The sequence below is a fragment of the Ruegeria sp. AWH4_226 genome (assembly GCF_056159225.1).
The window spans coordinates 1,136,451-1,250,113 of sequence record NZ_JBSWUU010000001.1 but is presented as its reverse complement, the minus strand read 5'-3'; the positions used below and the strand labels follow the sequence as shown (position 1 = coordinate 1,250,113).

Here is a 113,663-nt window from a genome sequence, read left to right as displayed (position 1 = left end):
ACTTGAAGACGCAAAGACTCAGGTAGACGAAGCTTTTACCAACCCGGACCTCAAGGGGTTGTCTTTTGAAAATACGTTTGGCGGGGCAACCTCTTTCCTGCGGCGGCTTTACACCAAGACCCTGACCGGTGTGGATATCGCTGTCACTGGCGTGCCGTTCGATCAGGCCGTCACCAACCGGCCCGGGACCCGCCTTGGTCCCCGCGCGATCCGCGAGGCCAGCGCGTTGCAATCCCCTGACGCGCCTTATGGCTGGCCCTTTGATGCGCTGAGTGAGCTGGCGATCATCGACTACGGCGACGTGGCCTATGACTATGCCAATATTCCGGCCTTCCCCGATCTGCTGACCGACCATATCCGAACGATCCTGGCGGCTGACGTGGCCTCGGTTTCGCTGGGCGGGGATCACTATATCAGCTTTCCGATCCTGAAAGCCTATGCCGAGAAATATGGGCCCATGTCGCTGCTGCAATTCGATGCGCATACAGATACATGGGCGGATGACGATATGTCCCGCGTAGACCACGGGACGATGTTCTATAAGGCAGTGAAGTCTGGGATCGTTGACCCTAAGCGCTCGGTTCAGGTGGGGATTCGCACCACCAACGAAGATACGCTGGGCGTCAACATTATCGACGCACGGGAAGTTTATGAAGCCGGACCCGCTGCAGTGGCGGAAAAGATCAAAGCGATTCTTGGCGACAGCCCGGTTTACCTCAGCTTTGATATCGACGGCTTGGACCCCGCCTTTGCCCCCGGCACAGGTACGCCGGTCTGGGGTGGGCTAAGCTCTATCCAGGCGCAGATCATATTGCGCGATATCGCAGGAATAAACATCAAAGGCGGGGACGTGGTCGAGGTCTCTCCGCCCTATGACACATCGGGCGCGACGGCGATTGCAGGGGCGCATGTTGCAACGCAGATCATCTGCCTGTTGGGTTGGAGAAAGTTGGAGCAGGGTTAACCATTGGTTAGCCATCTTTCCGCTATCTGGCTCACCAAAAGGCCAGACGGGAGAAATTCAAGAATGACTGATTTTAACCAACCCATCAGCGGAAATGACCTTGCGCGGTTTTCGGGGCCAAACACGTTCATGCGTCTGCCGCAATCGGATAAACTGGCCGGGCTGGATGTGGCTATTTTGGGCATTCCAATGGATATCGGGACATCGTGGCGGTCCGGGACTCGATTCGGGCCCAAGCAAATTCGCAGCGAAAGCGCGATGATCCGGCCTTACAATATGGCAAGCTCTGCCGCGCCCTTTGACAGTTTGCAGATCGCAGATATTGGCGATCTGGCGATCAACACCTTTTCACTGGCCGACAGTTTGAAGATCATCAAGGAAAGCTACGATGCCGTCGTGGCCAACGGAGTGACGCCTGTTGCCATGGGGGGCGATCATTCGATCACATTGCCGATCCTGCGAGCGATCGCAGCCAAGCGCGGGCCAGTTGCGTTGGTCCATGTGGACGCGCATGCAGATGTCAACGATGAGATGTTTGGCGAGAAAGAGACGCATGGCACCGTCTTCCGCCGCGCTTTCGAAGAGGGGCTTATCATTCCTGACAAGACCTTTCAGATTGGCATTCGCGGCTCGGGCTACGCAGCATCGGATTTTTCCGAGGCCAAGGGCTGGGGTTTCAACCAGTTCCCCGCGTGGGAGTTGTGGCAGCAGAATCTTACGGAAATCGGGTCCCAGATCCGCAAGACGGTCGGGGATCACCCGGTTTACCTGTCGTTTGACATCGATAGCCTGGACCCGTCTTTCGCCCCGGGCACTGGCACGCCCGAGATCGGGGGACTGACGACCCCGCAGGCGCTGCAATTGATCCATGCGCTTGGCGGAATCAATCTGGTGGGCTGCGATCTGGTTGAGGTTTCACCGCCCTACGACCCATCGGGAAATACGGCGCTTACGGCAGCAAACTTGCTGTTTGAGATGCTGTGCATCCTTCCCGGAGTGTCATCACGGTAGAAATTCTTCCACGCACTCTATTTCAATGATCTGAGAACTGCCCTGCAGAATAAAAGGTTCGGGATGAAACGCGTGTTGATTTTGGTGCTTCTGGCCGTTTTGATCGCATTGACCGCATTTCGTTTCGCCCCGTCTGACCCTGATCGCTGGCACGTAGCCCTTGCAGGTGACGCCGATCGGGATATGCCCGACGGCGTATTCCGCATTGTCAAAGACGTACCCAACGGTTTGGAACGGCTGCATGTCATTGCCACGCAAGCGCCCCGCACTGATGTCTTGGCGGGATCGGTGTCAGAGGGGATGGTCACCTACATAACGCGCAGCAGGGTCTTTGGTTTTCCGGACTACACAACAGTGCAGCAGGACGGCGACATCCTGCGCATATATGGGCGTCTACGATTTGGGCAGAGCGATTTCGGAGTAAATCGGGACCGAGTTGATGGATGGCTGGATGCTCTGAAGGTTTGAAGACAAGCATCCTTCTTGCACTTCTCGCCACATCGGCACGTTCAATGACATCTGACACTGTGCCGTGAACATACGGCCATCGACCTGAAGGCAGATCAGCTCGCCCAGTTCGATGCGTGTGCCGGATTTGTCGGTACAATAGCAGTCCTGTACCTTGCCACCAGGGCCAACAACATCGGCCAGGGCAGGGGCCGCGCACAATAGAAAAACAAGCGCCAAACCTTTCATGAGCCGCAGCTTAGCACACGGTCGGCCCTTGACCAAAGCCTCGGATTAAGAGACACCGCGCGGATGATCCCAGAAGAACGCCTTGTGCAGATAACCCAGCGATTCCAGTATCTCGAAGCGGCCATGGCAGATGGCGCCTCGGGCGGAGATATCGCGGCGCTGGCCAAGGAGTATTCCGACCTGAAGCCGGTCGTTGATCAGATCATGTCGTGGCGTCAGTTGATCGCTGATCTGGCCGAGGCCAGGGCGATGATGTCTGATCCGGATATGAAGGAATTGGCCGAAGAGGAGATTCCGGCGCTGCAAGCCCGAATCCCCGAGGCCGAACATGCGCTGCAACTGGCGCTCTTGCCGCGTGACAAGGCAGACGCGCGCCCAGCGATGCTGGAGATTCGACCGGGCACAGGTGGGGATGAGGCCACATTGTTCGCGGGTGACCTCCTGCGGATGTATCAGCGCTATGCAGAAAACCGCGGCTGGCAGTTTGAAATCATCGAGGAGCAGACCTCGGACCTTGGCGGGATCAAAGAGGTGGTCGCCCATATCAAAGGCGACAATGTGTTTGCCCGGATGAAATACGAATCCGGTGTGCACCGGGTTCAGCGTGTACCGGAAACCGAAAGTGGCGGACGCATTCATACGTCGGCGGCAACAGTCGCGGTTCTACCTGAAGCCGAGGATGTCGATATTCAGATTGACGCCAATGATATTCGTATCGACACGATGCGCAGTTCGGGGGCTGGCGGGCAGCACGTGAACACAACCGACTCGGCGGTGCGGATCACACATCTGCCGACCGGTTTGGTGGTGACAAGCTCGGAAAAGTCGCAGCATCGCAACCGTGAGATCGCGATGCAGGTGCTGAAAACACGCCTCTTTGATCTTGAACGGCAGCGGATCGACAGTGAACGTTCGGCAGATCGGGCCAGCCAGGTTGGCTCGGGCGATCGGTCTGAACGCATCCGGACGTATAATTTTCCGCAGGGCCGTATGACGGATCATCGGATTAACCTGACGCTGTACAAGCTGGATCAGGTCATGCAGGGCGACTTGGATGAGGTGATCGACGCGCTGACGGCTGATGATCAGGCGCGGCTGTTGGCGGAGATGGCGCAATGATCGCCGCGCTGACGGCAGCGCAGGCTATGGTCGCGGCCACCGCACGCCTGCGGGCCGCGGGTGTGGATGATCCTGCCCGTGATGCGCGGGTCCTGTTGGCCCATGCCGCGCGGATCGAAGCCAGCCGGGTCACGCTGATCGCGCCTGAAGAACTGTCACCCGAAATCGCGGAACGCTATGACCAGTTGATTTCGTTGCGGGCCATTCGGGTGCCGGTATCACATCTTCTGGGCGAACGTGAATTCTACGGCCGTCGGTTCCGTGTCAGCCGCGATGTTCTTGATCCGCGTCCTGAAACCGAAACGCTGATCGAGGCAGCGCTGAGCGAACCGTTTGACCATGTATTGGATTTGGGCACCGGTTCCGGCTGTATCCTGATCACACTGTTGCTTGAACGGACCAGCGCGACGGGCGTTGGCGCAGATCTGAGCGAGGCTGCCTGCCTACAGGCCAGTGCGAACGCTGTCTCTCACAAGATACAAACACGGGCGGAGCTTGTATGCTCTGACTGGTTTGAGAACATTCAGGGGCAATTCGATCTAATTGTTTCGAATCCGCCTTATATTGCGCTGAGCGAGCTGCAGGACCTTTCGCCCGAAGTGCGAGAGCACGAGCCGCGTATGGCCTTGACGGACGAGGGTGACGGCCTTGGCGCATACCGTCATATCGCCGCCTCGGCTCCGGATTTCCTGATGCCCGGAGGGCGTATCCTGGTGGAAATTGGACCAACTCAGGGAAAATGCGTTGTGTCGTTGTTGGAAGCAGCGGGTCTGACGGGAACGCGGATCATCCCCGATCTGGACGGTCGTGATCGTGTTGTTATGGCCAGAATGCCATAGTTGCAGCCTAAGGTGAGGCCAAAAAGTGCCGATAATTGTAAAAAAGCTGCGAATTATTGGACAAAGCTCTTGTCTGCGCGCGCTGGACATGTTTACTCAGAGTCAGTCGGCGAGGCTGACGCTGTTTCAGCGGGCCCCTGACGCCAAGCCCAAAAAAGTCGACATCGCGTGACGGCTAATGCCACTGAGCAGTGCAGGGCGCGACGTAAACGGCACCGAATGACAAGGCTGACGTAAATTAAGATGAGATCTTCCAAATCCCGCTCGCGGGCCAAGAACAACCGCAATCGTCCTTCTGGTGGCAACGTTGTGAACCGGGTTTTTGACAGCTCGGGTCCTGAAGGCAAGGTGCGCGGTACGCCCCAGCAGATCATTGACAAATACAACCAATTGGCGCGCGATGCCCAGCTTTCGAATGACCGTGTGGCTGCCGAGAACTTTCAGCAGCATGCCGAGCATTACCTGCGTTTGCTGAGCGAAGCGCAGCGCGAAATCGAAGCACGCCGGGAAGAGCAGGAGCGCCAGAATCGCGAACGCCAGGCCGAGCGTGACCGCGAGCGCGCCGAGCGGCAGGAGCGTGAAGCTGCCCGCCAAGCCGATCTGGCCGAATCGCCGCAACCTGATGTGATGGATTTCGCAAGCGAAGGGTCAGCCCCTGAATCCGGTCTGGTCGAGACGCCGGAAAGTCAGACTGCGGCTCCGGCGGTAGACGTGCCCGAGAAGAAAGAAAAACCTGCCCGTCGTCCGCGTACGCGGAAGCCAAAGGCTCAGACAGCGGACGAAGCGCCGAATACAGATGGCGACGCACCCGAAGCTGCGGAATAAGCGCAAACACCAGCATTGCCAAAAGCCTCGGGTCATTCCGGGGCTTTTCGTTTTGCCTAGCCTTTTTGGATTTCACGCGACAAAGCACAGAAGGCTTCAAGTGGAACCTGCTCGGCGCGTTGCGTCGGCTTGATCCCTGCGGCCAGAAGCCGATCTTCGATATCAGGCGTAACGCCTTTCAGCGAGGCCCGCAGCATTTTACGCCGCTGATTGAAGGCGGCTGCAACGACACGTGACAGCGTGGCCGCGTCTGCGGGAAAGCGTGGCTCGGGCAGTGCGGTCAAGTGGACAACGGCACTGGACACTTTGGGTGGCGGGGTGAACGCGTCTGGGGGCAGGGACATGGCAATCCGTGCCTCGGCCCGCCACTGAGCAAGGATGGCAAGGCGGCCATAAGCTTTGCTACCGGGTTGGGCAACGATCCGCTCAGCGACCTCACGCTGGAACATCAGCGTCAGGCTCTGCCAAAAAGGCGGCCATTGCGGTGGGGTCAACCAGCGGACCAGCAACTCGGTCCCTACGTTATAAGGCAGGTTGGCTGCGACTCGGATTGGCTGGGTCAGGTGATCAAGAGGGTCGATTTCAAGAGCGTCACCGTTAATCACTTCAAGCCGACCGGGATAAGCCGCTGCGATGTCGTTCAGGGCCGCGATACAGCGCGTATCCTTCTCCACAGCAACAACCTTCCGCGCGCCCTCAGCGAGCAACCCGCGTGTCAATCCGCCGGGGCCGGGGCCGATTTCCAGCACGTCGCATTCGCTGAGATCTCCGGCCTGGCGGGCAATTTTTGCCGTCAGGTTCAGATCCAGCAGAAAGTTTTGACCCAGCGATTTGCGGGCTGATAGTTGGTGTTTTGCGATGACCTCGCGCAGCGGGGGAAGATTGTCGATCGCGCTCATGACTTGGTTGCCGACACGCTGAGTTTTGAGCTGTGCGCCATCCGCTGTGCAAGCCTAAGAGCCTCGATCAGACTTGTGGGGGCAGCGATGCCCTGTCCGGCGATATCAAGTGCGGTGCCGTGGTCGGGTGAGGTGCGGATAAAAGGCAAACCAAGCGTGACGTTCACGCCTTTGTCGAAATCCAGCGTTTTGATTGGGATCAGTGCCTGATCATGATACATCGCTATCGCTGCGTCATAGCGGGCGCGGGCCGCGGCATGGAACATCGTATCCGCCGGGTGTGGGCCAGTGACGTTAAAACCCTTCGTAGACAGATCAGCGATCAGGTTTGCGATCCAGTCCACTTCCTCGGACCCTATTTTACCACCTTCGCCCGCATGCGGGTTGAGCCCGGCAACAGCAATCCGGGGGTGTGCGATGCCAAAATTGCGTCGTAGTCCCTCAGCGGTAATCAAGATGGTTTCGCTCAGCAACTCGGGGGTCAGCGCCGAGGGTACTTCGGACAGTGGGATGTGGATGGTTGCTGGCACCACACGCAACTGATCGCTGGCCAGCATCATGACAACACGGTCCCGGCCTGCAAGCGCGGCCAGAAACTCGGTATGTCCGGGATAGCCGAAACCAGCGCCGTCAATCAGGGCTTTCTTGTGAATTGGTGCCGTACACAGCGCCGATGCAGCACCCGATTGCACCAGTGACACGCCCCGCTCAATCGCGGCAACCACCGATGGCGCGTTCGCTGGGTCGGGTTCCCCGGGCACATTGGGCGCGGGAAAGTCCAGTTGAAGAACCGGCAGGGCGGTGGCGCAGGTATCTTTCGCCTCGGACGGGTGTGAAATGCGCGCAACTGGTGTTGAAGGCGGCAAATGCGCCGCATCGCCGATGTAGAAGAACGGGCAGCTATCGCGCAGAGCCGACCACGCCTTTGCTGCAGTCTCAGGGCCTATTCCAGCCGGTTCCCCGCAACTGAGCGCAATCGGCGCTGTCATTGTTCGACGATGTTCGCTTCTGCACGCAGCTGGGCCAGCAGACTGTCTGCAAAAGCCGCAAGCCGCTGTTGGGTCAGCGCGTTGGCGACGTCGGTGCGCGACGTATCCTCGCCCAATTCCCGGGTGCGGGTGCAGAGCATCAGGAACAACAGCGTTTGACCATTGTTGCGTGTCAGCGCGGTCGAGACTTCGTTCAAGTCCAGTTTTGCAAGCTCAAGCGCTATGTCACGCGGAATTTCGCCGGGGCTGGCCTGGATGCGTTGCAGAACTTCGGGCGGCTGGCCCTGCGCGACGCCGTAGAGGTCGTCACATGTGTCAATGTCCTCGCGGAGCCTGGCAGCCCTCGCCAGTGATTCGGCGCTGCGGCCACCGGGCATATTGTAAATCGCGTAGTCGATCTCGGAAAAACGGGTCGTTCCGGCGGCAACTTCGCGGATGCCGCGCATCTGGAACAGGGCGATGGCGTTCGGCAGTGACAATGGCTGTGTGATGTCGCCATCCTTCAGCCCCAGCACGACTGGCTGCAGCGCAGGAGGAAGATCAGACAGGTTCAACCAATCCAGACGTCCGCCGTTGTCCCGCGTAGCCGCCGCCGAATACTGCGTTGCGGCCGATGAAAACGCATCAAAACCCTGCAACTGGGAAATTTCCTGCGCCAAAAGCTCGGCCTGAGCGACTGTTTGCGGGTTCACAGGGATGATGATTTCGGACAGCAGCACTTGCAGACCGCCACCGCCAGCTTCGCCAAGGGCGCGGTTGATTTCTTCTTCGCTTGGGCGTGCCTGCGACAGAAAACGTGCGCTGACATAGTCGCGCCAGGAAATCTGATCAGCGACAAAATCCCGAACGGTTTCGCGATCAACGCCTTCATCTGCCAACAATTGCAGGAACTGGTCGGTTGATAACTGCCCCCGCGCTGCGAACTGGTCAATTCCGACCTCTACGTCTTCAGCGGCGGCCTCAATCCCGGCTTCGCGCATAACTTGGCGGCGTAGCCTGTCGTCAATCAGGGCATCGCGTACTTCATCCTCGGTCGCGCCCGGAGCGCCAAGTGCAATCAACATTTGCTGCCGCTGTGTCAGCTCATACCAGGTGATTATGTCCTGATTGACCTTGATCGCCGGTGAGAATGGGCTTTGCGCGTGCGCCAGTGATGATGCCAACGCAATTAATGCAGCGACAAAGGCAGGGGCGACCGGACGAAGCCAACCGGCGCGGAGGAAACTGGTGAAACCTGAAATCAACTGCATCTTCTCTTGTATTGTTGGCCGCCACTTTTGACGGAGTAACCCGTCAGGGCTACGGTAAACCCGAATTCGGTCGAAGGCTCAATACTTGACGACGAAGTAAATCGCCTGCTGACATTCATGTTAACCTGCACGCATTCATTCCGATACGTCACACCAAGCCCATAACGGATCGGTTCGGATTCGCTAAGGTCATACTGCGCCGAGGCCCGTGTGTTCCAGTTCTGATCTACCCTGTAACGCCCGGTCAGCCGGATTTCAGAGATCTCGTCGTCCACATTTTCGTCCGGGTCGGGCTCTTGCCAGACATAGCTGCCTGTGGCGCCCACTGTCTGTTGTTGCCAGCCCGCACGCAGTTCAGCCTTGGCAAAGCTGAAATCCCCGTTCAACAAGCCGCGGCCAGCGAAAGTCCAGCCATTGGACGTGCTAAGCTGTCCCGCCAGCAGCAGGTCCGAGGCCGTACCCTGCAAACCCGATGTCAGGTTGAAATTCGGATCGGCATCTGCGCGAAAAACCTGACCGATCGTGACCAAAGCGCGCCAGTTCCCGGCTGTATAGCGCGACCAATTTACCCCGAATACACCTGTAAGCCCGTCTTCGCGTCGATCCGGGGCAGGAAATCGGGAAAGTGACAACAGATTGCCCTGATCGAATTCCTGAAACGTGCTTTCGTCGTTTGGAACATCTTCGTCGGACACATGGGTCCAGCCAATCTGGGCAATTGGTTCCAGGATTTGTGTCGCGCCCGAGCTCTCTTGCTTGCGAAGCGGATAGCGCAGTGTCAGCGCAGCGCGCGGCGTGGTTCGGGTGACGTTGTTAGGGAACTCGCTGTCATTGCGAATATCGAACCTGTCTATCGATGCGCCCAGGCGCGCTTCGACCCGCAGGCCGGTCGCGAATGTCCAGTTGCGCAGCCATTCTGCATCAACGGTGGCACGGGCGACGTCACGCCCGATAATATCCTCGTCACTGGTCCGCTCATGAGTGTGGGCAATAAAGCCCAGCCGTACCTCACCGCCAACAGAGGTCGGGAACAAGCGCTTTTGGTAGTAGAGATCAAACACTCGCGACGGGATTTCATCCTGATCTTCGCTGTCACGCAGTGTTTTGTAGTGAATAAAGCTGGTGCGAAAGGCCGTGTCGCGCTGAAACCGTTCCAGCGCGATCTCACTGCGCAGGCGGTCAAGGTCGGGCAGGCCATAGTCAGCCAGATAGGCGTCGTCGGATGTCGTCTGGATGTTGAACAAGAAACGGTATCCGTTCAGGACATTGAACCAACCGTTTGCAAACAGATATCCGCGATCCTCGTCCGGTTGCAGATCGTCACGTGTATAGGCGCCTTCAAGCTGAAGACGGCCATTCTTGAAAGCCTGACGATAGCGCAGCCCAAGGGTTTTTGTCTTGGATGAAACATATGGGGTGAGCGTAAGGTCCCTGTGATCACCCAGCTTGATGAAATACGGCACCTGCAGGCCAGTTCCCAATTGCGACGTGGTGCGCACCGAGGGCACCAAAAACCCCGTTGCGCGCTCCAACGTTGGGTCAGGCAGTCGCAGATAGGGAAAATAGAACACCGGCAGGTCCAGCACACGGAATTGCGCGCCTTCAAAATACAGTTGCCGTTCCAGTTGATCATGCGTCACTTTCCGGGCGCGGATCTGCCAGATTGGCGGTCGCCCGTTGGCGCAGACGTGACATGAGGTGGCCGATACCTTGCTAAATTGCGTATACCGGCCGCCAGCACGGGTCGCCTGAACTGACGCGATCTGTACCTGCTGGTCGAACACCATTCGTGCGCCAATCAGCAGGCCGTTCTGAATTCCGTCATCCAGTTCACCCGAATCCGCCAGCAGCGTTGTCTCTCCGGCCTCATCGATGCGGATTGGGCCTTCGAGCGTAAGCGCGCCGCTTCCTCGGTCATAGGTGATGCGGTCAGCGGTGATTTTGATGTCGCCCTGAAAGGCTTCGACGTTGCCTTCAGCCACCAAAACACGGTCAGGCGTGATGAAAACCTTGTCCGCCACAAGCAGCGCGGGCTGGTCTTCCTGTTGTGTATCCTGCGCGGGATTGGCTGATGGTTGCGTCTGTGCCGTGGCCACCGCCGGCAGGGCCAGAGCAACGGCACCGGACAGCAAAAGGCTGGAAATGAGCCGCATCAGCCGTCCTCCGCATGAAGCAGAAGACCAAGAGACAGAAGAATGGCTGCAAAGGGCGGTGCCCAGGCTGCGACTAAGATAGGCAATTGACCGTTTTCCCCGAGTATTTGGGCAAAATTGCGAACGAAGTAGATGGCAAAGCCCAGCAGAACGGCAGACAACACCGCAATCCCCGTGCCCCCAAAGCGAACATGGCGCATGGTAAAGGCTGCGCCGATCATGACCATTGCCATCAGAAACAGAGGCCGCGCAAGTTCTACTTGCAGCCACACCTCGTATTGTTTGGTGGAAAACCCGGCCTCTTTAAGGTCGCGGATAAGCTGGGGCAGATCATATATCGAAATCAGACCTTGTTGGCTCAACGTGTCCAGAATTCGCTGCCGCGTGAGAGTGGTAGGGATTTCGATCTGCTCGTGTACTTCGGCGGAGCCCTCAGGATTTACGTCATCTGCCAAGGACCAGACCTTTGCGTTCGACAGAACCCACGAGTCGCTCGACAAGCGTGCTTTGTCGGCAATGATCTGCCGCGTTGGCCTTCCATCCGGTTCAAAGGTGATGATTGTGACCCGGGTGAGTTCAAGCGCGTCTGAAGCCGTTGTGCCGCGTGCGTGAATGACGGACTGCCCGTTGGCCGAACCCTGACGCAGCCATACGCCTTCCCGCGTGATCGAAAGCGCGGACTCGTCCTGGTTCTTGTACGCACCGGACAGGCGCCAGTATTCCTCGGATGTGGCGGCTGAGATTGGGTTCAGCAGCGCGACAGCCATTGCGCCGATGATCAGCGCCAGCGCCACAGGGGCAAACAACGCACGGATACCTGACCGACCAATGGCGCGTGTCACCACCAGTTCCGAGCTGCGCGCCATACCGATAAAAAGCGCGATTGTGGCCAGAATAACCAGCAGCGGCAACATCTCGTTTATGGCTGCCGGCGTATTCAGAAGCGTCAGGTGCAACAGTTTGCCGAATGACAGATTCTCTGAATTGAATCGCCGGGCTTGCTCGACCAGGTCGATGAGAATCATCAATGTGAGAAAAATACCGCCGATAACCAGAAAGCTCTGCATGAAACGACGGGCGAAATAACGGTCGAGGATCACGGCTGAGCCTCCCACCCGCTAGGGTCGATGTGGCAGCAGAGGCATATGTGGCTATAGCCGCAATTGCCTACGCAGATGCGCTTCGGCATATGCCTGCCCTGTTTCGCCAATTCACTGTCCCTCGATCCGGTCGGTTTTTTTCCGGACTGTAATGCAATTGGCGCGCGGGGAAAACTGCTATCTGGTCAAGATGCTTAGCGCGGGCTAGGTCTTGGGGAACAGAATCTGAGGAGCTTGCGATGAGCAGTCTTGTACCGATCCGGTTTCAACCTTTCGACGCGGACCTAATGACAAAGGCCGAGGGCAGGGTCGCCATTATCATTCCAGCCGATGGAAAGATGAGCCCCGCAGTGCGCCGCGCCAACCGCCTGACTCGCGGCGCGGTGGCGCGACTGGTTGAAAGCGACCGGTTTGAAAAGGTGAAGACTGGCGACGTGATCTCGCTGGCTTGGCCCGGCGGCATGGCGGCCGAAGCGCTGGATATCCTGGTGCTACCGCGCCGCCCGGACACGGACGAGGCGCGAAAGGCCGGTGCGGCGTTGGCAAAGCTGGCAGGCGGCAAGGACATCCTTGTGATGGCAGGCAATCAGGTTCGAACGGAAGAATTGGCAATGGGGATCGCGCTGCGCAGCTATGCGTTTGATGCGCACAAGACCAAGGACACGGACGAAGGCGGCTCTGTCACAATCAGCCACCAGAAGTCTGACGAAGTCGAAGCCGCCTTCGCTCCGCTCTACGCCGTGGCCGATGGTGTACGGATGACGCGTGATCTGACCAACGAACCGGCCAACATTCTGACCACCACTGAATTTGCGGCTCGTTTGGTTGAGATGAAAGAGTTGGGGCTAGAGGTCGAGGTTCTCGAAGAAGACAAGCTGGCTGAGCTTGGTATGCGCACGCTGCTGAGCGTCGGTCAGGGATCGGTCAGCCCATCGAAGGTTGTTGTGATGCATTGGAACGGCGGCGACAAGGATGATGCGCCGCTGGCCTTGGTCGGAAAAGGCGTTGTCTTCGACACAGGTGGTATCTCGCTGAAGCCAGCGGGCGGCATGGAAGACATGACGATGGATATGGGTGGTGCCGGGGTCGTTTCTGGCGCCATGCGGGCGTTGGCCAAGCGCAAGGCCAAGGCCAATGTCGTGGGCCTAGTCGGTCTGGTTGAGAACATGCCGTCCGGCAACGCCACGCGCCCTGGTGATGTGGTCAAGTCGATGAAGGGCGATACGGTCGAGATCATCAACACCGACGCCGAAGGTCGTTTGGTTCTGTGCGACGTCATGTGGTACGCGCAAGAGCGGTTCAAGCCGGTGGGCATGATCGACCTTGCCACCCTGACCGGCGCGATCATCATCGGCCTTGGGCATGAGAATGCGGGCGTGTTCTCGAACAACGATACGTTCTGTGATGCCTTCCTGAAATCGGCCAAGGCCGAGGATGAAGGCGCGTGGCGGATGCCCTTGGGCGACGCCTATGACAAACAGTTGAAATCGCGCATCGCGGACATGAAGAATGTCGGTGGCCGCCCGGCAGGCTCGATCACGGCAGCGCAGTTCCTACAGCGGTTCGTGAAAGAGGATACACCGTGGATTCATCTGGATATCGCGGGTGTGGCCTCGGTATCGTCGGAAACCTCCTACGCGCCCAAAGGGGCAACCGGCTGGGGTGTTCGCGCGCTCAGCCGCCTTGTGCAGGATCACTTCGAGTAACCTGATGGGCGCCGTCTATTTCTACCACCTGACGCGACAGCCTTTGGAAGCAACACTGCCGGTGTTGCTGGACAAGGCACGTCAGGCCGGGTGGAAGATTGCGGTGCGGGGTACCGATCCCGCGCGGATGGATTGGCTGGATGAAAAGCTGTGGCTGGGACCGGAAGAAGGGTTCTTGCCACATGGCCGCGCCGGTGGTCCGCATGACGCTGCGCAGCCCATATTGCTGACGACTAGACCAGAGGCCGCGAATGATCCGGCTTGTGTAATGGCGGTAGACGGCGCGCTTGTTGAGGCGGATGAAGTATCCGCGTTGGAACGGGTGTGCATCCTGTTCGATGGCAATGATGATCACGCCGTTCAGCATGCGCGCGGTCAGTGGAAAGCGCTGATAGCCGCAGGCTGCGCGGCGCAATACTGGTCCGAGGAAACGGGCCGTTGGGAAAAAAAGGCCGAAGCATAACGCTCTGGTCCCGAAAGACTTCTCAGGAGAGAGACAGATGGAAATGAAGCCTTTGGGCCGCACGGGGATCATGGTGACAGACCTGTGCCTGGGTACGATGACATTTGGCACGCAGACATTCGAGGCAGATGGACATACCCAGATCGAACTGGCGCTGGATGCCGGGATCAATTTCGTGGACGCGGCCGAGATGTATCCGGTGAACCCGATCTCAAAAGAAACTGTGGGCCGGACCGAAGAGATTCTGGGCAATTGGAATGCAGCAAATCCGTCGCGCCGGGGGGATTACATTCTGGCAACCAAGCATTCTGGGGCAGGGTTTGCCCACGCCCGCGACGGTGCGCCCATTTCCGGGCAGACGATCCCTGAGGCAATCGAAGGGTCATTGCGGCGGCTACAGACAGACTGCATTGATCTGTACCAGTTTCACTGGCCCAACCGGGGCAGCTATATGTTCCGGCAAAACTGGAACTATGCCCCGTCGGGACAAAATACGAATGAAGTTCTGGACAACATGCAAGAGTGCCTTGAGGCGTTGCAGGCGCAGGTCGACAAGGGCAACATCCGTGCCTTTGGGCTGTCCAACGAAAGCGCGTGGGGCACGGCACAATGGCTGCGGATTGCTGAGCAGATGGGCGCTCCGCGGGTCGCGTCGGTACAGAACGAGTATTCGCTGCTTTGCCGTCATTTCGATACGGATATGGCTGAGCTGAGCGTGCATGAGGATGTCGGTCTGATGGCCTTTTCGCCACTGGGCGCAGGCTTTTTGACCGGCAAGTATCAGGGTGGAGCAGTGCCTGACGGCTCACGCATGTCCCTGGTGGCTGAGATGGGCGGACGCAACAGCCCCCGCGTGTTTCAGGCCGTAGCCGCGTATCTGGAGATCGCTGAACGCCACAAGTTGGACCCGGTCCACATGGCGCTGGCCTGGTGCCGCACGCGGCCTTTCATGATGTCCGCGATTTTTGGCGCGACGTCAGTGGCGCAGTTGGAGCATATTCTGGCAGGCAAGGATCTTCGGCTGTCCGATGAGGTGATGGCCGAGATCGGTCAGGCCCATCGCGCGCATCCAATGCCATTCTAGCGGCGTTGCCCGCCAAGCTCCGCCCGACCGTTTCATTGAATTTGGCTGGTCGGGCAGAGCCCGATCAGTGGTGGGGTGCTTGCGTTCTTTCCTGCCTCAGGTCACGGGCCGACATGCCGTGGGCTGTGCGGAAGGCCCGTGCAAAGCTGGATTGTGAACTAAAGCCCGTTGCCAGCGCCACGTCCATCAAAGGCATGTCCGAGTCGGTGACCAGACGGCGGGCCTCCGCCAGGCGCAGTTGCAAATAGTGGTCCTGCGGCGTGGTATTAAGGCGCAGGCGGAACTGTTGCTGCAAAGTGCGGGGACTGGTGCCAAGCGCCTCGGCGATATCGACCAGCGGGAGAGGTTCATCGAGAGAGGACTCCATGAGTGCGTTAGCCTTGGCCGTCAGCGCCGTATGACGATGCGGCGCACCGGTGCGGCTTTGCGGTTTCGTCGGCTCGGGCGCACCGTCATAGAGGAATAGGCCGGAAACACGTGCGGCAAAACCCGCGCCATGGCGCGCGGCAATAATGTGCAGCATCATCTCAACCGCTGGGATCGCACCGCCCGAGGTCAGGCGATTACCCGAGACCGTGAACCGGTCGGGTCGTACGTCAACCTCAGGGAAGCGGGCGGCAAAATTTGCCAGGTCTTCCCAATGCGTGGTCGCGGCGTGGCCGTCCAAAAGCCCCGCCTCGGCCAACAGCCAGGGGCCACCGTCGATCCCCGCCATCGTTGCCCCGGAGTTCGCGATTCGGCGCAGGCCAGCCAGCAGGCTGGGCGTTGCGTGACGGGCCAGTTGGAACCCGGCCAGAACGATCATCAGGTCGCAACCCTGCAGCCGTGCCAAGGGGATGCCCGGCACGCTCAGCGCGCTGGTCAGCATGGCCGGTTCCGCCTTGGCGGTCACATAATCCCAGTCGAAGGCAGGCCGATCTGCCAGTCGGTTTGCCGCACGCATCGGGTCTACTGCCGACGCAAAACTCAGCGTGTTGCATTCATCCAGCACCAGCACCGCTGTTTTCAGGGCGCGATGTTCGGGCTGCAATATGTTTTTCGCGGATTTCATCAAGTTCGATTCGCATTCTGGCAAGTGTTTTCCCAAGGCTGCGTCAAAGTCGGGGGCGAACGCAAATCGGAATCCGGGGAGAAGCCTGGGGAAAACTCAGGGCAAAACCGGGTATAAACTGGGGAGAACTCAATGCCTCTGGAAATGAACCGCGACGTCTTCATCACTTGCGCAGTAACAGGCTCAGGCGGAACGCAGGATCGCAGCCCGCATGTGCCACGTTCGCCGAAGCAAATCGCCGAAAGCGCGATTGCGGCGGCAAAGGCCGGGGCGGCGGTGGTCCATTGTCACGTGCGCGACCCTGATACCGGCGCACCCAGTCGGCGGTTGGACTTGTACCGCGAAGTCACGGAACGGATTCGTGAGGCTGAGGTCGACGTCATTCTGAACCTGACCGCAGGGATGGGTGGAGACATGGTGTTTGGCCCGACCGAGCAGCCCTTGCCCCTGCGCGAAGACGGGACGGATATGATCGGTGCGGCGGCTCGGGTTGAGCATGTGGCGCAATGCCTGCCCGAGATCTGCACCTTGGACTGCGGTACCATGAACTTTGCCGAAGCAGACTACGTCATGACCAACACGCCGGGCATGTTGCAGGCGATGGGGCGTATGATGACGCATCTGGGCGTAAAGCCCGAGATCGAGGCCTTTGATACCGGTCATCTGTGGTATGCAAAGCAACTGGTAAAAGATGGCGTGCTGGACAGCCCGGCGCTGGTGCAGCTGTGCATGGGGGTGCCGTGGGGCGCGCCGGACGACCTGAACACCTTTATGGCAATGGTGAATAACGTGCCGGATGACTGGACATTCAGCGCCTTTGCACTGGGCCGCAACCAGATGGCCTATGTCGCGGCTGCGGTTCTGGCAGGCGGCAACGTCCGCGTTGGCCTCGAAGATAACCTGTGGCTCGACAAGGGCGTGCTGGCCGAAAACTGGCAGTTGGTCGAACGCGCCGGAACCATCATTGAGAATATGGGCGCGCGTGTGATCGGGCCGCAGGACGTCCGTGAGAAGCTGGGGTTGACCAAGCGGGCGCCGAAGTGAGGTCCGCCTGCTTTCTGGGACTGTTTTTTGCGACTTCTCTGGGTGCCGAAGAAAACGACGCCATAGACCAGTTTTTGGCCGAAGAAAGCAATCTTTGTGCACAGCTTGAATCGGGGGTTCTGACGGGTCCCTTCTGGATACATCGAAACAGTCTGGGGGGATGCCGCGTGGATCGAGTAAAGCATCTCGGCTCAGCTTTTGAACTGGACGTCGGATGCGTAGAGAGCGGTTCGGTTCTTCTGAGGGAGTCCTGGGTTATGGAGCAATCAGGCTCAAAAGAATTCACGATAAGGAACGCAGCCGGAGATGTTTTCGGCACGTTGTATTGTAATAAGGAGCACAAATGAAAACGGCAGCAATCGTCGGTGGTGGTGTAATCGGCGGCGGATGGGTCGCTCGGTTCTTGCTCAATGGTTGGGATGTGCGGGTCTTTGATCCGGACCCCGAGGCCGAGCGTAAAATCGGTGAGGTTCTGGACAATGCGCGGCGGTCTCTGCCGGGTTTAAGCGACGTACCGCTGCCCTCCGAGGGCACACTGACCTTCCATGATGAAATGGCTGAGGCCGTAAAGGGGGCCACTTGGATACAGGAAAGTGTGCCAGAGCGACTTGATCTGAAGCTGAGAGTTTACAAGGGCTTGCAGGAGGAATGTGATCCGGGCGCGATCATCGGGTCCTCGACCAGCGGGTTCAAACCGTCCGAGCTTCAGGAAGGCGCGCTGCGTCCCGAGCAGATTGTAGTCACGCACCCGTTCAACCCGGTCTACCTGTTGCCGCTGATCGAACTGGTACCGACGGAAAAGAACCCGTCCGAGATGGTGGCCCGCGCGCAGGATTTACTGAAATCGGTGGGGTTCTTCCCGCTGCACATCAAGAAAGAGATCGACGCGCATATCGCGGACCGATTCCTTGAGGCGGTCTGGCGCGAAGCGTTGTGGTTGGTCAAAGACGGTATCGCCACGACTGAAGAGGTGGACGAGGCGATCCGCATGGGCTTTGGCATTCGCTGGGCGCAAATGGGCCTGTTCGAAACCTATCGCGTGGCGGGTGGCGAGGCCGGGATGCGGCATTTCATGGCGCAGTTCGGCCCGGCTCTGAAATGGCCCTGGACCAAGCTGATGGATGTGCCCGAATTCACCGATGATTTGGTCGACTTGATTGCCGAACAGTCCGATGCGCAATCAGGCATGCACTCGATCCGTGAGTTGGAACGCATTCGTGACAACAACCTTGTCAGCATGATGCGCGCTCTGAAGGCGCAAAACTACGGTGCGGGGGCGGTTTTGAACCAACACGACGCGCTGCTCAAACCCGGTGCTTTGCCGACGCTTGAACAAGCCGACTTGACCCAGCCGATCCTGACCCTGTCCCGTGCGGTGCCGTTGGATTGGACCGACTACAATGGTCATATGAACGAGGCGAAGTATCTTGAGGCGTTCGCCGCCGCGACGGACCGTTTCATGGAGATAATCGGGTGCGATATGGACTATATCGCGTCGGGCGGCAGTTACTTTACGGCCGAAAACCACATCCGGTACATCGACGAAGTGCACGCAGGGGCTAGGATTCAAATACGCACGCAGATGTTGCTGGGGCAGGGCAAGAAACTGCACGTGTTCCACAGCATGTATGAGGGCGAAAAGCTGCTGGCGACGGGCGAAAGCTTTTTGCTTCATGTGAGCCTTGAAACGCGTCGCCCCAGTGCGCCATCGCCCGAGATCGAAGCCGCAATGGCACAGATTGCGGAGGCGCAGGCCGGGTTGCCGTACCCCGAGGGAGCCGGGGCCGCGATCCGTAAACCGGCATGACTCGGCGCGTGCTGATTACGGCCGGCGCTTCGGGCGTCGGTCGCGCCATGGCCGAGGCGTTCGATGCGGCGGGATACGATGTCTGGATCACCGACATAGACGCAACCGCGCTGCAATCGGTTCCAGAACACTGGACGGCGCGTAAGGCCGATGCGTCGAACGAAGCCGATATGAGTGCCGTGTTTCAGTCCATGGCTACCAAGGGCGGATTGGACGCTTTGTGCGCGAATGCCGGAATTGCCGGTCCAACCGCTGCCGTCGAGGATGTTGAGCTTAGCGATTGGCGGTCCTGCATCTCGGTCAATTTGGACGGTGCATTTCTGGCGGCAAAATACGCCGCGCCTTTAATGAAGGCGGCACAAACGGGCAGCGTTATCCTTACGTCCTCAACTGCTGGTCAGTATGGCTACCCATACCGCTCGCCCTATGCCGCGGCGAAATGGGCTGTGATTGGGTTGATGAAAACCTTGGCAATGGAACTTGGCCCACACGGCATCCGCGCCAATGCGATCTGTCCCGGCGCGGTGGAAGGGCCGCGGATGGAAGGTGTACTGCAACGTGAGGCCACCGCCAAAGGCATGACCCGCGACCAAGTGTATGCGGGTTATGCCTCGGGTACGTCGATGGGCAGGTTTGTCGAGGGCCGCGACATTGCCAATATGGCTGTTTTCCTCGCCTCAGATTCGGCGCGGCTGATATCGGGTCAGGTCATCGCCGTGGATGGCCATACTGTGAACCCCGACCCGAAAATCTAGGTGGTGTTAGCCCTGGTTGGGACCGCGAAATTGGCGAATGGTCTGGCGGACAGCCTGCCAGTCCTTTGCTTCCTGGACATTCCCGGCGGCTTCGCATTCGCGCATTTTCTGCGCGGCTTCCGCCTCGGCCTGGTCACCATGAGCAGTATATAGGGCCCGTGCGTATTGTGCGGTTTGTAGTGCGTCCATTCCTGTCGTCCTCCGTCTGTGATCGGATTACCCGAAGACTCGCGCCGATGGACGATAGCATAGGTTTCGCGTTGACGCATCTTTAAGGGTCAGAAATTGCGGAGCGGAGTCGCCTCAGGTGATCAGGGAAGTCGCGCGCCGTCAGATCAGCTTCGCGCACTAAGCGGTCGAAATGGCGGGTAAAAGTCTCGATCCGGTCGCGATCACGGAAGGCCATATAATGGCTGCCAGCGTAAAACACGCATAGAAGCGGACCAAAAATCGTAACCGGGGCAGAGTAAAGCCGTTTCGCATCAAACAGATAAATCCTCAGGCGCGGGTAAAGCTGTTCACAGATATCAAGCAGGTGGTCAATCTGGTCCCGCCGTATTTTTGGACACAGACCTTCGTAATACCCGGTGGCATGTACAAAGCTGTCGATCTCATAGAGAGGCATCGCGATTTCATAATCTGACTGGGCACTGCGCATCCATGTCAGACGATCCGCTGAAGCTCCGATTGCTTGATTGGCGGTTCGGCCCAAATGTGGTGCATATTCCCACTCTAACACGGCGCGCGTCTTTAACATGTCCGGCAAGGTTGCTGGAACATAACGAATTTTGTAACCCGCCGCCTCTTGGTGCCATTGGAAAATTCGTTCGTCCACCAGCGCCCGAGGGGCCTCGGTCATTGTAAGCGAACTGGCCAAAAGCTCGGCTGCGCTTTCCGGTCGGTCAGACAAACTCAGAAGCCAGTCCGCAGAAACCCCGAGGGCCGAGGCGCAGCTTCCAACCACATGGGCGTTGGGAAGCCTCGCGCCCTCATCCGTCAATAATTGTGAGACGGTCGAACGATCCACGCCGATTTGACGGGCAATGGCGCTTTGGCTCACTTGGCGCTCTTCCATTGCGCGGGCGAGGCGCTGTCGGAACTGTGACGCACGGTATCGTTTGTCTATTTTATCCTGCATGTGTTTGAAAATATCACAATTGATGAATTTTGTTAATCATATTCAGAATTTTCAACGCATGCGTTGCCCCGTTATTTTGAAGATATAACAACAATATGGGTGACGGAATGGAAACACGGCGAAGATCTGTCGTGAAAGCTGTCCTATGGAATGCATTGGGATTGGTCGTAATGACGCTGGTGGGGCTTGTTGCCACCGGCTCGGCGGTGGTCGGGGGAACGCTGGCAGTTGTGAATACGGCAATCGGCCTGACACTCTATTTTATTTATGAGCGTGTCTGGGCCGGGATAACGTGGGGCCGCAATGTCTAGGCCCGCATCGCCTGAATGGGGCACCCTTGGCCTGATCGTTGCGTGCTATGGCGCTTGGCTGGCTGTGATCTTCCTTCTGCCAGTATGGGCTGCGATCCCTGCGATGGCGCTGGTCGCAGCGCTGCACTCTTCACTAACGCATGAGGCACTGCACGGCCACCCGTTTCGCAGCAGGTGGCTGAACGAGGCGTTGATGGCACTGCCGCTAACCCTTTTCATCCCATACCAAAGATTCCGCGATTTACATTTGGCGCATCATCGCGACGAAACCTTGACCGATCCTTATGACGACCCAGAGTCGAATTACCTCGACCCCAAGGTCTGGACGTTATTGCGACCTTGGCAAAAGCGGATTCTAAGCGTGAACAACACGCTGTTGGGCCGAATTGTGTTAGGTCCAGCGATCGGACAGGTCATGTTCATGCGGGATGAGGGGCGAAGAGTACTGCGCGGAGACAATGAAATCCTGCGGGCCTGGGCAATCCACCTGCTTGGGGTCGCGGTGGTTTTTTGGGTTGTCTCGCAGTCATTGATGCCGGTTTGGGCCTATCTGCTCTCGGCCTATTTTGGTCTTGGGCTTGTGAAAATCCGTACCTTTCTGGAACACCGCGCGCATGAGGATACAAGTGCTCGTACGGTGATTATCGAAGATCGCGGACTTCTGGCTTTTTTGTTCTTGAACAATAACCTGCACGTCGTTCATCACATGAACCCGCGCGCGCCATGGTATCGGCTTCCTGCGTTGTACCGAGCAGAAAAAGATAAGTATCTGAGCAGTAACCACGCCTATGTCTATCGGTCGTATTCCGAGATTATCAGGACATACCTTTGGCGGGCGAAGGACCCGGTGGCGCATCCGCTCTGGTCAAAGGAGTGATTTAGCGACACAAGGGGCCCATGAGTTTATGGATTCCCGTCACCATCGCCGCCGCCTCGTTCCAAACGGTGCGGTTCATGCTCCAGAAATCGCTGAGCACCGTGAGGCTGACGGCAGCCGGGGCGACCTTTGCCAGATTTGCGTATTCTTTACCGCTTGCGGCTATGGCGCTGACCATCGCACTGCTTGTAACCGGGTACAGCCTGCCGCCGTTGACCGCTTGGTTCTGGCTGTACGCAATGGTTGGTGGCACCGCGCAAATCCTGGCGACGATCTGCGTCGTTGCCCTGTTTAAGCAGCGTAACTTTGCCGTGGGGATTACGTTCAAGAAAACCGAAGTGATCCAAACTGCCATTGTTGGATTTCTGGTGCTGGGCGATCAAATCTCGAACGGGGCGCTTTTGGCGATCATACTGGGGCTCGCCGCAGTGTTGCTGTTGTCGAAAAGCCCCGAAGGCGGTGGGGCCTGGTGGAAACACTTGTCCAACCGCGCATCCCGCTTGGGGTTGGGGTCAGGGGTGCTGTTTGCGTTTTCTTCCGTCGGCTATCGCGGCGCGTCGCTGGAGTTGGGGGACATCGATGCTTGGTTTCGCGCCTTGATCACCTTAGCGTTCGTCGTCACGTTCCAGTTTATCAGCATGGGGCTTTGGCTTTTGTGGCGCGACCGGGCCGAACTTGTCGCCGTGTGGCAGACACGAAGCACGGGCGTGTTTGTTGGCCTGACCAGCCTGTGCGGATCGTTCTGCTGGTTCTTTGCCTTCACGCTGCAAAACGCCGCCTACGTTAAGGCATTAGGGCAGGTCGAGCTTATCTTCAGCCTGCTCGCCTCGATTCTGTTTTTTCATGAGACGATCACCCGGCGCGAGATCGCCGGGATGACGTTGCTTGGCGTGTCTATTCTGGCGCTGGTGCTTGCAATCTAGCCCGTGCGGCGCTCATCAAAGCTGAGGGCGATGAAACTCGGCAGATGATCGCCCATGCCCACGACGGTCGAGCCATTGTCATCACGTCGGCTACGTCCTCTGGGCTCTTTGTCCTTCTTGCGGTCGGTCTTCTTGCTGTCGCTCTTTTTCCCGTCCGTAGGCTTGCTTTTTCTCTCGGGCTTCTCGACCGGTTTCGGTTTGTCCTTGACCGGATTGTCGAGCCGCGGGATGTCCTTTTGGATCAGCTTTTCAATTGCATCCAAGGCCTTTTCATCGCGGCCCGTGCAGATCGTGATCGCTTTGCCATCGCGTCCGGCACGACCGGTTCGGCCAATACGGTGGACGTAATCCTCGGCATGGCTGGGAACGTCGAAGTTAAACACGTGGCTTACCGAAGGAACGTCCAGCCCCCGCGCGGCGACGTCTGATGCCACCAATAGGCGGAGTGATCCGTCACGGAATCCGTCCAGTGTCTTTGTTCGCTGTGCCTGATCCAGGTCACCATGAATTGCGGCGGCGTCATAGCCATATTTCTTCAGCGATTTCGCGCAGATATCCACATCAGTCTTGCGATTGCAAAAGATGATCGCATTTGTGCATTTGTCGCCTTCGGCATCGATCAGAGCACGCAAAACCTTACGCTTCGCGCTGGCTTCGCGGTCGCGTCGCCCACCCTTGAACATCACCACGCCTTGCTCAATCGTTTCCGAGGCCGTGGCCTGCCGCGCAACCTCGATACGGGCAGGAGCGGACAGGAAAGTGTCAGTGATCCGCTCAATCTCTGAGGCCATGGTGGCCGAGAAGAACAGGGTCTGGCGGGTGAACGGTGTCAGCGAGAAGATGCGTTCGATATCAGGGATGAAGCCCATATCCAGCATCCTGTCGGCCTCGTCCACCACCATGATCTGAACGCCGGTCAGCAACAGCTTTCCGCGTTCAAAATGGTCCAGAAGCCGGCCCGGTGTGGCGATCAGGACGTCAACGCCGCGATCGATCAGGGCGTCTTGCTCCTTAAAACTGACCCCGCCAATCAGCAGCGCCTTGGTCAGCTTTAGGTGTTTTGAATAGGTATCGAAATTCTCGGCCACCTGCGCTGCCAACTCGCGAGTCGGGCACAGCACCAGCGACCGCGGCATCCGCGCGCGCGCGCGACCGCGCGCCAGCAAGGTGATCATTGGCAGAGTGAAACTGGCAGTTTTGCCGGTCCCGGTCTGGGCGATCCCCAGCACATCGCGCCCTTCCAGAGCAGGCGGTATCGCGCCTTCCTGAATCGGGGTTGGTGTTTCGTATCCAGCTTCCTCAATGGCTTTGAGGACCTTGGGGTTCAGGTTCAGTTCGTTAAACTTTGTCATGTATGTCCGGTTTTTGCGGACACTAGACCTGGCCCGCGCGTCAAAGGTGTGCCGGGCCCGGATGGCCATACGCAACATCGCGCATTTCGGCTTGGAGCGGGACATAACAAAATCGTAGGTCGGGGTCAAATGAAGTCCCAATCGGGTATTTCTGCACCCAGTGGATAGGGTTTTAACGCAACAATTCAGGGGCTTCCGGGAAAATGTTTCGCAAGCTTACTTTCTAAATCCAGCGGCCGATGCCTGAGAAGCCCATGGTTCTTGAGCCGCGCGCGCACCATGGGGTCTGCGCCGCTGATCTCATCGAAAAAACTGCGCAGCCCGTCGATACCGTCTTCGGCGTCGATACGGGTTAGCAATTCGTTCATGTTCATCCCGCCTTCGGCACGCGGCACGTTTGGGGACATTCCGGCGCGATAGGAGCCGCGCTCAAGCCGGAATGGAAGCTGAGCCAGCCAGCAGTCCCAGTCGGGTGCGTGGCGGTGGCAAAGGTCAACGCCGGTTAGCTCGGTTTTGCAGGGCAGGGGATCGCCGTTTTGAAGCAGGTTGTGGATTCGAAAACTGATCTTTGACAAACCGGTGCGGGCGAACACCTTGCCCTGCAAATGGCTAAAGAATCCGCCCCGAACAAAAGCGCCGAAGCTTGGGTATATCGTCTGAACGAGTTTTTCGCGATCCGGGCCTTTGGGGATAAATGCCTTGTACAGATCCTCACTGCTGGCCAGCACTTCGATCGGTCGGACCCGGACACCAGGAAGGTCGTCAGGGACCCTAGCAAGACACTGAGAAACGGGGCGGTCCGACCACAAAAACTCATCCACGTCGATGTGGGTCAGCCAATCCAGATCAGTGTTGCGATAGGTGAAGGATGCGTTCGCCGTCTGACGGGTCTGGTGCGCTTCGGGCCGGTCACGTTTCCTGCTCGCCCAGAACCTGTGATCGCACGTTTGGACGTCGATCCTTGGGTGCTGATCCAGCGCGTCAAAAGCCGCCGGGTTGGGTTCGTCGAGAAAGATGTACATCCGGTCGACACCCAAATTGAGGTGATAGGCCACGAATCTTAGAACATCTAAGGTCGGTCCTCGGACGGTGGAAACGACCCCCCATGTTGGTGCGTTACCCGGCATACGCGGCTCTTGGGCCGGTCACGTCATCATCTCTTTCGTGGCCGTCAGGTTCAGCGCCGGATAGTCACGCACAACCCGGTCAATATCCCATTGCAGACGGGTCAGGTACACGATGTCGCCGTCGTGGTCATGGGCGATATGCTGTTTGTTGGCGTTGACGAATTTCTCAACCTCGGCCTTTTCACCGCTGACCCAACGCGCTGAGGTGAACTGGGACGCCTCGAATCGTACCGGCAGGCCGTATTCCATCTCGATCCGGCTGGCGAGCACTTCGAATTGCAGCGCGCCGACGACGCCCACGATAAAGCCGGAACCGATTGATGGTTTGAACACCTTGGCGGCGCCTTCTTCGGCAAATTGCATCAGGGCTTTTTCGAGGTGCTTGGCCTTCATCGGATCGCCCGGACGGACGGTTTGCAGCAGTTCCGGTGCGAAGGACGGAATGCCAGTCACGCGCAGCGCCTCGCCCTCGGTCAGCGTATCACCGATGCGCAACTGGCCGTGGTTCGGGATGCCGATGATGTCACCGGCCCAGGCCTCTTCAGCCAATTCTCGATCAGAGGCGAGAAACAGCACGGGGTTCGAAATCGCCATAGGCTTCTTCGACCGCACATGCGTCAGCTTCATGCCGCGCTTGAAATGGCCAGATGCCATACGCACAAAAGCCACCCGGTCGCGGTGCTTGGGGTCCATATTGGCCTGCACCTTGAAGACAAACCCGGCGACCTTCTTCTCATCAGGTGCAATCTGACGGGGTTCGGCCGATTGAATCTGAGGCTGCGGGCCATAGGCACCGATGCCCTCCATCAGTTCCTTGACGCCGAACGAGTTGATCGCCGAGCCGAACCAGATCGGGGTCATGTGCCCCTCCAAGACCGCTTGGGGATCGAGTGCGGGCAGCAATTCGCGCGCCATTTCAACCTCTTCCAGCAGCTTTTCCAACAGATGCTCGGGCACGTGCTCAGCCAGCTTGGGGTCATCCAGACCGTCGATCTGGATGCTTTCGGCCACTTTGTTGCGGTCGGCGCGGTCCATCAGCTCCAGCCGGTCACGCAGCATGTCATAGCAGCCGATGAAATCGCGCCCCACGCCAATCGGCCAAGCGGCGGGCGTGACGTCGATTGCCAGCATCTCCTGAATTTCGTCGACGATCTCGAACGTATCGCGGCTTTCGCGGTCCATCTTGTTACAGAAGGTTAGGATCGGCAGATCGCGCAGACGGCATACCTCGAACAGTTTCTGCGTCTGGCTTTCCACACCTTTCGCCCCGTCGATGACCATCACGGCGGCGTCTACGGCGGTCAGCGTGCGATAGGTGTCTTCCGAAAAATCGCTGTGGCCGGGGGTGTCCACCAGATTGAACCGAAAATCTCCATAATCAAACGACATCGCCGAGGCCGAAACCGAGATACCCCGATCCTTCTCCATCTGCATGAAGTCGGATCGCGTCCGCCGCGCCTCACCCTTGGCGCGTACCTGGCCGGCCATCTGAATCGCGCCGCCGTACAACAAGAACTTTTCAGTCAGCGTTGTTTTGCCCGCATCCGGGTGCGAGATGATGGCGAATGTCCGGCGACGGGCAATCTCGGGCGGCAGAGTGGGTTGGTTCGAGGTATCAAGCATGCTCGCGCGTATAGGCGGGGAATCCGGCCGAGGCAAGATAAAGGGGGTGTTCAGAATCGAGTTGCTGTGGCAATAAGAACATAAAGAGAACAAACAGAGGAGATGACCAATGAACTTAAAAGAGATTGCAGAAGAACTGGTCGCCGGATGTCGTGAGGATCGCGCCAAGGAAAACCTGCCTAAGCTTTATGCGGCAGATGCAGTTTCGGTTGAAGCACAGGACATGGAGGGTTCTGGCCGGGAAACGCATGGTGTCGACGGAATCCGCGGCAAGCACGAATGGTGGGAAGGGGCGCATGAAGTTTCAAGCGCCACGGTCAGTGATCCGTATCTTCACGGCGATGACCGTTTTGCAGTGATCTTCGAGGTGCAGGGAAAAGTGAAGGAAAGTGGCGAGAGTTTCGATATGCGCGAAGTCGGCGTATATCACGTCACTGATGGCAAGATCGTGCGCGAAGAATTCTTCTATTAAGCCGGTGTTGCCAATCTGGTCTTTCCTGTCTGGCCGGTGCTAGACATGCGGCCAATGAAAGGCAGGGAGGATCAGATGGATCTGGGTATTCGCGGAAAACGGGCGCTGGTTTGCGCCAGCAGCAAGGGGCTGGGCCTCGGCTGTGCCGAGGCGTTGGCTGAGGCCGGTGTCGATCTGGTGATGAATGCGCGCGGGGCTGAGACGCTTGAGCGCGAAGCCGAACGTCTGAGGTCCCAGCACGGCGTTTCGGTGCAGACCGTTGCCTGCGATGTGACCTCGCCCGATGGTCAGGCGCAGGTTATCGAAGCCGCGCAAGGCGTTGACGTTCTTGTGACAAATGCTGGTGGCCCGCCGCCCGGGATGTGGTCGGATTGGGAGCGTGATGATTTTATCAAGGCGCTGGATGCAAATATGTTGACGCCGATTGCGTTCATGAAAGCACTGTTGCCGGGAATGATGGACAAGGGCTGGGGCCGGGTGGTGAATATCACCTCGCAATCCGTGCGGGCACCGATCGCCGTTCTGGGCCTGTCAAACGCTGCACGGACCGGATTGACCGGATATGTCGCCGGCACGTCGCGGCAGGTGGCACCGCACGGCGTTACAATCAACAACCTGCTGCCGGGTATCCATGCCACTGACCGCGCGGATGCGCTGGATAGCGGTGTGGCAGAGCAAAAAGGTATTTCAATGGATGACGCTCGGGCCGAGCGTGCTGCAACGATTCCTGCACGCCGCTATGGCACGCGGCAGGAATTCGGCGCGACCTGCGCGTTTCTGTGTTCGCAACAGGCAGGCTTTATCGTGGGGCAGAACATCCTGCTGGATGGCGGCGCCACAAACATGACGATGTAGGCATGTCGCAAGGATTCTCGCTGAAAGATCAGCTGTATAACCAAGAAAAGACCCGCTATCTGGCGGGTTTGTTCGCCGGGGCTGCGCCGACCTTTGATGCCCAAGCCTTTGAGGGTCAGGTGATGTCCCGCTTGCCGGATCTTGAGTTGAAAGAGCGCATAGCCTGGATTGCCGAGTGCCTGCAAAATGCGTTTCCTGGGGCGCTGCCGGATGTCGCGCCGACCCTTCTGCGGGCGTTGCCGCCACCGCTTGATCCAACCAAAACGGATGACGATTTCGGCGACTTTATCTTTGCCCCTCTGGGCGAATGGATCGCGTCCGTGGGATTGGATCATCCCGACCTAGCGCTTGATGTGCTGGAAGAAGTGACGCAGCGCTTTTCGATGGAATGGGCTATTCGTCCATTCCTGAACACTCATCCACAGCTGGTTCTGAATCGGATGGAACACTGGTGTGATCATGACAGCTACCACGTGCGCCGTTTGGTAAGCGAGGGTACAAGACCCAGACTGCCTTGGGGGCAGGCGGTCGGGCTGGACTTGACCGATCCGATACACTTGCTGGACCGGTTACACAAAGATCCGACGCGCTATGTCACGCGGTCGGTGGCGAACCATCTGAACGACATTACCAAGAAGAATCCTGATCTTGTTTTGGATCGGTTACGCGCGTGGGAAGTAGAAGGACAGCAAGATCGGGATGAACTGCGTTGGATGACATCTCATACCCTGCGCGGGCTGGTCAAAACAGGTCATCCGGGGGCCATGACACTGCTGGGATATGATCCCGAGGTCGATGTCACCGTTGAATTGCAAATAAAGGGTGAGGCGCGGATTGATGGGGTGCTGGAATTCGATGTCTTGCTAAGCGGACAGAATAATCAACCTGTTCTAGTCGATTATATCGTTCACTTTCAGAGGCCTGGAGGGAAAACCTCAGCTAAGGTTCACAAGTTGAAACAGGCAAGTCTGCGGGACGGTGCGCTGAGCCTTAGTAAGTCGCATAAGCTAAAGGGGAACGCGTCCACATACACGTTGGTTCCCGGTGCGCATCGGCTTGAGATTCAGGTCAATGGACGGGTGCGCACGGGTGCGGACTTCGAATTACTCGCATAGACCCTCACGCTTTCGTCAGATTGAACCTCAGCGGATTGCGCCAACGACAGGGCTGAATTACCTGATTTCCAGCCATCAGGAAAAGGAAACCTGTGATGAATCATGAGTCCGTGCAGAATTACTATGGTGACGTGCTGCAAAGCAGTTCGGATTTGCAGACCAACGCGTGCTGTACTCCGGACGCCATGCCGGATCATCTGAAACAGGTTCTGTCCAAAGTTCATGATGAGGTGCTGACCCGTTACTACGGCTGTGGCCTGATCGCGCCGCTGGATTTGAAGGGAATGAGCATCCTTGATCTGGGCTGCGGGGCAGGCCGCGATGTTTATGCTCTGTCCGCGATGGTGGGCGAAACGGGCCGGGTTGTCGGCGTGGATATGACGCCCGAGCAGCTGGAGGTTGCGCGCGCTCATCAAGACTACCACGCCAGTGCGTTTGGCTATGCGGCCAGCAATGTGGAATTCCATCACGGATACATCGAAAGGCTTGATGACCTGGACCTTGAGCCGGGAACTTTCGACATCATAGTCTCGAATTGCGTGATCAACCTGGCCACGGACAAAGAGGCGGTACTACGCGGCGCGCACCGTCTGCTGAAGGAAGGCGGCGAGATGTATTTCTCGGACGTTTATGCCGACCGTAGGGTACCGCCAGCCATGGCTGAGGATGAGGTTCTGTACGGCGAATGCCTTTCCGGTGCGCTGTATTTGAATGATTTCCTGTCAATTGCCCGCAAGGCTGGGTTTGGCGATCCCCGCCGCGTTACGCATCGCCCGCTGACCATCGAAAACCCGGTTCTTGAGGCACGCGTCGCACCGCTGAAGTTCCAGTCGGCCACCTACCGCCTGTTTAAACTGCCTAAACTGGAACCAGCCTGCGAAGACTACGGTCAGGCAGTGATCTACAAGGGAACGATCCCCAACGCGCCGCATCTGTTTGAACTGGATGACCACCACGCGATGGAAACTGGTAAGGTTTTTCCCGTTTGCGGCAATACCTGGATGATGCTGAAAGACACGCGCTTTGCGCAGCATTTCGAGTTCATCGGTGATTTCTCGACGCATTATGGTGTCTTTGAAGACTGCAGCGAAGAAAACGCACTCGAAACCCCGGGCGAGGTCGCGTCGGGCGGATGTTGCTGATGTCTTGCGCCTGACGGGCGGGGTTGCTATCCCCGCTTAAGCCCGATGAATTTGATCGGGAAAAGACAACGGGACCCATCGGTGACAGTAGACGCAACTCCTCCTCGTCTGGAAATTCGTAATCTGATCGCACGGTACGAGGGGCGGATCGTTGTCGACAACGTATCTTTGGCGGTTGAAGCGGGAACAGTCACCTGTCTGCTGGGGCCGTCAGGTTGCGGCAAATCGACAACGTTGCGCATGATTGCTGGGGTCGAGATGCAGGAATCCGGTGAAATCTACGTAGACGGCAAGTTAATTTGCGACACCGTGTTCCGCGTCCCGCCTGAACGTCGAGAGATTGGCCTGATGTTTCAGGACTTCGCGCTGTTCCCACACTTGAGCGTTGCCGACAACGTTGCTTTTGGTCTGAAAGGGCACAAGGACAAAAAGCGCGCCCGGGTTGAGGAGCTTTTGCGCAAGGTCGATCTGATTCACTTCATCGATCAGTTTCCTCATCACTTGTCGGGGGGCGAACAACAACGCGTGGCACTGGCCCGTGCGCTTGCCCCGCGTCCTCGCATCATGCTGATGGATGAGCCGTTCTCGGGGCTTGATAACCGGCTGCGAGATGGAATCCGGGATGAGACGCTGGCCATTCTCAAGGAAGAAGACGCCGCGGTGCTGTTGGTCACGCACGAACCAGAAGAAGCGATGCGCATGGCTGATGAAATTGCCTTGATGCGACGCGGCAAGATCGTTCAGCAAGGTGCGCCATACAACGTCTATACACGCCCGGTTGATAAGGCCGCGATGGCCTTTTTTAGCGATATCAATATTTTAAAGACCAGTGTGAAGGGTGCTTTGGCTGATACTCCGTTCGGGCAGTTCCTCGCTCCGGGCGTTCCGGACGGGAGTGATGTCGAGATCGTGTTTAGGCCACAACATGTTCGGTTGGACTTTGACCGCAATGGCAAAGGGCCGTTGCCTACTGCAACCGACGGTAGGGCTGCGCGTGGCGTTGTGGAACGCGCGCGCTTTTTAGGCAACGAGAGCCTTGTCGAGTTTCGGATGGATTACGACGGATCAATCTTAAAGACGACAGTACCAAACGTGTTTGTGCCAAATCCTGGGCGGGTCATGTGGTTAACGGTTCGCCGCAGTCATTGCTTCGTTTTCCAGGCTTAGGGTTCAGACGCGCAGTTTTGACCTAAGTGGTGCGCGAAAGCCTCAGATTGCGCGCGTGCTTTGCTTGCCGCCACGCGAGGGCGGGTCTATCAAGGTTGAAACACTGCGGCGGATGGGGCTTATGCGTATTCTTCTTACCAATGATGACGGCATTAACGCGCCGGGTCTGATCGCGTTGGAGGCCATCGCTGCAGATCTGGCCGGTCCCCAGGGTGAGGTTTGGGTGGTTGCGCCCGCGTTCGAGCAATCGGGGGTTGGACATTGTATCAGCTACACGCACCCGATGATGGTCGCCAAACTGGGCGAGCGCCGGTTTGCGGCCGAGGGTTCTCCCGCAGATTGCGTTTTGGCCGGATTGCACGACGTGATGAAGGATGCACGCCCCGATCTGGTGCTGTCCGGGGTCAACCGGGGAAATAACTCGGCCGAGAACACGCTTTATTCCGGCACTGTCGGCGGCGCGATGGAGGCCGCTTTGCAGGGCATTCCGGCGATTGCCCTGTCGCAGTATTTTGGGCCACGGAATCTGGGGCTGGACGATCCGTTTGAAACAGCGGCCCGGTTCGGCGCTGGTCTGGTGCGAAAAATCCTGGATGCCGCGCCGGAAAATCAGGGTGATTACCGCTTGTTCTACAACGTAAATTTCCCGCCTGTGCCTGCAGATGAGGTGCTGGGCACGCGGATCGCGCCGCAAGGATTTCGTCGTGACACGCATTTTTCGGTCGAGCCGCACAGCTCGCCTTCGGGGCGGCGGTTCCTGTGGATCAAAGGCGGCTATCAGCACAACCCAACCGCGCCGGGTACGGATGCGGCGGTTAATCTGGCGGGCTACATCTCGGTCACGCCGATGCGCGCGGACCTGACGGCACATGATGCGCTTGAGGCATTGAAGACAATCGAATGACCGGACCGGACCCCGAAACAACCATGCAGTTTCTGTTCGCCCTGCGCTCGCGCGGGGTGACGGATGCGCGTGTGCTGGCGGCGATGGAACAGATCGACCGGGGTCAATTCGTCAAAGGCTTGTTCGCCGATCGCGCTTATGAGGATACTCCCCTGCCGATTGCGTGCGGGCAGACGATTAGCCAGCCTTCGGTGGTAGGGCTGATGACGCAGGCGTTGGATGTGCGTCCGCGTGACACGGTGTTAGAGGTTGGCACTGGATCAGGCTATCAGGCGGCGATCCTGTCGAAGTTGGCGCGCCGGGTCTACACGGTCGAGCGTCACAAGCGGCTGGTGCGGGAAACCGGGCAGCTATTCCGTGACCTCGGCCTGACCAATGTTACCGCTATGTTGACGGACGGATCTTTTGGTTTGCCCGAGCAAGCCCCGTTTGACCGTATCATTGTAACTGCGGCGGCAGAGGATCCGCCCGGGCCGCTCTTGGCGCAGCTTAAAATCGGCGGTATCATGGTGTTGCCGGTGGGACAGTCGGATGCGGTTCAGACACTGATCCGAGTCAGGCGGACCGAGACCGGTCTGGACTATGATGAGTTGTTGCCCGTTCGTTTTGTGCCTTTGTTAGAGGGACTTGGAAAGGACGGGGTTTAGGGATTGTTAGGCAACACGCGGCGGAACCCCGGAAAACACGGGCAGGCGTTGAGGACAGAATGATGAGAGCAGTTTCCAAGTCAGCGATACTCCGCTGCGCTACCGGCGCGACGGCTTTGGTAATCCTTGCGGGGTGCGAAGGTCCGCTGGATTATGATCTTCGTGGAAATGTGGGGGGGTTTTCGACCACGGACGCCGCGCAAACCGCGACTGCTAGTCGTCCGGCCCCGGATGCCCGAGGGGTGATATCTTATCCAACCTACCAGGTGGTCGTCGCGCGCAGGGGTGATACGGTTGCCGACGTTGCCGCGCGGGTTGGATTGCCTGAGGGCGAATTGGCAAGTTTCAACGGTTTGAAACCCACTGATCAATTACGTGACGGTGAAGTGATTGCTTTACCGCGCCCGGTCGGTGGTGCCAGCACCGTCGATATTGCGACCATAGCCGGATCTGCGATTGACGAGGCGCCGACAGATGGGTCGGTCCGGACGTCGACGCTGGAGCCCGCGCAGCCTGCGGCGACGGCGCCAGCTGCGGCCCCTGCGCCATCTGGGCCCGAGCCGATCCGGCACAAGGTCAAACGCGGCGAGACGGCTTATACCATCGCGCGGCTCTACGATGTGCCCGTGGATGCGCTGGCCGAATGGAATGGATTGGGTCCGGACTTTACCGTGCGCGAGGATCAATTCCTGCTGATCCCGATCAAGAACCAACCCGCACCACAGCAGGCTCCTGTAGCCGCCACCAACGTGACACAGCCGGGACAGGGTTCGCCCACGCCGACCCCGCCCAGTGCAACGCAACCGCTGCCGGAAGAGGTGATCGCTCCGGCCGAGCCAGCACCGGATGTGACTGCCGAAGCACCGACCAACCAAAGTAGCGCGGCCCTCGGACTGCCGGTGACAGGCACGATCATTCGGACCTATGAGAAGGGCAAGAACGAGGGGATCGACATCGCCGCCGCTCCGGGCGCGGCTGTAAAAGCAGCCGAAGCGGGCACCGTGGCTGCGATTACCGCAGATGCAGATCAGGTACCTATCATTGTGGTCAAACACAGCAACGATCTTCTGACGGTCTATGCGAATGTCGACAAGATAACGGTGAAAAAGGGCGATCGCGTGCGCCGGGGTGAGCAGATCGCCTCACTGCGGGGCGGAGACAATTCTTACGTGCATTTCGAAGTGCGCAAAGGGTTCGAAGCCGTCGATCCCGAGCCCTATTTACAGTAAATGAACTGGCAGGTTTCGACCCGCCTTTGGTGGGGCGACCTAGTTATAGGGGTCGTAGTCGCTGAGCCGCTTCCCCGGCTCATCGGCAAAAATCTCGGGCAGGGGTGAGACGGCTTCGATCAAGTCGATGCGGAATACACGGAAACCGTCCCGCAACTCGCACCACGCGGTCAGGGTCCAGACACGGCCCCAATACTCCATATGCAACGGGCGGATCGTGCGCTCGGTCAGCACGCCATCAATGCGACGATAGGACAAATGTAGTTTCTGTCGGGATTTGATCGCAGCACGGATCGGGGCCATGTGGGCCAATCCCCGCGCCGCATCCGCAAAGGGATACACCGCGAATTTCCACGTATCCGCCTCGGCCACGACTTGAGTGGGCAAAACTGCGTCGATTTTTTCAGCCAGTGTTTCGGCTGCCGCTTTGAGGTCAGCGTCTGCCGCCTCGGCCACGATAGCCATGCCAAGGTTCAAGGCTTCCAATTCGATCGGGGTCAGGGTTAAGGGGGGCAGGGTGATCTGTTCGCGCACCATGTAGCCGACGCCGCGCTCGCCCTCGACAGGTACGCCCGAGGCGACAAGAGTATCCATGTCGCGGTAGATCGTGCGGACCGAGACCTCAAGCCGGTCCGCGATGTCCTGCGCGCGGTGCAGTTTGCCGTCGCGCAGGATCTGGATGATGTCGAACAGACGGTCAGTGCGGCGCATGACACGCCGTTCTGACCGCCTTTATGCGGTCATTTTCCATAGCACATTCTCATGGCGCATCTGGATGCTTTCGGGATTGATCGCAGCCATCATGCCAGCAGCACATTCCTGCTGAGGAAGCTGAGCGGCTGCGTCTTGCGCAGCTTTCAAGTCGGTCCAGATGACGTAATCGGTCCAACGTCCATCCTCACCTTGGCTCAGCTGACGATGGACGAATCCGGGGGCTGAGCGGACAAACGCCTCAGACGCTTGGCTGAGCTTCACGTATTCTTCCGGCGAAGTGCCGTCAGTGAGGGTGAAGGTGACGATTTCTGCAACATGGGTCATTTGTATCTCCGTTGACCAAGTTTCGATGACCGTGTCCTACGCCTGTGCAACTGACATAAACCTGTCAGTTGGAAATAACCAGTCTACAAAAAATGTGTGATGCGGCCAGATTTGAGCGTCGAACACCGTTCCGCTACTTTTCCGGCGCGCCTCGCAGGCGTAGACACAAGCTCAGATCATATTCCCGGCGCCTGGCGTCGACGTACAAGGAGAAGACACATGCTCAATAATATCGGCCTTCCCGGCCTGCTGCTGATCGCCGTTGTGGTACTGGTACTGTTTGGCCGCGGCAAGATCAGTTCGTTGATGGGCGAAGTGGGCAAGGGCATCACATCGTTCAAGAAGGGCGTAAAAGAAGGCACCGACGAGATAGAGCAAGACGCTGCCGAAGTGGCAAAGGACGTTACGCCTGAGACAGAAAAAGATAAGGCCTAAACGAAGATGTTTGATCTGGGCTGGACCGAGCTTTTGGTCATCGGCATTGTTGCCCTGATCGTTGTGGGGCCAAAGGACCTGCCGGTGCTGTTCCGCAATGTCGGTCGTTGGGTCGGCAAGGCCCGTGGAATGGCGCGCGAATTCAGCAGCGCCATGAACGAAGCGGCGGACCAAGCGGGTGTCAACGAAATCAAGAAGGGTTTGAATGCGGCGGCCAACCCGGTCAGCAGCGCCATGGACGGTGTGAAAGAAGCCGCACAGGACATGGCACGCAGCATCGACCCGACCAAATTCGACCCCGATAGCGAGACGGGCAAACTGGCCGCTGAACGGGCCGAGCAGGCCAAGAAGATTCAGGCCACGACCGCCCGCGCCGCTGCCGAACGCAAGGCCAAGGAAGCCGCAGATGCTCTTGCAAAGGCCGAAGAGGCCGAGGCCGCGCTGAAAACTGAAAGCAAGACATGACCAACACTGACGAGATCGAAGACAGCTCGGCCCCATTGATCGAGCATCTTGCAGAGCTGCGCACAAGGTTGATTCACTGTGTCGTTGCGTTTCTGGTTGGCATGATCATCTGTTTTACAGTTGCCACGCCGATCTTTAACTTCCTCACTCGTCCCCTGTGCGACGTGCTGGCAGAACGGGGGCAGGATTGCGGTCTGATCTTTATCTCTCCGCAGGAAGGTTTTTTTGTCGCCATCAAGGTATCATTACTGGGCGGGTTCATTCTGGCCTTTCCTTACATTGGCATGCAGATGTGGCGGTTCGTGGCCCCCGGTCTCTATAAGTCGGAAAAGAACGCGTTTCTGCCTTTCATGGTGGCCTCGCCTTTTATGTTCCTTCTGGGGGCAAGCTTTGCGTTTTACGTCGTCACGCCGCTGGCCTATGACTTTTTCCTTGGGTTCCAGCAGTTCGGTGCAGAAGGCGAAGCCGTTGTTGAAGGCACGGCTACCGCTCCGCTCAGCGTGGTGTTTCAAGGCTCGGCGCAGGAATACCTGAACCTGACGATCAAGTTCATCGTGGCGTTTGGGCTGTGCTTCCAGCTGCCCGTTCTCCTTACGCTGATGGGAAAGGCAGGCCTTGTCAGCGCCGAAGGGCTTGGCAGCGTGCGTAAATATGCCGTGGTCGCCATTCTGGTTCTGGCCGCGCTTGTAACACCGCCAGACGTAATCACTCAGATCATTCTCTTTGTTGTGGTCTACGGGCTGTATGAAGTGTCGATCTTCCTTGTGGCTCGCGTTGAAAAGAAGCGCGAAGAGCAACTGCGCGCAGACGGTTACTATGACGACGAAGAAGAGGCGGACGACGAGATCATCCGTGAAGAAGACGGCAAGTAAATCCGATAAGAGTTGGAAAGCAGGCGCGCCAATGATTGGCGCGCCTTTTTCGTCCGAGGCACTTGTTGCGCCGTTCGGAACATGGTTTGAACCCGCCAAGTCACGACCGGAGGCCCGAATGGATGACCAAGCCCTGAACCGAATTGCCGATGCACTGGAACGCATGGCACCGGCCCCTTTGGCCGCGCCGGATTTCGGTGCCGCTCCCGCCTTTGTCTGGCATATTGAACCCGATAGGCTTGAGCCGGTCACACAGGTCAACCGCGTCGATCTGGAGCTGTTGATTGGCATCAACCGGTCCCGAGATACGCTGTTGGACAACACGCGCCGCTTTGCGGCTGGTTTCAAGGCCAATAACGCACTTTTGTGGGGTGCGCGCGGAATGGGAAAATCCAGCCTCGTTAAGGCCGTTCATGGCTCACTACAAGCCGATTACCCAGACCTGAAACTGGTCGAGCTGCAGCGTGAAGACATGGGCTCGGTCGCTCGCCTGCTGAATCACCTGCGAGTTGCACCGCACAGGTTCATCCTGTTCTGCGATGATTTGTCGTTCAGTCACGACGACCAGCACTATAAATCGCTGAAGGCCGTGCTGGACGGAGGCATCGAAGGTCGCCCCGAGAACGTTGTCTTCTACGCGACATCCAATCGCCGCCACCTGATGCCGCGGGACATGATCGAGAATGAACGCTCCAGCGCCATCAACCCGTCTGAGGCGGTCGAAGAAAAAGTTTCGCTATCGGACCGGTTCGGCCTTTGGCTGGGCTTCCATCCCTGCGATCAGGACGAATATCTTGCGATGATCGACAGGTATTGCGGTGCCTACGGCGTATCGGTTGATGCGGACTTGCTGCGCGCAGAAGCCATCGAATGGCAGGCGACACGCGGCGCGCGTTCGGGCCGCGTGGCTTGGCAATTCTTTGTTGATCTGGCTGGGCGCAACGGTGTGCATATCGCATAGCCTGCACGCTTCATCTGGCTGAAAATATCCCCGCCGGAGGCATGGCCCAAAGGGCCATACACTAAAGCAGCGATAAAATCCGTGCGGCTTCGTCTGCCGTTCTGGTCAATGCATCGCGATCTTCACCGGGGTGGAACCGCGCGCGCACGGCGGTGGGCATGGGCGACGGCTCGACAATTGAAACCCGCGGACCAGTGCGTTGCGTCTCAAGCGCCCAACTGCGAGCCAGCGCCAACTGAGCGGCTTTGGTTGCGCCATAGATGCCATAGAATTTTTGACCTGCCTTCGGGTCATCAAAGAAAACAGCATGGCCAGTCTCGCCCAACAAAGGCGCGATGTAGGGGATCAGCACAGACGTGGCAGTTGCATTGATGCTGAACGCCTTTGCCCATTCTTTCGGGTCGATGAAATGTGCCGGCGTCAGGGCCGAGGCATGGACCGCTGTGTGCAGCCACAAGTCTACTTTCCCCCAACGGTCATGAATACCACGGCACAAGGTCGCCATGGCGTTCGGATCGGCAATATCCATCGGCGCCAGCGTGGCCGCGCCACCTTTGGCCTGAATGCGGTCATCCAGCTCTTCCAGGCCGCCCGTCGTGCGGGCAACGGCGACGATGTGATATTCGGGCGCGAGCGCCTCGGCAAGGGCAGCGCCCAAGCCGCGAGAAGCTCCGGTAACAAGTGCAATTTTGGTCTGATCGGTCATGACAGCGGTTTGGACCCATGGGCGCAGGGCGTCAAGACAGGATTAGCCGCCCGGAATGGCGATCCGTTTGGTCTGGCCGCTTTGTCGCAGCATGATGCCTTCGGGATCGATCGCCATCACGGTCCCCGACGCTACGCGACTGCCTGGTTTTATTTCTTTGATGCGTCCAGAGGACAATCGGATAAGCGCGCGCATATCCTGCGAGGAACCAAAGACACCAAGTACAGAAACAGAGTTTTTCTTCAGCGCACCCTTTTGCGTCGCTGCGCTTTCGACAGTTGAATTCGACATGAAGTTCGGCCCTGCCGCCTTGGCACGGCCCCTTGTTGTGAGTGGTTGGCAAACGGCGAACTAGCAAACAGATAGGCCAAGTAAAAGCCTATCTGACGTCGCTTCAAGGCAATACGATCAGCCCTATCGCCGAAGCCATTGGGATTGCGATTTCTTCATCGAAGGGTTGTGCGCAAAAATCCACTCATCCCATCCTGAGACCCAAAAATAATGGCCCGCATCACCTTTGTGATGCAGGCCGATCAAGATATTGATTCGCGAAAAAGCTTATCCTGATGCCAGTTCCGCCCGGTTCCACGAGCCACCCGGCATCTGCATGTCTTCTTTTTTCTTGCTCGCGCGACTGCTGTTTTCGAGGCTGTTCAAATAGTCATTGCTGACACTGCCGGTGATGTAATCGCCGTCAAAGCACGAGCAGTCGAAAGACTCGATCTCGGGGTTGCCTTCTTTGGCGGCCCAGATCAGATCCTCAAGGTTCTGATAGAACAGGGCGTCTGCCCCTAGTTCCTGACGGATCTCTTCAATCTCTTTGCCGTTTGCGATCAATTCGTGCTTTGTAGGCATGTCGATGCCGTAGACATTTGGGAACTTCACGGGCGGAGAGGCGCTGGCGACGTAGACTTTCTTGGCACCGGCCTCGCGGCACATCTGAACGATCTTCTTGATCGTGTTCCCGCGCACGATCGAATCGTCGATTAGCAAAACGTTTTGGTCTTTGAACTCAAGCGGAACGGCGTTCAGCTTGCGGCGCACGGACTTCTGCCGCTCTTCCTGACCGGGCATGATAAAGGTTCTGCCGACATAACGGTTCTTGACCAGACCCTCGCGATAGGGGATGCCCGTGGCCTTGGCGACTTCCAGCGCGACCGGGCGGGCACTGTCCGGTACGGGAATGATCCGGTCAATTTCCAGACCCGCCTCCTCAATCTGGTGGGCAAGCGTCTGACCCATACGCATCTGAGTTTTGTAAACCGACACACCGTCTAGCAATGAATCTGGACGCGCCAGATAAACATACTCAAAAATACAGGGGGTCAACCGGCCTTCGACGGCCTGGAAAGTGTGCATGTTGCCTTCCAGATCGATCAAAATCGCCTCACCCGCCTTGAGGTCCCGCAGTTTCTTGAACCCGTTGATCCCAAAAGCCACGTCTTCCGAGGCAAAAGCATAGTCGTCTCCGGCACCATCCACTTCGCGCTTAGCAACCGACAAGGGGCGAATTCCAAACGGATCGCGGAACGCCAGCATACCAACTCCGGCAACCAAGCAGATTACCGAATAGGCACCCTGAACACGTTCCATCGTCATTTTTACACCGGCAAAGATGTTGCGGATCGGCTCGGCGTTGCCGTTGACCTTGATTGCGTCGGCCACTTTATCCGCCAGCACATTCAGCAGAATTTCGGAATCTGATGTGGTCCGCAGATGGCGACTGTACTTGGCGGTCACCTTCTCGCGCTGTTCAGCCGTGTTGGTGATGTTGCCATTGTGGACCAGATAAATGCCATAGGGTGCGTTGACGAAAAAGGGCTGAGCCTCTGCCGCGCTCAGTGATCCTGCGGTCGGATAGCGGACATGGCCCAATCCTATCCTGCCCAACAGAGTTTCAGCGTCTTGCGCGTTAAACACATCCTTAACCAGACCATTGGCCTTTTTCTCGCGGAAGAACTCGCCATTGTAAGTGACAATACCCGAGGCATCCTGCCCCCGGTGCTGCAGCATGAGCAGCCCGTCATAGATTTCCGCAAAGACATCATGCGTCTTGCTTGCGATCCCCAAAATCCCACACATGTACGGGCTCCAATTTCTACGACGTTTTCACTAGCGATGATGGCTTGAACATCTGGATAGCTGGTATTGTACCCGGCAGTGCCGCTGTGACGAATGACGCAGACACGTCAATGTCCCGCGAACAGGCGCGAAGAAAAAACGGGTACAGCAAGATCGGCAGCTCCGATTCCATGTCAGTTCGGCATCCACATAATGCCTAACGCGACCTGTGTCATCAAAGGATCACAATTGTGAATTCCTGTACAAGGTTTTTCTGGTCCCGGCATCAAAAGGTGACACAGGGTCAACCTTATGCTGTGATATCAGGATAAAAGTTTACGATTATGTATTTGGTTTCAATTGAGGCTTGGCCATGTGGGAACACAAGCAAGGGCAAAAAAAGGAAGAGCATACAAAGCGCCGGTGCCATCGTTGCCGCGGCATGGGGCGCGCGCCGTGCCCTATCTGCAACGGAGCAGGCGAGGTTGTAAAAAGTCGTGATATTCTCGGCAAGCCGATTTTTGGACGTTGCGACGGGTGTTTTGGCCTGAAAACGATGAGGTGCACTGTCTGCGCGGGTGAAGGTTTCGTTTAACTCACCCATCGAGTCGTTACGAAAAAAAGGCCCGGTAAAAACCGGGCTTTTTCTCATTCAGTGGTAGCAGGTGCAGTTTCGTCCGCGGCAGGGGCCGCTGGCTCTTGCGTGGTTTGGGTGTCAGCACCACAGCTTGCAACAAGCTCTTCATATTGCTGCGTAACCCATCCCAGAGCCTGTTCCGGGTTTTGTTCTTCGATCCGGTCGCTAAATTGTTCGAACACTTTGGCAGAACGGCTTTCGTCTACAATCGTGTAGGATTGGCCGGTCATGATCGTGTCATAGACGAAGAAGGCGATGGCAACCAGAAGGATGCCTCGCGCGATTCCGAAGAAAAAGCCAAGCGCCTGATCCAACCCGCCAAGGGCTGAACGTTGAACGATCGACGAAAACAGCGGTGTGAAGATACTGACCACAATCAACGCGATGGCAAAAACCGCCGCAAAACCGGTTATTACGGATAGTTCGCAACTGTCGCGTAGGAAATCTCCGACCACCGGGATTTCCTTCACCAGCGGGACAGCCTGTGGCGCAAAGATAAAGGCCAGAACGGCGGCCGCGACCCAGCCTGCGATGGCCAGAACCTCGCGCAGGAACCCTCGGGAATAGGCCAGTAGGCCCGACACGACGATGATCAGGGCAACCACCCCGTCGATAATTGTAAAACCTTCCATGGCCCTCGCCTGTATTTTTTTCAGCCCCTTAAGGTGCTATCTTAACCTGCTCCGAAGGTTTCGCCAACAAACCCCACCAAATCAGAGGGTCGGGTGAGTGTCAGACCTGCCACAGTACCCGTTTTGCCACCCGCCGGAGCAATGGCCGATTTGAAACCAAGTTTTTGCGCCTCTTTCAACCTGTTTTCGGTTTGTGGGGCCGGTCTAAGTGCCCCGGATAGCGAGATTTCTCCGAAAACGACTGTATCAGCGGGCAAGGCTGTGTCTTCGCGGGCGCTGAGCAGGGCGGCGGCGACCGCAAGGTCTGCGGCGGGTTCGCTGACTTTCAACCCTCCGGCCACATTCAGATAGACGTCAAGCCCCGCAAAAGGCACGCCGCAGCGCGCTTCGAGCACGGCAAGGATCATGGCCAGCCGCCCGCTGTCCCATCCAACGACGGTTCGGCGGGGTTGAGAATGGGGCGAGGGGGCCACAAGCGCCTGCAACTCAACCAGTACGGGGCGTGTGCCCTCTATCCCGGCGAAAACGGCAGATCCTGGGCTGGGGGTGCCACGTTCCGACAGGAACAAGGCCGAAGGATTGGTGACCTGAGCCAGCCCTTTGCCGGTCATCTCAAATACACCAATCTCGTCAGCTGGGCCGAACCGGTTTTTGACGGCGCGCAGAATACGAAATTGGTGACCACGCTCTCCTTCAAAGTACAAAACGGTATCAACCATGTGTTCGACCACACGCGGGCCTGCGATCTGGCCTTCTTTGGTAACATGACCGACCATGATGATTGACACACCATGTCGTTTCGCAAACGTGGTCAATTCATGCGCTGCGGCCCGGACTTGTGATACCGAACCGGGCGCGCTGTCCACATTGTCTGCCCACATCGTCTGAATCGAGTCGATAATGGCAAGGCCGGGCTTTTCGGCCTCGAGCGTCGTCAGGATGTTGCGCAGGTTGGTTTCGGCGGCAAGTTGAACTGGCGCGTCCTCAAGCCCCAGACGCCGTGCACGCATACGGACCTGCGCGCTGGCTTCCTCGCCCGAAACATAGATGGTCTTGACGCCCGCGCGGGAAAACCGCGCTGCGGCCTGAAGCAAAAGGGTGGACTTGCCAATGCCGGGGTCTCCACCGACCAGCAGCGCCGAAGCGGGGACAAGGCCACCGCCGAGAACGCGGTCCAGTTCCTCGACACCGCAGAGCGTGCGGGGTGGGGGCGTTTCCTCGGTGGACAAATCGGTGAGGGTGATAGACTGGCCGCGTTTACCACCGAGTGACTTTTTCGCGGGTCCAGCCGAAAGGGGCACGTCTTGCGTGATTGTGTTCCATTCACCGCATGCGTCACAACGCCCGGACCAGCGCGAATGCGACGCGCCGCAGGCCGAGCAGGAGAAAGTCGTTTTTGCCATGCGGCCTTGGTGCCCGAGGTTGGGCGGTTCTTCAAGCCCCTGCGGGCTTTCCTCTCCGCCGATGGCGCGCCGCGTCCTCAAGCCCCTTGGGCCATCGTCCGCGGCGGGCGCATACGCGCCTACTCAGCCGCGCGGGGCGGTGGCGACATCGCGACCACGCTGGATGAAGCAGGTGCGCCATCCTGCGACTGTGCCTGCAACTGAACCGACAATTCTGGAAGCAATTCAAACAGTTCGTCCCGGAGGCGCGTCAATTGCGACCGGGCAATTGTTTCTTCCATTTCAACGTCGCGCGTCCACTGGCGCAGTTCATTTTGGATGACCTGTGCTTCTTCCAAACGGTGCTGGAACATTTCGATTTCTTCCTGCCGTTGTTGCAGGAAGGTCCGCGCTCGGTTAACCTGTGCGTCGCCGTAGGTTTCAGCAAGATCATGGCTGATGTGGCTCATTTGCGCCGCCAGTTCCAGTATCTCGGGTTCGAGCGTTTGCAGCTGCGGGTGCTGGCGCAGAAAGGCCATCCGCTCTTTAATTGCGTCGAACTCGGAGGACATGACGAACAGACCGCCACGATCCGCCGCGTGGGCCAAGTGGTAGGCTTCGGACACATCGTGCATGCTCAAAGCAAACTTGCGGTGGCTGTTCTCCAGGGCCATCATCCGCGCATTTGCCGGCAAGTAAAACGCCAGCATGAGGACGAGAATGGTCAGGCCAATCTGGAAGAACATCCCTGCATCTATGGCAGGTCCGCCCGCAAGCCCGGCTTGCATGGACAGCCAGGGGAACACCCCCAACGCAGACAAAAGCGTTACGGAAATGGCGAAAAGGGCTGCTGCACATATGAGTGCAAAAGTTAGTTTCAAAAAGACATTCTGAAATTGCAAAGTAATATTATGGAGGGCAGTCATGGTCGACGAACTCCTTCTAGAACTGGTACACAACCAGGCCCAAGCGGAGAAATCCAAAACACGCAGATTGATCCGCTGCGGACCTGAAAACTAAAATTTTTTGCTGCTCGAAATAAGATAATGATACTCAGATGAGTGTTTTCAATCAATTAGCTCAGAGTATTTCGTGAACTGCGTGTCATTTCCGTAATGTGACCAAGTACGAGCGAGGCCAGAATGCAGGCCGTGAATAGGTATAGGCCCCATGCGGTTTCAATGGTCGCGTAAGAGATTCCTTTGGCCAGCGTGATGTAAAGCGCGATCAGGAAAATGTCGGCCATCGCCAGTTTGCCAAGGATATTCAGCGCGGGTTGGACACGTGCATCCAGCAGGTCCCATTGGATCAGGGCAGTGCCGATGGTTTTGATGTAAGGCGCGAAGAGGGCAAAGATCGTAACAATCAGTGCCAGGAAGACGTCTGATTTCCACAAGGATTGCAGGCCTGTGATGACGCTTATTTCCGACAAGCCGAAGATCGGGAGCAGCCCCGCTCGCATCAGCGGGGCGAACCACGCGATGGGGTATAGGATCAGGAGCGAGAGGGTGGCGAGGCGGAGGGTCATGAACAAGATTTTGGTAAGGCAATTGTATACTTAGTAAGTGCAGGTATCTGCGGCAAGTTCTGAGTTGCGGTCGTATGAATTGAGTGTAAGCCTAAGTAAGTCATAAATTAATCAGCTTTAGATTGTAGTGCCTGACCCAATTATAAAGATCGTAAATGGCCCATCCGCATTGAGTAATGCAAGCGTTGTTGCGGCAGCTGGTGGATTACATACTGTGTTTTCTGCTGCGAGTGCGGCGGCAGACAGGGTGCCGTTCGACCGTGAGCAGCTCTTTGGAGTTTTGCATTTCCGACTTTATGAGACGGATCGTGCACGAAGAAGAGCCGGATGGTTTGGTGACCGCCTTTACAATAAGCTTTCTGGTGAAGATCCCAGCTACATCCCGGTTTCCGGAACACATCTCCGGCAAGTGTTTGATGCAATTCGCATTCAAACCCCCGACTTTGTGATGAATGCGGGGCAATATCTATTGCGCTATGATTACGCTAAGCGCGCGTATGATCAGCTTAAGCGGGAACGCGAGGAAGAGAGAGCTTAACGCACCGCCTCAATCGGCCCTTCTGCGCTCCCGCTGATGAACTGCTCAAGATACGGATCGCCCGAGGCATCCATCTGGCTCACCGGGCCGGTCCACTGAATCACGCCGTCATGCAGCATCGCCACGTTGTCGGCAATGGCACGGACGGAACTCATGTCGTGGGTGATGGTCATCGCGGTGGCGCCCATCTCGGTCACGATCTCGCGGATCAGGTCGTTGATGACGCCGGACATGATCGGGTCCAGACCGGTGGTAGGTTCGTCGAAGAAAATGATCTCGGGCTCGGCGGCGATTGCGCGGGCAAGGCCCACGCGTTTCTGCATGCCGCCCGAAAGTTCCGAAGGGTATAGGTCGGCCACGTTGGAACGCAGCCCTACGCGGCGCAACTTGTCGATGGCGATTTCGCGCGCGTAATCGGCGGGTTGCTTCATTGGGCCGCGCAGCAAACGAAACGCGACGTTTTGCCAAACGGGCAGGGAATCGAACAGGGCTCCCCCTTGAAACAACATGCCAAACCGGGCCAGAAACGCGTCGCGGTCGCCTGTGCTTGCGTCTTTCCCATCGACATAAATCATACCGCTGTCAGGCTTAATCAGGCCAAGGATGCATTTCAGGGCCACTGATTTTCCGGTGCCCGAGCCACCGATGATGACCATCGAGGTGCCCTTCGCAATCTCAAGGTTCATGCCTTGCAGAACCTGGTTGGACCCAAACGCTTTTTGTACATTTTCCATCCGGATCATAGCGAGAAGAATACCCCTGTCAGAATGAAGTTGGCGGCGAGAATCATGATTGCAGCAGACTCGACCGAGGATTTGGTGGCCCGGCCCACGCCCTGCGCGCCACGCCCCGAATTCATGCCATAGTAGCACCCCATAACGGCTGCGATCACGCCGAAGGCGGCCCCTTTGACAAGCGAGGAAACGATATCCCGCGTTTCAAGGAAATTGACAGTGTTCAACAGGTAGGTCGCAGGGTTGAAGCCAAGGTTTTGTGTCGCAACCACGTAGCCGCCTGCGATACCGATGATGTCACCGATGCCGACCAGCAGCGGAACGGTGATAAGCGCGGCCAGAACGCGGGGTGCCGTCAGGTATTTCATCGGATGGGTCGACAGGGTTACCAGTGCGTCGATCTGCTCGGTGACTTTCATGGTGGCGATCTCGGCCGCGATGGAGGAGGTGACGCGCGCGGCGATCATCAAGCCCACAAGGACAGGGCCAAGTTCCCGCACCATGCCGATGGCGACGATCTGCGGCACCACGGCCTCGGCATTAAAACGCGCGCCTCCAGCATAGATTTGAAGCGCCAGCGCGCCACCAGTGAAGATAGCGGTCAGGCCGACAACCGGCAGGGACAGCCAGCCGATATTCATCAGGGCAACAGCAAACTCACGCGGGTAGTAGGGTGGGCGGAAAATGTGTGAAACCGCATCAAACGCAAAAAGCCCAACGCGACCAAAAGTGGCGAAAAGGGCCAGAACCGCTCGGCCCAACCCGCCCAGCAAAAAGAGACGATTCATTCTACGTAGCCTCGGGAGTAGCGCGCGCCAAGCGAGGTAAGGATTTCATATCCGATGGTGCCTGCAGCCTCGGCAAGGTCATCGACAGTTTGATGCCCGTTCAGAATGCGCAGACGCTTGGGGTCTTCGGGCAGGTCGGTGACATCGACCGTGATCAGGTCCATTGAGATGCGGCCGACCACAGGGCAGGGTTGATCACCCGCAAAGGCGTCGATGCCACCTCCGATCGCCCGGTGAAGGCCGTCCGCGTAGCCCGCTGCAACGGTAGCTATGCGAGACGGACGACGGGCAACCCAGGTGTTGCCGTAGCCAACGGTCTCTCCGACTTCGACCGCGCGAACCTGAATCACGGGTAAATCGACTGTAACAACCGGTTTGGCGTCCGCGAACGGCATGCCGCCATAAAGACCGACACCCGGGCGGCTGAAGTCAAAATGGAATTCCGACCCCAAAAGTATACCCCCGGTGGCCGCTAAGGACCGGGGGCCTGTAACGCCGTCGGTCATTGCGCGGAAAGTTTTCAATTGCTGTTGGTTCATCGGGTGATCGGGTTCATCCGCACAGGCCAGATGCGACATAACCACCACTGGCTTCAAAGTTTCAGCTTTGGGGCGCAGTTCGGCCCAGTCTGTCGGCTCTAGCCCAAGGCGATTCATGCCACTGTCCAACTGAATACCAAAGGCGTGGTCGGGCATTGCCTGATGGTGGCGCACAAATTGTTCCGGTGAGTTGATCAGCGGCGTCAGATCATGATCCCGAAGCAGTTCGGTGTCGCCCTCCATATGGCCGGAGAACACGGCGATCATCGGCCCAGGACCAATAGCCTTGCGCACGGCGGCACCTTCTTCGGCGACGGCGACAAAGAACTTGCGAACGCCTTCTTCAGCCAAAGTTGCTGACACCGGCCCGGCCCCAAGACCATAGGCGTCGGCTTTGACCACGGCGCCGGTCTCGACATCCGTTTTCGCATTGAGCGCGCGCCAGTTGCTGGCCAGCGCATGTAGGTTGATCGTCAGTCGTGCGGTACTCATGGTGCTGTTCATGACATTGGATCGTGGTAGGTCAAGGGGGAATGCGGCAATTCCTGAACATATATCCTTGATACTGCGCAGCTTCTGGCCAGTATGCTTGCGCGTTGGCAGGAAACGGCGCTAGCGCCAGTTGCCATATCTCGCCATTGTGTCCATGACGTGATCAACTGCGGGCAATACGCAGAACCGTTTATGCAACTTTACGGAGGGAGAATGCTGAGCCTGACCGCCGAGTACCACGCACGGGTGTCCGAGCTGCCCGAGCTGTTTTGCGACGTCTTTACCGCATCAGAAGGCGAGGCCGAGGGGCTGTTGATCGGTTCCCTTTCGTCTGACCTTTTGAACTCAACACCCAAGGATGACCTGTCGGGGGTTTTGGCACTGGATGACGGGTTGCTGTGCGGATGCATTTTGTTTTCGCGGCTTTACTATGATCAGGACCCGCGACAGGTATTCCTGATGTCTCCGGTGGCTGTGCGAACCGACCGCCAGAAAATGGGCGTTGGTCAAAAACTGATCAGCTTTGGGCTTGGGCACCTGCGTCAGCAAGGGGCGGACTTTGTCGTTACTTATGGGGATCCCGCTTACTACGGCAAATCAGGGTTTCAGCCGATCACCGAAGCGGATGCTCAACCACCAATGCCGTTGAGCATGCCGCACGGATGGTTGGGGCAATCCCTGAGGAGATCGAGCTTGCCGATCAAAGGGCCATCGCGCTGCGCCAACGCATTCAACAAGCCTGAACTTTGGTAGATCAATATCCTTCGATCTGGCCGTCTTGCTGCCAGGGTTTGACAAGGTTGCCAAAGCGCGTGAACTGAGCCTCAAAGGACAGCTCGACCGTACCGATGGGGCCGTGCCGCTGCTTGCCGACGATGACTTCGGCCTTGCCGTGCAGGCGTTCCATGGCCTGCTTCCACTCTTCCATCTTGTCCAGCTCATGATCGCCGGGTTTTTCACGCTCTTTGTAATATTCCTCGCGGAAGACGAACATAACGACGTCGGCGTCTTGTTCGATCGAGCCTGATTCCCGCAGGTCAGACAACTGGGGGCGTTTGTCATCCCGGTTTTCCACCTGACGGCTTAGCTGCGACAGCGCGACAACGGGAATGTTCAGCTCTTTGGCGATGGCCTTCATGCCCATCGAAATCTCGGCAATCTCGTTGACACGGTTTTCGGCCATGCCGCGGCAGAGTTGAAGGTAGTCAATCACCAACAGGTCCAGACCATGCGTCCGCTTCAACCGCCGCGCACGGGCCGCAAGTTGCGAAATCGGCAAGGCCGGGGTGTCGTCAATGAACAGCGGGCAAGCTTCCAGTTCCTTGGCCGCGTCGACAAAGCGTCGGAATTCGGCCTCGGTCATGTCACCCTGACGGATTTTATGCGATGAAATCTCGGACGCTTCGGCCAGAACTCGGCCTGCAAGTTGCTCGGCGCTCATCTCCAGCGAAAAGAACCCGACAACGCCACCGTCAATCGCGCCTTCACTTCCATCGGGTTTGATGCCGCGTTTGTACGCCTTGGCAACGTTAAACGCGACGTTGGTTGCCAGTGATGTCTTACCCATCGACGGACGACCCGCCAGAATGATCAGGTCGGACGGGTGCAAGCCACCCAATTGTTTGTCGAGGTCGGCCAGACCGGTGGAAATCCCTGCCATGCCGCCACCGCGCTGATACGCTTCGTTTGTGACGTTGACGGCTTCTGTGACCGCCTTGAGGAAGGATTTGAAACCCTGTTCGGTCTGGCCCTGCTCGGAAAGCTGATAAAGCTGTTGCTCGGCCTCGATTATCTGTTCTTTGGGTTCGCTGCTGATCTCGACCCGCGCCGCCTTGTCCGAGATATCGCGGCCCAGCCGGATCAACTCGCGCCGGATAGCAAGGTCATAGATCATCTGGGCGTAGTCATGCACAGCAAACGCGCTGATCGACGCGCCGGCCAGTTTGACAAGATAAGCCGGGCCGCCCAGTTCCTTCAGCCCTTCGTCCTCGGCCATGAAGGATTTCAGCGTCACGGGCGAGGCCAGCGCATTCTTGGCGATGCGTGCAGCGGCTACCTCGTAAATCCGGGCGTGGACCGGATCATAGAAATGTTCGGCCCCGATGATCGAAGCCACGCGGTCATACAGATCATTATTGGTTAGAATTGCGCCCAGAAGCTGCTGCTCTGCCTCAATGGAATGCGGCATGGTTTCGGCATTCTGAATCTGAGCCGCTGCCTGCTCGATACTGCTAATCTCGTTCATTTTGTCCCCGCTGCCCTGTGGCAGTTCTAATCAATCAGACCCTGCCAGGGCCATCTGTAAATTTCTGAAGATAAGTCGCGTATAACTTGGCTTCAGCTTGGGATAACTTTGGACAACTCTGCCAAAAAACGCTGTCTCACGCAACATTTTGTGCAGGGGTCAAGCGGCCACACAAGATGCAAGCCCCCTCGGGGCGATTCTTTTTTGACTTACCCCCAGCTTATACACAGAGGGTTCAGGTTGTTTTTTGCGCTTCCTGCCAGCCGCGCGGGTCGTTCAGGAAGGCCTCGACACCCTCAAGTGTCTCTTGATCAAAGGTTTTCTGCGCTTTGGCTTCGGCCAAAACATCCCACCACGTACACAGGTGATGCAATTGAACGCCGTGACCGCCGAGCGTTTTCTCGGTTTCGGGAAAGATGCCGTAGTAGAAGATCACTGCAGTGTGTCCGCAGGTCGCGCCCGTTTCGCGGATGGCATCGACAAAGGACAGTTTTGAACCGCCATCGGTTGTCAGGTCCTCAACCAGCAAAACACGCTCACCTTCTGTCATCGCGCCTTCGATGCGGGCATTGCGCCCGTAACCTTTGGGCTTTTTACGAACATATGTCATCGGCAGGGCCATCCGCTCGGCCACCAGCGCGGCAAAGGGGATGCCCGCAGTTTCACCGCCAGCGATGTTGTCGAACGCTTCAAAACCCGCGTCCCGCATCACGGTGACAGTCAGGAAATCCATCAGGGTCGCGCGGATTCGCGGGTATGAGATCAGCTTGCGGCAGTCGATATAGGTCGGGCTTGGCAATCCACTGGCCAGAGTGAACGGTTCGCGTGCATTGAAGTGGACGGCCTTGATCTCCAGCAGCATCCGCGCGGTCAGTCGGGCGATTTCGGTGCTATCGGGAAATGAACTGGGGATCATGGTGCAACCTCGGTACGGAATGACGTTGCGGGCAAATAGCCCGAGCACCGTCCCAGAGTCGAGAGGATTGCGCGCAAAAGAAAAGCGGACCCTGAACAGGTCCGCTTAGCGCCCGTGTGGGCAGAGCTTGCCAAGGTGGGCTTAGCTGCTCATGTCATAGGCCCGTTCGCCGTGTACCGACAGATCCAGTCCGTTTGTCTCGGTCTCGGCGTCTACGCGAGGCGGGGTGATAAGCGCAACCACCTTGATCAACACGAAAGTGACAACTGCCGTGAAGGCACCCATAGTAATCAGCCTTCCCATGTCGTCCATGACCCCTGACCGAAGACGGGAATGATGAGAGTGCCCAGCACATTGCCGGCACGTACGGGCCCACCATGAAACAAGGCCAGGCCCGGCAGTTTTACGCATAGGACCGGGGCGGTTGCCATTACGATCCGGGTGGGACCACTGAAGGAGCGTGTGCCTTATTTTTGTGCGAGAGTCACGAGGCCCTGCGACAGCAAATACAGCGCGTGATCCCGTGCGGCGCAGCGAACGTTGTTGCGCCCTTGTGGCCCGAATTCCACTGTTTCCGTGTGAGTTGGACCACCTTTCGCGGCCAGCCCAAAGCAAACCCGGCCCTCGGGCTTGAATTCCGAACCACCCGGACCCGCAATACCTGTAACCGAGACTGCAAGCTGTGCGTCGGAATGTTTCAACGCGCCCTCAGCCATTTCCCCTGCGACCTGTTCCGAGACCGCGCCATGAGCGGCCAGCGTTTCGGCTTGAACGCCAAGCATCTGCTGCTTGGCCAGATTGGTATAGGTCACGAACCCACGCTCGACCACTGCCGAGCTTCCGGGAATATCGGTCAAGGCCGCCGCGACCATACCGCCCGTGCAGCTTTCCGCAGTGCAGATCATCACGCCTTGCGCTTTGGCGCGGTCGAGAAGTTCGGCAACGGTCATAGGCCCAGTAATCCGTGCGTTATGCCAGCAAGGATCAGAACACCGATCCCGGCAAGAATGCCTGCAATCACATCATCCAACATGACACCCATCGCGTCATTGCGCTGGTCGGCCCAGCCCACTGGGCCCGGTTTGGTGATGTCGAACAGGCGGAACAGCAGGAACCCGGCGACCCAGCCGGGCCAGAGTGCTGTAATCTCGATCCCGTGCGCCCAGGACGGATAAGAAATAGCCCACAGTGCAACAAACTGTCCGGCCACTTCGTCTATGACGATCTCGGAGGGATCGTGATCCTCCGTCCCTGCGGTCATGACGCGTGTCGCCCAGAGCCCGCCGAAAAAAACGGCGACCGTTGCGATTGCCAGTAACGGGAACCCGCCCAACGCGTGCAGGACCCAAACCAAGGGCAGGGCGGCCAGCGATCCCCATGTTCCCGAGGCGGGTCGCAGGTAGCCAATACCGCAAACGGTTCCGATCAGGCGCGCGGCGGTCATGATTTCACCAGACATGCGGTGGCCAGCGCGGCGATCCCTTCGCTCCGCCCGGTGAAGCCCAGACGCTCGGACGTTGTTGCCTTGACCGAGACCTGATCGGCGCGCAGCCCCATGATCCGCGCCATCTCGTCCCGCATGGAGGGCGCATGGGGGCCGATTTTGGGATATTCGCAGACCAGCGTGCAATCGACATTCGAAATCCGATAACCCATCTTCCCGGCCAAATCGACCGCGTGACGCAGGAAGATCTTGCTGGCGGCGCCTTTCCATTGCGGGTCCGAAGGCGGGAAGTGCTGACCAATATCGCCCTGCGCCAGTGCGCCGTAAATAGCATCGGTAACGGCGTGCATGCCGACGTCCGCGTCGGAATGGCCTTGCAGGCCACGGTCATGCGGCACCTTTATACCGCACAGGATCACGTGATCCCCGTCGCCAAACCGATGCACGTCGTACCCGTTGCCCAGCCTTACATCCATAGCTTTTCCCAATATACGTTCCGCCCGGACAAAGTCCTCGGGCCGTGTGATTTTGATGTTATCCGCGTCACCGGGCACGATGGCTGTATCCAGCCCTGCGGCTCGGGCCACTTCGACGTCATCTGCGGCGCCTCCGGGATGGGCTGCGTGGGCTGCGACGATTGCGTCATAGTGAAACCCCTGCGGTGTCTGTGCGGCAAACAGGCCGGTTCGGTCCTGCGTGCCGGTCACAAGGACACCATCGCCTGTCCAGAGCGCATCCGTGACCGCCAATCCTGGGGCCGCGGCCGAATGGGTGTCTAGTGCGGTCAGAACCTGTTGAATAGTCTGCGTATGAACACAGGGCCGCGCAACGTCGTGGATTAAAACCCGCTGAACCCCGAGTGTCCTGAGCGCCAAAAGTCCGTTGCGGACAGACCCCGCGCGATCATGGCCCCCTTTGGCCAGGATCAGGTCAGAGTTTTCGAATTCCGCCCAGGCATTCTGATCTTCTTCAGACAACACAAGCACGACATGGTCCACTTGGCCGCGAAATCGGTCGATGGTCCAATCCGCAACACGACGACCTGCAAGAGCACACCACTGTTTGGGAATTCCCCCGCCGGCACGTTGCCCGCGTCCTGCGGCGACGATGATGGCGGCGGTTGTCATGGGGCGCGATCTCCGGTTGGTTCGGGGTGATGTTTAGGCTGCGGTGAATGCAGAGGCAATCACCCGCGTAAGCTTGCCTAAAAAATAGGCAAGTGATGATTTTGCGGGCTTGATGAGGGGCGATTTGTTGTTCATATGCGCTCAATTCGATATTAAAGCCGCAACTGCCTAAGGATTAAGCACCTTGAATCTTCAACTTGCTGACAAAGCCCTGAACCCGCCAGTCATGCTGGCGCCGATGGCCGGAATCACAGACCGGCCTTTTCGTGATCTGGTGACGCGCTTTGGCGCAGGCATGGTCGTGAGCGAGATGGTCGCCAGCCAGGAAATGGTTCAGTCTAAACCCGGTGTGCGCGAAAGGGCCGAACTGTCTGCGGATGCGGAAAATACCGCCGTTCAGCTGGTGGGACGTGAGGCGTACTGGATGGCCGAGGCCGCGCGTCAGGTGGCCGACCGTGGAGCGCGCGTCATAGATATCAATATGGGTTGCCCGGCCAAGAAGGTCACAAATGGCTATTCTGGCTCGGCCCTGTTGAAAACGCCCGATCACGCTTTGACGTTGATTGAAGCCGTGGTTGGGGCGGTCGATCTGCCGGTTACGTTGAAAACGCGGCTGGGTTGGGATGATGCGCTGTTGAACGCGCCTGAAATCGCGCGGCGCGCGCAGGATGCAGGCATCTGCATGGTTACAATCCATGGCCGCACCCGATGCCAGTTCTACAAGGGCAACGCCAATTGGCAGGCTATTCGCGCGGTGAAAGAGGCTGTCTCAATCCCCGTCATCGCGAACGGAGATATCGTGGACTCGGCCACCGCGCGCACCGCGCTGGACCAATCCGATGCAGACGGCGTGATGATCGGCAGGGGCGCGCAGGGCAAACCGTGGATTTTGGCACAGGTATGTCATGACCTCTATGGTACAGACGTACCGGAAATTCCCACGGGTGACAGTTTGGTCAATATGGTGTGCACGCACTATCAGGCCATGTTGGAGTTTTACGGGTCTGAGCTTGGCCTGCGCGTCGCCCGCAAACATCTGGGTTGGTACATGGATGAGGCCGGAACACCAGCGCCGTTGCGCCGCGCCGTTTTGACCTCGCGCGATTCAGAAGAGGTGATGCGCCTGCTGGGCGATGCGCTCTGCGCGGATGCGGAGGCGGCTGCGTGAACTCAGACAAAAGCATTTGGGCGTCCCTGCCTGTTCCGGCGTTTATCATCGACGTCGAGGATCGGATCACCGATGTGAATTCCGCGGGTGAGGGGTTTCTGAATGCCTCGCAGAAATCCGTGCTTGGGCACCCCGTCTGGGATCAGATCGCCGTGGACGCTCCGCTTGAGGAAGCCTTTGAGCGTGCGCGCAAGCAGGGCACGCCGCTTTTTGTAAATGACGTGGATGTTGGATCAGGCAACCGTGCACCGCTGCAATGTGCGTTACAAATCGCGCCGCTGATCGGGCATCAGGGGTCAATGATCATGATCATTACACCGCGCGAACTGGCCGGGCGCATGACGCGGGGCAACACGGTCAAATCCGCTGCACAATCGGCAATTGGCATGGCCGAAATGTTGGCGCACGAAATCAAGAATCCTTTGGCTGGCATCACGGGTGCAGCGCAGTTGCTCAGCATGAATATCTCATCGCAAGACCTTGAGCTTACAGATTTAATCGTGGCAGAAAGCCGCCGCATCGTTAAGCTTTTGGAGCAGGTCGAGCAGTTCGGAAACCTGTCGCAGCCTGATTTCAAGCCGGTGAACATACATGATGTTTTGGATCGCGCGCGTCGTTCTGCCTTGCTTGGCTTCGGGGCGCATATGCGGATTATCGAGGATTATGACCCTTCACTGCCGTTGGCTTACGGCGATCCGGATCAGTTTTTGCAGGTGGTTCTTAATCTTCTCAAGAACGCGTCGGAAGCTGCTGATCCCAAGGGCGGAACCATAAGGTTACGTACCTATTACGAGCATTCCTTTCGGCTTCGTCGCAGCGACGGTTCGGGGCATATGCTGCCCCTGCAAATAGAGATCATAGACGACGGGCCGGGTTTGCCCGAGAAGATCCGCGGCGACATTTTCGACCCTTTCGTATCTGGCAAGGAAAATGGCACCGGCCTTGGCCTGGCGCTGGTGAGCAAGATCATATCGGACCACGACGGCTGGATTTCAGCCGAGTCGGTGCCGGGTCGCACGGTGTTCCGCATCTCATTGAGGCGGGCACCCAAAGAGGCAAGCGAAATCACGGCGCAAGAGAGCGCAGAGTAAGGAGAGCACCTGATGGATGGCACTGTACTGGTTGCAGATGACGACCGCACGATCCGCACTGTTCTGACACAGGCCCTGACCCGGGCAGGGTGCAAAGTTCATGCGACCTCATCGCTGACCACGCTGATGCGCTGGGTTGGTGAAGGCAAGGGGGATGTGGTGATCTCGGACGTGGTCATGCCGGATGGAAACGGGTTGGAAATGCTGCCAAAGATCGCCGAGGATCGCCCGGGCCTGCCGGTCATTGTCATATCCGCGCAGAACACGATCATGACTGCGATCCAGGCCGCCGAGGCGGATGCATACGACTATCTTCCCAAACCGTTTGACCTTCCTGATTTGATGAAGCGCACTGCAAGGGCGTTGGAGCAGAAACAGCGGGTGCAGACGGACGTGGCGGAACCCTCCGAGGACCGCCCCGAGGAGTTGCCGCTGATTGGGCGGACGCCTGTCATGCAGGCGCTGTACCGGTTGGTGGCGCGGGTCATGAACACGGACTTGTCAGTGATGATTTCCGGTGAAAGCGGCACAGGTAAGTCTCTGATTGCGCGGGCCATTCATGATTTCTCGGATCGGCGTACATTGCCGTTTGCGACGGTGACAGCCTCGGATTTGCGAGACCTGGAAGGGCCAGCACGGGTAATGGCCCGAGTGCGTGGCGGCACGTTGCTGATCGATGAAATCGCGGATATTGAAGACGAACTTCAGGCCCGGATCGTTCGGATGATGGATACACCCGGCGACCACGTCCCGCGCTTTATGGCCACCAGCCAGTCGGACCTGACCGAAGCGATGGAAAGCGGTCGGGTGCGTCAGGATCTATACTACCGTTTATGCGGCGCAACCGTTCATGTGCCCGCCCTGCGTGAGCGCGTCGACGACATTCCATTGCTGGCCGAGCACTTTTTGGCGCGGGAAGAACGTGAGCATGGCGCCAAGCGCTGGCTGAGCCCCGAGGCGGTAGAACTGGTCCGCCGCTATTCGTGGCCCGGCAATGTACGGCAGCTTGAAAACGCCGTTCGCCGCCTCAGCCTGACCAGTCGGGCCGACGAGATCACAAAAGCCGAGGTAGAGATGGTTTTGGGCACGCAGCCCGAAGCGGAACCTGTTTTGGGCGATGGTGAGCGTGAAAAACTGTCGGCTTCGGTGGCCCGCCACTTGCGTCGCTACTTCGACCTACATGGCAATATTTTGCCACCACCGGGTCTGTATCAGCGCATCCTGCGCGAGGTCGAAGCCCCGCTGATCGAGCTGGCACTGGACGCAACCGGTGGAAATCAGGCGAAATGTGCAGATCTATTGGGCATTAACCGGAATACGCTGCGCAAAAAAATTACGGACCTCGATATTCAGGTGACACGACGCCGTAAACTGATGTAATATCGCCACACAAACCGTGGCATCCGGGCCAGCGTCCGGCAAGGACCACGACATATGGCGGTTCGTCGCGCAAGCGGCACATCAGAATGAGGGCAGACGGTGGCAACCCGGGCACAGAGCGGGCCTATTCCAGCGATCAATCGGTGGCGGAAATCCCGAAAACTGCGCAATTTCGGCACTTTGGGGTTGGTTCTTCTCGGGCCGGCGCTGGCGTTGGCCACGTATCTTGTCATCGGTCCATTTGATCTTGGGGCAACCGCGCCGACATTGCGCCTGATCCTGCTGGCTGATCTTGTCTATGTACTGGTAGTAGCCGCACTGGTTTTGGGTCAGGTATTCAACCTGATCGCAGCGCGCCGCGAAAAATCGGCTGGCTCCCGACTTCATCTGAGGCTAATCGGCGCTTTTACGCTGCTGGCACTGGTGCCGACGGTCACTGTCGCGATCTTTGCAGGATTAACGGTGAATATCGGTCTGGAAGGCTGGTTTTCCGACCGTGTACGGCAGGTGGTGGGCTCGTCCCTTACCGCAGCCGAAGCCTATGAACTAGAACATCGGCAAGGGCTAACGCAGGACGCTGCGGTTTTGGCGCGGTATCTCGACAACGCCAGAAATCTGGATTTCTACATTTCCGATGCCGAACTGCGCGAGGTACTGGCGCAAGGTCAGTCGCAGATTCAGCGCGGCCTGCGTGAGGCCTATGTCATTGATGGCAGTGCCGAAATCCGCTCACGCGGGGACCGGTCTTATCTTTTCGATTACGAGGCGCCTACAGCGGAACAATTTGTTCAAGCCTCAGATAATGGTATTTTGATTATCGCGGACTGGGAAAACAATGAGTTCCGCGCGCTGGTTCCGTTGCGGGCTTATCTTGACCGCTATTTGTATGTCAGCCGCGACGTCGACGGGCAGTTGTTGACACTGCTGGATGACACCAAGGAAACGGCGCAGTTCTATCAACAACTTGAAAGCGAGCGGGGCAGGGTGCTTTTTGAGTTTGGCCTGCTTTACCTTGGCTTCGCTGTGATCCTTATCCTGGCAGCTATGTCGCTGGGCATGTGGTTTGCGGAACGTCTTTCGCGCCCCGTGGGTCGATTGACGACGGCTGCACAGCGCGTCGGGGCCGGGGACCTAAGTGTGCAGGTGATCGAAGAGGCCAGCGATGATGAGATCGCGATGTTGGGCCGGTATTTCAACCAGATGACCCGGCAACTTAAAGGCCAGCGCGACACATTGCTTGAGAATACCCGCCAGATCGAACGCCGTCGGCGGCTGTTTGATTCTGTTCTCAGCTCGGTGACGTCTGGCGTGGTGGGTGTTGATCCGGATGGATGCGTGACTTTTGTAAACCGGTCTGCGGAACGGTTGCTGGACTGGACGCGCTTGGATGAAAAACTCTCGATCGGGATCGCCGTTCCAGAGTTTCTGCCGCTGTTTGAAAGCCTCAAAGAAAGCGGACAAGAGGCCGTTCAGGGTGAGGTCAAGGTGACCCGTAAGGGGCAGTTGGAAAATCTGCTTGTTCGCATGGCGACCCGCCGGGGCGAAGATGGCAGGCTTGAAGGTTACGTGGTGGCCTTTGATGACGTGACCGATCTTGTCAGTGCGCAACGAATGGCCGCGTGGGGCGATGTTGCGCGGCGGATCGCGCATGAGATCAAGAACCCTCTGACCCCGATTCAGCTGAGCGCTGAACGTATCAAGCGCAAGTTCTCGCGCAAACTGGACGAAGAGGATTGCGATAGCCTTGAATCCATGACCAGCGTGATCGTGCGGCAAACCAACGATCTGCGACGTATTGTCGATGAGTTTTCGAAATTCGCGCGCATGCCGCAACCGGATCGGCGCGAAGAAGACGTAGTTGGTTTGGTGCGCGAGGCCGTCTTGCTGCAGCAAGCCGGACAACCGGACGTACAAATTGATGCCACATTGCCGGATCAGCAAATCCTTGCGGATGTGGATGCAACGATGCTGTCTCAGGCGTTGACAAATCTCATCAAGAACGCAGGTGAGGCGATTGAAACGCTCAAGCACAAGGGACCGCCGGCAGATCTGAAACCTCAGATCAAGGTGGACGTGACCCGAGATGATGCGGGCACGGTGATTACGATTGCTGACAACGGCATCGGATTGCCCGAAGACCGCGCGCGTTTGTTCGAGCCTTATGTGACCACACGGGACGAAGGGACAGGTTTGGGCCTGCCCATCGTCAAAAAGATTATCGAAGAACACGGTGGGGCGCTGACGCTGGAAGATGCCCCCAAATTTGAAGGACAGGACCATTTCGGTGCGATGGCCGTGATCCGATTACCGGGGGGCAATTTCTCTCCGACGACAGCGCCACAAAAGCAGGCAATTCATACTAACAAACTGAAAGCAGGCCAAAGATGAGTGACATTCTGATCGTAGATGACGAACGCGATATTCGCGAGCTGGTGTCCGACATTCTGGAGGACGAAGGCTATTCAACCCGGCTGGCTGGCAACTCGGACGAGTGCATGGCCGAGATCAACTCTGAGCCGCCGGGGCTGTTGATTCTGGATATCTGGCTGAAAGACAGCCGCATGGACGGTATCGACATACTCAAGGCGGTAAAGCGCGACAACCCGGATGTGCCGGTGGTGATTATTTCAGGCCACGGAAACATCGAGATCGCTGTGGCGGCGATCAAACAGGGTGCGTATGACTTTATCGAAAAGCCCTTCAATATTGACCAGTTGATGGTGGTGATCCGCCGCGCGATGGAAACCTCGCGCCTGCGCCGCGAGAATGCATCGCTCAAACGCAAAGAGGTCACGAACTCGGATATGATCGGCAAGTCCGCTGCCTTCCGTGCGATGCAAAGCCAGTTGGACAAAGTAACCAAATCAAATGGCCGGGTAATGCTGAGTGGTCCGGCCGGATCAGGCAAAGAGATCGCAGCCCGATATATCCATGCGCATTCCAACCGCGCCAATGCTCCCTTCGTGACCGTGAACTGCGCTGGGATCGAACCTGAACGGGTCGAAGAGGTTTTGTTCGGTCGTGAAACGCCTGAGCGCGGCATTGAGTCCGGCCTGTTGGAAGAGGCGCATGGTGGCGTGGTGTATTTCGACGAAGTGGCCGACATGCCAAAGGGCACGCAGTCCAAGATTTTGCGGGTGCTTGTCGACCAGCAATTCCAGCGCGTTGGTGGGTCAGACAAAGTGCGCGTTGATCTGCGGGTGATCTCGTCGACCAACCGTGATCTTGAGGCCGAGATATCCGCGGACCGTTTCCGAGAAGAACTGTATCACAGGCTGAACGTGGTGCCGATTGCCGTTCCGTCACTGGAAGAACGCCGCGAGGATATTCCGGTTCTGGCCCAGCATTTCATTGAGATGTGTAACGAATCTCAGGGTCTGACGATACGCGAAATCTCGGAGGAAGCGGTGGCGCTTTTGCAGACGATGACGTGGCCTGGCAATGTCCGGCAGCTCAAGAACTTGATCGAGCGTGTCCTTATCCTTGGCGAAGGGTCCGGTCCGATCGAGGCCAAGGAATTGCCGACCGAAGAGGAAAAGACCGACGATTCGGGGCGTGTTGTCCTGTCGGGCGCCTTGGCGACTTTGCCATTGCGCGAGGCACGCGAGGCGTTCGAGCGGGAATATCTGTTAACTCAGATCAACCGTTTCGGTGGGAATATTAGCCGCACCGCCAGCTTTGTTGGGATGGAACGCAGCGCTTTGCACCGCAAGCTGAAATCGCTGGGCGTTGTGACATCGAACAAATCGGGCGCGCGGGTGGCTCAGCTGGATGAACCGGAACCGGCGGAGTAATTCGCCGGGGCGTTACCCTGCCTGACCGGGCGTGATGATCTGGAACGAACCGCCTTCGATTTTTACAAAACACGATTGCGTGCTTAACGGTGGCAGTGTTGTGGTGCGCGTTCTTGGCACCTGTGACTTAACACCCTGTTTGCAGGGTGGAAGGCTGACCGGGCGATACCCTTTCTGGGCCATGCATTGCGCCTCGACCTGATTGCGTAGCGTCTTGTTGACGTCGACCGTGTAGACTTGGCCGGGCTGCCACCAGCCAGCCGAGCGATAACAGCGGCCCCGACCATCACAATACGTGCGGCCGGGCCAATAGGTGGGCGGGCTTTGCCTTACCTGATTTGCAACCGGCACATCCTGCAACGCTTCGACCTGGCATTTTTGGGTTTCGGCTTGCATGCGAGACACGGTCTCGCCTTCGCGGTAATACAGCGAAAGCGGACTGCAAGACGACAGGATTACAACAGGAAGTAGCAAACGAAGCACTGTTTTCATGCACTTATCTTGCCGCAGCTTCACCCCGTTGACAAATGAATTGACCGCTCTGGGGGCATCTGTCATTCAAGCAATTCAGGCAGAAAGGCCAGGAACATGAAGGTCATTATTTGCGGTGCCGGTCAAGTAGGTTGGCAAATTGCACGGCACCTGTCAGGCGAACTGAATGACGTGACAGTTGTGGACAACAATCCCGATCTGGTCCGCCGCGCGACCGAGACGCTGGATGTGCAGGGGATTGCGGGCTTTGCCAGCTACCCCGATGTGCTGGACCGGGCCGGCGCCCGCGACGCCGACATGATCATAGCCGCGACCCATTCGGACGAGGTGAACATGGTCACTTGTCAGATGGCGCACTCGATATTTTCAATCCAGCGCAAGATCGCGCGTCTGCGGTCGAAATCCTATCTTGCGGCGATCCATTCGGACCTTTTTCGCCGGGATCACCTGCCTATCGACGTTGTCATCAGCCCGGAACGTGAGGTTGCTGCCGCCGCAATGCGCCGTCTGTCAGCCCCTTCGGCCTTTGATACCGAAATGTTTATGGACGGAAAGGCGCAGTTATTGGGCATCCGTATCGCGGAAGACTGTCCGATCGTAAACACGCCGCTGCGGCAGCTGACGGATCTGTTTTCTACGCTCAGTTCGATTGTTGTGGGTGTACGACGTGAAGGCAGCCTGTTCGCCCCTGAGGCCGAGGATCAACTGTTTGTTGGTGATGAATGTTATGTCTTCACCAGCGTCCAAGACGTGGACCGCACGATGGAGGTCTTTGGTAAGACCCAGAAAAAACAAGACCGTGTGGTGATCGTCGGCGGAGGCAATGTGGGCCTTGAAGTTGCGCGCGCATTGGAAGAGCGGGAAAGCCGCGTTCGGGCCAAGATCATCGAACGCGACCGCCATTGCGCCGAACTTGCTGCCGAAGCGTTGGAACGAACAATTGTTCTGAACGGGGACGGTTTGGACGCCGCCTTGCTGCGTGAGGCCGGGATCGAACGAGCCGACGCCATGTTGGCGGTGACAGATGATGACCGGGCGAACATGCTGGCTGCTGTACGGGCCAAGGCCGAAGGGTGCGCGCTGGCGATTGCGCTGATCAATGACCCCAGCATGGTGGCGTTGATGGGGCCGCTTGGGATCGACGCCTATATTAACCCGCGCGCCACCACGGTCAGCTCCATCCTGCGTCACATTCGCCACGGGCGCGTGCGGCAGGTTTATTCCGTCGGCGATGCCGAAGCCGAGGTAATTGAAGCCGAGGTACTGTCGACTTCGCCCATGGCAGGGCAGAAATTGCGCGACATTGATTTCCCTGAAGGCGTTTTGGTCGGCGCGGTGCAAAAAGGAGATCAGGTTTTGCGGCCGTCGGGCAGTTTGCGGATCGAAGAAAAAGATGTTGTGGCGATCTTTGCTTTGGCCAAGGACGTGCCCGAGGTTGAACGGCTGCTACAAGTGTCAATCGACTTCTTCTAATGGAGCGCACGAGCACACAACAGATAAGGCTATTGCGGCGCTTGCCGCTGTTCCTGCTGATCTGGGGCGTGTTTTCACTGTCAATGTGGGCTCCTGCGATCTATGCGCTGGCATTGGATGACCATGATGTATCGCGGTCGTTTTTTTACTCTGGGCTGCTGGGTATTTTCATCGTAGCGATCATTTCGTTGGCGACCATGAATCGCATTCCACGGCGCGGGACGCTGGGGCAGCTTGCGGTGTTGCTTGGCTGCTTCATCGTGCTGCCGTTGTTCCTGGCCATTCCCCTTCATGACGCGCTGGGAAACACCACCTTTCTCAATGCCTATTTCGATATGGTCAGCGCGCTGACGACCACAGGTGCCGACATTTTCCCGGACCCTGACCGCCTGACAGCTCCGATGCATCTTTGGCGCGCGTTGGTGGGTTGGATGGGCGGTCTGCTTATGTGGATTTCAGCCGCCGCGATTCTGGCACCTTTGTCTTTGGGCGGGTTCGAGATTACGGCGCGGGGGGAGCCCGGCCGACCGGTTTCGGGCGTGGCGCAAAGCGAAAAAGTTGACCCGCGCGGGCGTCTGATCCGTGTAACGCGCACGCTGACACCGGTTTATGCTGGTCTGACCGCCGTGGTCTGGCTGCTGCTTTTGGTCTCGGGTGAGCAGGGGCTGACCGCAATCTGTCACGCCATGTCAACGATGGCGACGTCGGGCATTTCACCGGTCGGCGGGCTAGAAGGCGCTCAGGCCGGGATCACGGGCGAGGCGGTCATTTTCCTGTTCCTGTTCTTTGCGCTGTCCCGGTTGACGTTTTCATCGGATACCGCTGCGTCTGGCTATACTCGTTTGGACAAGGATCCCGAATTCCGGATCGGTATGATGATCGCGATAGCAATTGCGGTGCTTCTGTTCTTTCGTGCTCTGGCGGGTGTGAGTGAAATTGGCGGTACGATTCGCCCGATCGACGCGGTGAACGTCTTTTGGGGCATGTTGTTCACGGTCCTGTCGTTTCTGACCACGGCCGGATTTGAAAGTGCCAATTGGAACGACTCCCAACAATTGTCAGGGCTGGGTACGCCGGGCCTGATCCTGATGGGCTTGGCGCTTATCGGCGGCGGCGTCGCCACTACGGCGGGTGGGGTCAAGCTGCTGCGCGTCTTCGCCCTTTACCTAAATGGTGCGCGCGAAATTGACAGGTTAATCTACCCGTCATCCGTCAGTGGCGTGGGTGGCGGAAATCGGCGTATCCAAAGCGATGGCGCCTTTATAGCGTGGATCTTTCTAATGATGTTCGCGCTGACTGCGGCCTTGTTTAATCTGTTGCTTGCGATGATGGGGGCTGGGTTCGAACAGGCTATGGTTTTGACCGTTGCGGCGCTTAGCACAACGGGTCCGTTGATCGAACTGGCCACGGATATTCCCATTCGTCTGGTGGACCTCTCCGGTGGCGCCAAGCTGACGATGTGTGCGGCCATGGTGATTGGACGGTTGGAAACGCTGGCGATTATTGCCCTGATTACCCCAAGCCTATGGCGGGACTGATATTCCTCATATGCGAATTGACTGTTTTTTCATCTGGAAACTCGGTTAATGACACTCCATACTCACCCGGAGGGAGCGCGTTGGTACGCAGCGCGTAGCAAGAACAATGGCGAGATTATAAAAATATGGCTTCGGACAGACAGAATCTGCAGGACGCGTTCCTGAACAATGTACGGAAAGCAAAGGTCCCGGTCACAATATTCCTGATCAACGGTGTTAAATTGCAGGGTGTTATCACCTGGTTCGATAATTTCTGCGTGTTACTGCGCCGCGACGGTCAGTCGCAGCTTGTCTATAAACATGCGATTTCGACCATCATGCCGTCACAGCCGATCAGCCTTTATGAGGGCGAAGACGCCTCTTGATGGAACATGACAGGATGCACACCCGCGCTTGGGTGTTGCATCCGGAAATCAAATCAGATGAACAGCGCCGTGTTCCCGGACCAGCGCTGGAAGAGGCGGTGGCTTTGGCCGCCGCTTTGCCCGATCTTGACGTGATCGGGTCTGAAATCGTGCGCCTGCAACGTGCCCAGCCCGGTTTGTTGTTTGGAAGCGGTAAGATCGAAGAATTGACCGAGCGTCTGCACGACAACAAGGTCGAACTGGTTCTGATCGACGGCCCCGTGACGCCTGTGCAGCAGCGCAATCTTGAAAAGGCCTGGAAGGTCAAAATCCTAGACCGTACCGGTCTGATCTTAGAGATTTTTAGTGACCGCGCCCGCACCCGCGAGGGTGTGTTGCAGGTCGAGATGGCCGCGCTCAGTTATCAGCGAACGCGACTGGTGCGGGCATGGACGCACCTTGAGCGTCAGCGGGGCGGTTTGGGATTTGTCGGCGGTCCGGGTGAGACGCAGATCGAGGCCGACCGCCGCGCCATCGACGATCAACTGGTCCGTCTGCGCCGTCAGTTGCAGAAGGTCATCAAGACCCGCACCCTGCATCGGGCCGCGCGGGCCAAGGTTCCGTACCCGATCGTTGCTTTGGTGGGCTACACCAACGCCGGGAAATCCACGCTGTTCAACCGCCTGACCGGGGCCAAGGTGATGGCCAAGGACATGCTGTTTGCGACGCTGGACCCAACCATGCGCCGTGTCGAACTGCCCGATGGGCCCGAGGTGATCCTGTCGGACACGGTGGGTTTTATATCGAACCTGCCGACCGAGCTGGTTGCGGCTTTCCGGGCCACGCTGGAAGAAGTTTTGGGCGCCGATATCATCATTCATGTCCGTGACATAAGCCACGAAGACACCGCTGCTCAGGCACAGGATGTAGAAGCGATCCTGACATCATTGGGTGTGGATGACGAACGCCCGCGGTTGGATGTGTGGAACAAGATCGACTTGCTGAACGACGAAGAACGCGAAGCGGCACTGAAGCGGGCCGACCGCGACCCTGCAATATTTGCCATTTCAGCCGTAACAGGTGAGGGTGTCGAACCCCTTTTGGCTGAAATTGCAGCCAAGTTGCAGGGCGCGCGACACGAGGAGGTGCTTTCGTTGGATTTTGCCGAAGGCAACAAACGCGCCTGGCTGTTTCGGCAGGATGTGGTTCGCTCGGAAAAACAGACGGACGATGGGTTTCGGATCACTGTTCTTTGGACCGATAAGCAAGCAGCGCAGTTTGCGGGGCTTTAGGCGTCAGGCACCGTTGATCTGACGCTGATAATCGTCGGCATCGAACCAGCTGAGCGACGCGCGGATTTTGTAGTTGTCGGTCAGCTCCCATTCTTCCCAACCCCGCGTGACGACATGGTTGCCGGTTTTGGCGTGGTGTCCTTCCATCGTGCTGACGAAGATCGCGTGCGACCCGGCCCATCGCAGCATATCGCACCTGACCTCAAGGTCTGGGAAATCGGTATAAAGTCCGCGCGCCATTTCCACCACTGCCGAACGGCCGACGATTGGCTCGCCCCGGTTGATCGAGACCTGCCCGTCAGGGGCAAAGAATTCTGCCACCGCGTTCGGGTCGCCTGAACTCCAGGCAATTGCATAGTCGCGCGCGAGATTGTTTAGCCTATCGCGAATACTGGCCATCTGTACCCCCCGGTCCAAAACACTGACCTTTTAAGATCGTAGGCGAAAAGGCGGGTCTGCGTCCACGGCGGGTAACATAAAAGGGCAAGGTCCTGCCGAAACAGGCTAAATCAGCGCGGGATCAGGGTCGTGATCCCCACGGCAGCGGCCCGCGCCAAATCCAGATCCAGCGACATCGGGATGTATTCCCCGCGCCGCCACAGCTGCGCCTGATCATCGTAATAGCGCGACAGGAAGTGACCCGATTGACCTGTGGCGGTGATAAAGACCGAACTGTCCGGGTCGGCAAAGTCGTAGACTCCGCGATAGCCTGCACCGTGAACGTTCTGGAACGGGTCCCGACCTTCGCCCGAGGTTCGACCGCGCAGCAGAGTATTGTCTCCGCCGCTGGTGGACTGCCGGATGTTGACAAAGAACCGCAGCACGGGAACCGACCCCAGAACCGGATGATCATGTGTGGCCTGATGGGCGTCACCCCAGCGCAAGGATTCCAGCGCAGTGCCGTAGGTTTCACCGATCCAGATCAGTGCGTCGTCCAAGGCCAGCCTGGCCATGTCAGTGCAGGTCTCGTTCGGGGCGCTCTGGCGGACATCGCACCAGACCGACGCTCCGTCGATGTCGCGATAAACCCGCTCGATAAACAGCGGTTCGACATGTTTGTATTCTGCCGCCAGCGGGCCAAGCTCGTCCGAGATCAGACGGTTCTGCAGCGCCCGCAACCACGCCGCATAGATCAGCGGTTCGGGCAGGTGTTCGTTCATCTCGCCATTCCACTCGGCCAGAAGGGAAAGGGCGATCTGGCGCTGGCGTTCTGGTGTGCCTTCGGGGGCCGATGCTCCGGTGAACCACAGGTCGGCACCGATCAGCGGCAGCAATGACCGGGCCGTAAAGCTGACAGTATCCAGTTGCGCCTCGATAAAGCTATCGCGGGTGTGGACCTCACGCGATTGCATCAGGCGTTCCCAGCGATGCACGCGCTGCGTGTCGCCCCATTCATAGGACACATGCTGAGGGAAGGGGCGGTCGATGATCTTGTTGTTGGTATTGCCCAATATGCCGCCAACCGGCGCGACGAATTCAGGGTTATCTGCATAAGGCAAGCGGCCCTGCCAAAGGTTTTCAGCCAGCCAACCGGGCGTCGGAATACGGCCTCGGCTTTGATTGCGCAGGTCACGCTTAGGCATGGCACCGATCAGTTTCATCCCGATCGTGTTTTTGTCGACCAGCGATAGGTTCTGCGAGGGCGCTATGAAAAGCTCGGCCACGTCAATAGCATCCCTGACACTGTCCGCATTCATGAGTTCCATCGAAGCCGTTATGGACGTGTCGCGTGGGCTAAGCGCTGTCCATGAAAGTGACGCGACATGACCGGGCGGAGTGATCGTTTCCAGATCATAGTGGCTGCCGGGCAGGACGGGACCGTTTTCCGTCCAGCGCAGGGTCAGGGTGATGGGTGCCTCGTCCTTAATCTCAATGATCGAAGGACGGGTGCGAAATTCCTTGTAACCATCCGGGGTCAGGTATTCCTCGGGGTTGTCGGGGTTCAACCGTTCAATATGCACGTCCTGATCGTCCAGATAAGACGAGGTCAGACCCCAGCCCAACCGATCACTGCGCCCTGTCATCACTGCGGGAACACCAGGGATGGTCGCGCCAATCACACCACCCTTAGCCAGTTCCAGCCGCGCCAGATACCAGGTGCCGGGCGCGGTGAAGCCCAGATGCGGGTCATTGGCCAGCAAAGTGCCACCACTGGCCGACCGTGACGGGGCTGCGGTCCAGGCGTTGGATGCGCCGGCCAAGCCACGTTTCGGAAAGGGCGACAGCGGTGTTTCGGGCATTGGTGCGCCTTGGGCATAACGCGGCACACCGGGAAACAGAGCAGCATATTCCGGCAGCGCTGCAACGCCTGCACCGGGCACATCCGGCAGAATATCGGCCAGACGTTCGGAATCATTCAGCATCAAAGAGGTACGGGCGCGCAGCACCTCATCCTTAAGATGACCAGACAATTGCAGGCCCATCAGCTTGATTACGGCGATGCTGTCTCCGGGTTGCCAGGGAGATACGGTTGCATTGAACAGAAACATTTCGGGCGCGCCACGACCTAAGGCGTTCTCGTTAATTTCTTCCAGCCGTGCGTTCACTCCGGCTGCATAGGCACGTAGCGCGGCCTTTGTGTATTCGTCCTGCACCTCAACCGAGCGATGGGCGAGGCCATAAAGGTCCAGTCGGCGCAGCAGTTTGTCGACATGGACGGTTCGGGTACCGAACACTTCGGACAAGCGGCCCTGCGCTGTACGGCGCATTACGGTCATTTGCCACAGCCGGTCCTGTGCGTGGGCATAGCCAAGGCCAAAAAACACATCCGGGTCAGTTTGAGCCAGAATGTGCGGCACATTGGCTGTATCCCGGACGATCTCAATCGGGGCGGTCAGTCCTCGGACCCTAACCGTTTTGTCATAGTCCGGCAGCGATTGGCTGGCGAGGAAATACACGAGGGCCACCGCCGCCAATGCCAGCAGGATCAGGCCTGTTGTAATACGCACGAGCCAGCGAAACACAAATCCCATCTACGGCCTACAATCCTGATCCAATTCTTGTTGCGGCAAGATTAGTGTATGGCCGTCCCAACCGAAAGAGGGACAACCCGTGAATATTCTCGTTTCGGTACTCAAAAATGAAATACCCCGCCACAGCCTAAGGCTAATGGCGGGGGCCAGGATCGGGGGAGTGGCAGCCCGAAGTTACGGAATGATCCGCGTGTATTTTGTGCCTTCGACTGTTGCGCCGAATTTCAGACCGGCCTGACCAAATACGGCGGCCAAGACGGGTGATCGCAACGTCGTGGTGTCGGTTGACAGCGTGTCGCCGGTCGCATCGACGACGTAGCCGATGTCAGCCCCGGCGGTCCAACCGCTTGAGCGGCGGAAGTCGTTCAGCGCGTCCTGCGTCATGAAGAAAAGGACATGGGCATACTGTTGCGCGCCGATCTGTAAACCTGCGCTGCCTGAAACGGCCGAGTAATAATCTACCGTTGCGCCATTGATACGCAGCGCGCCCTGGCCATAGGCACCGCCGAAAATGAACCCGGCGTCGGTAATCAGTGGCATGACCAGCATGCCGTTGGATTTGTTGGCGATTTCAACCGTATTGGGATAGCGCGCATACATTTCGGTTAGCGTGGCATCGACACGGGCGTCTATCTTGACCGCGTTCGAGTTGCCCACGCCATTTCCGCAAGCGGCTGTTAGGGTAAGGCCGGCCATGCCGAAAGCAAAGCCGCGACGGCTTAGTCGGGATGCGTTGGAACTGCTCATAATGTTTTCTCTGTATAGCTGCCTGATATGTCGGGTGTACCCGATCTTGTGTGCAAGAATACGCCGATTGCGGCTGCGTGTCACGGGAAAGCTGAGCACTGACAGATAACAATCGGCGAAAACTTGCGAGAATTTGGGGTTTTAGCCTTGCAGGATACGCGCGACCTGAGGTGCGAAATAGGTCAGGATGCCGTCGCATCCAGCACGCTTGAAGGCCAAGAGACTTTCGAGCATGACCTTTTCTCCGTCGATCCAACCGTTCTGGGCGGCTGCTTGGATCATCGCATATTCGCCCGACACCTGATACGCATAAGTTGGCGCGCCAAAGGTGTCTTTCACGCGGCGACAGATATCCAGATAGGGCATGCCGGGTTTGATCATCACCATATCGGCACCCTCGGTCAGATCGCGCTCGATCAGGCGTAGAGCCTCGTTCGAGTTTCCCGGATCCATCTGATAGGTTTTCTTGTCACCCGTCAGCGCGCCCGAAGCACCGACCGCATCGCGGAAAGGACCGTAAAAGGCACTCGCATACTTGGCGGCGTAGCTCAGGATTATTACGTTCTGATGTCCGGCTGATTCCAGCGCCTTTCGCATCTCACCAATACGGCCATCCATCATGTCGGACGGACCAATGATGTCAGCCCCGGCGTCGGCCTGTGCCAGTGTCATCTTGACCAAGGCCGAGACCGTCTTGTCGTTCACGATTTCGCCATCGATGACATAGCCATCGTGACCATTGGTGTTGTACGGGTCCAGCGCGACGTCCGTCATGACCGCGATATCAGGGGCCGCAGCCTTGATGGCGCGGATGGCGCGATTGGACAGGTTGTCCGGGTTCCACGCCTCTGCGCAGTCTTCGGTTTTCAGGCTGGTGTCCGTATAGGGAAAGATGCAGATCGCCGGAATTCCCAGCGCTTGCGCCTCAATTGCGGCCTTGGCGATCAGGTCGACGGATCGACGTACCACGCCCGGCATTGAGGGCACAGCTTCTTCCACGCCCTCACCGTCACGCACGAAAACGGGCCAAATCAAATCGTCCGTGGTTAACGTGTTTTCACGGACCAGCCCGCGCACCGCCGCAGATTGGCGCGCCCTGCGGAACCGGGTCAGGGGGTAGGGGGCGATGGTGGGTTTCATGTCGCGCTCTCCTTGAATAATCCCGCATTGGGTGGCATGAATTCCGTGTGGTCTCAAGGGTAAGGATGAACGCGCCGGTGCGAATTAGCCCCTCAGGACGTGGAATAAAGGGCTGACGCTTGGACATATCCTCTACGGTTTTCGAAATCATCGACATGCGCAGCTTTTCGAATCTGTGGTACTGGATCGCGCTGGCGGTATTGTGGTCGACGGTCAGCCATTGGACGATGGGCGTGCCGCATGACCTTTTGGTACGTGCCCGTCGAATCAGAGGGCAAGCGGAACGCGATCTTCTGGATATCGTTCGTATCAACGGTAATCGGATCATCTATATCGTTGACGTGTCCGGGCTGGCTCTATTGGGGTTGGTCTGTTTCGTATTTACCGGGCTGGGCACGCTGGGGTTCTACTACGGCGTAGAATTTGCTCAGGCGGTGTTTCTTCTGCTTTTTCCGGTCTGTTTTGTGGTGCTCCTCCACATCCGGGCAGCGCGCAAGCTGCGCGCGGGCGAAAAGACGCTAGAGTTCGTGAGTAAGGTTTTAACCCGCTGCCGGATCTACACGCAGATCATCGGTATGATTTCGATCTTGATCACATCGCTTTGGGGCATGTACCAGAACTTCTCGATCGGTGTGCTGGGCTAGGAAATTCGGAAAGGCAAGATGATGACGGCTCCGAACCACGTAAGTGTCGGCGGCGCCCCCGAGGGGTTTGACGCGCAGCTTGTGCTGAACGAGATCAAGCGTTCGGGGCAACCCGTCTGCCATGTCGCACGGGACGACAAACGGATGGAGGCGATGCGGGCGGCCCTTGCCTTTTTCGCACCTGACATGCCGGTTTTTGTTTTCCCCGGATGGGATTGCTTGCCCTATGACCGGGTGTCGCCCAACGCCGATATTGCTGCGGCGCGTGTTGCGACGCTGGCCGCGTTGGTGCACCAGATGCCTGACCGGTTCGTTCTGCTGACCACGCTGAATGCCGCAACTCAACGCGTGCCCGCGCGGGACGTATTGAGAGAAGCCGCGTTTACCGCGCGTGTTAATCACCGTGTAGACGAAACCGCGCTGCGAAACTTTCTGGTGCGCATGGGGTTCACTCAAAGCCCTACGGTCATGGAGCCTGGTGACTACGCGGTACGGGGCGGGATCATCGACATCTTCCCTCCGGGCGAATCCGGTCCGGTCCGTTTGGACTTGTTCGGCGACGTTCTTGACGGTGCTCGGCGTTTTGATCCTGTGTCTCAACGCACGACCGAAAAGCTGGAGGTCGTGGAACTGGCACCGGTATCCGAGGTCATTTTGGATGAGGCCGCTATCACGCGGTTTCGCCAGAATTACCGCATCGAGTTCGGCGCGGCTGGCACGGACGATCCGCTGTATGAGGCGGTCAGCGCAGGCAGAAAACATCAGGGCATCGAGCACTGGCTGCCGTTTTTCCACGAAAAACTGGAAACCTTGTTCGACTATTTGCCCGATGCCACGGTCTCGTTGGACGATCAGGTTACGCCTGCACGACTGGCCCGGTGGGAGTCGATTGAGGATCAATACGAAACCAGACGGTTGGCGTTGGAAAATCGATCCCGCATGGACACGGTTTACAAACCGACGCCGCCCGGATTGCTTTATCTGGACGATGCTGCTTGGGACCGGGCAGTAGGGGATCGGCGTGTGATGCAGTTCAACCCGTTGCCGCAGGCCAGCGGTCCGGGCGTGATCGACGCTGGGGGACGGATCGGCCGGAACTTTGCGCCTGAACGGCAGCAAGAAAGCGTCAGCTTGTTTGGTGCGCTTGCCAGTCATATTTCCGATAAGCTGGCTAAAGGTCCAGTTCTGCTGGCGTCTTACTCAGAAGGTGCGCGCGAACGCCTGACCGGACTGATTGAAGACGAAGGCCTGGCCGAGGCCATCCCTGTCGCCGATGGCACGCGCATAGGCAAACGCGGGCTGCATCTTGCGGTCTGGGCCTTGGAGAACGGGTTTGAAACGCCCAACTTGACGGTGATTGCAGAACAGGACGTTCTGGGCGATCGTCTGATCCGTCAGCCCAAAAAACGCCGCAAGGCTGAAAACTTCCTGACCGAAACGCAATCCCTCAGCCCCGGTGATCTTGTGGTGCACGTTGATCATGGGATCGGGCGCTACATGGGGATGGAGGTTATTACCGCCGCAGGTGCCGCGCACGAATGCCTGTTGTTGGAATATGCTGAGCAATCCAAGCTTTACCTGCCGGTCGAGAATATCGAACTGTTGTCGAAATACGGCCATGACGAAGGTCTGCTGGACCGTCTGGGTGGCGGTGCATGGCAGGCTAAGAAGGCGAAGCTGAAAGAGCGTATCCGCGAGATGGCGGACAAGTTGATCCGGATCGCGGCTGAGCGCGCGCTGCGCAAAGCTCCGGTCATGGACCCACCACCCCACGCGTGGGAGGAGTTTAGCGCTCGCTTTCCGTATCAGGAAACCGAAGATCAGCTACGCGCGATCGCGGAAGTGATGGAGGATATGCATTCGGGCGCACCGATGGACCGCCTGATTTGCGGCGATGTCGGCTTTGGAAAAACCGAAGTCGCCATGCGCGCGGCCTTTGTCGCGGCGATGTCCGGGGTACAGGTTGCCGTAATTGCGCCGACCACCTTGCTGGCGCGTCAACACGCGGCGTCGTTCAAGGACCGCTTTCGCGGCTTCCCGCTTGAGGTTCGGCAATTGTCGCGGTTCGTATCCTCGAAAGAGGCGCAGCAAACGCGCGACGGGCTGGCGCGCGGAACCATAGATATCGTGATCGGTACCCATGCGCTGTTGGCCAAGGGTATTCGGTTCAACAATCTTGGCCTGTTGATCATTGACGAAGAACAGCATTTTGGCGTCGGCCATAAAGAGCGCTTGAAACAACTGCGCTCGGACATCCACGTGCTGACCCTGACCGCAACGCCGATCCCGCGTACGCTGCAACTGTCGCTGACGGGCGTGCGCGATTTGTCTATTATCGGCACTCCGCCCATCGACAGGCTGGCGATCCGAACCTATGTCAGCGAGTTCGACGCCGTCACGATCCGTGAGGCGCTGCTTCGTGAACATTATCGCGGTGGGCAGAGTTTTTATGTTGTACCGCGCATCTCGGACCTGCCTGAGATCGAAGAGTTTCTAAAGGAACAACTACCTGAACTCACCTATGTCGTGGCGCATGGCCAGATGGCGGCTGGCGAACTCGATGACCGGATGAACGCCTTCTACGACGGCAAGTATGACGTGCTGCTGGCCACAACAATTGTGGAAAGCGGCCTGGACATTCCAACAGCGAACACGATGGTCGTGCATCGGGCGGATATGTTCGGCCTTGCGCAGCTTTATCAAATTCGCGGCCGTGTTGGGCGGTCAAAAGCCCGCGCCTATGCCTATCTGACAACAAAACCGCGCCAGAAGCTGACGGCCACAGCCGAAAAGCGCCTTCGGGTTCTAGGTTCTTTGGATACGCTGGGGGCCGGGTTCACGCTGGCCAGCCAGGACCTCGACATCCGCGGTGCGGGCAACTTACTGGGTGAAGAGCAGTCGGGCCAGATGCGCGACGTGGGTTATGAACTCTATCAGTCGATGCTGGAGGAGGCGATCGCCAAGATCAAAGCCGGTGAGATGGAGGGTTTGACAGAGACGGAAGATCAGTGGGCGCCGCAGATCAATTTGGGCGTACCTGTTCTGATCCCCGACGATTATGTGCCCGATCTGGATGTGCGTCTGGGTCTCTATCGCCGCCTGTCGTCACTTTCGACCAAGGTTGAATTGGAAGGGTTCGCGGCGGAGCTGATCGACCGGTTCGGTAAACTTCCGAAAGAGGTGAACACTCTGATGTTGGTGGTGCGCATCAAGGCCATGTGCAAACGGGCCGGCATCGCCAAACTGGACGGTGGGCCAAAAGGCGCAACGATTCAGTTTCATAATGACAAGTTCGCCTCGCCCCAGGGATTGGTGGAATTCATCCAGGATCAACGCGGATTAGCGAAGGTCAAAGACAACAAGATCATAGTCCGGCGCGACTGGAAGAAGGACAGCGACAAGATCAAGGGTGCGTTCGCAATCGCCCGTGACTTGGCTGAAAAAGTCGTGGCCGAAAAGAAGAAGGCCAAGGCCTAGTCGCCGCTTACAAAGGTGCAAAGCTGCCAGTCGCCTGCGTCTGATTTTGAAAACGCGGCGCGATAGCCTGTCATGGGCCAAAGATAGTCCCGGTGCATATAGCCCTGTGCGCCGTCGGTCAGCAGAACGCGCTGATACTCGGTATCGTTCTGAAATTCACGGATGATGACGACCTCATAACTTATCAACCCCAAGGTGAGCGCAGTGCGGTCCGGCCCCTGGCGCAGGGCGACATCGGTGCCGGTGACGAAAAAGGCCAGCTGGGGATCTAGCGACGCGGGCAAGGTGATCTGCCATTGATGCGGCATCCAGAATTCACCTTCTTCGTCGAAATAGCCGGGCTGCGTAAGGGTGTATTCCATATCGGTCCAGTACTGCGCGCGCAACTCATCAGCCTTGCCTTGATCCTCTTCCGGCAGGGTTTCAGGATCGAGTGTAAGATTGGCGCGCAGCTCTTCCGGGCCGCCACTACCGCCATGGCTCAGGTAGATATCGGGACAGGCGGTCGCAACGACGGCGTCGACATCTCTTGCGGAAACATAGGACAGCAGGGTTTCGCGAAAGGCCACCAGCGACGGATCGCGGTTGGCCTGATCCGCAGGGGGAAAGGTCTGGCGGTCGGCAAAGGCTGGACCGCAGAGCACGGCCAGCAACAACAGCGCGTATTTCATTCCGCAGCCCTCATAGCGGCCTGAGCGCAAAAACACGATGCGCCAACAGCGCGGTCTGCACGTGCGAGAGCCAGATCAAGCCTCTGTTTGATCTGCGTGATTTCAGTGTCTTCTTGGCGTGCCTTCAGGCAGTCGTGCAAACCCTTCAGGCTCCAGACATTGTCAGGGTGGATTGAGGCACGGCTAAGCCTGCCGCCCAATCCGAGATCTTCGCGATAGACGGCTTCGGCCTCGGTCACGCGGCCCTGTTCGAACAGAAGTGCCCCAAGAGCGTGGCGGGTGGGCTGCATCCAGCCCCATGGTTCATCATAAGGAAGCATGTCGTCCAATTCGACTGATCGGCGCAGATGGGCGAAGGCGATATCGAAGTTGCCTTTGCGGTACTCAATCTCTCCGCGCAGCATTTCCCGCGCGATTTCAAGCAGATCGATAACGCGGTTATTGTGCAGCAATCGCGTTTCTGGCACGCAGGCTTTGGCCGAAAGGAACAGTTGTTCCTCGGCCTCTGCCTTCGCTACATCGCCCGTGGCCGCAAATGCGATTGCGCGGGCGTAGTGGATCGTTGCGGTCAGAGTGCGGTACAGGTCAGGGTCGTCAGGAAGGTTTAGGGCCTTCGCCTCCTCCCACAGACCAAAACGGATCAGGATGTGTGGACCCATCGACAAATAGCTTTCGAAGTAATCCGCCATGGGCGGGCTTTCGATGCGTAGCAAATCCTCGGGCGTGGTATCCCACATACCTTGATTGGCACGCAGGGCCGGTTCCAACTGACCCAGAAACAGCGCGCCATAAATGGCAAAGTGATAGTTGTGCTGCCGATAGCCCGTGTAGATATTGAACGCACCTTCACGCTCGTAATACTTCAAATCGGCCTCGGTGGCTTTTTCGTTCCAGTACACTACACCGTGGTAGTGACCGCATAGAACGTCGATATGAGTGGGCATATGCACCAGATGGCCCGCGTCAGGAACCAGCGTGCGCAACACGTCCCCGGCCTTAAGCGCTTTTTCCGGGGTTGGCGACATTTCCATCAAGTGAACGTAGAGGTGCAGAAGCCCCGGATGGGACATTGCGCCGGGGGCGTTGGCCATCGCATCTTCAAGCGCCTTCTGAGCCTCAAGCGTCGCTGCGCCGTCGGCGGGTTTGCCCGAACTCAGATCCCACATCTGCCAAGGGGTGAGGTTCAACAGAGCCTCGACATAAATCGTGCGCAAGTCCAGATGATCGGGATGATTTGCAAAAGCGGCACGCATCGCGTCGGCGAAATCGTGGTTCCAGCCGTGCATGTCCGGCAACGGTTCGCGCTGCGGGTAGCGGGATGGCAAAGCGCGGATCAGTGCCTGTTCTAACGGCGTGCAGGTCTCCATTTTGGAAAGCGCCTGCTGAGTCGCATCATAGGCCTGCGACAGCGCTTTTTGTTGACCTCGTTCATCCTGCAGATCCCATGGCAGATTGTAATTCGGTCCTGCAGCATAGGCGATTCCCCAAAATGCCATGGCGCAGTTTGGATCGAATTCAGCCGCGCGCTGAAAGCAAACAACAGCTTCGTCGTGATTGTAGCCGTACGTCCAGATCAGCCCGCGATCAAACCAAAGCTGTGCCTCTGGTACCGATGTGCTGATTGGGCAGGAATATGTCCCTAGGTCGTAATAGTCAGCCATTTTCCGCTCCTCACCTTGATCCCAACGTCCACACTCTTGGGGTTTGCTTTGCGTGATCGCGTTGCTGAACGACGTATATTGCCAGCCCAAAGAGAACACAGAATAAAGTGAAGTTTACAGCCAGTGTCCGCGCAACGCCGCGTCGGTACTTAAGTCCTCTCCAAGTCCCTCTGAACTCATTAGGCTTACGCGACCTTGGATTTGTGTGCTGGAATTTCTTAGACATGTTAACCTCGACAACTCACTGACAGGATAGCGAGTTTTACCGAAGCTGCACAGGTCAGGCGGGAAGTCTGTTTTCGATCCGGCCCATGTGCAGCATAAGCCCGAAGCCGGTGGCGCTCATAACCAAAACCCCGGTGGTCAGGGGGGTTAGGGACCCGTCGAACAGCAGACCAATCGGGGCGGCAATGGCAGCGGCCAGAACGGTTGAGAACGCACCGATGACTGACGCGGCCATTCCCGCGATATGGCCCATCGGCTCCATCGCGATGGCGTTCAGGTTCCCCATTGTCATGCCAGCCGTGAAAAAAATCGAGGTCTGCCAGAAGACAAAAACGGCAAAGGACAAGTTGGCCGAAAGTGGCATTATATTCAGAACGATAACGCTACTTGTCACGACGATTTGCGCACCCAAAGCCCATGTCACCAGCCGCCGCATACCCACGCGGATAACCAGCGCTGCGTTCAGCAGGCTTGCTGATCCTGCCATCAAAGCCACGAAACCGAACCAGAAGGGGAAGCTGTCCGCGCTGTCGTGGATCACGTCATAAACCGGTTGCACCATGGTCAACATGGTAAACAACATGCCAAGGCAAAGCGTCTGCACGAAGATGGACACCCGGACTGTTGGATGGTTGAACATCTCGCGCGCTGCCGAGGCCATCAGGGAAAATCGCAGCGGTCGGCGGTCCTCTGTCTTCAGGGACTCGGGCAGGCGCAGGCCCATCCAAAGGACGGTGACGACCGAGAACAGGATGAATGAGGCGAAAATCCCGCGCCATCCGGCAATAGCGATCATTCCAGCCCCCAGCATCGGCGCGACTGCTGGCACAAGCGTAAAGATCATCATGGCAATCGATACGATCCGCGCCATTTCCCGGCCTGCATAAAGGTCGCGGATGATGGCCATTGATACCACACGCGGTGCGGCGCAGCCGATACCCTGCGCAATCCGTGCGACCAACAGCAATTCCAACGAGGAACTCGCCCAAGCCACCGCCGCCGAAACGATGTACAAGGCAGAGCCGACAAAGATCACTGGTTTGCGCCCAAAAGCGTCAGACAAGGGTCCGACGAAGAACGTCCCGATCCCCATGCCAAGTACGAAAGAGGTCAGGATCAACTGTGCCCGGTTGACGTCATCGGGGCTCAGTTGCGCTCCGATCTCAGGCAGGGCGGGCAGCATTGAGTCGATCGAAAACGCAATGGTCGCAAACATCATTGCGATCAGTGCGATAAACTCACCCGTAGACATCCGACCTGTCATGGCGTCCTCCTGACCTGTCCGCGCTATCACGACAGGTCAGGTGGCGCTAGGATCAAAATGCGCAGGCCTCTGTGCTAATTTGCAGAGGGCTCCTCAAGCTGCGACATGATCTCACCAATCACTTTTTCCCACATCTCTGGAGGTTGCGCGCCCGGTACGGCGTGCTGGCTGGCCACGATGAAGGTTGGAACCGAGTTGACCCCCATCTGGCGCGAATGGGTATCGCGGGCGCGAATATCGTCGCGGTCAGCGCTCGAGTCCAACAGCTTCAACACAACGGCCGCGTCCATCCCGACACCGTCGGCAATATCGGCCAACACTTCGTGGTCGCTGATGTCACGGGCCTGCACGAAATACGCGTCGAACAGAGCGTCAACGACCGCGCCCTGCTTTCCCTCAATCCCGGCCCAGTGGATCAGGCGATGGGCGTCCAGCGTGTTGGGCGTGCGCTTCATGCCTTCGAAGTCGATGCTCAGACCAGCTTTTTCAGCATGCTCAACAACTGGCGCATAGGCGCGAACTGCACCGTCTTTGCCGCCAAACTTGCGCTCAAGATATTCGCGCCGGTCCATGCCTTCGTCCGGCATGTCGGGGTTCAGTTGAAACGGATGCCACTCGATGACGAACGGGTGGTCAGGGATCGCGGCCAACGCCTTGTCCAGATGTGTCTTGCCGATATAGCACCACGGACAGATCGGGTCGGACATGATGTCGAGTTTTACGGTCTGGGTCATGGTGTATTCGCCTTGAAGTAGGCCGGAAGCGCCCGGCGCAGGAGTTTGCCGTTGCCGCCAGTGGGCAGTTCGGGCATGTGAATAAAAGCGCGGGGTTGCTTGTACCGCGCCAGGTTTGCCTCGACATAGGCATGCAGGTCGGCATCGTCCAGCTTTGCCGGGCCTGTGTAGAAGGCAGCTATCACAAATGTGTCCTGCTTGACCTCAACCGCCGCAGCGCCGACTTGTGTGATGCCGGGGTATTTGGACAGTGCGGCCTCAACCTCGACCGGTGAGACGCGATAGCCGCCCGCGTTCATCATATCGTCGTCGCGGCCCAGATACGTGATTTGCCCGTCAATGGCCATAGCACCTTGATCGCCGGTCAGGAACCAGTCGCCCTGCATTCGGGCCTCGGCCTCGTCAGGTGCATTCAGATAGGTCAGCATCAGGCCAGGGTCCGAGCGGTGAATGGCGATGGTGCCTTCCTGCCCCTGCGGAACGGGTCCATCCGGTCCTAGGATCGCCACGCGGCGTCCCAATTGCGGTTGACCCAACGCGTCACCACGCGCCGGGTGGGCAGGGCTGGACGAGATAAAGGTCGAGCATTCGGACATGCCGTACGCTTCGTATAATTCCGTTCCGGTCGCGTCGGCCCACTGCGCATGCAGATGCCGCGACAGCTTCTCTCCTGCACAAAGACCGTGGCGCAGGTCTGGCAAATGCAGGGTCTGCGTGGTCTTGAGCAGTTTGCGAAAGACACCGGGTGCAGCCGCAAAAATCGTCGCCCGATGTTCGCGCAGCAAGCTGGGCAAGTCGTCAGGGTCGGTGCCCGGTTCAGGGATCAACGCCGTTGCGCCAATGGTCCAGGGGTCCATCAGACCGGTGCCGAGAGTGTACGTCCAGTTGAACGCCCCGGCATGGCACAATCGATCCGTATCCCGCAGCCCGTACCAGCCATCCACCATCATCTGCCGCGCCCAGATAGCGCGATGCGCGTGGGCCACGGCACGCGGCTTGCCCGAGGTGCCAGAGGTATAAACGACATAAGCCAGCCGGTTCGGGTCGCCGAACTGAAACTCAGCGGGGGGAAGGGTGCGCATGTCTGACAGCGCGGCCAACGTGATCTGCGAAGGATGCGCCGCACAGGCGACGTCTGGGTCGCGCAGAATGGCGGCGGGGTTCAGGTCCGCGATCATGCGTTCCGTTTCCGGCTCGGTCAGCTGGGACGATGTGGGGACTGGCACGATCCCGACCGCAATCGCACCGAGATAGGCAATGGGAAAATCCACTGTGTTTCCCAACCGCATCAAAACGATGTCACTGGGTTTAAGCCCAGCGTTCAGCAGCCCGGAGGCTGTACCGAGGATTGCCGCTTTCAGCGCGCTGTAGGTCCAGTCCTCGGTACCAGTGGCGCGTAGAACGGAAAGGGCGACCTTCTCTGGCCGGCTATCCGCTTTTTGCAGCACATGCGCGGCCAGATTAAACGGTGTGGGGCAGGCCTGGGGTGGCCCTTGGTCGAAAACGGAAAGCATGACACTGGCTATCGCGCCGCTTGTCGCGTTGCAAGCAGAGCAGGCTGCGCCTATAGAGTTGCGCATGAGCACAAATGATCAGCCATCCCTTATCCGTATTGCCCGTGACTCGGGCGAGCATAGCGATCCTGAGCCGCTGGATCTTGGCGCCCGCGTGCGTCAGTTGCGCAAGGCGCGGAACTGGACGCTGGAACAAGCGGCCTCGCAGGCGGGGCTTGCGCGATCTACGCTCAGCAAGATCGAAAACGGGCAGATGTCGCCGACTTATGACGCGCTGAAAAAGCTGGCGACCGGATTAGAGATTTCGGTGCCGCAACTTTTTACGCCCCCTCAGCGCGACCAGGTAATCGGACGCATGGCCGTAACCCGAATGGGACAGGGTGCCGCGCACCCAACCGTAACCTACGAGCATGAACTGCTGGCTGAGACCCTGACGAAAAAGCAGATGCTGCCTTATCGCGCCCGCGTCCGTGCCCGCTCAATGGACGAGTTTGACGGCTGGGTGCGCCACGACGGAGAAGAGTTCCTTTTCGTGCTGACCGGCGTCGTGAAACTGTACACCGAGTTCTACGAACCAGTTGAAATGCGCCGGGGAGACAGTGCCTACTATGATGGCAGCATGGGTCACAACGTGATTTCGGTCAGCGACGAGGACGCAACGATCCTGTGGGTGACGTCGCTAGCCTAAAGTTCGGCCGCACTCGCGGTTCAGGCCTTCGGTAAACAGAAAATCCTCAAGCTCTTCGTGCGCCTCGTTCACGGTCAGGTGGTGGCGCTCGGCCAAGTACGCTTCGAACCCTTTTCTGTCTTTGCACAGCTGTGATTTATCCTGATCGCGCAGGTTTGGAAAACGTCTTTTGGCGCGTGAATACATTGCGTCCCAGTCTTGAGTAAGGTCAGTCCAGCTTAACATCTGTGTGCTTTCCGTTGTTAAGGTTTCACGGCTGCCCAGCCCTTTGATCACGTTACGAAGGGGGGAGGGTTCGGCGTGGATGACAAAATGTCGCACCTGATGATCGCTTGCTCCAAATCGAAAAGGCCCGTCGCGCACGACACGCAACGGGCCTACGGACCTGATTTTGGAGTGAGTGGGGGCCGGTCCGTAAAATCAAAGTGCCACGTGTCGTTAGGTTCGGTATCTCACGAAATAATCAAGATTTATTTGTCTAACAACACATAGAAATACCAATAGGTTACAGTCTAGGGGTGTGATCCGTAAAGCCCCTTGTGGGTATTTTTTGCGATTAGGCTGGAAATCGATGGTCGAACCAATTGTGGCGGTTTGCGTTTTTCGATGCCCCAAATATAGTATATTGGCCCGCGTGTGCAGAAATCCGCCGAAAGGGGCGAAGGGTCTACGTCGCAAACTAGCGTCACTAAACCCACAGATGTGTGGATCTATCATAAGATATGAGACGACACCGTCTAGCACAGCCTCAACGGTGTTGAGCTAGTCTTCGTACCACCAGACCTGCGGCATGTATTCGGGCCCATCGCCATAGATCGGCAAGGTCTGAGGCTGCTTCAGTTCCTTCACGTGGGCGATACGGCCAACATCGAAATTCCAGATGGGTATGACATATCGACCTGCTGTCAGAACCCGATCCAAAGCGCGGGTTGCGGCCACGAAATCTTCATGAGTCTCTGACGCCAACATCGTATCGATCAGCCCGTCCACCGCAGGCGAGGAAACACCCATCAGATTGCGCGTACCCTGCGTGTCGGCATCCTGGCTTCCCCAATACAGCCGCTGTTCGTTACCCGGAGAAAGCGAAAGCGCACGGCGAAAGAACGTCATGTCAAAATCCAACTCGGCAGTCCGACCAGCAAACTGCGCGCTGTCCACCTGCTCGACATTGATGGTGATGCCCAGACGCTCAAGCGCGCGCGTGTAGATTTCGATGGCCGTCTGACTCTCGGTGTCGCCCTGTTGCAGCAATACGGTGATTGTGAAGTCTTGACCGGCCTCGTTGCGCAGCACGCCATCCTGAATGGTCCAGCCTGCCTCAGACAGCAGCTTGTTTGCTTCGCGGATATTTGTTCGGTTGCGGGCAGACCCATCGCTAACGGGCAGGGCATAGCCTTCGAGTGCGCCGGGGGGCAAGTCTTCGGCATAGGGTTCCAACAACTCGGCCACGCGACCCGTTGCGGGGCCGGGCTGCATACCCAGATCGGACCCCGAAAAATACGATGTGATCCGGGGCTGCACGCCACCTGTAATCGTGTCGTTTATAAATTCGAAGTTAAAGGCCAGCAACATGGCCTCACGCACACGCCAGTCGTCAAACGGAGCCTTGCGCGTATTCATGACGAAGCCGGTCATGCCCGAAGGTTTGCCATGCGGGATCTCGGTTTTGACGATATCCCCACGTTGCACCGCCGGAAAGCTGTACTGAGTTTGCCATTTGTCGGCGTTGAACTCACGCACGGCAGTCAGTTCGCCTGCTTTGAAAGCCTCAAACAGAACCGTGCCGTCGCCGTAGAACTCGATGCGCATCTCATCAAGGTTCATGGTGCCGCGGCGAAACGGGACATCTGCCCCCCAGTATTCCGGGTTGCGGCGCAGCGTCACGTAACGACCGGCTTCATACCCATCAACCACATACGGACCCGAGCCGATTGGAATGTCGTGCAAGGACGCGTTGGCAAAGTCTTTCCCTTCCCACTGTGCTTTTTGCAGGATGGGGCGCAGCCCAGCTATCAGCGCAAGTTCGCGATCAGGTTCATTGAACGTGATGCGCACCGCGCGTGGGCCTGTTTGTTCAATCTTGTCGATCTTGCCCCAGAGTCCGCGATACCGCAGATGTCCTTCTGTACCCAATACCTCATACGACCAGATGACATCGTCCACGGTCACTGGATTGCCGTCCGAGAACCGGGCGTTGTTGCGCAGGGTAAATTCGACCCAAGACCTGTCGGGCGCAGTCTCAACTGATTCGGCTAACAACCCGTAAAGAGTGAAAGGTTCGTCCCAGGAGCGGCCCATAAGGCTCTCGTGGGTCCAAAATCGCAATTGCCACGGCGAGGTGCCTTTTTGCACAAACGGGTTCAAACTGTTATAGCCGCCGGTGTTGCCGAAAACGACCTTACCGCCCTTCGGCGCATCCGGGTTTACGTAGGGCAGAGACACAAAATCCGGTGGTAGGGCAGGGTCCCCGTACATAGCTATGCCATGAGCCGATTCTGCATGAGCGCACGTGGCGGCAAAAACGAAGGTGATTCCCGCAATCATAGGGCGAACAGGGCTTAGAAAATTGGGGCTCATTTTGGAAACAATCCTGCTCTGGCCTTATTTTGTTGGCTTTCACCGTACCGATGATTTTTCTTATTTTCAAACTTTTAGCTTGGATGAATGCAAGGAATTGCGTATAAAGAACGCACTGCTCGATAGGTTTCTTGCCTGTATGAAACCTGCCTCAATAACTTAACGCCCGCCTTGCGCGGGCGTTTTTTTTGGCATTTTCCAGGCCAGAAGCAGCACCGGGATGTTTCCCAGTTTTCTTTGCAGGTGCAGCATGGCAATGTGCGCCGAAAGCGAAATCTGAGGGAGAGAGCTTATGAGCTTATCGGGTAAAACAGCAGTTATCACGGGGTCGAATTCGGGTATCGGTCTGGGAGTTGCGCGTGAATTGGCAAAAGCCGGAGCTAACGTGGTTCTGAATTCGTTCACCGACCGGGATGAAGATCACGCGCTGGCTGCCGAGATTTCGCAAGAAACCGGAACCAAGGCAAGATACATCAAAGCCGATATGTCCAATGGGGATGAATGTCGCGGGCTGATCGAAAAGGCGGGCGCTTGCGACATTCTTGTGAACAACGCGGGCATTCAGCATGTTGCCCCGATTGATCAGTTCCCGGTCGAAAAATGGGACGCGATCATAGCGATCAACATGAACTCGGCCTTTCACACGATGGCGGCTGCGCTGCCGATGATGCGCAAGGCGGGCTGGGGACGGATCGTGAATATCGCGTCGGCGCACGGGCTGACGTCGTCACCGTTCAAAGCGGCTTATGTGGCGGCCAAGCACGGCGTGGTGGGCATGACCAAAACCGTGGCGTTGGAGACCGCCCAGGAACCGATCACCTGCAACGCGATTTGCCCGGGCTATGTACTGACGCCGCTGGTCGAGGCGCAGATTCCCGATACGATGAAAGAATACAATATGAGCCGCGAGGATGTCATAAAGAACGTGATGCTTGAACGGCAACCATCGAAGGCCTTTGCAACGGTCGAGCAAATGGGCGGGACCACGGTTTTCTTGTGTTCGGACGCGGCGGCACAGATAACGGGGACAACGATCTCGGTCGATGGCGGTTGGACGGCTTTGTAAGTCAGAGGATCGCGCCATGAAACGGATCAATTTGGCATTGCAGGGCGGGGGCGCGCATGGTGCGTTCACCTGGGGTGTTCTGGACCGTTTATTGGACGAAGAAGATATCGAGGTTGCGGCGATCACCGGAACCTCGGCCGGGGCGTTGAACGGTGCGGCTTTCAAGTCCGGCATGGTTCGGAATGGGCGCGACGGAGCGCGCGACAATCTGAATCAGCTTTGGGAGCGCATGGGCGCTGTGGGCGATATGCGCCTTGCCAATTGGATGCAAGCGATTGAACCTGCCCAAATCGCGCATGCGATGGAGTATTCCCTGCCGTTTTCGGTGGGCGACGCATGGTCTCGGATTGTGTCGCCCTACGCCTATGGTCCGTTCTACCGCAATCCGCTGGAACCGGTGGTGGATCAGTTCAACTTTGCAGAAATCTGTGCTGATCAAGGCCCGCGCCTGTTTGTCTGCGCCACCTGCGTGCGCAGCGGTAAAATCCGGGTGTTCACGGGTGACGAAGTCTCGACAGATGCAATTCTGGCCTCGGCCTGCTTGCCGAACCTGTTTCAGGCGGTCGAGATTTACGATCCGAAATCCGGCCGGAAAGAGGCCTATTGGGATGGTGGCTATACCGGGAATCCTGCGCTTTACCCTCTGTTTAACAATGATTTACCAAATGATGTGGTGATCGTTAATATCAACCCGCTGGAACGGGACGAGGTGCCAAAAACGCCTCAGCAAATCCAGAACCGTATCAACGAGATCAGCTTTAACTCATCCCTGTTTCGTGAGTTGCGCGCGATCAGTTTTGTTCAGCGGTTGTTGGCTGAGGGCAAGTTGAAGGCGGGTGAGATGAGCCGCGTGCTGGTCCACATGATTGCCGACGATGCATTGATGAATTCACTGTCAGTGGCGACAAAAACCGTTCCAAACCCGGTGGTTCTGCATAAGCTGAAAGAGGCCGGGCGCGCGGCGACGCATCGGTTTATTAGCGACCATAAGTCAAAGCTGGGTGAAGCCAGCACCGTTAATCTGCCCGAGATGTTCAGCTGATTACTCAGGAGGTTGCTTCGGTTCTTTTCCGTTGGGATAGACCAGCCCCGCCGAGATCACCAGTTTTGCCGCGTCCTCGATGGACATATCCAGCAGAATGACGTCCTCGATCGGAAAAAACAAAAGGAACCCTGAGGTCGGGTTCGGCGTGGTTGGGATGAACACGCTCAGCAGTTCACCGCCGGTTTCTGCGCGTTTCGAAACCTCACCTTTCGCGCTGGTCGAAACAAAGCCAATAGCCCAGATACCGCGACGCGGATATTGCACGAGACAGGCTTTTTCAAACGACCGCTCTGTTTGCGCAAAAACCGTTTCCGAGATCTGCTTGATCCCGGAATAGATTGAACGCACCACCGGCATCCGGTCCACCAGGCTTTCGGTGAACGAGATAAAAGACCGGCCCAAAATTCCCTTTGCGATCCAGCCAACCAGAACTGTGAAGACCAGAAAGATGATAACGCCGACACCGCGCAGGTTTATGCCGACATACTGCTCGGGCTGAAATTGCTGCGGGATCAGCGGCAGAACCGCGCTGTCGATCCAGCCAACCACAGACCAGATCAACCAAATCGTCAGCCACACAGGGGCAATGACGACGATGCCCGTCAGAAAGGACGCACGCAGCCGGGAAAACAAGCCCGGGCGGCGATGGGGTTCTTCGTCAAACGGTGTGTTCATTGCGATCCTGAGTGGTTTGCCGATTTAATTAAGCAGTCCTGGGTCTTGGTACAATAGAAAGAATTCAGGCAGTTTTCGTCAGGGCAATTGCGATTCTGGCTGCCAACCGGGCATTGTTGCGCACCAACGCGATGTTCGCCGTCAGTGAACGACCCTCGGTCTGTTCATAGATTCGTTGCAGCAAGTAGGGCGTGACGCCCTTTCCTGTGATCCGGTGTGCGTCGGCATCAGCTTGGGCCAAGGCAATGATCGGGGCCAGTTCTTCGGCCGGAATTTGGTGGGCGTCCGGGATCGGGTTCGCGACCAGTTGGCCGCCGGGCAGCCCAAGCGCGCGCCGCGTGGCGTGGGCCTTGGCGATATCATCGGCGTTGTCCATCCGCAGCGGTGCGGCGTATGGCGATTTGGCGGACCAGAAAGCCGGGAATTCGTCCTGACCATGAGCGATGACAGGAACGCCCAGCGTTTCCAGGACTTCAAGCGTTTTGGCCAGGTCGAGGATCGCTTTGGCACCCGCTGCGACGACCGTGGCCGGGGTTTGGGCCAGTTCGTGAAGGTCTGCCGAGATATCGAACGATGTTTCTGCCCCCTGATGCACGCCACCGATACCACCTGTGCCAAAGACTTCGATCCCAGCATAGTGTGCCGCGATCATCGTCGCAGCGACGGTGGTCGCACCTGTTCCACCGGTCGCAATACATGCGGCCATGTCCGCGCGGGATATCTTAGCGACACCTTGTGCCTGACCGAGTGATTTCAACTCATCCGCTTCCAAGCCGACATGAAGCTTGCCTTTGAGCACGGCGATCGTGGCTGGCACAGCACCGGCGTCACGGATGTCTTGTTCAACCTGCGCCGCCACCTCGATGTTCTGCGGGTAGGGCATTCCATGCGTGATGATGGTGCTTTCAAGCGCAACGATGGGCTGACCCGTGTCTTTTGCGGCGCGGACCTCGGCGGAATATTGGATGTCGATCACAGTGGGGTTTCTCCGGAAACATAAGTTGCGGCGGCGTGCAGGGCTCGGTTCAGCGCCTCATTGCTTGTGGCGCCTTCAGCCTCGGATGCGATATGCGCCGCCATGAAAGTATCTCCTGCGCCGGTCACGCGCGTGACCAGAACAGAGGGGGGTGTTTGGGTCAGAAGGTCATCGGCACTGCCGACAGTGGCCGAGTTGCCGCCATCAGTGACCAGAACCCTAAGCGCGCCACGGTCCAGCAACCCTTTGGCCGCGCTTTCAGAATCAGTGAATTCGCGCTGGCACAGGATACCGGCCTCTTCCAGGTTGACGTATAAGGTCGCGCGAGAGTGCTGAAGGAAGGGGAGCAGTCGTTCCGCCTTACCGGGTGAGGCCGGGGCAACGCGCAGATCAGCTTGTTTAAAGGCGGGGCTCTGCGCGATTTCTTCCAGCAAGGTTAAAGTAAGGTTGCCGTCGAGGGCGATAAGACCTTGGAAGGGTTCGGTATTTCGACCGAGCGGCCCATCCATCAGTGGGCTTAAAATCTTGGCGCCGGCAGCTTCCAGCGAATGCGCGTCAGCAATTGCAGCGATTAACCCGTTTGCGCCCTCGACGGCCATGTAGCGGTCGGTTGGCAAATCCTGCGACCGGTAAACATGGTCCGTCACCATGCCCAACCGGGTGCAGGCGTTGACCAGTTCGTCGCCCTCGGGATCACGGCCAATGGCTGTCAGCAGGGTTGGGGTCATTCCGAACCGGACCAGCGTCATGGCAATATTCATGGCCACACCACCGGGCAGGCGCGTAATCCGTCCCGGCACGTCCGAGCCTTGCCGCATCGCGCTGGCTGACCGCCCGATCACATCCCACAGGACCGAGCCGATGCACAGGATTTCACTGTTCTGAGTCATGTCGATCTCATGCCGCAGCCCTTGAACGGGCGCAAGGGTTAACGCCTACATCGCGTTGGTGAGGGTTTTCAGTGCGGCAAGCGGGTCATCCTGTGACCAGATCTCATCGCCGATGCCGAAAAAATCGGTGCAAGGGGCAAGGTCGCGGATGAGTTCGGGGGACAAGCCGCCTTCGGCGACAACGGGGACTTCGATCATTTCGGACCACCATTGAAACAGGTCCAGCTCGGCCTTGGTGCCATCACCAAGTGCCGAAGCGCCAACCGGGCCGAACGCAACATAGTCGGCACCGGCCTCACCAGCCGTCATGCCGTCATGGCTTGAGGCTCCGCAAAAGCTGCCGACGATGGCGTCTGGACCCAGTTCCTTGCGCGCCGCCCGGACCGAGCGCGCGGCATCGTCCAGGTGCACCCCGTCCAAACCCAACCTCAGCGCCAGCAGAACATGGTTCGAGATCACAAGCGCCACATCACGGGCATGCGCGACCTCACGGCAGGCATCGGCGGCCCGGGCGATGGCGTCTTCGTCCCCGCCGGCCAGTGCCAGCCGGATGCAGGCGATCTCGGCCCCGTCCAGCACGCTGGCCAGTCGGTCTGGGAAGGTGCTCAGCTTGATGGTTGGCGGAGTGATCAGGTAAACCTGCGGCTGCTCGGGGGTGTCCATTGGCGCGTCCTTCGCTTTCAGTCTTTGGCGCGGTTTAGCGGATTGCGCCGAGGAAGCAAACTTTTATGCCGTTATATGGCGCAATTGGCAGCCCGGATGACTTGCCCTGCGCCAGCGCGCCGATTACAGCAGGCCAAGTTTTCGGAGACAGCCATGCCCAGCGATCAATCTCAGCCTTCTTTTGTGCTCGTGCGCCCTCAGATGGGAGAAAACATCGGTGCAGCCGCGCGGGCAATGTGGAATTTTGGGCTCGACCGGATGCGGATCGTGGCCCCGCGCGACGGCTGGCCGAACCCAAAGGCCGTAGCGATGTCCAGCGGCGCTGGCCGGTTGTTGGACGAGGCACAGTTGTTTGATGATCTTGCGGGGGCGCTGGCGGACAGCACTTTTGTTTTCGCCACCACGGCCCGGCAACGTGGATTGACCAAACCGGTCTACAGCCCCGAACGCGCAATGCAGATCGCGGCCCAGAAAGTAGCTGCCGGGGAAAAGGTCTCGGTCCTGTTCGGGCCAGAACGGGCAGGACTTGAGAATGAGGATATCGCCAAGGCAAACGCCATAATCTCGGTGCCGGTTAATCCGGAATACGCGTCGCTTAACCTTGCCCAATGCGTGTTGCTGACGGCCTATGAGTGGATGCGACAGACCGGGGATGTGGTGCATGAGGCCACCGATTTGGGAAAAGGCGATTGGGCGACCGGGATCGAGGTTGAAAAGCTGGTCGAACATTATGAGGATCGGCTGGACGAGGCAGGCTTTTTCTACCCGCCCGAAAAAGCCGAAGGCATGAAGACCAACCTGCGCAATCTGTGGTCGCGGATGCGGATGACACGCGCGGATGTGCAGATGCTGCACGGGATCATGCGTCAGATGGTCCGCTGGAAGGACAGGCGCTGAGGCTGGACCTTCGCCCTTGATGGCCCTAGCTTGCGACGAAATCCAGGACATGAGGACAGCATGAGCGGTAAGCGCAGCATCTTCGAAGACGTCTCAGACACAGAAAAACAACAGGCGGTTCAACCGGGTATGCTTGACCGGGGGCGCGGAGGAGCACGCAAAGCGATCCGCGCGTGGTTGATGATCCTGTTCGCGCTGGTTGTGGTGATGATCGCGGTGGGCGGGCTGACCCGCCTGACCGATAGTGGGCTGTCGATCACCGAATGGCGTCCGATCACAGGGGCTATTCCGCCAATGAATGAGGCGGATTGGCAGTCTGAATTCGACAAATACAAACAGATCGACCAATGGCGCATCCAGAACCAGTGGATGGAGCTGGATGATTTCAAATTCATCTACTGGTGGGAATGGGGCCATCGCCAACTGGGCCGTGTCATTGGTCTGGTTTGGGCGCTAGGGTTCTTTGGGTTTCTGATTGCGCGCAAAATCCCGACCGGTTGGACCGGCAAGCTGCTGATCCCCGGAGCTCTTGGGGGAATTCAAGGCGCGGTTGGCTGGTGGATGGTTGCCTCGGGCGTGACGCAGGGCGAAGGAATGACTGCCGTTGCCAGCTATCGGCTTGCAACCCACCTGGGCCTGGCCTTTGTGATCCTTGGGTTTCTTGCGTGGTACATCTTTGAACTGGGGCGCGACGAACGCGATCTGATGCAGGCCCGGCGCGCGAAGGAGGCAAAACTGTTCTCGCTGTCCACCGGACTGCTGCATTTTACCTTTTTGCAGATTCTCATCGGTGCGATGGTCGCTGGTATAGATGCCGGGCGGTCTTACACCGATTGGCCCCTTATCGGCGGTCAGATTCTGCCTCCTGACGCCACAATGCTAGAGCCGATGTGGCGCAACTTCTTTGAAAGTCCCGGTCTGGTGCAATTCATTCACCGTTGCGCGGGTTACCTTCTTTTGATCTTCGGCATCATCGTCTGGCGGCGCGGCAGCAGCAGCGCGCACTCGCAGACGCGATTTGCTTTCAATGCCACGTTTGCCGCGCTGTCCCTTCAGGTCGTGGTCGGCATCGTCACGGTCGTCTATGCAGCACCGTGGCAGATCGCCATCGTCCACCAGTTTCTTGCCGTCGTTGTTTGGACCCTCATCCTGCGCGCGCGTTTTCTGACCGCGTACCCAATCGTGACCTCGATCCGCGGAGTTTGAATATATGAGCGCTTACGACGAGTTGATGTCCTTCCAGCGTGAAACCTCGGCATTGGGACAGATTGCCGGGCGGCTGGGTTGGGACCAGGAAACGATGATGCCGCGTGGTGCGGCGCCTCAGCGTGCTGACGAAATGGCCGCGATTGAGGCTGTTTTGCACGCGCGCCGATCTGACCCGCGCGTGGCTGAATGGCTGGAGAAAGCCGACCCGAAAGATGACGTCGCCCGCGCCCAATTGCGCGACATCCGCCGAACCTATGAGCGGACGGTGAAAGTGCCTGCTGATTTGGCTAAGGCAATCGCGCGCGTGACCTCTGCCGCTCAGGGCACATGGGCACAGGCCCGCGCGGATGAAGACGTGGGCGCGTTTCTGCCCGTTCTGACAGAAGTTGTGGCGCTGAAACGCGAAGAAGGTACGGCATTGGCGCAAGGCGGCGACGTCTACGACGCGATGGTCGAAGACTATGAGCCCTATACAACCGGTGCGCAGATTTCCGAGATTTTCGACCAAATGCGCCCGCGATTGGTTGCCCTGCGCGCAGCGGTTCTTGAAAAACCCGCGCCTCAGGTTTTAGCCGGGAAATTCGACGAACTTACCCAAATGCGCCTGTCGCAGAAACTGGCAACGACATTTGGTTATGACTTGAATACTGGCCGCATGGATAAGGCCGTGCATCCTTTCAGCTCTGGCAGCGGACTAGATGTGCGGATCACCACGCGCACCAGCGAGACCGACCCGTTCAACTGTTTCTACTCCACCATTCACGAGGTCGGCCACGCCGCATACGAGCAGGGCATTAACCCGGCCTATGCCCTCACGCCGTTGGGGCAGGGCGTGTCGATGGGCGTGCACGAAAGCCAAAGCCGGATTTACGAAAACCAACTTGGCCGCTCTCGGGCGTTCACGGGTTGGCTGTACGATCAGATGATTGATGCGTTTGGAGAGTTTGGGATTTCAGGCCCTGACGCCTTCTACGCCACAGTCAACGGAGTCCATAATGGCTATATCCGCACAGAGGCCGATGAGGTGCAGTATAACCTGCACATCATGCTACGGTTCGATCTTGAGCGCGCCCTGATGTCCGGAGACCTTAAGGTGAATGATCTTGAGACGGCGTGGAACGACCGGTTCAAGGCGGATTTCGGCTATGCCGTCGATAAACCTTCGAACGGATGTTTGCAGGATGTGCACTGGTCCGTTGGGCTGTTTGGGTATTTTCCAACCTATTCGCTGGGCAATGTCTATGCCGGATGCCTCTATCAGGCGCTTCGCGACGCCGTGCCGAATCTGGATGCGCAATTGGCCGCTGGTGATACATCTGGCGCAACCGGATGGCTTCGCGAGAACCTGCAACGCCACGGCGGGCTATATACACCGCGTGAAACCATTCAGCGCGCTTGCGGCAGGGACATTGGCCCCGAGCCGTTTATAAATTATCTTGAGGAGAAATTTGGAGCGCTTTACGGTTTGTGAGCTTTCAAGCAGACGCGAGGCTGGCAGCTCTGCTCAGGTTTTGAAGACACGAGAAATCAACTCTTCACAAAGCGATACATAAGCTCGGGCTGCGGGGCTGCTGCGCGCCGTCACCATGACCGGGGCCCGGTGCACCCCCATTTTTTCCACGTCGGACGCAAACGGAATCTGGGCCGTAAGAAACCGTTTGCCATATGCGGTTCTCATGTCCGCGATCGTGTCCTGATGCAGGTTCTTGGCCCGCTGGACCATCGAAAAGAAGCAGTGGAGCTTTTTTGTCGGCAGGTTCTTTTTTCGGAACACTTTTATCAACTGTTCTAACGTGCGCTGAGACAGAGTTGTGGGGATGACCGGTACAACAACTGCATCGGCCGTTTCAAAAATGTGGCTGGACAAAAGCGACAGGTTCGGCGGGCAATCCAGCACGACAACCTCATAGTCTTTTTCCACCCCCGACAAAGCCCTGCCCAAGTGGGACTGCCCCGCGCGCATCTGTGACAGCAGAATGTCGAATTCACGATAGCTTGGGTTTGAAGGCAGGATGTCGAGGTTTTCGAAGTCGCTTTCTCTTATCGCTTTCCGCACCAGTTTGGCATCGTCAAAGAACCGTGCTTCGGTCAGTTTTTTGGACGGTTTAAGGCGAAAGTAGTACCCCGATGCGCCCTGAGGGTCGAGGTCGCACAACAACGTGCGTACGCCTGCCGTTGCAAGGGAATACGCCAGGTTGACTGCAGTTGCCGTCTTCCCCACTCCGCCCTTGTTGGAATAGCAGGCAATAACCTTCATTTTGGATCGCACCTCACACACCAACAGATAATCACAAACCGATCTGACAGCGAGTTTCAGTGCGCACCGCGTAACAAGTCAATGTATGGGACGAAAATAGCGTATTCAGACCGCCGTATAGCGCGAATTATGTCCTTACGGGAAACGGAAGGCCCCAAAACAGGTGCTTTGGGGCCTTGACGTTATTCTTCGGCTTCCTCATCGCCCTGATCGGCGATCCAGGCGACACTGACGACCTCTTCGCCTTTGCCGGTGTTGAAGACCTTGACTCCGCCAGCCGAGCGCGAACGGAAGGAAATCCCGTCTACCGGCACCCGGATCGACTGGCCTTTGGAGGTGGCCAGCATGATCTGATCGTCGATCTCAACCGGAAACGAGGCGACCAGTTCACCGCCGCGCATGGCTTTGTCCATCGCGGCCACGCCCATACCTCCACGCCCGCGAACGGGATAATCGTGGCTGGAACTCAGCTTGCCCGCGCCGCCGGTGGTAATGGTCAGGATCAGGTTCTCGGCGGCCGACATTTCGGCATAACGCTCTTGCGTGATGGTACCTGGTGCCGCTTCATCCTCGTCGGTTTCGCCGTCGTCAGCGATACCCGCCACAGCACGGCGCATCTTGAGGTAGGCTGCCCGTTCGTCCGGTCCCGCTTCAAAGTGGCGGATCACCGACATCGAAACGACCCGGTCGCCATTTGTCAGCTTGATGCCGCGAACACCTGTGGACTCACGTGAGTTGAACACGCGCACATCCGTTGTTCGGAACCGGATCGCGCGGCCCGAATTTGTGACCAGCATCACGTCTTCGTCTTCCGAGCAGATGCGGGCGTTTACCAGTTCGACATCCTCGGGCAGTTTCATCGCGATCTTGCCGTTGCGTCGGACATTGGTAAAATCCGACAGGCGGTTACGGCGCACGTCACCGGCGCTGGTGGCGAACACGATCTGCAGGTTCTCCCATTCTTGGTCCGGCACATCGACGGGCATAATCGCCGCGATCGACACTCCGGTCGGGATCGGCAAAATGTTCACGATGGCCTTGCCCTTACCGGTCCGGCTGGATTGCGGCAAACGCCAGGTCTTGAGCTTGTAGACCATCCCTTCGGTCGTGAAGAACAGCAACTGCGTATGGGTGTTTGCAACAAAGAGGGTGGTGACAACGTCTTCTTCTTTAGTCTGCATACCCGACAAGCCCTTGCCGCCGCGTTTTTGCGCGCGGAAATCGGCGAGAGGCGTGCGCTTGATATAGCCGCCGGACGTGACGGTCACGACCATGTCTTCCCGCTCGATCAGGTCCTCGTCTTCCATGTCGCCGGACCAGTCCACGATCTCGGTCCGGCGGGGAACGGCGAACTGGTTGCGCACATCGCGCAGCTCATCGGCGATGATCGACATGATGCGTTCGCGTGAGGACAGAATATCAAGGTATTCCTTGATCTTGGCGGCCAGGTCTTCCAACTCATCCGTGACCTCTTTGACGCCGATTTGGGTCAGGCGTTGCAGACGGAGGTCAAGGATGGCGCGGGCCTGAACCTCGGTAAGGTTATAGGTGCCATCGTCATTCATTTTGGACAGAGGATCGTCGATCAGACGCAGATAGCCTTCGATCTCTGCCGCGGGCCAACGGCGGGTCATCAGCTTTTCGCGGGCCTCTGCGGCGTCTGCCGAAGACCGGATCGTGGCGACCACTTCGTCCACGTTCGAGACGGCCACGGCCAATCCGCACAAGATATGGCTGCGTTCGCGTGCCTTGCGTAGATCGTACGCGGTGCGGCGGGCGACGACATCCTCGCGGAAGTCGATGAACGAGGTCAGGAACCGGCGCAGGGTAAGTTGTTCTGGCCGGCCACCATTCAGCGCCAGCATGTTGCAGCCGAAGGACGTCTGCATGGGCGAGAAACGATAAAGCTGGTTCAGCACGACCTCGGGTGTTGCGTCGCGTTTTAGCTCAACCACGACGCGGACACCGTTGCGGTCGGATTCGTCCTGAACATGAGACACGCCTTCGATACGTTTTTCGCGCACAGCCTCGGCGATCTTTTCGATCATCGCGGCTTTGTTAACCTGGTACGGGATTTCGTCCACTACAATCGCGTAGCGGTCCCTGCGGATCTCTTCTACGCGGGTCTTGGCCCGGATGATGACGCTGCCGCGGCCTTCCAGATAAGCCTTGCGCGCGCCGGACCGGCCGAGCATCACGCCGCCGGTCGGAAAGTCAGGGCCGGGGACGTATTCTATCAGTTGCTCCGACGTCAGGTCCGGGTCGTCGATGAGAGCCAAAGTGGCATCGACCACTTCACCCAGATTATGCGGCGGGATATTCGTAGCCATGCCCACGGCAATACCGCCAGCCCCATTGACCAGCATGTTTGGGAAACGGGCGGGCAGAACAGTAGGTTCCCGGTCTTTGCCGTCATAGTTGTCCTGGAAATCGACCGTCTCTTTTTCGATATCTGCCAGCAGGGCGGCGGCGGGCTTGTCCATCCGCACTTCGGTATATCGCATGGCGGCGGGATTATCGCCGTCCATCGAACCAAAGTTGCCCTGACCATCCAGCAGAGGCAGCGACATCGAGAAATCCTGCGCCATCCGCACCAGAGCGTCGTAGATCGCGCTGTCGCCGTGCGGGTGGTACTTACCCATTACATCGCCAACAGGTCGGGCGGATTTACGGTATGCCTTGTCGTGTGTATTTCCCGTCTCGTGCATGGCGTAGAGAATGCGCCGGTGCACGGGCTTGAGCCCATCGCGCAGATCAGGGATCGCGCGCGAGACGATAACCGACATGGCGTAATCCAGATAGGATGTGCGCATCTCGGATTCGATGGACACCGTCGGGCCATCGTAAACGGGCCGCTGGGGTGGGGTTTCATCCATGTTTTCTGGGGTTTCTGGCGTATCGCTCACGTAAACTGCCCGTTCTTTGTGCAGGGTCTATATCTTGTGGATGCACCTTATCAGACCCGGCACATAAGGTGCAAGCAAGCATCCTTTTTGTGTGCGAAAAACCCCGTAACACCAGAGTAACATATTGTTATCCAAGGATTAGGATGTTTTTGTGGTACCCTTAACGGGCCTTGCACGAAAACTGGAGGTCTGCATGAAGCAAAGCGAAACCGAATTGATGCTTAAGGGATACGGGCTGACGACGGCGGAATTCTTCTACCATATGCCCGACTACATCCACGTTTTGAACACGTTTATCTGGCAGGAATACGATCTGGCGCCGGACCATCCGAAATTGTTTGATTTCATTGATTTCTGGCAGCGTGAAATTGAAGGTCCACTGCATTCGGTCCGGTTCACGCACCGCAAGATGATCGCGCCCGGCGAGTGGCGGAACATGGTCGGTGAATTCAGATTGAACTAGATTTCCGACCGGTAATTTCGGCCGGTGTGAATTGAGATGCTGTCAAAATTTGTTTTTGGGTTAAAGTGACGACCAGATACGTGGTCACGTGAGGCGTCGCTTTATGCTCCGATATCTGTTCCTAGCCGCTGCCCTTTTCATCACCGGGCCTGTTTTCGCCCAGGGCGTTCTGGATAAAATCAAAAAAGGTGCCGAGGGCACGGCTGACGCGATTGGGCGTGGGGCCGAGGCCGTAGGAGAAACGCTTGAAAAAGGCGCCAATGCGGTTGATGAAACAGTCAGTTCCACTGCCGATTTGGTGACGAACGAAGCCACGCCGGAAGAAACCCGCGTCAAGTTGGACCTTATGGCCGACGAGGTCCTGTTTCAATTGTTGGCTGAAAATCCCGAGGCCGACAGCCTGTTTGCCATCAGCGCCGGATATGCAGTTTTCGACTCGCGCAAAGTTACGGTGTTTCCGGTCTCTGCCGGTTATGGGCGCGGGGTTGCCGTCTCGAAAGAAACTGGGGAGCGCATCTATATGAATATGGGAACGGGCGGTGTTGGCGCAGCCATGGGTATCGGCGGGTTCGAGAGCAAGTTCGTGATCATGTTCGAAACGCAGGCTGATTTACAGAAATTCATTGAACACGGATATGACGCCACTGCCGGAACCGATGCAATGCATGGTGAGGACCGGAAGAGTGAGACCGTACGCTTTACCGACGGACGGTCATTCTTTGTCTTGGGCAAGAAAGGCTGGCGCGTATCAGCCACCGCGTCCGGCACGAAGTTTTGGAAATCGCCCGAGTTGAATTGATCAGCCCGAGCAGCTTGCCCCACCCAGAACGCAGAACTTGGCGCAATGCGGATGGTTGAGATGTACGTCGGCCTCGGACTCGGCCAGGGTATGTCCCATCTCAAACTCGGGTGCATAGGGCAGCAGGGTGCACGCCAGAACCGCAGGTCTGTCTGCGCCTTTGCGCTTGACCACCATGCGGGCGCTGGCACACATGAGCGCATCAGGCGACTTGTTCAGAATACCCCAGCACGCAGTCGTGATTTCGGGAACTTCGACGGTTTCGTCCATTTCGGGGAATAGAACGGTCTCGCTTGGGTTCTGCGCATCAATACTAAAATCGTGCTCAGCAAAAAAGGCGGCGTAGCCGTTTCGGCTCTCTGCGTCACTCTCACCCCACACGGTCCTGCCAGCAACGGCCATGTTGAACCCGTTGTCGCGCAGCCATTTCATGCCGGTCAGGGTCTTGGCAAAGCTGCCTTTGCCCCGTTCTTCGTCATGCAATTCAGGGCGGTAGTGGTCGACCGAAATCCGCAAGGTCAACTTGTCACCATAGTCACGTTGCAATTCAAGCAGGCCATCGCGCATCTTTCGGCGCATCATTGGCTGCATTGCGTTGGTCAGGATCAACACGTCGTAACCGCGTTCTAACGCCGCGCGGGTCATGTCGATCATTTCGGGATTCATAAACGGCTCACCCCCGGTAAAGCCGATTTCGCGCACCGGCCAGTTGCGGGCTTTGATCTGCTCCAAGTAATCCCGCACCTCGTCCGCTGTGATATAGACCAGCGCGTCATTGGTCGGACTGCTTTCGATATAGCAGTTGACGCATTGGATATTGCACAACGTGCCCGTATTGAACCAAAGCGTTTCTGGATTTCGCAGTGGAACGGACGCCCGCGCTTGCCCGTCAGCTGTTACCAATTTGTTCTGAAACTTGCCGATGTTGGCAGCCTGAAGGGCGTTGTCTTTCATTCGAGTATCCGGTTCTTTGAAGGCTAGCAATCGACTTAGCGCTTTGGGGTAGGTTAGTTAAGGGCATCAGGTCGCATCTGACAGAGTTTTGAAGACTGGAAAAAAATCAGTAATGATTGCGCTAACATTAGACATGACGGCAGGGGTAAGGTAGGGAAAACACATGGTTTCTCGTGTCATACCTGTGGACCCTTTTGATCTGGTCATCTTTGGCAGTACCGGCGATCTTGCACAGCGCAAGATTCTTCCGGCACTGTTCCGGAGGTATTGCGCCGGTCAATGGCCCGATGATGCGCGGATTATCGGTGCGGCCCGTGCTGAGTATACCCCCGATGCGTTCCGCGAAGTTGTTGCCGAGTCGTTGCGCAGCCATGCGCCAGCACAATCGCGGAACGCCGACGCGCTGAATACCTTCCTTCAACGGGTCGACTATGTTCCGCTGGATGCGCTTTCGGACACCGCTTGGGATAGATTAGCGGCCAAGCTGACCGATGACCGGGTAAGGGCCTTTTACTTCTCGGTGGGGCCGCAACTGTTTGGCCAGTTGGCCGAGCGGATCAAGCATCATGATCTGGCCACTCCAAAAACGCGGATCGTCGTCGAAAAGCCATTCGGTCACGATTTGGAAAGCGCGAGGGCGCTGAACGCGACTCTGGCCACGCATTTCTCTGAAGGGCAAATCTACCGGATTGATCATTATCTGGGCAAGGAAACGGTTCAGAACCTGATGGCGGTTCGTTTTGGCAACATGCTGTTCGAGCCGCTCTGGAACAGCCAGTATGTCGATCACATCCAGATCACGGTTGCTGAGTCAGTCGGTATTGACGGGCGTGAGGAATACTATGATCGCGCAGGCGCCATGCGCGATATGATGCAGAACCACCTGATGCAGCTTCTCTGCCTGATTGCGATGGAGCCTCCGGCAAAATTCGACCCCGATGCAGTGCGCGACGAAAAGCTAAAGGTTATCCGCGCGCTTGATCCGGTCGAACCGCACCACATCGTACGCGGCCAGTTTGAGGCGGGGCCGAGCGGGGCGGGCTATCGGGATACCGTAGGTAACCCGCGCTCGACCACGGAAAGCTATGTGGCCCTGCGCGCCCACGTCAGCAACTGGCGTTGGGCCGGGACACCATTCTACTTGCGCACAGGTAAGCGACTGATCGAACGGTCCTCGGTCATCAACGTGATGTTCAAAGACGCGCCGCATTCGATTTTTGGCGCTGATGCCGGGCGACATGCCAATGTGTTGTCCATCCGGTTGCAACCAAACGAAGGCATTACGTTGAAGGTGACGATCAAGGAACCGGGGCCCGGCGGGATGCGTTTGGTCGATGTGCCTTTGGATATGAGTTTTGCCGAGGCATTGGGCTCGGAAAACCAAGACCCGCCAGACGCTTACGAGCGGCTGGTGATGGATGTCATCCGCGGCAACCAGACGCTGTTCATGCGCGGGGATGAGGTCGAGGCCGCATGGGCTTGGACCGACCCGATTATTGCAGGCTGGCAGGCGCGTGGGGACGTTCCCAAACCTTATGATAGTGGCAGTACAGGCCCGGGCGACGCCGAACTGCTGATGAAACGAGACGGTCGCCGCTGGCAAGGGATTAATCCATGAAACTACAAGAATACGCTGACCGGGACATGCTGGCCATCGACGTTGCGAACGTTCTGGCCGGCAATCTGGAATCCGCCTTGCTGAATCACGACCTGGTGTCACTGGCCGTGCCGGGTGGAACCACGCCCGGTCCGGTTTTCGACGTTCTATGCGCAGCGGACCTTGAATGGGATCGCGTGCAGGTTCTGCCAACGGACGAAAGATGTGTGCCGGGCGATCACGAACGCTCGAATGAGCGTCTGATCCGCGAGCGGTTGCTGACCAACCGGGCCTCTGTGGCGCAGTACATTCCGCTTTACGTGCCGGGTAAGGACCCCGAGGATGTATTGCCCGAACTCGAAAGCCTGATCACTCCACTCAGACCGTTGTCCGTGCTGGTTCTGGGAATGGGTGAAGACATGCACACCGCGTCCCTGTTCCCCGGAATGGAGGGGCTTGAAGCCGCGTTAGACAGCCACGCGCCCCCTTTGGCCATCGCACGAACCGAAGTTCAGCCCGAGGCTCGTATTACCCTGACAGCGCCCGTGCTGGATGGTGCGTTGTCGAAACACCTGATCATATTCGGCGCCGCGAAACGTGACGCGTTGGATCGCGCCATGTCACTGCCGCCGGAAGAGGCTCCAATCGCCGCAGTTCTCAGCGGTATGACAGTTCACTGGGCGGAGTAGGCGTTATGCAACTGGACACCCTCATCTCGCTGGCTTCTGCAAGCAAAGAGCGGACAATCCTTGATCTCTTCGCCAAAGACGTGAACCGGGCCGAGACGTTTTCAGCGACCATCGGTGATCTGCTGTTTGATTATTCCAAGACACAGATCGACGAAAAAATTCGGGACGCCCTGATCGATCTTTGCGAAGCGGCTAACCTCGGTGACCGGCGCGAAGCCATGTTCTCGGGCGAAAAGATCAACGAAACCGAAGGGCGCGCGGTTCTGCACACGGCATTGCGTAACCTGGACGGCGGACCAATCGAGGTTGATGGGTTGGATGTCATGCCAGACGTTTTAGATACGCTGCAAAGGATGCGTGTGTTCGCCGAAGAGGTGCGCGGTGGCGCAGTTTCCGGGGCAGGGGGCAGCTTTACCGATGTTGTAAATATCGGCATCGGCGGCTCGGATCTTGGCCCTGTGATGGCAACCCACGCCTTGGCCCCTTATCACGATGGTCCAAGGGTGCATTATGTGTCAAACGTGGACGGGGCGCATATTGCCGACACGTTGCGGCAGCTTGATCCGACGCGGACGCTGGTGATTGTGGCGTCCAAAACCTTTTCCACGATCGAAACCATGACCAACGCCCGAACGGCGCGCGCCTGGATGGAAGACGGCGGAGGTGACCCGGGCATGCAGTTCGCTGCCGTGTCCAGCGCCGTGGACAAGACCAAAGCCTTTGGTATCCCAGACGAACGTGTATTTGGCTTTGCCGATTGGGTCGGTGGACGATACTCGGTCTGGGGGCCGGTTGGATTGCCGGTGATGATCGCGGTTGGTTCGAACGCCTTCGACGCTTTCCTGCGTGGCGGGCAGGCGATGGACGTCCATTTCCGCGCCGCCGATTGGGCAGAGAACATGCCGGTCATGCTGGCTTTGGTCGGTATTTGGCACCGTCAGGTTCTGGGCCATGCCAGCCGCGCTGTCTTGCCGTATGATCAACGTTTGCTGCGGCTACCGGCGTATTTTCAACAGCTTGAAATGGAGTCCAACGGCAAGTCTGTCGCGATGGACGGAAGCTCATTGACCATTGCCTCTGGCCCCGTTGTTTGGGGGGAGCCCGGCACCAACGGCCAGCACGCCTTTTACCAGTTGATCCATCAGGGCACGGATGTGATCCCTTGTGAGTTCATGGTGGCCGCACAGGGACATGAACCGGAACTGACCCATCACCATCGCCTGCTATTGGCCAATTGTCTTGCGCAGTCCGAGGCTCTGATGCGCGGTCGCTCGCTGGATGAAGCGCGTCATCGCATGGCGGAAAACGGGCTGACAGGTGCCGAGTTGGATCGGCAGGCCCGTCATCGTGTTTTCCCAGGCAACCGGCCGTCTTCAACCCTGATCTTCCCAAAGCTGACGCCATTCGTACTTGGTCAGATCATTGCCCTGTACGAACATCGCGTTTTTGTTGAAGGCGTCTTGCTTGGGATCAACTCATTCGATCAGTGGGGTGTCGAACTGGGCAAAGAGCTTGCGACCTCGTTAGGTCCAATCGTGGATGGTGAAGAAACCGCCAGCGGCAAGGATGGATCGACCGCGGCTTTGGTCGCCTACGCACTACGCCACCGGGACTAATCCGTCGGTGGTAACAAGATTGCGCATGGGGAAAGCCCAAATCTCGTATTGTCAGACAATTAAATGATTGGCAGGGTTCCAACTTAGTAAAAACAAAACACCCGATGCGCGTCGGGAATAAAAAATGGAGAAGGCCCATGCTGGGACAGATGATGACGCAGCCCCTGCTGATCTCGTCACTGATTGACCACGCCGAACGCTACCATGGTCAGACCGAGATAATTTCAGTCGAAACCGATGGCACAGTGACTGATACCAGTTGGGCCCAAATCGCAGAAAACGCGCGGAGACTGGCATCTGTACTGGCCGGGCTGGGGCTGGAACCGCAAGCGCGGGTCGGGACATTGGCCTGGAACAACCGACGGCATCTTGAGATATACTACGGAACGTCCGGAGCTGGGTTCGTGTGCCACACGATCAATCCGCGGCTGTTCCCCGAGCAATTGAACTATATCATCAATCACGCGCAAGATCGGGTTCTGTTCTTTGACGCCACCTTTATCCCATTGGTTGCGTCGTTGCACGCGCATTTGGCGGATGTGCAGCATTTCGTTCTGATGGGGCCAAGGAACGAGGATGCGATCGCCCAGATTCCCGATGTGAAGTTCTATGACGACCTGATTGCAACCGGCGATGCAGGATACCAGTGGCCCAGCTTTGATGAGAACACAGCATCCAGCTTGTGCTACACCTCAGGCACGACTGGGCACCCGAAAGGTGTGCTTTATTCGCACCGCTCAACAGTGCTGCACAGCTTTGGATCGAACACGCGCGACGTTGTTGGTTACTCGGCCATGGATGTGGTCATGCCGGTGGTTCCGATGTTTCATGTAAATGCTTGGGGATCGCCATATGCCTGTGCGATGTCGGGATCACGCATGGTTCTGCCGGGGCCGGATCTGCACGGTGAAGCACTGGTGAATCTGATTGACAAATTTGGGGTGACCTTGGCGCTGGGGGTGCCGACGATCTGGCAGGGATTACTGGCATATGCTGCACAATCCGGCAGCAAACTAACCAGCCTTGAACGGACGGTGATCGGCGGGGCCGCATGCCCGCCTTCAATGATTGAAACCTTTCGTGAAACCTATGGCGTCGACACTATTCACGCCTGGGGTATGAGCGAGATGAGCCCGTTGGGTACTGCAAATCATCCATTGGCCAAACACCGCCAGTTGCCGCCTGAACAACAACATAAAGTCAGGGAGAGCCAAGGGCGACCGTGCTATGGCGTCGAATTGAAGATCGTGGACGATGATGGGAATGATTTGCCACATGACGGCAAGACTCAGGGCGATCTTATGGTGCGCGGGCACTGGGTCTTGGACAGCTATTTCCAGATGCAGGATGAAGACTTGCTTCAGGATGGGTGGTTTGCAACCGGTGATGTCGCAACGCTTGACCCCGATGGATACATGACCATCCGCGACAGGTCCAAGGACATCATCAAATCTGGCGGAGAGTGGATTAGCTCGGTCGAGTTAGAGAATATCGCAGTCGCGCACCCCCAACTCGCGACCGCGGCGGTTGTGGGCGTTCCCCACCCAAAATGGGACGAGCGCCCGCTTTTGGTCGCCGTCAAAGCCGAGGGTGAGGACCCAACCGAAGAGGATGTGTTGTCGTTTTACGACGGCAAGATCGCCAAGTGGCAAGTGCCGGATAAAGTTGTGTTCGTGGAGGCCCTGCCACTGAATGCTACGGGAAAGGTTCTAAAACGTGAACTACGCTCAGAGTTTGAAAGCGCGTTGGCAGGCTAATTGGGGAGAGTTGGAAATGGCTCCGGCGGTAGGGATCGAACCTACGACCAATTGATTAACAGTCAACTGCTCTACCGCTGAGCTACGCCGGAACGGTTCGCGCCGTATAGCAATCCGTTTCTGCGCCGTCCAGAGGGTGCAAAAGATTTTTAGTCGAAAAACGCTAACGCGCTCAACTTAGTGCTGGTCGCGGATGCACTTGTGTACCGAATGGATGGGCCAACTCGCTTCGCAAGGTTAAGATGCTTATCTGTTTTGGTCGTCTGGCGCGGTTAAGTGTTTTGCCCATTCCTTGCTGAAATCTCCCAGAGGGCGGAGGTGCGTGTAAAGACGATAACCCAAATCCGTTGCCGCGTATCCGGCGTCTACCCGATGCACGAAACCTGCTGCCTGCAGTTCCTTGAGGCGGGTGTTCAATGCCGCGGGCGAGATCGTTTCGCATTCCTCTTGCAGCTTTCTGAACGTGCATGGTCCAATTTCGCTGAGGGTCCAAATCACACCCATGGCCCAATGCCGTCCAATAAGATCGAACAACGCCATAATGGGCGCGCCGCTTTTTGATCCTCGCACGGGCTGCCCTGGGACTGGTATCTTGGTCACTTGCTATACTTTCTATAGTGATTTATGTAGCTATGAATTTTATAGCAAGCTGGACTGACGCTTCCAATGACTAAGACAGAAAACTACGAAATCCGCGACAAAAGGTTCGCACGCAGCATCAAGCTGGATGAGCCAATCGAACAAATCTGGACGGGCGGTAAGTGGACCGAGGGGCCTGTCTATTCGCCGGCGTTCCGGTCCCTTATCTGGAGCGACATCCCAAATGATCGTAGGCTTCGCTGGGATGAACTGACAGGGGCTGTTGCAGACATCCGCTCGGGCCTGGGATGCTATACCAACGGCTCAACGCTCGACCGACAAGGGCGGATCGTGGCGTGCGAGCATGGAACGCGAAGTGTCACTCGGATTGAACATGATGGTTCTGTCACGACATTGGCCAGCCATTTTGAGGGAAAGCGGTTCAACAGCCCGAATGACGTGGTTGTGCGGTCTGACAATACGATCTGGTTCAGTGATCCGGCATATGGGATCGAGTCGGACTACGAAGGCTTTCAAGCTGAACCTGAGCTCGACGGTGAGCATGTCTATCGCCTGAACCCCGCAACCGGTGACGTTACAAAGGTGACAAGTGACTTTGCCTGCCCCAACGGCCTTGCCTTCTCGCTAGACGAAAAGACGCTTTATATCGCAGACAGCGGCGGCACCCGCTACCCCAGTGGAGAACACCATATCCGGGCATTCTCCGTCGGCGCCGACGGAACTCTTTCAGGCGGGGACGTATTTGCGGAATGCGAAGCAGGCGTCTTTGACGGGTTCCGGATCGATACCCAGGATCGCATCTGGACGAGCGCTGTTGATGGTGTTCATTGCTATCACCCCGATGGGACACTGCTGGGCAAGATATTCATCCCCGAAGAGGTTTCAAACGTCTGTTTTGGTGGGCCGAAGCGCAACCGATTGTTCATTACTGCATCGACAAGCGTCTATTCGGTCCTTCTGCCTACCACCGGAGCATTACTGTTCTGATGACCGAAACTTTCGTACTGAAGGCCCGAACGGGTCGCGCATTTCGTTTGAATCGGGGGGCAAAACTAAAGATCGTCAACACATTCGGGACGCAAGTTGTCGATACCTGGGCGTTCATGATCGAGGACACCAAAGAATACATGTCGATGGAACATTCGCGGGTTCATTGCGAATCTCCATCGCCAGTTCAGGGAACGGTTTTTCGGTCGAATCGAAGACGCCCCATTTTGGAATTGACCGAGGACACATCGCCTGGTGTTCACGACTGGTTCTTCGCGGCCTGTGATGTAGTGCGCTACAAGATGCTGGGTTTTCAGGGCGAGCACGAAAACTGTAGCGATAATCTCAGGCATGCAATGGCCGACCTCGGGCACACAATTGAATTCGTGCCCTGTCCACTGAACCTCTTCGAGAATGCGCCACTCCTGAATGGTGACACAGCGATTTACCCGCCTGTAAGCGCGCCCGGCGACTCTGTCGAGCTCACGGCTTTGGCGGACGTTATCCTGTGCGTGTCCGCGTGCCCGCAGGATATGGCAGATACAAATGGTCCAGAACGCGAACCCAAAGATGTCGAGCTACAGATCATCCGGTAGGTGATTTGTTCACTTTCGCCGCGGTAGCGTTGTGTGGGATTGACCTTTTTTGGTTCGGTATTGGATCGATTTCAGTCCATGCAACGCAAATTCACATTATGAGCAGCTGGGGTCGTTTCGCGGGGATGTAAATGTGTGTTCAAGACGTCTGAATAAGCCGCGTTCAGGCATGGTTCGCCTCCAGTGAAACCATTCGTCGAATTCGACCTCTGCCCAATTCCTTGGCCCAAATGGGCAGCAGCCAAAAGTCAGTTTTCCGAGGTCTTTGCCGCGCCACTGGGATCGACGAGCCGCGCGATTAAAGCGCCTTGCGTGACTTGTCCGACCAAAGCACCGTCCTGCGTGACCCCGATTGTAGCGTCGTTATTGGCAAGCACATCCATCAGGTCCACGATGGCGGTATCTTCGGGCACCGTTTCCATTGGCTCGCCGGATGCGGGCTCCATCACGTCCGCAGCCGACAAAACGCCCAGCGGGTTCATGTGCGCTACGAAATCGGCGACGTAATCATTGACCGGTTGGGTGAAAATCTCGCGCGGTGTTCCGCATTGCACAATCCGCCCGCCTTCCATGATCGCGATGCGGTTGCCGATCTTGAAGGCCTCGTCGAGGTCGTGGCTGACAAATATGATCGTCCTGCGGATGCGCGCCTGAAGCTCAAGAAGTTCGTCCTGAAGCTTGGTACGTATAAGTGGGTCCAGCGCCGAAAAAGGTTCGTCCATAAGAAGGATGGGCGCTTCGGTTGCGAAGGCACGGGCCAGTCCCACGCGTTGTTGCATTCCGCCCGACAGCTCGCCGACACGACGGTCCGCCCAATCGGACAGCCCGACGAGCTCAAGCTGGTTCTTCACCCGCTCGTTACGTTCCGCCTTTGGCAGTTTCGCCAGTTCCGGGCCAAGTCCGACATTCTCTGACACGCTGCGCCAAGGCAGAAGACCGAATTGCTGAAAAACCATCGACACGCATTCACGACGCACCTTTCTTAGGTCTTCAGCCCCGGCAGATGTGACGTTGCAACTCCACTCCCCATCGTGGACCGTGACCGAGCCGCGCACGACCGGGTTTAGCGCGTTTACCGCGCGCAGAAGCGTCGATTTGCCCGAACCTGAAAGACCCATCAGAACCAGAATCTCACCCGTTTTGACCTCGAGTGAGCAGTTGTGAACCCCGAGGATTTGCCCGGTTTCTTTCTGTATGTCGGGACGCTCTCGGCCTTCATCCATTAAAGGCAGCGCGGCTTTGGGGTTATCACCGAAGACGATGGAAACGTTGTCGAATACGACAGCGGGTTGTTGGGTCATTTCTTACGCTCCACTCGCAACATCCGGTCGAGAATGATTGCGACCACGACGATAACAAAGCCGCTCTCGAACCCGAGCGCCGTGTTGACTTGGTTCAGGGCGCGCACCACCGGAACACCCAGACCGTCTGCCCCGACAAGCGCCGCGATGACGACCATCGAAAGCGATAACATGATTGTCTGATTGAGACCCGCCATTATCTGCGGAAAGGCATACGGAAGCTCCACCTTCCAGAGTATCTGTCGCCCGGTCGCACCAAAGGCTTCAGCAGCCTCAAGCAGTGCTTTGGGCGTTGCGGATACCCCAAGATAGGTCAGCCTGATCGGCGCCGGTACGACAAAGATGACCGTCGCCAGAAGGCCCGGCACCATCCCGATGCCAAAAAACACGATGGCCGGGATCAGGTAGACAAAAGTCGGCAGGGTTTGCATCAGATCCAGAACCGGACGCATGAAAGAATAAAGTTTCGGCCGGTGCGCGGCCGCGATGCCAATCGGCACACCAACTGCCATACACACGATACAGGCAGACAGGACCAGCGTTAGGCTTTCGGTCGTTTCCTCCCAATACCCTTGGTTGAGGATGAATAGAAAGCCGATTGCAACCAACAGGCAAGTTTTCCAGTTGCGCTGCAATAGCCAAGTGAGCGCGACAAATACGCCGACAATGATCAGCGGGTGGGGGGTTTGCAACACCCATAGTATGCTGTCGATCAGCGCGTCCATCAGGTCCGACAAGGTGTCGAAGAACCACGCCAGATTGATCTGCATCCAGTCAAAAATGTCCCTTGCCCAGATGCCGATCGGGATCTTGTTTTCGGTCAGCCAATCCATGCCGCCCCCTTGTCTTGGCCGACCTTAACAGAGCCGGGCTTTCCCGGCTCTTCGTCGTCTCTTTACTTTAGTTTTTAAGCGCCGATTTAACCGCACTCATCGCGTCGCCGCCGTCTTTCGTGGTGACGCCATCAAGCCAGCTGTCAAGCACGCCCGTATTTGATGCAAGCCAGGTTTTCGCAGCATCACCGGGTTCTTGGCCGTCATCAAGGATGGCGCCCATGATTTCGTTTTCCATGGCAAGGGTGAATTCCAGGTTTTCCAGAAGCTTGCCGACGTTCGGGCATTCGCTGACATAGCCTGCCGAGGTGTTGGTGAAAACCGTCGCACCACCAAGGTTCGGGCCAAACCAGTCATCGCCGCCCTCAAGATAGGTCAACTGAAAGTTGGCGTTCATCGGGTGCGGTTCCCAGCCCAGGAAAACCACCGGCTCGTTTCGCCGATCTGCCCGCGCGACCTGCGCCAGCATTCCCTGTTCCGAGCTTTCAGCGACCTCAAAGCCACTAAGCCCAAAGGCGTCGCCGTCGATCATCTCCTGGATAAGACGGTTGCCGTCATTGCCGGGCTCGATGCCGTAAATCTTGCCTTCCAAGGCGTCCTGGTGCGCGGCGATATCTGCGAAGTTGCCGATCCCCAGGTCTGCGGCGGCTTGGTTCACCGCTAGTGTGTACTTTGCCCCTTCGAGGTTCGCGCGCACCGTATCGACGGTTCCCGCCTCGCGGTAGGGCGCGATGTCCGCTTCCATTGTCGGCATCCAGTTGCCCAAAAAGACGTCGATATCGCCATCGGCAAGTGATGTGTAGGTCACGGGCACGGACAGGATCTTGATATCCGTTTCATAGCCAAGCGCCTGCAGAACCGTGGTTGTTGCTGCAGTTGTCGCGGTGATATCCGTCCATCCCACATCCGAGAAGGTAACGGTATCGCAGTCTGCCCAAGCCGCACCGGCACTAATGGCAATAACTGTACTAAGTAATGTGGATTTTCTCACTTGAGCCTCCCAGTATTTTTTTCACGCGTAGTAAATGCGTCATTGAATTCTTTCGCAAGCAGAAAGCCGGTCGGCGCGAATGATAGCGCACCCGTTTCGGCCAAAATCGCTTCTAACTGATGGCGCCTTTTGGTTGTGTGACCCCGGTATGCCGCCCTCGGTAGTGCAAAGGGGTTGTTATATCCTGAGCGTCCACAGCAGCAATCGGGTAAGCAGAATGACTATTCAAAGGCCGGTATCTCTCAGATTTACGTCGGTCTTTGTATTGGAACGCTTTTGGACGCCTCTCGTACAATAAAAACCACATAACAGGAAAGGATGGCTGCGGCGAAACACCAGATCGAAGTGAAGGCGTAATGCGCGACGACAAAGCCACCAATGACCGAGAGAGTGATCAGAACCCCAAACACTCTCACGGTATTGCTCGACGATAGTAGCATGGGCGCGCAAACGATAATCGCATAGATCCCGCGGGCGAGCGTTCGCAGTACGATGCTGTCCCATACCAAAGGTGAGCTGTAGTGAATCGAGTTTTTTACGATCTGGATTGGAAGTGGCTCGTCAAGAAGTAGAAGCGGGACGAACAGGGAAATCCCAAGTAGCGCACCGACAAGGCTAAGCATCAGAAAAATGCGTTTCAGATGCCGCTTTGGTTCGACAAGATATGCGGAAAGGGGAACCCAGAAAGGCCAAAAGAAGTACGCGAAGAAGAGGAAGCCGATGGCAAACCAATGCGTAGTCTCAGGTGCGCCCTGTCCAAGACTAAGCCAAAGCCCACCTTCCAAACCTTGCTGAACCCCAAAAAACAACGGGAAAACCGCAAAGCCAAGGTATTTGCGGTTGAATCGGCTGGCGGTTGTCAAAGTGATTGCGGCGACTGGCATCAAAACGGCTGCTGTCGCAAAACTTGCAGAGGCTGAAAAGCACACAGGTCTGTTTCTCCTTTCTCCAACCGCTCATTGCTGGCCGCTGCGGGGGGGCCTTGGTCGCGAACTCTGTCTTCGCGGTTGATCTCTGAACACCAAAAGCGACCGGTTCAGCCTTGCCCGAGGGATCAGGCCAGAGAACACAGTACGTCCCGCAACGTCCCACCGAAAGCGCTGTGTTACTAGCAGGTGGGGCGCGCCATCGCTTTGATTTGCCTCAATCTCCGTGCGCGCTCGCCTGAGCGGCGGATAATGGATACAAGGCGTAGGGGAAGGCGAAGTGTGCTGTCACCAGCTTTTTTACCTATTATCGAAAAACGAGAGTCGGCTACGTTCGGCAGCGTGGCAAAAGGCGTTCTCCGGGGTCATATCTGACCTTTCGCGTAGGAGGGGGTCGCTTCCTTAGTCCTGTACACAAGAAGTTTGTCGATGCGGCGCCCGTCCATATCGATAACCTCCAGCACCCAGCCATCAACAACAACGAATTGCCCGACCTGTGGAAGTTTCGCCGCATAATCGAGAACCAGACCAGCAACCGTTTCAAACTGGGGTGCATGTTTTAGTTGCAGGCCCAGACGATCCGCAAATTCGTCGACCGGCATCCATCCGGCAACGATAAGTGAACCATCGTCTCGTTCGATTACTTTAGGCTCTGCCTGCTCGGTCTCGTCAAACCCGCCGGTGATGGCACCAAGGATATCCATCGGTGTAACGATCCCCTCGAAATGCCCGTATTCGTCAAACACAAGCACGATGTGAACCGCCGCGTCCTTCAATCGTTCGATGACCTGTATCGCGGGCATCGTGTCGTTGATGATAGTCGCCGGCTGCATATACGCCCGCGCATCGAAGCCTTTTTCCGGAGCGTGGAGCAAGTCTCGGCTGTGTAGCACGCCAATCACATCGTCCGCGGCACCATCCCGCAACGGCAGTCGGGACCGACCTGAGGCTTGGAAGCGGGCGAGGATGGCCGCCTTGTCTTCCTGAGCGTCCGCAATTTCAAGATCGTGGCGGGGTGTCATCAAACCCCTTGCAGTTCGGTCAGCGATACGCATTACCCCTGCGATCATTTCTGTCTCGGCTTTTTCGATCACACCGGCGCCTTCTGCCTCAGCGATAAGCGTTCGGATTTCCTCTTCGCTTACCCCGGACTCTCGGCGGCCAGACTGGCCGAAGAGGGTGAGTACCAGCTTGCCTGACCGGTCGAGAAACCAAACCAACGGTAGGGCTACAATCGACAGAAACCGCATTGCGGGTGCGACGCGGGAGGCGACCGCCTCGGGGTTGGACAATGCGATCTGTTTGGGCACCAGTTCGCCCACAATCAGCGACAAATAGGTGATGACGACAACAACGATCCCGACGCCGACTTCGGTGGCGTACCGCTCAGGCAGACCAAGCCCGGGAAGGGCTTCGGCCATTCTGATACCTAGCGTTGCACCTGAAAATGCGCCGGACAGAACGCCCACAAGCGTTATTCCGATTTGTACCGTCGACAGGAACCGCCCCGGCTCTTCAGCCAAGCGCAGAGCAACTTGCGCACCATGGTCGCCTCGCTCGGCGCGCGTCTGCAAACGCGAGGGCCGCGAAGAAACGACGGCAAGCTCGGACATGGCCAAGACGCCATTCAGGCAAATGAGGGCAAGAAGGATAGCAATTTCGAGATACATGCAAAAACCAATTTGACCAAAACGAAGCCAAGGAAACGCGTCGAATAGAATATCCGTCACAATCCCCGTCTGCAAAGGTTTTGCGGCTTCTAAAGCTGCAGACGAAGTTGCCCGTGTTGGGGGCAAGAAATAGTTTGCAAGCAGCTCAATGGAATAGCGGGGGGAATTTGGCTCCGGCGGTAGGGATCGAACCTACGACCAATTGATTAACAGTCAACTGCTCTACCGCTGAGCTAC

109 protein-coding genes, 2 tRNA genes and 1 pseudogene (2 of these 112 cut by a window edge) are annotated in these 113,663 nt (G+C 57.6%); 54 read left to right on the top strand and 58 right to left on the bottom strand.

The window, feature by feature from the left end:
- The 3 genes from speB (ACXAET_RS06045) to ACXAET_RS06035 form a co-directional block, all read left to right on the top strand.
- On the top strand, positions 1-964 hold the 3' portion of the coding sequence (speB, locus tag ACXAET_RS06045; RefSeq protein WP_475182592.1) for an agmatinase. 5 nt of this gene lie to the left of the window's left edge; only the last 964 of its 969 coding nucleotides appear in the window; its start codon lies beyond the left edge, outside the window; its stop codon occupies positions 962-964.
- Between the two features lie 63 nt (positions 965-1,027).
- Positions 1,028-1,975, top strand: a complete 948-nt coding sequence (gene speB / locus ACXAET_RS06040) for an agmatinase (RefSeq protein WP_475182589.1) — start codon at positions 1,028-1,030, stop codon at positions 1,973-1,975.
- Positions 1,976-2,038: 63 nt separating this feature from the next.
- A complete protein-coding gene (locus ACXAET_RS06035; protein WP_475182586.1) occupies positions 2,039-2,443 on the top strand; it encodes a DUF1499 domain-containing protein in 405 nt (134 codons plus the stop codon).
- Here the strand turns inward: ACXAET_RS06035 and ACXAET_RS06030 are convergent.
- Positions 2,369-2,671, bottom strand: a complete 303-nt coding sequence (locus ACXAET_RS06030; RefSeq protein ID WP_475182583.1) for a hypothetical protein — start codon at positions 2,669-2,671, stop codon at positions 2,369-2,371. The two genes, ACXAET_RS06035 and ACXAET_RS06030, sit on opposite strands and share 75 nt — an antisense overlap.
- Before the next feature lie 63 nt (positions 2,672-2,734).
- Between ACXAET_RS06030 and prfA the strand changes: the two genes are divergently transcribed.
- The 3 genes from prfA (at position 2,735) to ACXAET_RS06015 (ending at position 5,454) form a co-directional block, all read left to right on the top strand.
- On the top strand, positions 2,735-3,790 hold the full coding sequence (prfA, locus tag ACXAET_RS06025) for a peptide chain release factor 1 (protein ID WP_475182582.1): 1,056 nt from the start codon (positions 2,735-2,737) through the stop codon (positions 3,788-3,790).
- Positions 3,787-4,629 carry a peptide chain release factor N(5)-glutamine methyltransferase gene (prmC, locus tag ACXAET_RS06020; RefSeq protein WP_475182578.1) on the top strand — a complete coding sequence of 281 codons (843 nt, stop codon included), beginning with the start codon at positions 3,787-3,789 and terminating at the stop codon, positions 4,627-4,629. Before prfA ends, prmC begins: the two co-directional genes overlap by 4 nt.
- A gap of 243 nt (positions 4,630-4,872) precedes the next feature.
- Positions 4,873-5,454, top strand: coding sequence for a DUF4167 domain-containing protein (locus ACXAET_RS06015; RefSeq protein ID WP_475182575.1), 582 nt, complete (start codon positions 4,873-4,875; stop codon positions 5,452-5,454).
- A gap of 56 nt (positions 5,455-5,510) precedes the next feature.
- On the opposite strand, the gene rsmA is transcribed toward ACXAET_RS06015, so the two are convergent.
- From rsmA to lptG, 5 genes are read right to left on the bottom strand one after another with little or no spacing between them, the layout of a single operon-like run.
- Positions 5,511-6,353 (bottom strand): 16S rRNA (adenine(1518)-N(6)/adenine(1519)-N(6))-dimethyltransferase RsmA, encoded by an 843-nt coding sequence (gene rsmA, locus ACXAET_RS06010; protein WP_475182572.1) that lies wholly within the window; start codon positions 6,351-6,353, stop codon positions 5,511-5,513.
- The gene (gene pdxA / locus ACXAET_RS06005; protein WP_475182569.1) at positions 6,350-7,342 is read right to left on the bottom strand and encodes a 4-hydroxythreonine-4-phosphate dehydrogenase PdxA; all 993 of its coding nucleotides are present in this window, start codon (positions 7,340-7,342) and stop codon (positions 6,350-6,352) included. The genes rsmA and pdxA overlap by 4 nt, the downstream gene beginning before the upstream one ends.
- Entirely contained in the window at positions 7,339-8,592 is a 1,254-nt protein-coding gene (locus ACXAET_RS06000) for a peptidylprolyl isomerase (RefSeq protein ID WP_475182567.1), read from the bottom strand. The genes pdxA and ACXAET_RS06000 overlap by 4 nt, the downstream gene beginning before the upstream one ends.
- Positions 8,583-10,745: an LPS-assembly protein LptD gene (locus tag ACXAET_RS05995; protein WP_475182564.1), complete on the bottom strand. Its 2,163-nt coding sequence runs from the start codon at positions 10,743-10,745 to the stop codon at positions 8,583-8,585. The genes ACXAET_RS06000 and ACXAET_RS05995 overlap by 10 nt, the downstream gene beginning before the upstream one ends.
- Positions 10,745-11,845 (bottom strand): LPS export ABC transporter permease LptG, encoded by a 1,101-nt coding sequence (lptG, locus tag ACXAET_RS05990; RefSeq protein ID WP_475182560.1) that lies wholly within the window; start codon positions 11,843-11,845, stop codon positions 10,745-10,747. The genes ACXAET_RS05995 and lptG overlap by 1 nt, the downstream gene beginning before the upstream one ends.
- Before the next feature lie 239 nt (positions 11,846-12,084).
- On the opposite strand from lptG, the gene ACXAET_RS05985 reads away from it, so the two are divergent.
- Genes ACXAET_RS05985 through ACXAET_RS05975 form a run of 3 tightly spaced genes read left to right on the top strand, consistent with a single transcriptional unit; the run spans position 12,085 to position 15,098 of the window.
- Entirely contained in the window at positions 12,085-13,551 is a 1,467-nt protein-coding gene (locus ACXAET_RS05985) for a leucyl aminopeptidase (RefSeq protein WP_475182558.1), read from the top strand.
- Positions 13,552-13,555: 4 nt separating this feature from the next.
- On the top strand, positions 13,556-14,014 hold the full coding sequence (locus ACXAET_RS05980; RefSeq protein ID WP_475182555.1) for a DNA polymerase III subunit chi: 459 nt from the start codon (positions 13,556-13,558) through the stop codon (positions 14,012-14,014).
- A gap of 37 nt (positions 14,015-14,051) precedes the next feature.
- Positions 14,052-15,098 (top strand): aldo/keto reductase, encoded by a 1,047-nt coding sequence (locus ACXAET_RS05975; RefSeq protein WP_475182553.1) that lies wholly within the window; start codon positions 14,052-14,054, stop codon positions 15,096-15,098.
- A 64-nt stretch (positions 15,099-15,162) separates the two neighbouring features.
- Here ACXAET_RS05975 and ACXAET_RS05970 read toward each other — a convergent pair whose 3' ends face one another.
- On the bottom strand, positions 15,163-16,149 hold the full coding sequence (locus ACXAET_RS05970) for a GlxA family transcriptional regulator (RefSeq protein ID WP_475182550.1): 987 nt from the start codon (positions 16,147-16,149) through the stop codon (positions 15,163-15,165).
- A 132-nt stretch (positions 16,150-16,281) separates the two neighbouring features.
- Between ACXAET_RS05970 and bcoG the strand changes: the two genes are divergently transcribed.
- The 3 genes from bcoG (at position 16,282) to ACXAET_RS05955 (ending at position 19,755) form a co-directional block, all read left to right on the top strand.
- Positions 16,282-17,193 carry a 3-dehydrocarnitine:acetyl-CoA trimethylamine transferase BcoG gene (gene bcoG / locus ACXAET_RS05965; RefSeq protein ID WP_475182547.1) on the top strand — a complete coding sequence of 304 codons (912 nt, stop codon included), beginning with the start codon at positions 16,282-16,284 and terminating at the stop codon, positions 17,191-17,193.
- Between the two features lie 343 nt (positions 17,194-17,536).
- Positions 17,537-19,000, top strand: coding sequence for a carnitine 3-dehydrogenase (locus ACXAET_RS05960; protein WP_475182544.1), 1,464 nt, complete (start codon positions 17,537-17,539; stop codon positions 18,998-19,000).
- On the top strand, positions 18,997-19,755 hold the full coding sequence (locus tag ACXAET_RS05955) for an SDR family oxidoreductase (RefSeq protein WP_475182541.1): 759 nt from the start codon (positions 18,997-18,999) through the stop codon (positions 19,753-19,755). The genes ACXAET_RS05960 and ACXAET_RS05955 overlap by 4 nt, the downstream gene beginning before the upstream one ends.
- Before the next feature lie 6 nt (positions 19,756-19,761).
- Here the strand turns inward: ACXAET_RS05955 and ACXAET_RS05950 are convergent, their stop codons facing one another.
- Positions 19,762-19,944: a hypothetical protein gene (locus ACXAET_RS05950; protein WP_068331670.1), complete on the bottom strand. Its 183-nt coding sequence runs from the start codon at positions 19,942-19,944 to the stop codon at positions 19,762-19,764.
- A gap of 82 nt (positions 19,945-20,026) precedes the next feature.
- Positions 20,027-20,893 carry a helix-turn-helix domain-containing protein gene (locus tag ACXAET_RS05945; protein ID WP_475182538.1) on the bottom strand — a complete coding sequence of 289 codons (867 nt, stop codon included), beginning with the start codon at positions 20,891-20,893 and terminating at the stop codon, positions 20,027-20,029.
- Positions 20,894-21,000: 107 nt separating this feature from the next.
- On the opposite strand from ACXAET_RS05945, the gene ACXAET_RS05940 reads away from it, so the two are divergent.
- From ACXAET_RS05940 to ACXAET_RS05930, 3 genes are read left to right on the top strand one after another with little or no spacing between them, the layout of a single operon-like run.
- Positions 21,001-21,204, top strand: coding sequence for a DUF2061 domain-containing protein (locus ACXAET_RS05940; RefSeq protein ID WP_475182536.1), 204 nt, complete (start codon positions 21,001-21,003; stop codon positions 21,202-21,204).
- The gene (locus ACXAET_RS05935; protein ID WP_475182533.1) at positions 21,197-22,081 is read left to right on the top strand and encodes a fatty acid desaturase; all 885 of its coding nucleotides are present in this window, start codon (positions 21,197-21,199) and stop codon (positions 22,079-22,081) included. Before ACXAET_RS05940 ends, ACXAET_RS05935 begins: the two co-directional genes overlap by 8 nt.
- A gap of 20 nt (positions 22,082-22,101) precedes the next feature.
- Positions 22,102-23,004 (top strand): EamA family transporter, encoded by a 903-nt coding sequence (locus ACXAET_RS05930; protein ID WP_475182529.1) that lies wholly within the window; start codon positions 22,102-22,104, stop codon positions 23,002-23,004.
- Here ACXAET_RS05930 and ACXAET_RS05925 read toward each other — a convergent pair.
- From ACXAET_RS05925 to ACXAET_RS05915, 3 genes are all read right to left on the bottom strand, one after another.
- On the bottom strand, positions 23,001-24,356 hold the full coding sequence (locus ACXAET_RS05925) for a DEAD/DEAH box helicase (protein ID WP_475182525.1): 1,356 nt from the start codon (positions 24,354-24,356) through the stop codon (positions 23,001-23,003). The genes ACXAET_RS05930 and ACXAET_RS05925 overlap by 4 nt on opposite strands.
- Before the next feature lie 185 nt (positions 24,357-24,541).
- On the bottom strand, positions 24,542-25,483 hold the full coding sequence (locus ACXAET_RS05920; protein ID WP_475182521.1) for a glycosyltransferase family 2 protein: 942 nt from the start codon (positions 25,481-25,483) through the stop codon (positions 24,542-24,544).
- Between the two features lie 18 nt (positions 25,484-25,501).
- Positions 25,502-27,106 carry a peptide chain release factor 3 gene (locus ACXAET_RS05915; RefSeq protein ID WP_475182516.1) on the bottom strand — a complete coding sequence of 535 codons (1,605 nt, stop codon included), beginning with the start codon at positions 27,104-27,106 and terminating at the stop codon, positions 25,502-25,504.
- 109 nt (positions 27,107-27,215) lie between these two features.
- On the opposite strand from ACXAET_RS05915, the gene ACXAET_RS05910 reads away from it, so the two are divergent.
- From ACXAET_RS05910 to ACXAET_RS05875, 8 genes are all read left to right on the top strand, one after another.
- On the top strand, positions 27,216-27,578 hold the full coding sequence (locus tag ACXAET_RS05910) for a nuclear transport factor 2 family protein (RefSeq protein WP_475182514.1): 363 nt from the start codon (positions 27,216-27,218) through the stop codon (positions 27,576-27,578).
- A 75-nt stretch (positions 27,579-27,653) separates the two neighbouring features.
- Positions 27,654-28,433, top strand: a complete 780-nt coding sequence (locus ACXAET_RS05905; protein WP_475187123.1) for an SDR family oxidoreductase — start codon at positions 27,654-27,656, stop codon at positions 28,431-28,433.
- Between the two features lie 2 nt (positions 28,434-28,435).
- Complete coding sequence (locus tag ACXAET_RS05900; protein ID WP_475182511.1) at positions 28,436-29,548, top strand: hypothetical protein; 1,113 nt, start codon at positions 28,436-28,438, stop codon at positions 29,546-29,548.
- A gap of 95 nt (positions 29,549-29,643) precedes the next feature.
- Entirely contained in the window at positions 29,644-30,690 is a 1,047-nt protein-coding gene (locus ACXAET_RS05895; RefSeq protein ID WP_475182506.1) for a methyltransferase domain-containing protein, read from the top strand.
- A 45-nt stretch (positions 30,691-30,735) separates the two neighbouring features.
- Positions 30,736-31,857, top strand: coding sequence for an ABC transporter ATP-binding protein (locus ACXAET_RS05890; RefSeq protein WP_475182502.1), 1,122 nt, complete (start codon positions 30,736-30,738; stop codon positions 31,855-31,857).
- Between the two features lie 121 nt (positions 31,858-31,978).
- The gene (surE, locus tag ACXAET_RS05885; protein WP_475182498.1) at positions 31,979-32,761 is read left to right on the top strand and encodes a 5'/3'-nucleotidase SurE; all 783 of its coding nucleotides are present in this window, start codon (positions 31,979-31,981) and stop codon (positions 32,759-32,761) included.
- A complete protein-coding gene (locus ACXAET_RS05880; protein WP_068331646.1) occupies positions 32,758-33,408 on the top strand; it encodes a protein-L-isoaspartate(D-aspartate) O-methyltransferase in 651 nt (216 codons plus the stop codon). Before surE ends, ACXAET_RS05880 begins: the two co-directional genes overlap by 4 nt.
- 62 nt (positions 33,409-33,470) lie before the next feature.
- Entirely contained in the window at positions 33,471-34,637 is a 1,167-nt protein-coding gene (locus tag ACXAET_RS05875) for a peptidoglycan DD-metalloendopeptidase family protein (protein WP_475182492.1), read from the top strand.
- A gap of 39 nt (positions 34,638-34,676) precedes the next feature.
- On the opposite strand, the gene ACXAET_RS05870 is transcribed toward ACXAET_RS05875, so the two are convergent.
- Both ACXAET_RS05870 and ACXAET_RS05865 read right to left on the bottom strand, forming a co-directional pair.
- A complete protein-coding gene (locus ACXAET_RS05870; RefSeq protein WP_068331643.1) occupies positions 34,677-35,348 on the bottom strand; it encodes a helix-turn-helix transcriptional regulator in 672 nt (223 codons plus the stop codon).
- A gap of 21 nt (positions 35,349-35,369) precedes the next feature.
- Complete coding sequence (locus ACXAET_RS05865) at positions 35,370-35,675, bottom strand: hypothetical protein (protein ID WP_068331641.1); 306 nt, start codon at positions 35,673-35,675, stop codon at positions 35,370-35,372.
- A gap of 219 nt (positions 35,676-35,894) precedes the next feature.
- On the opposite strand from ACXAET_RS05865, the gene tatA reads away from it, so the two are divergent.
- From tatA to ACXAET_RS05845, 4 genes are all read left to right on the top strand, one after another.
- Positions 35,895-36,110, top strand: a complete 216-nt coding sequence (gene tatA / locus ACXAET_RS05860) for a twin-arginine translocase TatA/TatE family subunit (RefSeq protein WP_068331640.1) — start codon at positions 35,895-35,897, stop codon at positions 36,108-36,110.
- Between the two features lie 6 nt (positions 36,111-36,116).
- A complete protein-coding gene (gene tatB / locus ACXAET_RS05855) occupies positions 36,117-36,575 on the top strand; it encodes a Sec-independent protein translocase protein TatB (RefSeq protein ID WP_068331639.1) in 459 nt (152 codons plus the stop codon).
- Positions 36,572-37,447, top strand: coding sequence for a twin-arginine translocase subunit TatC (gene tatC / locus ACXAET_RS05850; protein ID WP_475182478.1), 876 nt, complete (start codon positions 36,572-36,574; stop codon positions 37,445-37,447). The genes tatB and tatC overlap by 4 nt, the downstream gene beginning before the upstream one ends.
- A gap of 118 nt (positions 37,448-37,565) precedes the next feature.
- Positions 37,566-38,408 carry an ATP-binding protein gene (locus ACXAET_RS05845; RefSeq protein WP_224889156.1) on the top strand — a complete coding sequence of 281 codons (843 nt, stop codon included), beginning with the start codon at positions 37,566-37,568 and terminating at the stop codon, positions 38,406-38,408.
- Between the two features lie 61 nt (positions 38,409-38,469).
- Here ACXAET_RS05845 and ACXAET_RS05840 read toward each other — a convergent pair whose 3' ends face one another.
- From ACXAET_RS05840 to ACXAET_RS05805, 8 genes are all read right to left on the bottom strand, one after another.
- On the bottom strand, positions 38,470-39,114 hold the full coding sequence (locus tag ACXAET_RS05840; RefSeq protein ID WP_475182473.1) for an SDR family NAD(P)-dependent oxidoreductase: 645 nt from the start codon (positions 39,112-39,114) through the stop codon (positions 38,470-38,472).
- Between the two features lie 42 nt (positions 39,115-39,156).
- Complete coding sequence (locus tag ACXAET_RS05835; protein WP_475182471.1) at positions 39,157-39,405, bottom strand: hypothetical protein; 249 nt, start codon at positions 39,403-39,405, stop codon at positions 39,157-39,159.
- Between the two features lie 267 nt (positions 39,406-39,672).
- Positions 39,673-41,196, bottom strand: a complete 1,524-nt coding sequence (gene purF, locus ACXAET_RS05830) for an amidophosphoribosyltransferase (protein WP_475182467.1) — start codon at positions 41,194-41,196, stop codon at positions 39,673-39,675.
- A gap of 289 nt (positions 41,197-41,485) precedes the next feature.
- On the bottom strand, positions 41,486-41,827 hold the full coding sequence (locus tag ACXAET_RS05825) for a hypothetical protein (RefSeq protein WP_475182465.1): 342 nt from the start codon (positions 41,825-41,827) through the stop codon (positions 41,486-41,488).
- Positions 41,824-42,444 carry a CvpA family protein gene (locus ACXAET_RS05820; protein ID WP_475182462.1) on the bottom strand — a complete coding sequence of 207 codons (621 nt, stop codon included), beginning with the start codon at positions 42,442-42,444 and terminating at the stop codon, positions 41,824-41,826. Before ACXAET_RS05820 ends, ACXAET_RS05825 begins: the two co-directional genes overlap by 4 nt.
- 41 nt (positions 42,445-42,485) lie before the next feature.
- Positions 42,486-43,847 carry a DNA repair protein RadA gene (gene radA, locus ACXAET_RS05815; protein WP_475182458.1) on the bottom strand — a complete coding sequence of 454 codons (1,362 nt, stop codon included), beginning with the start codon at positions 43,845-43,847 and terminating at the stop codon, positions 42,486-42,488.
- 119 nt (positions 43,848-43,966) lie between these two features.
- Positions 43,967-44,752, bottom strand: a complete 786-nt coding sequence (locus ACXAET_RS05810) for a DNA repair protein (RefSeq protein ID WP_475182456.1) — start codon at positions 44,750-44,752, stop codon at positions 43,967-43,969.
- 149 nt (positions 44,753-44,901) lie between these two features.
- On the bottom strand, positions 44,902-45,354 hold the full coding sequence (locus ACXAET_RS05805) for a paraquat-inducible protein A (protein ID WP_475182450.1): 453 nt from the start codon (positions 45,352-45,354) through the stop codon (positions 44,902-44,904).
- Positions 45,355-45,481: 127 nt separating this feature from the next.
- Between ACXAET_RS05805 and ACXAET_RS05800 the strand changes: the two genes are divergently transcribed.
- Positions 45,482-45,892 (top strand): hypothetical protein, encoded by a 411-nt coding sequence (locus ACXAET_RS05800; protein ID WP_475182446.1) that lies wholly within the window; start codon positions 45,482-45,484, stop codon positions 45,890-45,892.
- Here ACXAET_RS05800 and ACXAET_RS05795 read toward each other — a convergent pair.
- The 3 genes from ACXAET_RS05795 to alr are packed head-to-tail and all read right to left on the bottom strand — an operon-like array spanning position 45,889 to position 48,445.
- The gene (locus tag ACXAET_RS05795; RefSeq protein ID WP_475182444.1) at positions 45,889-46,635 is read right to left on the bottom strand and encodes an ABC transporter ATP-binding protein; all 747 of its coding nucleotides are present in this window, start codon (positions 46,633-46,635) and stop codon (positions 45,889-45,891) included. The two genes, ACXAET_RS05800 and ACXAET_RS05795, sit on opposite strands and share 4 nt — an antisense overlap.
- Positions 46,632-47,414 carry an MlaE family ABC transporter permease gene (locus tag ACXAET_RS05790; protein ID WP_475182441.1) on the bottom strand — a complete coding sequence of 261 codons (783 nt, stop codon included), beginning with the start codon at positions 47,412-47,414 and terminating at the stop codon, positions 46,632-46,634. The genes ACXAET_RS05795 and ACXAET_RS05790 overlap by 4 nt, the downstream gene beginning before the upstream one ends.
- Positions 47,411-48,445, bottom strand: a complete 1,035-nt coding sequence (alr, locus tag ACXAET_RS05785) for an alanine racemase (RefSeq protein WP_475182437.1) — start codon at positions 48,443-48,445, stop codon at positions 47,411-47,413. The genes ACXAET_RS05790 and alr overlap by 4 nt, the downstream gene beginning before the upstream one ends.
- Before the next feature lie 213 nt (positions 48,446-48,658).
- On the opposite strand from alr, the gene ACXAET_RS05780 reads away from it, so the two are divergent.
- On the top strand, positions 48,659-49,198 hold the full coding sequence (locus tag ACXAET_RS05780) for a GNAT family N-acetyltransferase (RefSeq protein WP_475182435.1): 540 nt from the start codon (positions 48,659-48,661) through the stop codon (positions 49,196-49,198).
- A 1-nt stretch (position 49,199) separates the two neighbouring features.
- Here the strand turns inward: ACXAET_RS05780 and ACXAET_RS05775 are convergent, their stop codons facing one another.
- The 6 genes and pseudogenes from ACXAET_RS05775 to ACXAET_RS05750 all read right to left on the bottom strand — a co-directional run bounded on the left by ACXAET_RS05775 (position 49,200) and on the right by ACXAET_RS05750 (position 54,177).
- A complete protein-coding gene (locus tag ACXAET_RS05775) occupies positions 49,200-50,690 on the bottom strand; it encodes a replicative DNA helicase (RefSeq protein WP_475182433.1) in 1,491 nt (496 codons plus the stop codon).
- A gap of 235 nt (positions 50,691-50,925) precedes the next feature.
- Positions 50,926-51,606: an orotate phosphoribosyltransferase gene (locus tag ACXAET_RS05770; protein WP_475182431.1), complete on the bottom strand. Its 681-nt coding sequence runs from the start codon at positions 51,604-51,606 to the stop codon at positions 50,926-50,928.
- Positions 51,607-51,747: 141 nt separating this feature from the next.
- A pseudogene (locus ACXAET_RS05765) lies at positions 51,748-51,965 on the bottom strand (ammonia channel protein); the annotation flags it as partial.
- 108 nt (positions 51,966-52,073) lie between these two features.
- Positions 52,074-52,556 (bottom strand): CinA family protein, encoded by a 483-nt coding sequence (locus ACXAET_RS05760; protein WP_475182426.1) that lies wholly within the window; start codon positions 52,554-52,556, stop codon positions 52,074-52,076.
- On the bottom strand, positions 52,553-53,050 hold the full coding sequence (locus tag ACXAET_RS05755) for a phosphatidylglycerophosphatase A family protein (RefSeq protein WP_475187119.1): 498 nt from the start codon (positions 53,048-53,050) through the stop codon (positions 52,553-52,555). The genes ACXAET_RS05760 and ACXAET_RS05755 overlap by 4 nt, the downstream gene beginning before the upstream one ends.
- Entirely contained in the window at positions 53,047-54,177 is a 1,131-nt protein-coding gene (locus ACXAET_RS05750) for a bifunctional 2-C-methyl-D-erythritol 4-phosphate cytidylyltransferase/2-C-methyl-D-erythritol 2,4-cyclodiphosphate synthase (protein WP_475182423.1), read from the bottom strand. Before ACXAET_RS05750 ends, ACXAET_RS05755 begins: the two co-directional genes overlap by 4 nt.
- 184 nt (positions 54,178-54,361) lie before the next feature.
- Here ACXAET_RS05750 and dusB point away from each other — a divergent pair, with 184 nt between their 5' ends.
- The 5 genes from dusB to ntrX all read left to right on the top strand — a co-directional run bounded on the left by dusB (position 54,362) and on the right by ntrX (position 61,610).
- On the top strand, positions 54,362-55,345 hold the full coding sequence (gene dusB, locus ACXAET_RS05745; RefSeq protein ID WP_475182418.1) for a tRNA dihydrouridine synthase DusB: 984 nt from the start codon (positions 54,362-54,364) through the stop codon (positions 55,343-55,345).
- Positions 55,342-56,436 (top strand): two-component system sensor histidine kinase NtrB, encoded by a 1,095-nt coding sequence (locus tag ACXAET_RS05740; protein ID WP_475182416.1) that lies wholly within the window; start codon positions 55,342-55,344, stop codon positions 56,434-56,436. The genes dusB and ACXAET_RS05740 overlap by 4 nt, the downstream gene beginning before the upstream one ends.
- Positions 56,437-56,448: 12 nt before the next feature.
- The gene (locus ACXAET_RS05735; protein ID WP_475182413.1) at positions 56,449-57,816 is read left to right on the top strand and encodes a response regulator; all 1,368 of its coding nucleotides are present in this window, start codon (positions 56,449-56,451) and stop codon (positions 57,814-57,816) included.
- 99 nt (positions 57,817-57,915) lie between these two features.
- Complete coding sequence (locus tag ACXAET_RS05730) at positions 57,916-60,204, top strand: sensor histidine kinase NtrY-like (protein ID WP_475182410.1); 2,289 nt, start codon at positions 57,916-57,918, stop codon at positions 60,202-60,204.
- The gene (ntrX, locus tag ACXAET_RS05725) at positions 60,201-61,610 is read left to right on the top strand and encodes a nitrogen assimilation response regulator NtrX (RefSeq protein ID WP_475182405.1); all 1,410 of its coding nucleotides are present in this window, start codon (positions 60,201-60,203) and stop codon (positions 61,608-61,610) included. The genes ACXAET_RS05730 and ntrX overlap by 4 nt, the downstream gene beginning before the upstream one ends.
- Positions 61,611-61,622: 12 nt before the next feature.
- Here the strand turns inward: ntrX and ACXAET_RS05720 are convergent, their stop codons facing one another.
- Positions 61,623-62,102: a hypothetical protein gene (locus ACXAET_RS05720; protein WP_068331579.1), complete on the bottom strand. Its 480-nt coding sequence runs from the start codon at positions 62,100-62,102 to the stop codon at positions 61,623-61,625.
- Between the two features lie 96 nt (positions 62,103-62,198).
- Here ACXAET_RS05720 and trkA point away from each other — a divergent pair, with 96 nt between their 5' ends.
- The 4 genes from trkA (at position 62,199) to hflX (ending at position 66,749) form a co-directional block, all read left to right on the top strand.
- On the top strand, positions 62,199-63,575 hold the full coding sequence (trkA, locus tag ACXAET_RS05715; protein ID WP_475182400.1) for a Trk system potassium transporter TrkA: 1,377 nt from the start codon (positions 62,199-62,201) through the stop codon (positions 63,573-63,575).
- Positions 63,575-65,113 carry a TrkH family potassium uptake protein gene (locus ACXAET_RS05710; RefSeq protein ID WP_475182397.1) on the top strand — a complete coding sequence of 513 codons (1,539 nt, stop codon included), beginning with the start codon at positions 63,575-63,577 and terminating at the stop codon, positions 65,111-65,113. Before trkA ends, ACXAET_RS05710 begins: the two co-directional genes overlap by 1 nt.
- Before the next feature lie 125 nt (positions 65,114-65,238).
- The gene (gene hfq, locus ACXAET_RS05705; protein ID WP_010440340.1) at positions 65,239-65,478 is read left to right on the top strand and encodes an RNA chaperone Hfq; all 240 of its coding nucleotides are present in this window, start codon (positions 65,239-65,241) and stop codon (positions 65,476-65,478) included.
- The gene (gene hflX, locus ACXAET_RS05700) at positions 65,478-66,749 is read left to right on the top strand and encodes a GTPase HflX (RefSeq protein ID WP_475182392.1); all 1,272 of its coding nucleotides are present in this window, start codon (positions 65,478-65,480) and stop codon (positions 66,747-66,749) included. The genes hfq and hflX overlap by 1 nt, the downstream gene beginning before the upstream one ends.
- A 3-nt stretch (positions 66,750-66,752) precedes the next feature.
- On the opposite strand, the gene ACXAET_RS05695 is transcribed toward hflX, so the two are convergent.
- The 4 genes from ACXAET_RS05695 to hemB all read right to left on the bottom strand — a co-directional run bounded on the left by ACXAET_RS05695 (position 66,753) and on the right by hemB (position 71,608).
- Complete coding sequence (locus ACXAET_RS05695) at positions 66,753-67,148, bottom strand: SgcJ/EcaC family oxidoreductase (RefSeq protein WP_475182387.1); 396 nt, start codon at positions 67,146-67,148, stop codon at positions 66,753-66,755.
- Positions 67,149-67,258: 110 nt separating this feature from the next.
- A complete protein-coding gene (locus ACXAET_RS05690) occupies positions 67,259-69,721 on the bottom strand; it encodes a penicillin acylase family protein (protein ID WP_475182383.1) in 2,463 nt (820 codons plus the stop codon).
- 174 nt (positions 69,722-69,895) lie between these two features.
- Positions 69,896-70,468 (bottom strand): lipid-binding SYLF domain-containing protein, encoded by a 573-nt coding sequence (locus tag ACXAET_RS05685; protein ID WP_475182379.1) that lies wholly within the window; start codon positions 70,466-70,468, stop codon positions 69,896-69,898.
- A gap of 141 nt (positions 70,469-70,609) precedes the next feature.
- Complete coding sequence (gene hemB, locus ACXAET_RS05680) at positions 70,610-71,608, bottom strand: porphobilinogen synthase (RefSeq protein WP_475182375.1); 999 nt, start codon at positions 71,606-71,608, stop codon at positions 70,610-70,612.
- A 119-nt stretch (positions 71,609-71,727) separates the two neighbouring features.
- Between hemB and ACXAET_RS05675 the strand changes: the two genes are divergently transcribed.
- Together ACXAET_RS05675 and mfd are read left to right on the top strand one after the other, a co-directional pair.
- Complete coding sequence (locus ACXAET_RS05675; RefSeq protein ID WP_475182370.1) at positions 71,728-72,252, top strand: component of SufBCD complex; 525 nt, start codon at positions 71,728-71,730, stop codon at positions 72,250-72,252.
- 21 nt (positions 72,253-72,273) lie between these two features.
- A complete protein-coding gene (gene mfd / locus ACXAET_RS05670; protein WP_475187116.1) occupies positions 72,274-75,729 on the top strand; it encodes a transcription-repair coupling factor in 3,456 nt (1,151 codons plus the stop codon).
- Here the strand turns inward: mfd and ACXAET_RS05665 are convergent.
- From ACXAET_RS05665 to ACXAET_RS05645, 5 genes are all read right to left on the bottom strand, one after another.
- Complete coding sequence (locus ACXAET_RS05665; protein WP_475182367.1) at positions 75,726-76,400, bottom strand: SH3 domain-containing protein; 675 nt, start codon at positions 76,398-76,400, stop codon at positions 75,726-75,728. The genes mfd and ACXAET_RS05665 overlap by 4 nt on opposite strands.
- Positions 76,397-78,061, bottom strand: coding sequence for a hypothetical protein (locus tag ACXAET_RS05660; RefSeq protein ID WP_475182364.1), 1,665 nt, complete (start codon positions 78,059-78,061; stop codon positions 76,397-76,399). Before ACXAET_RS05660 ends, ACXAET_RS05665 begins: the two co-directional genes overlap by 4 nt.
- Before the next feature lie 280 nt (positions 78,062-78,341).
- Positions 78,342-79,550: an MFS transporter gene (locus ACXAET_RS05655; protein WP_475182361.1), complete on the bottom strand. Its 1,209-nt coding sequence runs from the start codon at positions 79,548-79,550 to the stop codon at positions 78,342-78,344.
- 74 nt (positions 79,551-79,624) lie between these two features.
- Positions 79,625-80,284, bottom strand: coding sequence for a DsbA family oxidoreductase (locus tag ACXAET_RS05650; protein WP_475182358.1), 660 nt, complete (start codon positions 80,282-80,284; stop codon positions 79,625-79,627).
- Complete coding sequence (locus ACXAET_RS05645; RefSeq protein WP_475182353.1) at positions 80,281-81,798, bottom strand: class I adenylate-forming enzyme family protein; 1,518 nt, start codon at positions 81,796-81,798, stop codon at positions 80,281-80,283. Before ACXAET_RS05645 ends, ACXAET_RS05650 begins: the two co-directional genes overlap by 4 nt.
- A gap of 64 nt (positions 81,799-81,862) precedes the next feature.
- Between ACXAET_RS05645 and ACXAET_RS05640 the strand changes: the two genes are divergently transcribed.
- Positions 81,863-82,486: a helix-turn-helix domain-containing protein gene (locus ACXAET_RS05640; RefSeq protein ID WP_068332590.1), complete on the top strand. Its 624-nt coding sequence runs from the start codon at positions 81,863-81,865 to the stop codon at positions 82,484-82,486.
- Here ACXAET_RS05640 and ACXAET_RS05635 read toward each other — a convergent pair.
- Both ACXAET_RS05635 and ACXAET_RS05630 read right to left on the bottom strand, forming a co-directional pair.
- Entirely contained in the window at positions 82,478-82,711 is a 234-nt protein-coding gene (locus ACXAET_RS05635) for a hypothetical protein (protein ID WP_475182349.1), read from the bottom strand. The genes ACXAET_RS05640 and ACXAET_RS05635 overlap by 9 nt on opposite strands.
- A gap of 537 nt (positions 82,712-83,248) precedes the next feature.
- Entirely contained in the window at positions 83,249-85,063 is a 1,815-nt protein-coding gene (locus ACXAET_RS05630) for an extracellular solute-binding protein (RefSeq protein WP_475182344.1), read from the bottom strand.
- A 292-nt stretch (positions 85,064-85,355) separates the two neighbouring features.
- Between ACXAET_RS05630 and ACXAET_RS05625 the strand changes: the two genes are divergently transcribed.
- Positions 85,356-86,129, top strand: coding sequence for a 3-hydroxybutyrate dehydrogenase (locus ACXAET_RS05625; protein ID WP_475182341.1), 774 nt, complete (start codon positions 85,356-85,358; stop codon positions 86,127-86,129).
- 16 nt (positions 86,130-86,145) lie between these two features.
- Positions 86,146-87,171, top strand: coding sequence for a patatin-like phospholipase family protein (locus ACXAET_RS05620; RefSeq protein WP_475182337.1), 1,026 nt, complete (start codon positions 86,146-86,148; stop codon positions 87,169-87,171).
- Here ACXAET_RS05620 and ACXAET_RS05615 read toward each other — a convergent pair whose 3' ends face one another.
- The 4 genes from ACXAET_RS05615 to ACXAET_RS05600 all read right to left on the bottom strand — a co-directional run bounded on the left by ACXAET_RS05615 (position 87,172) and on the right by ACXAET_RS05600 (position 90,378).
- A complete protein-coding gene (locus tag ACXAET_RS05615) occupies positions 87,172-87,849 on the bottom strand; it encodes a DUF502 domain-containing protein (RefSeq protein WP_475182334.1) in 678 nt (225 codons plus the stop codon).
- Positions 87,850-87,913: 64 nt separating this feature from the next.
- Positions 87,914-88,825, bottom strand: coding sequence for a pseudouridine-5'-phosphate glycosidase (locus ACXAET_RS05610; protein ID WP_475182332.1), 912 nt, complete (start codon positions 88,823-88,825; stop codon positions 87,914-87,916).
- Positions 88,822-89,715 carry a PfkB family carbohydrate kinase gene (locus ACXAET_RS05605; protein ID WP_475182330.1) on the bottom strand — a complete coding sequence of 298 codons (894 nt, stop codon included), beginning with the start codon at positions 89,713-89,715 and terminating at the stop codon, positions 88,822-88,824. The genes ACXAET_RS05610 and ACXAET_RS05605 overlap by 4 nt, the downstream gene beginning before the upstream one ends.
- Before the next feature lie 45 nt (positions 89,716-89,760).
- The gene (locus ACXAET_RS05600) at positions 89,761-90,378 is read right to left on the bottom strand and encodes a thiamine phosphate synthase (protein ID WP_475182328.1); all 618 of its coding nucleotides are present in this window, start codon (positions 90,376-90,378) and stop codon (positions 89,761-89,763) included.
- 153 nt (positions 90,379-90,531) lie between these two features.
- Between ACXAET_RS05600 and ACXAET_RS05595 the strand changes: the two genes are divergently transcribed.
- From ACXAET_RS05595 to ACXAET_RS05585, 3 genes are read left to right on the top strand one after another with little or no spacing between them, the layout of a single operon-like run.
- Entirely contained in the window at positions 90,532-91,275 is a 744-nt protein-coding gene (locus ACXAET_RS05595) for an RNA methyltransferase (RefSeq protein WP_475182324.1), read from the top strand.
- A gap of 60 nt (positions 91,276-91,335) precedes the next feature.
- Entirely contained in the window at positions 91,336-92,481 is a 1,146-nt protein-coding gene (gene ctaA / locus ACXAET_RS05590) for a heme A synthase (RefSeq protein ID WP_475182322.1), read from the top strand.
- 4 nt (positions 92,482-92,485) lie between these two features.
- The gene (locus ACXAET_RS05585; protein ID WP_475182319.1) at positions 92,486-93,955 is read left to right on the top strand and encodes a carboxypeptidase M32; all 1,470 of its coding nucleotides are present in this window, start codon (positions 92,486-92,488) and stop codon (positions 93,953-93,955) included.
- Positions 93,956-93,988: 33 nt separating this feature from the next.
- Here ACXAET_RS05585 and ACXAET_RS05580 read toward each other — a convergent pair whose 3' ends face one another.
- Positions 93,989-94,741 (bottom strand): ParA family protein, encoded by a 753-nt coding sequence (locus ACXAET_RS05580; RefSeq protein WP_475182317.1) that lies wholly within the window; start codon positions 94,739-94,741, stop codon positions 93,989-93,991.
- Between the two features lie 182 nt (positions 94,742-94,923).
- Complete coding sequence (gene gyrA, locus ACXAET_RS05575) at positions 94,924-97,647, bottom strand: DNA gyrase subunit A (RefSeq protein WP_475182314.1); 2,724 nt, start codon at positions 97,645-97,647, stop codon at positions 94,924-94,926.
- Between the two features lie 193 nt (positions 97,648-97,840).
- On the opposite strand from gyrA, the gene ACXAET_RS05570 reads away from it, so the two are divergent.
- Both ACXAET_RS05570 and ACXAET_RS05565 read left to right on the top strand, forming a co-directional pair.
- The gene (locus ACXAET_RS05570; protein WP_068331526.1) at positions 97,841-98,110 is read left to right on the top strand and encodes an usg protein; all 270 of its coding nucleotides are present in this window, start codon (positions 97,841-97,843) and stop codon (positions 98,108-98,110) included.
- Positions 98,111-98,213: 103 nt separating this feature from the next.
- Complete coding sequence (locus ACXAET_RS05565; protein WP_475182311.1) at positions 98,214-98,909, top strand: lipid-binding SYLF domain-containing protein; 696 nt, start codon at positions 98,214-98,216, stop codon at positions 98,907-98,909.
- Here ACXAET_RS05565 and ACXAET_RS05560 read toward each other — a convergent pair whose 3' ends face one another.
- Entirely contained in the window at positions 98,910-99,863 is a 954-nt protein-coding gene (locus ACXAET_RS05560) for a radical SAM protein (protein WP_475182308.1), read from the bottom strand.
- Positions 99,864-100,026: 163 nt separating this feature from the next.
- On the opposite strand from ACXAET_RS05560, the gene zwf reads away from it, so the two are divergent.
- The 4 genes from zwf (at position 100,027) to ACXAET_RS05540 (ending at position 105,522) form a co-directional block, all read left to right on the top strand.
- The gene (gene zwf, locus ACXAET_RS05555) at positions 100,027-101,481 is read left to right on the top strand and encodes a glucose-6-phosphate dehydrogenase (protein ID WP_475182305.1); all 1,455 of its coding nucleotides are present in this window, start codon (positions 100,027-100,029) and stop codon (positions 101,479-101,481) included.
- A complete protein-coding gene (gene pgl / locus ACXAET_RS05550; RefSeq protein ID WP_475182303.1) occupies positions 101,478-102,149 on the top strand; it encodes a 6-phosphogluconolactonase in 672 nt (223 codons plus the stop codon). Before zwf ends, pgl begins: the two co-directional genes overlap by 4 nt.
- Positions 102,150-102,154: 5 nt before the next feature.
- On the top strand, positions 102,155-103,765 hold the full coding sequence (gene pgi, locus ACXAET_RS05545; protein ID WP_475182300.1) for a glucose-6-phosphate isomerase: 1,611 nt from the start codon (positions 102,155-102,157) through the stop codon (positions 103,763-103,765).
- Positions 103,766-103,902: 137 nt separating this feature from the next.
- On the top strand, positions 103,903-105,522 hold the full coding sequence (locus tag ACXAET_RS05540) for a long-chain-fatty-acid--CoA ligase (RefSeq protein ID WP_475182299.1): 1,620 nt from the start codon (positions 103,903-103,905) through the stop codon (positions 105,520-105,522).
- A gap of 17 nt (positions 105,523-105,539) precedes the next feature.
- Here the strand turns inward: ACXAET_RS05540 and ACXAET_RS05535 are convergent.
- Positions 105,540-105,614: transfer RNA gene (locus ACXAET_RS05535), tRNA-Asn, on the bottom strand.
- A 154-nt stretch (positions 105,615-105,768) separates the two neighbouring features.
- Entirely contained in the window at positions 105,769-106,062 is a 294-nt protein-coding gene (locus tag ACXAET_RS05530; protein WP_475182296.1) for a winged helix-turn-helix transcriptional regulator, read from the bottom strand.
- Positions 106,063-106,188: 126 nt separating this feature from the next.
- Between ACXAET_RS05530 and ACXAET_RS05525 the strand changes: the two genes are divergently transcribed.
- Both ACXAET_RS05525 and ACXAET_RS05520 read left to right on the top strand, forming a co-directional pair.
- Positions 106,189-107,109 (top strand): SMP-30/gluconolactonase/LRE family protein, encoded by a 921-nt coding sequence (locus tag ACXAET_RS05525; protein WP_475182293.1) that lies wholly within the window; start codon positions 106,189-106,191, stop codon positions 107,107-107,109.
- Entirely contained in the window at positions 107,109-107,705 is a 597-nt protein-coding gene (locus ACXAET_RS05520; RefSeq protein ID WP_475182290.1) for a DUF1989 domain-containing protein, read from the top strand. The genes ACXAET_RS05525 and ACXAET_RS05520 overlap by 1 nt, the downstream gene beginning before the upstream one ends.
- A gap of 248 nt (positions 107,706-107,953) precedes the next feature.
- Here ACXAET_RS05520 and choV read toward each other — a convergent pair whose 3' ends face one another.
- The 6 genes from choV to ACXAET_RS05490 all read right to left on the bottom strand — a co-directional run.
- Complete coding sequence (gene choV, locus ACXAET_RS05515) at positions 107,954-109,006, bottom strand: choline ABC transporter ATP-binding protein (protein WP_475182288.1); 1,053 nt, start codon at positions 109,004-109,006, stop codon at positions 107,954-107,956.
- Positions 109,003-109,839, bottom strand: coding sequence for a choline ABC transporter permease subunit (gene choW, locus ACXAET_RS05510; protein ID WP_475182285.1), 837 nt, complete (start codon positions 109,837-109,839; stop codon positions 109,003-109,005). The genes choV and choW overlap by 4 nt, the downstream gene beginning before the upstream one ends.
- Positions 109,840-109,906: 67 nt before the next feature.
- Positions 109,907-110,830, bottom strand: a complete 924-nt coding sequence (locus ACXAET_RS05505; RefSeq protein ID WP_475182282.1) for a choline ABC transporter substrate-binding protein — start codon at positions 110,828-110,830, stop codon at positions 109,907-109,909.
- 248 nt (positions 110,831-111,078) lie between these two features.
- Positions 111,079-111,759: a DUF6629 family protein gene (locus ACXAET_RS05500; RefSeq protein ID WP_475182279.1), complete on the bottom strand. Its 681-nt coding sequence runs from the start codon at positions 111,757-111,759 to the stop codon at positions 111,079-111,081.
- 362 nt (positions 111,760-112,121) lie between these two features.
- Positions 112,122-113,426 (bottom strand): hemolysin family protein, encoded by a 1,305-nt coding sequence (locus ACXAET_RS05495; protein ID WP_475187110.1) that lies wholly within the window; start codon positions 113,424-113,426, stop codon positions 112,122-112,124.
- Between the two features lie 168 nt (positions 113,427-113,594).
- A tRNA-Asn gene (locus ACXAET_RS05490) sits at positions 113,595-113,663 on the bottom strand (it continues 6 nt past the right edge of the window).

Bases quoted from the DNA above. Each gene is read 5' to 3' on its own strand.
- speB (WP_475182589.1), top strand. From the start codon at position 1,028: ATGACTGATTTTAACCAACCCATCAGCGGAAATGACCTTGCGCGGTTT.
- ACXAET_RS06035 (WP_475182586.1), top strand. From the start codon at position 2,039: ATGAAACGCGTGTTGATTTTGGTGCTTCTGGCCGTTTTGATCGCATTG.
- ACXAET_RS06030 (WP_475182583.1), bottom strand. From the start codon at position 2,671: ATGAAAGGTTTGGCGCTTGTTTTTCTATTGTGCGCGGCCCCTGCCCTG.
- prfA (WP_475182582.1), top strand. From the start codon at position 2,735: ATGATCCCAGAAGAACGCCTTGTGCAGATAACCCAGCGATTCCAGTAT.
- prmC (WP_475182578.1), top strand. From the start codon at position 3,787: ATGATCGCCGCGCTGACGGCAGCGCAGGCTATGGTCGCGGCCACCGCA.
- ACXAET_RS06015 (WP_475182575.1), top strand. From the start codon at position 4,873: ATGAGATCTTCCAAATCCCGCTCGCGGGCCAAGAACAACCGCAATCGT.
- rsmA (WP_475182572.1), bottom strand. From the start codon at position 6,353: ATGAGCGCGATCGACAATCTTCCCCCGCTGCGCGAGGTCATCGCAAAA.
- pdxA (WP_475182569.1), bottom strand. From the start codon at position 7,342: ATGACAGCGCCGATTGCGCTCAGTTGCGGGGAACCGGCTGGAATAGGC.
- ACXAET_RS06000 (WP_475182567.1), bottom strand. From the start codon at position 8,592: ATGCAGTTGATTTCAGGTTTCACCAGTTTCCTCCGCGCCGGTTGGCTT.
- ACXAET_RS05995 (WP_475182564.1), bottom strand. From the start codon at position 10,745: ATGCGGCTCATTTCCAGCCTTTTGCTGTCCGGTGCCGTTGCTCTGGCC.
- ACXAET_RS05985 (WP_475182558.1), top strand. From the start codon at position 12,085: ATGAGCAGTCTTGTACCGATCCGGTTTCAACCTTTCGACGCGGACCTA.
- ACXAET_RS05980 (WP_475182555.1), top strand. From the start codon at position 13,556: ATGGGCGCCGTCTATTTCTACCACCTGACGCGACAGCCTTTGGAAGCA.
- ACXAET_RS05975 (WP_475182553.1), top strand. From the start codon at position 14,052: ATGGAAATGAAGCCTTTGGGCCGCACGGGGATCATGGTGACAGACCTG.
- ACXAET_RS05970 (WP_475182550.1), bottom strand. From the start codon at position 16,149: ATGAAATCCGCGAAAAACATATTGCAGCCCGAACATCGCGCCCTGAAA.
- bcoG (WP_475182547.1), top strand. From the start codon at position 16,282: ATGCCTCTGGAAATGAACCGCGACGTCTTCATCACTTGCGCAGTAACA.
- ACXAET_RS05960 (WP_475182544.1), top strand. From the start codon at position 17,537: ATGAAAACGGCAGCAATCGTCGGTGGTGGTGTAATCGGCGGCGGATGG.
- ACXAET_RS05955 (WP_475182541.1), top strand. From the start codon at position 18,997: ATGACTCGGCGCGTGCTGATTACGGCCGGCGCTTCGGGCGTCGGTCGC.
- ACXAET_RS05950 (WP_068331670.1), bottom strand. From the start codon at position 19,944: ATGGACGCACTACAAACCGCACAATACGCACGGGCCCTATATACTGCT.
- ACXAET_RS05945 (WP_475182538.1), bottom strand. From the start codon at position 20,893: ATGCAGGATAAAATAGACAAACGATACCGTGCGTCACAGTTCCGACAG.
- ACXAET_RS05940 (WP_475182536.1), top strand. From the start codon at position 21,001: ATGGAAACACGGCGAAGATCTGTCGTGAAAGCTGTCCTATGGAATGCA.
- ACXAET_RS05935 (WP_475182533.1), top strand. From the start codon at position 21,197: ATGTCTAGGCCCGCATCGCCTGAATGGGGCACCCTTGGCCTGATCGTT.
- ACXAET_RS05930 (WP_475182529.1), top strand. From the start codon at position 22,102: ATGAGTTTATGGATTCCCGTCACCATCGCCGCCGCCTCGTTCCAAACG.
- ACXAET_RS05925 (WP_475182525.1), bottom strand. From the start codon at position 24,356: ATGACAAAGTTTAACGAACTGAACCTGAACCCCAAGGTCCTCAAAGCC.
- ACXAET_RS05920 (WP_475182521.1), bottom strand. From the start codon at position 25,483: ATGCCGGGTAACGCACCAACATGGGGGGTCGTTTCCACCGTCCGAGGA.
- ACXAET_RS05915 (WP_475182516.1), bottom strand. From the start codon at position 27,106: ATGCTTGATACCTCGAACCAACCCACTCTGCCGCCCGAGATTGCCCGT.
- ACXAET_RS05910 (WP_475182514.1), top strand. From the start codon at position 27,216: ATGAACTTAAAAGAGATTGCAGAAGAACTGGTCGCCGGATGTCGTGAG.
- ACXAET_RS05905 (WP_475187123.1), top strand. From the start codon at position 27,654: ATGGATCTGGGTATTCGCGGAAAACGGGCGCTGGTTTGCGCCAGCAGC.
- ACXAET_RS05900 (WP_475182511.1), top strand. From the start codon at position 28,436: ATGTCGCAAGGATTCTCGCTGAAAGATCAGCTGTATAACCAAGAAAAG.
- ACXAET_RS05895 (WP_475182506.1), top strand. From the start codon at position 29,644: ATGAATCATGAGTCCGTGCAGAATTACTATGGTGACGTGCTGCAAAGC.
- ACXAET_RS05890 (WP_475182502.1), top strand. From the start codon at position 30,736: ATGAATTTGATCGGGAAAAGACAACGGGACCCATCGGTGACAGTAGAC.
- surE (WP_475182498.1), top strand. From the start codon at position 31,979: ATGCGTATTCTTCTTACCAATGATGACGGCATTAACGCGCCGGGTCTG.
- ACXAET_RS05880 (WP_068331646.1), top strand. From the start codon at position 32,758: ATGACCGGACCGGACCCCGAAACAACCATGCAGTTTCTGTTCGCCCTG.
- ACXAET_RS05875 (WP_475182492.1), top strand. From the start codon at position 33,471: ATGAGAGCAGTTTCCAAGTCAGCGATACTCCGCTGCGCTACCGGCGCG.
- ACXAET_RS05870 (WP_068331643.1), bottom strand. From the start codon at position 35,348: ATGCGCCGCACTGACCGTCTGTTCGACATCATCCAGATCCTGCGCGAC.
- ACXAET_RS05865 (WP_068331641.1), bottom strand. From the start codon at position 35,675: ATGACCCATGTTGCAGAAATCGTCACCTTCACCCTCACTGACGGCACT.
- tatA (WP_068331640.1), top strand. From the start codon at position 35,895: ATGCTCAATAATATCGGCCTTCCCGGCCTGCTGCTGATCGCCGTTGTG.
- tatB (WP_068331639.1), top strand. From the start codon at position 36,117: ATGTTTGATCTGGGCTGGACCGAGCTTTTGGTCATCGGCATTGTTGCC.
- tatC (WP_475182478.1), top strand. From the start codon at position 36,572: ATGACCAACACTGACGAGATCGAAGACAGCTCGGCCCCATTGATCGAG.
- ACXAET_RS05845 (WP_224889156.1), top strand. From the start codon at position 37,566: ATGGATGACCAAGCCCTGAACCGAATTGCCGATGCACTGGAACGCATG.
- ACXAET_RS05840 (WP_475182473.1), bottom strand. From the start codon at position 39,114: ATGACCGATCAGACCAAAATTGCACTTGTTACCGGAGCTTCTCGCGGC.
- ACXAET_RS05835 (WP_475182471.1), bottom strand. From the start codon at position 39,405: ATGTCGAATTCAACTGTCGAAAGCGCAGCGACGCAAAAGGGTGCGCTG.
- purF (WP_475182467.1), bottom strand. From the start codon at position 41,196: ATGTGTGGGATTTTGGGGATCGCAAGCAAGACGCATGATGTCTTTGCG.
- ACXAET_RS05825 (WP_475182465.1), bottom strand. From the start codon at position 41,827: ATGAGAAAAAGCCCGGTTTTTACCGGGCCTTTTTTTCGTAACGACTCG.
- ACXAET_RS05820 (WP_475182462.1), bottom strand. From the start codon at position 42,444: ATGGAAGGTTTTACAATTATCGACGGGGTGGTTGCCCTGATCATCGTC.
- radA (WP_475182458.1), bottom strand. From the start codon at position 43,847: ATGGCAAAAACGACTTTCTCCTGCTCGGCCTGCGGCGCGTCGCATTCG.
- ACXAET_RS05810 (WP_475182456.1), bottom strand. From the start codon at position 44,752: ATGACTGCCCTCCATAATATTACTTTGCAATTTCAGAATGTCTTTTTG.
- ACXAET_RS05805 (WP_475182450.1), bottom strand. From the start codon at position 45,354: ATGACCCTCCGCCTCGCCACCCTCTCGCTCCTGATCCTATACCCCATC.
- ACXAET_RS05795 (WP_475182444.1), bottom strand. From the start codon at position 46,635: ATGATCCGGATGGAAAATGTACAAAAAGCGTTTGGGTCCAACCAGGTT.
- ACXAET_RS05790 (WP_475182441.1), bottom strand. From the start codon at position 47,414: ATGAATCGTCTCTTTTTGCTGGGCGGGTTGGGCCGAGCGGTTCTGGCC.
- alr (WP_475182437.1), bottom strand. From the start codon at position 48,445: ATGAGTACCGCACGACTGACGATCAACCTACATGCGCTGGCCAGCAAC.
- ACXAET_RS05780 (WP_475182435.1), top strand. From the start codon at position 48,659: ATGCTGAGCCTGACCGCCGAGTACCACGCACGGGTGTCCGAGCTGCCC.
- ACXAET_RS05775 (WP_475182433.1), bottom strand. From the start codon at position 50,690: ATGAACGAGATTAGCAGTATCGAGCAGGCAGCGGCTCAGATTCAGAAT.
- ACXAET_RS05770 (WP_475182431.1), bottom strand. From the start codon at position 51,606: ATGATCCCCAGTTCATTTCCCGATAGCACCGAAATCGCCCGACTGACC.
- ACXAET_RS05760 (WP_475182426.1), bottom strand. From the start codon at position 52,556: ATGACCGTTGCCGAACTTCTCGACCGCGCCAAAGCGCAAGGCGTGATG.
- ACXAET_RS05755 (WP_475187119.1), bottom strand. From the start codon at position 53,050: ATGACCGCCGCGCGCCTGATCGGAACCGTTTGCGGTATTGGCTACCTG.
- ACXAET_RS05750 (WP_475182423.1), bottom strand. From the start codon at position 54,177: ATGACAACCGCCGCCATCATCGTCGCCGCAGGACGCGGGCAACGTGCC.
- ACXAET_RS05735 (WP_475182413.1), top strand. From the start codon at position 56,449: ATGGATGGCACTGTACTGGTTGCAGATGACGACCGCACGATCCGCACT.
- ntrX (WP_475182405.1), top strand. From the start codon at position 60,201: ATGAGTGACATTCTGATCGTAGATGACGAACGCGATATTCGCGAGCTG.
- ACXAET_RS05720 (WP_068331579.1), bottom strand. From the start codon at position 62,102: ATGAAAACAGTGCTTCGTTTGCTACTTCCTGTTGTAATCCTGTCGTCT.
- trkA (WP_475182400.1), top strand. From the start codon at position 62,199: ATGAAGGTCATTATTTGCGGTGCCGGTCAAGTAGGTTGGCAAATTGCA.
- ACXAET_RS05710 (WP_475182397.1), top strand. From the start codon at position 63,575: ATGGAGCGCACGAGCACACAACAGATAAGGCTATTGCGGCGCTTGCCG.
- hfq (WP_010440340.1), top strand. From the start codon at position 65,239: ATGGCTTCGGACAGACAGAATCTGCAGGACGCGTTCCTGAACAATGTA.
- hflX (WP_475182392.1), top strand. From the start codon at position 65,478: ATGGAACATGACAGGATGCACACCCGCGCTTGGGTGTTGCATCCGGAA.
- ACXAET_RS05695 (WP_475182387.1), bottom strand. From the start codon at position 67,148: ATGGCCAGTATTCGCGATAGGCTAAACAATCTCGCGCGCGACTATGCA.
- ACXAET_RS05690 (WP_475182383.1), bottom strand. From the start codon at position 69,721: ATGGGATTTGTGTTTCGCTGGCTCGTGCGTATTACAACAGGCCTGATC.
- ACXAET_RS05685 (WP_475182379.1), bottom strand. From the start codon at position 70,468: ATGAGCAGTTCCAACGCATCCCGACTAAGCCGTCGCGGCTTTGCTTTC.
- hemB (WP_475182375.1), bottom strand. From the start codon at position 71,608: ATGAAACCCACCATCGCCCCCTACCCCCTGACCCGGTTCCGCAGGGCG.
- mfd (WP_475187116.1), top strand. From the start codon at position 72,274: ATGACGGCTCCGAACCACGTAAGTGTCGGCGGCGCCCCCGAGGGGTTT.
- ACXAET_RS05665 (WP_475182367.1), bottom strand. From the start codon at position 76,400: ATGAAATACGCGCTGTTGTTGCTGGCCGTGCTCTGCGGTCCAGCCTTT.
- ACXAET_RS05660 (WP_475182364.1), bottom strand. From the start codon at position 78,061: ATGGCTGACTATTACGACCTAGGGACATATTCCTGCCCAATCAGCACA.
- ACXAET_RS05655 (WP_475182361.1), bottom strand. From the start codon at position 79,550: ATGACAGGTCGGATGTCTACGGGTGAGTTTATCGCACTGATCGCAATG.
- ACXAET_RS05650 (WP_475182358.1), bottom strand. From the start codon at position 80,284: ATGACCCAGACCGTAAAACTCGACATCATGTCCGACCCGATCTGTCCG.
- ACXAET_RS05645 (WP_475182353.1), bottom strand. From the start codon at position 81,798: ATGCTTTCCGTTTTCGACCAAGGGCCACCCCAGGCCTGCCCCACACCG.
- ACXAET_RS05640 (WP_068332590.1), top strand. From the start codon at position 81,863: ATGAGCACAAATGATCAGCCATCCCTTATCCGTATTGCCCGTGACTCG.
- ACXAET_RS05635 (WP_475182349.1), bottom strand. From the start codon at position 82,711: ATGTTAAGCTGGACTGACCTTACTCAAGACTGGGACGCAATGTATTCA.
- ACXAET_RS05630 (WP_475182344.1), bottom strand. From the start codon at position 85,063: ATGAGCCCCAATTTTCTAAGCCCTGTTCGCCCTATGATTGCGGGAATC.
- ACXAET_RS05625 (WP_475182341.1), top strand. From the start codon at position 85,356: ATGAGCTTATCGGGTAAAACAGCAGTTATCACGGGGTCGAATTCGGGT.
- ACXAET_RS05620 (WP_475182337.1), top strand. From the start codon at position 86,146: ATGAAACGGATCAATTTGGCATTGCAGGGCGGGGGCGCGCATGGTGCG.
- ACXAET_RS05615 (WP_475182334.1), bottom strand. From the start codon at position 87,849: ATGAACACACCGTTTGACGAAGAACCCCATCGCCGCCCGGGCTTGTTT.
- ACXAET_RS05605 (WP_475182330.1), bottom strand. From the start codon at position 89,715: ATGACTCAGAACAGTGAAATCCTGTGCATCGGCTCGGTCCTGTGGGAT.
- ACXAET_RS05600 (WP_475182328.1), bottom strand. From the start codon at position 90,378: ATGGACACCCCCGAGCAGCCGCAGGTTTACCTGATCACTCCGCCAACC.
- ACXAET_RS05595 (WP_475182324.1), top strand. From the start codon at position 90,532: ATGCCCAGCGATCAATCTCAGCCTTCTTTTGTGCTCGTGCGCCCTCAG.
- ctaA (WP_475182322.1), top strand. From the start codon at position 91,336: ATGAGCGGTAAGCGCAGCATCTTCGAAGACGTCTCAGACACAGAAAAA.
- ACXAET_RS05585 (WP_475182319.1), top strand. From the start codon at position 92,486: ATGAGCGCTTACGACGAGTTGATGTCCTTCCAGCGTGAAACCTCGGCA.
- ACXAET_RS05580 (WP_475182317.1), bottom strand. From the start codon at position 94,741: ATGAAGGTTATTGCCTGCTATTCCAACAAGGGCGGAGTGGGGAAGACG.
- ACXAET_RS05570 (WP_068331526.1), top strand. From the start codon at position 97,841: ATGAAGCAAAGCGAAACCGAATTGATGCTTAAGGGATACGGGCTGACG.
- ACXAET_RS05565 (WP_475182311.1), top strand. From the start codon at position 98,214: ATGCTCCGATATCTGTTCCTAGCCGCTGCCCTTTTCATCACCGGGCCT.
- ACXAET_RS05560 (WP_475182308.1), bottom strand. From the start codon at position 99,863: ATGAAAGACAACGCCCTTCAGGCTGCCAACATCGGCAAGTTTCAGAAC.
- zwf (WP_475182305.1), top strand. From the start codon at position 100,027: ATGGTTTCTCGTGTCATACCTGTGGACCCTTTTGATCTGGTCATCTTT.
- pgl (WP_475182303.1), top strand. From the start codon at position 101,478: ATGAAACTACAAGAATACGCTGACCGGGACATGCTGGCCATCGACGTT.
- pgi (WP_475182300.1), top strand. From the start codon at position 102,155: ATGCAACTGGACACCCTCATCTCGCTGGCTTCTGCAAGCAAAGAGCGG.
- ACXAET_RS05540 (WP_475182299.1), top strand. From the start codon at position 103,903: ATGCTGGGACAGATGATGACGCAGCCCCTGCTGATCTCGTCACTGATT.
- ACXAET_RS05530 (WP_475182296.1), bottom strand. From the start codon at position 106,062: ATGGCGTTGTTCGATCTTATTGGACGGCATTGGGCCATGGGTGTGATT.
- ACXAET_RS05525 (WP_475182293.1), top strand. From the start codon at position 106,189: ATGACTAAGACAGAAAACTACGAAATCCGCGACAAAAGGTTCGCACGC.
- ACXAET_RS05520 (WP_475182290.1), top strand. From the start codon at position 107,109: ATGACCGAAACTTTCGTACTGAAGGCCCGAACGGGTCGCGCATTTCGT.
- choV (WP_475182288.1), bottom strand. From the start codon at position 109,006: ATGACCCAACAACCCGCTGTCGTATTCGACAACGTTTCCATCGTCTTC.
- choW (WP_475182285.1), bottom strand. From the start codon at position 109,839: ATGGATTGGCTGACCGAAAACAAGATCCCGATCGGCATCTGGGCAAGG.
- ACXAET_RS05495 (WP_475187110.1), bottom strand. From the start codon at position 113,426: ATGTATCTCGAAATTGCTATCCTTCTTGCCCTCATTTGCCTGAATGGC.